Source organism: Natronoglycomyces albus (genome assembly GCF_016925535.1).
Lineage (GTDB): Bacteria > Actinomycetota > Actinomycetes > Mycobacteriales > Micromonosporaceae > Natronoglycomyces > Natronoglycomyces albus.
In genome coordinates, this window is record NZ_CP070496.1 from 2,419,602 (window position 1) to 2,534,944 (window position 115,343).

The 115,343-nt window shown below is 61.4% G+C and carries 98 protein-coding genes, 3 tRNA genes and 3 pseudogenes (2 of these 104 cut by a window edge); 26 read left to right on the forward strand and 78 right to left on the reverse strand.

The features are described 5' to 3' along the window. The 10 genes from JQS30_RS17690 to JQS30_RS10305 all read right to left on the reverse strand — a co-directional run. On the reverse strand, positions 1 to 53 hold the beginning of the coding sequence (locus JQS30_RS17690) for a CPCC family cysteine-rich protein (RefSeq protein WP_213170193.1). Its footprint begins 325 nt before the window's first position; the window shows 53 of its 378 coding nt (coding positions 1-53); the start codon lies at positions 51 to 53; its stop codon lies off the left edge, out of view. 712 nt (positions 54 to 765) lie between these two features. Next, a complete protein-coding gene (locus JQS30_RS10265) occupies positions 766 to 906 on the reverse strand; it encodes a hypothetical protein (RefSeq protein ID WP_213170194.1) in 141 nt (46 codons plus the stop codon). Between the two features lie 484 nt (positions 907 to 1,390). Further along, positions 1,391 to 1,840, reverse strand: coding sequence for a hypothetical protein (locus tag JQS30_RS10270; protein WP_213170195.1), 450 nt, complete (start codon positions 1,838 to 1,840; stop codon positions 1,391 to 1,393). Positions 1,841 to 2,137: 297 nt separating this feature from the next. Beyond that, positions 2,138 to 2,704 carry a hypothetical protein gene (locus tag JQS30_RS10275; protein ID WP_213170196.1) on the reverse strand — a complete coding sequence of 189 codons (567 nt, stop codon included), beginning with the start codon at positions 2,702 to 2,704 and terminating at the stop codon, positions 2,138 to 2,140. A 108-nt stretch (positions 2,705 to 2,812) separates the two neighbouring features. Further along, entirely contained in the window at positions 2,813 to 4,105 is a 1,293-nt protein-coding gene (locus JQS30_RS10280; RefSeq protein ID WP_213170197.1) for a hypothetical protein, read from the reverse strand. A gap of 1,009 nt (positions 4,106 to 5,114) precedes the next feature. Further along, positions 5,115 to 5,186: transfer RNA gene (locus JQS30_RS10285), tRNA-Val, on the reverse strand. 79 nt (positions 5,187 to 5,265) lie between these two features. After that, positions 5,266 to 5,341: transfer RNA gene (locus JQS30_RS10290), tRNA-Gly, on the reverse strand. 142 nt (positions 5,342 to 5,483) lie between these two features. Then, positions 5,484 to 6,185, reverse strand: a complete 702-nt coding sequence (locus tag JQS30_RS10295; RefSeq protein WP_213170198.1) for a class I SAM-dependent methyltransferase — start codon at positions 6,183 to 6,185, stop codon at positions 5,484 to 5,486. 31 nt (positions 6,186 to 6,216) lie between these two features. After that, on the reverse strand, positions 6,217 to 6,948 hold the full coding sequence (locus JQS30_RS10300; protein WP_213170199.1) for a class I SAM-dependent methyltransferase: 732 nt from the start codon (positions 6,946 to 6,948) through the stop codon (positions 6,217 to 6,219). Positions 6,949 to 6,987: 39 nt separating this feature from the next. Beyond that, positions 6,988 to 8,199, reverse strand: coding sequence for an MFS transporter (locus JQS30_RS10305; protein WP_213170200.1), 1,212 nt, complete (start codon positions 8,197 to 8,199; stop codon positions 6,988 to 6,990). Positions 8,200 to 8,914: 715 nt separating this feature from the next. Between JQS30_RS10305 and rocD the strand changes: the two genes are divergently transcribed. Beyond that, positions 8,915 to 10,126: an ornithine--oxo-acid transaminase gene (rocD, locus tag JQS30_RS10310; protein WP_213170201.1), complete on the forward strand. Its 1,212-nt coding sequence runs from the start codon at positions 8,915 to 8,917 to the stop codon at positions 10,124 to 10,126. A gap of 350 nt (positions 10,127 to 10,476) precedes the next feature. Further along, the gene (locus JQS30_RS10315; protein WP_213170202.1) at positions 10,477 to 11,193 is read left to right on the forward strand and encodes a LuxR C-terminal-related transcriptional regulator; all 717 of its coding nucleotides are present in this window, start codon (positions 10,477 to 10,479) and stop codon (positions 11,191 to 11,193) included. Positions 11,194 to 11,196: 3 nt separating this feature from the next. On the opposite strand, the gene JQS30_RS10320 is transcribed toward JQS30_RS10315, so the two are convergent. The 4 genes from JQS30_RS10320 to JQS30_RS10335 form a co-directional block, all read right to left on the reverse strand. Further along, positions 11,197 to 12,438 carry an MFS transporter gene (locus tag JQS30_RS10320; RefSeq protein ID WP_213170203.1) on the reverse strand — a complete coding sequence of 414 codons (1,242 nt, stop codon included), beginning with the start codon at positions 12,436 to 12,438 and terminating at the stop codon, positions 11,197 to 11,199. After that, a complete protein-coding gene (gene lanKC, locus JQS30_RS10325; protein ID WP_213170204.1) occupies positions 12,435 to 15,200 on the reverse strand; it encodes a class III lanthionine synthetase LanKC in 2,766 nt (921 codons plus the stop codon). Before lanKC ends, JQS30_RS10320 begins: the two co-directional genes overlap by 4 nt. A 65-nt stretch (positions 15,201 to 15,265) precedes the next feature. Then, positions 15,266 to 15,379 (reverse strand): class III lanthipeptide, encoded by a 114-nt coding sequence (locus tag JQS30_RS10330; RefSeq protein ID WP_213170205.1) that lies wholly within the window; start codon positions 15,377 to 15,379, stop codon positions 15,266 to 15,268. Positions 15,380 to 15,417: 38 nt separating this feature from the next. Continuing rightward, positions 15,418 to 15,534 carry a class III lanthipeptide gene (locus JQS30_RS10335; RefSeq protein WP_213170206.1) on the reverse strand — a complete coding sequence of 39 codons (117 nt, stop codon included), beginning with the start codon at positions 15,532 to 15,534 and terminating at the stop codon, positions 15,418 to 15,420. Between the two features lie 1,621 nt (positions 15,535 to 17,155). On the opposite strand from JQS30_RS10335, the gene dacB reads away from it, so the two are divergent. The 4 genes and pseudogenes from dacB (at position 17,156) to JQS30_RS17550 (ending at position 20,722) form a co-directional block, all read left to right on the forward strand. Next, positions 17,156 to 18,733, forward strand: a complete 1,578-nt coding sequence (gene dacB / locus JQS30_RS10340; RefSeq protein ID WP_213170207.1) for a D-alanyl-D-alanine carboxypeptidase/D-alanyl-D-alanine endopeptidase — start codon at positions 17,156 to 17,158, stop codon at positions 18,731 to 18,733. Positions 18,734 to 19,583: 850 nt separating this feature from the next. After that, complete coding sequence (locus JQS30_RS10345) at positions 19,584 to 20,387, forward strand: hypothetical protein (RefSeq protein ID WP_213170208.1); 804 nt, start codon at positions 19,584 to 19,586, stop codon at positions 20,385 to 20,387. A 102-nt stretch (positions 20,388 to 20,489) separates the two neighbouring features. Continuing rightward, positions 20,490 to 20,603, forward strand: a pseudogene (locus JQS30_RS17855) (DUF3885 domain-containing protein); the annotation flags it as partial. After that, entirely contained in the window at positions 20,600 to 20,722 is a 123-nt protein-coding gene (locus tag JQS30_RS17550) for a hypothetical protein (RefSeq protein WP_281398347.1), read from the forward strand. The pseudogene JQS30_RS17855 and the gene JQS30_RS17550, both read left to right, overlap by 4 nt. Before the next feature lie 653 nt (positions 20,723 to 21,375). Here JQS30_RS17550 and JQS30_RS10350 read toward each other — a convergent pair. From JQS30_RS10350 to JQS30_RS10360, 3 genes are all read right to left on the reverse strand, one after another. Continuing rightward, positions 21,376 to 21,450, reverse strand: a tRNA-Val gene (locus tag JQS30_RS10350). Between the two features lie 96 nt (positions 21,451 to 21,546). Further along, a complete protein-coding gene (locus JQS30_RS10355) occupies positions 21,547 to 22,014 on the reverse strand; it encodes a peroxiredoxin (protein ID WP_213170209.1) in 468 nt (155 codons plus the stop codon). 132 nt (positions 22,015 to 22,146) lie between these two features. Further along, complete coding sequence (locus JQS30_RS10360; protein ID WP_246497857.1) at positions 22,147 to 22,563, reverse strand: DUF3052 family protein; 417 nt, start codon at positions 22,561 to 22,563, stop codon at positions 22,147 to 22,149. A 341-nt stretch (positions 22,564 to 22,904) separates the two neighbouring features. Between JQS30_RS10360 and aceE the strand changes: the two genes are divergently transcribed. Next, positions 22,905 to 25,688 carry a pyruvate dehydrogenase (acetyl-transferring), homodimeric type gene (gene aceE, locus JQS30_RS10365; RefSeq protein ID WP_213170210.1) on the forward strand — a complete coding sequence of 928 codons (2,784 nt, stop codon included), beginning with the start codon at positions 22,905 to 22,907 and terminating at the stop codon, positions 25,686 to 25,688. A gap of 1,446 nt (positions 25,689 to 27,134) precedes the next feature. Here aceE and trxA read toward each other — a convergent pair. Then, positions 27,135 to 27,512 (reverse strand): thioredoxin, encoded by a 378-nt coding sequence (trxA, locus tag JQS30_RS10370; RefSeq protein ID WP_213170211.1) that lies wholly within the window; start codon positions 27,510 to 27,512, stop codon positions 27,135 to 27,137. 140 nt (positions 27,513 to 27,652) lie between these two features. On the opposite strand from trxA, the gene JQS30_RS10375 reads away from it, so the two are divergent. The 6 genes from JQS30_RS10375 to JQS30_RS10400 all read left to right on the forward strand — a co-directional run bounded on the left by JQS30_RS10375 (position 27,653) and on the right by JQS30_RS10400 (position 34,192). Beyond that, entirely contained in the window at positions 27,653 to 28,837 is a 1,185-nt protein-coding gene (locus JQS30_RS10375) for a PucR family transcriptional regulator (protein WP_213173039.1), read from the forward strand. A 79-nt stretch (positions 28,838 to 28,916) separates the two neighbouring features. Beyond that, entirely contained in the window at positions 28,917 to 30,083 is a 1,167-nt protein-coding gene (locus JQS30_RS10380; RefSeq protein ID WP_213170212.1) for an ACP S-malonyltransferase, read from the forward strand. Further along, on the forward strand, positions 30,084 to 31,034 hold the full coding sequence (locus JQS30_RS10385) for a beta-ketoacyl-ACP synthase III (protein WP_213170213.1): 951 nt from the start codon (positions 30,084 to 30,086) through the stop codon (positions 31,032 to 31,034). 46 nt (positions 31,035 to 31,080) lie between these two features. Continuing rightward, on the forward strand, positions 31,081 to 31,317 hold the full coding sequence (locus JQS30_RS10390) for an acyl carrier protein (protein ID WP_213170214.1): 237 nt from the start codon (positions 31,081 to 31,083) through the stop codon (positions 31,315 to 31,317). A 2-nt stretch (positions 31,318 to 31,319) separates the two neighbouring features. Further along, positions 31,320 to 32,537 carry a beta-ketoacyl-[acyl-carrier-protein] synthase family protein gene (locus JQS30_RS10395; protein ID WP_213170215.1) on the forward strand — a complete coding sequence of 406 codons (1,218 nt, stop codon included), beginning with the start codon at positions 31,320 to 31,322 and terminating at the stop codon, positions 32,535 to 32,537. A gap of 326 nt (positions 32,538 to 32,863) precedes the next feature. Then, positions 32,864 to 34,192, forward strand: a complete 1,329-nt coding sequence (locus tag JQS30_RS10400; RefSeq protein ID WP_213173040.1) for an acyl-CoA carboxylase subunit beta — start codon at positions 32,864 to 32,866, stop codon at positions 34,190 to 34,192. Positions 34,193 to 34,437: 245 nt separating this feature from the next. On the opposite strand, the gene JQS30_RS10405 is transcribed toward JQS30_RS10400, so the two are convergent. Continuing rightward, positions 34,438 to 36,297, reverse strand: coding sequence for a carbohydrate-binding module family 20 domain-containing protein (locus tag JQS30_RS10405; RefSeq protein ID WP_213170216.1), 1,860 nt, complete (start codon positions 36,295 to 36,297; stop codon positions 34,438 to 34,440). A gap of 282 nt (positions 36,298 to 36,579) precedes the next feature. Beyond that, positions 36,580 to 37,413 carry a phosphoribosylaminoimidazolesuccinocarboxamide synthase gene (locus JQS30_RS10410; RefSeq protein ID WP_213170217.1) on the reverse strand — a complete coding sequence of 278 codons (834 nt, stop codon included), beginning with the start codon at positions 37,411 to 37,413 and terminating at the stop codon, positions 36,580 to 36,582. Positions 37,414 to 37,731: 318 nt separating this feature from the next. Here JQS30_RS10410 and lipA point away from each other — a divergent pair, with 318 nt between their 5' ends. Next, a complete protein-coding gene (gene lipA / locus JQS30_RS10415; RefSeq protein ID WP_425498865.1) occupies positions 37,732 to 38,640 on the forward strand; it encodes a lipoyl synthase in 909 nt (302 codons plus the stop codon). Positions 38,641 to 39,009: 369 nt separating this feature from the next. Beyond that, positions 39,010 to 39,702, forward strand: a complete 693-nt coding sequence (locus JQS30_RS10420; RefSeq protein WP_213170219.1) for a DUF4191 domain-containing protein — start codon at positions 39,010 to 39,012, stop codon at positions 39,700 to 39,702. Positions 39,703 to 40,013: 311 nt separating this feature from the next. On the opposite strand, the gene JQS30_RS10425 is transcribed toward JQS30_RS10420, so the two are convergent. The 15 genes and pseudogenes from JQS30_RS10425 to hisI form a co-directional block, all read right to left on the reverse strand. Beyond that, positions 40,014 to 40,433, reverse strand: a complete 420-nt coding sequence (locus JQS30_RS10425) for a DUF3040 domain-containing protein (RefSeq protein ID WP_213170220.1) — start codon at positions 40,431 to 40,433, stop codon at positions 40,014 to 40,016. A 551-nt stretch (positions 40,434 to 40,984) separates the two neighbouring features. Beyond that, positions 40,985 to 42,172, reverse strand: a complete 1,188-nt coding sequence (gene dinB / locus JQS30_RS10430) for a DNA polymerase IV (RefSeq protein WP_425498866.1) — start codon at positions 42,170 to 42,172, stop codon at positions 40,985 to 40,987. 323 nt (positions 42,173 to 42,495) lie between these two features. Continuing rightward, complete coding sequence (locus tag JQS30_RS10435; protein ID WP_213170221.1) at positions 42,496 to 43,653, reverse strand: alkaline phosphatase family protein; 1,158 nt, start codon at positions 43,651 to 43,653, stop codon at positions 42,496 to 42,498. A 60-nt stretch (positions 43,654 to 43,713) separates the two neighbouring features. Next, positions 43,714 to 44,517, reverse strand: a complete 804-nt coding sequence (locus JQS30_RS10440) for a methyltransferase domain-containing protein (RefSeq protein WP_246497862.1) — start codon at positions 44,515 to 44,517, stop codon at positions 43,714 to 43,716. 254 nt (positions 44,518 to 44,771) lie between these two features. Beyond that, positions 44,772 to 45,542, reverse strand: coding sequence for a WecB/TagA/CpsF family glycosyltransferase (locus tag JQS30_RS10445; protein WP_213170223.1), 771 nt, complete (start codon positions 45,540 to 45,542; stop codon positions 44,772 to 44,774). Continuing rightward, positions 45,539 to 46,516: an NAD-dependent epimerase/dehydratase family protein gene (locus JQS30_RS10450; protein WP_213170224.1), complete on the reverse strand. Its 978-nt coding sequence runs from the start codon at positions 46,514 to 46,516 to the stop codon at positions 45,539 to 45,541. Before JQS30_RS10450 ends, JQS30_RS10445 begins: the two co-directional genes overlap by 4 nt. A gap of 79 nt (positions 46,517 to 46,595) precedes the next feature. Further along, complete coding sequence (locus tag JQS30_RS10455) at positions 46,596 to 47,609, reverse strand: ATP-binding protein (protein ID WP_213170225.1); 1,014 nt, start codon at positions 47,607 to 47,609, stop codon at positions 46,596 to 46,598. 6 nt (positions 47,610 to 47,615) lie between these two features. Further along, complete coding sequence (locus JQS30_RS10460; protein WP_213170226.1) at positions 47,616 to 48,128, reverse strand: GNAT family N-acetyltransferase; 513 nt, start codon at positions 48,126 to 48,128, stop codon at positions 47,616 to 47,618. Positions 48,129 to 48,381: 253 nt separating this feature from the next. Next, a complete protein-coding gene (locus tag JQS30_RS10465; RefSeq protein WP_213170227.1) occupies positions 48,382 to 49,557 on the reverse strand; it encodes an FAD-dependent oxidoreductase in 1,176 nt (391 codons plus the stop codon). Between the two features lie 157 nt (positions 49,558 to 49,714). Then, positions 49,715 to 50,761: pseudogene (gene lgt / locus JQS30_RS17695) on the reverse strand (prolipoprotein diacylglyceryl transferase); the annotation flags it as partial. Positions 50,762 to 50,968: 207 nt separating this feature from the next. Next, positions 50,969 to 51,763, reverse strand: a complete 795-nt coding sequence (gene trpA / locus JQS30_RS10475) for a tryptophan synthase subunit alpha (protein WP_213170228.1) — start codon at positions 51,761 to 51,763, stop codon at positions 50,969 to 50,971. Next, positions 51,760 to 52,980, reverse strand: coding sequence for a tryptophan synthase subunit beta (trpB, locus tag JQS30_RS10480; protein WP_246497863.1), 1,221 nt, complete (start codon positions 52,978 to 52,980; stop codon positions 51,760 to 51,762). The genes trpA and trpB overlap by 4 nt, the downstream gene beginning before the upstream one ends. Before the next feature lie 18 nt (positions 52,981 to 52,998). Next, positions 52,999 to 53,799, reverse strand: a complete 801-nt coding sequence (gene trpC / locus JQS30_RS10485) for an indole-3-glycerol phosphate synthase TrpC (RefSeq protein ID WP_343076214.1) — start codon at positions 53,797 to 53,799, stop codon at positions 52,999 to 53,001. A 2-nt stretch (positions 53,800 to 53,801) separates the two neighbouring features. Further along, complete coding sequence (locus tag JQS30_RS10490; protein WP_213170230.1) at positions 53,802 to 54,356, reverse strand: Trp biosynthesis-associated membrane protein; 555 nt, start codon at positions 54,354 to 54,356, stop codon at positions 53,802 to 53,804. Further along, a complete protein-coding gene (hisI, locus tag JQS30_RS10495) occupies positions 54,353 to 54,694 on the reverse strand; it encodes a phosphoribosyl-AMP cyclohydrolase (RefSeq protein ID WP_425498867.1) in 342 nt (113 codons plus the stop codon). Before hisI ends, JQS30_RS10490 begins: the two co-directional genes overlap by 4 nt. A 216-nt stretch (positions 54,695 to 54,910) precedes the next feature. On the opposite strand from hisI, the gene JQS30_RS10500 reads away from it, so the two are divergent. Together JQS30_RS10500 and JQS30_RS10505 are read left to right on the forward strand one after the other, a co-directional pair. Beyond that, the gene (locus JQS30_RS10500) at positions 54,911 to 55,648 is read left to right on the forward strand and encodes a TIGR03089 family protein (RefSeq protein ID WP_213170231.1); all 738 of its coding nucleotides are present in this window, start codon (positions 54,911 to 54,913) and stop codon (positions 55,646 to 55,648) included. A 469-nt stretch (positions 55,649 to 56,117) separates the two neighbouring features. Beyond that, positions 56,118 to 57,962 (forward strand): BCCT family transporter, encoded by a 1,845-nt coding sequence (locus JQS30_RS10505; protein ID WP_213170232.1) that lies wholly within the window; start codon positions 56,118 to 56,120, stop codon positions 57,960 to 57,962. A gap of 80 nt (positions 57,963 to 58,042) precedes the next feature. Here the strand turns inward: JQS30_RS10505 and JQS30_RS10510 are convergent, their stop codons facing one another. Together JQS30_RS10510 and JQS30_RS10515 are read right to left on the reverse strand one after the other, a co-directional pair. After that, the gene (locus JQS30_RS10510) at positions 58,043 to 59,917 is read right to left on the reverse strand and encodes an ABC transporter ATP-binding protein (RefSeq protein ID WP_213170233.1); all 1,875 of its coding nucleotides are present in this window, start codon (positions 59,915 to 59,917) and stop codon (positions 58,043 to 58,045) included. Next, positions 59,914 to 61,722, reverse strand: coding sequence for an ABC transporter ATP-binding protein (locus JQS30_RS10515; RefSeq protein ID WP_343076215.1), 1,809 nt, complete (start codon positions 61,720 to 61,722; stop codon positions 59,914 to 59,916). Before JQS30_RS10515 ends, JQS30_RS10510 begins: the two co-directional genes overlap by 4 nt. Positions 61,723 to 62,360: 638 nt before the next feature. Between JQS30_RS10515 and JQS30_RS10520 the strand changes: the two genes are divergently transcribed. Further along, positions 62,361 to 62,858: a hypothetical protein gene (locus JQS30_RS10520; protein WP_213170235.1), complete on the forward strand. Its 498-nt coding sequence runs from the start codon at positions 62,361 to 62,363 to the stop codon at positions 62,856 to 62,858. Between the two features lie 71 nt (positions 62,859 to 62,929). On the opposite strand, the gene hisF is transcribed toward JQS30_RS10520, so the two are convergent. The 29 genes and pseudogenes from hisF to JQS30_RS10665 all read right to left on the reverse strand — a co-directional run bounded on the left by hisF (position 62,930) and on the right by JQS30_RS10665 (position 92,966). Further along, positions 62,930 to 63,694 (reverse strand): imidazole glycerol phosphate synthase subunit HisF, encoded by a 765-nt coding sequence (hisF, locus tag JQS30_RS10525; protein WP_213170236.1) that lies wholly within the window; start codon positions 63,692 to 63,694, stop codon positions 62,930 to 62,932. A gap of 255 nt (positions 63,695 to 63,949) precedes the next feature. After that, positions 63,950 to 64,345, reverse strand: coding sequence for a Rid family hydrolase (locus JQS30_RS10530; RefSeq protein WP_213170237.1), 396 nt, complete (start codon positions 64,343 to 64,345; stop codon positions 63,950 to 63,952). 158 nt (positions 64,346 to 64,503) lie between these two features. Beyond that, the gene (priA, locus tag JQS30_RS10535; RefSeq protein WP_213170238.1) at positions 64,504 to 65,229 is read right to left on the reverse strand and encodes a bifunctional 1-(5-phosphoribosyl)-5-((5-phosphoribosylamino)methylideneamino)imidazole-4-carboxamide isomerase/phosphoribosylanthranilate isomerase PriA; all 726 of its coding nucleotides are present in this window, start codon (positions 65,227 to 65,229) and stop codon (positions 64,504 to 64,506) included. Next, complete coding sequence (gene hisH / locus JQS30_RS10540; protein ID WP_213170239.1) at positions 65,226 to 65,840, reverse strand: imidazole glycerol phosphate synthase subunit HisH; 615 nt, start codon at positions 65,838 to 65,840, stop codon at positions 65,226 to 65,228. The genes priA and hisH overlap by 4 nt, the downstream gene beginning before the upstream one ends. Before the next feature lie 8 nt (positions 65,841 to 65,848). Beyond that, positions 65,849 to 66,007, reverse strand: a complete 159-nt coding sequence (locus JQS30_RS10545; RefSeq protein WP_213170240.1) for a hypothetical protein — start codon at positions 66,005 to 66,007, stop codon at positions 65,849 to 65,851. After that, complete coding sequence (hisB, locus tag JQS30_RS10550) at positions 66,004 to 66,618, reverse strand: imidazoleglycerol-phosphate dehydratase HisB (protein WP_213170241.1); 615 nt, start codon at positions 66,616 to 66,618, stop codon at positions 66,004 to 66,006. Before hisB ends, JQS30_RS10545 begins: the two co-directional genes overlap by 4 nt. Beyond that, complete coding sequence (locus JQS30_RS10555) at positions 66,615 to 67,736, reverse strand: histidinol-phosphate transaminase (protein ID WP_213170242.1); 1,122 nt, start codon at positions 67,734 to 67,736, stop codon at positions 66,615 to 66,617. Before JQS30_RS10555 ends, hisB begins: the two co-directional genes overlap by 4 nt. Positions 67,737 to 67,752: 16 nt before the next feature. After that, a complete protein-coding gene (gene hisD / locus JQS30_RS10560; RefSeq protein ID WP_213170243.1) occupies positions 67,753 to 69,057 on the reverse strand; it encodes a histidinol dehydrogenase in 1,305 nt (434 codons plus the stop codon). Between the two features lie 124 nt (positions 69,058 to 69,181). Continuing rightward, complete coding sequence (locus JQS30_RS10565; protein ID WP_213170244.1) at positions 69,182 to 69,898, reverse strand: hypothetical protein; 717 nt, start codon at positions 69,896 to 69,898, stop codon at positions 69,182 to 69,184. A 32-nt stretch (positions 69,899 to 69,930) separates the two neighbouring features. Beyond that, entirely contained in the window at positions 69,931 to 71,049 is a 1,119-nt protein-coding gene (locus JQS30_RS10570; RefSeq protein ID WP_213170245.1) for a MinD/ParA family ATP-binding protein, read from the reverse strand. Positions 71,050 to 71,543: 494 nt separating this feature from the next. Continuing rightward, the gene (locus JQS30_RS10575) at positions 71,544 to 72,410 is read right to left on the reverse strand and encodes a hypothetical protein (RefSeq protein WP_213170246.1); all 867 of its coding nucleotides are present in this window, start codon (positions 72,408 to 72,410) and stop codon (positions 71,544 to 71,546) included. A gap of 207 nt (positions 72,411 to 72,617) precedes the next feature. Next, positions 72,618 to 73,553, reverse strand: coding sequence for an RluA family pseudouridine synthase (locus tag JQS30_RS10580; RefSeq protein ID WP_246497865.1), 936 nt, complete (start codon positions 73,551 to 73,553; stop codon positions 72,618 to 72,620). Further along, the gene (gene lspA / locus JQS30_RS10585; protein ID WP_213170247.1) at positions 73,550 to 74,221 is read right to left on the reverse strand and encodes a signal peptidase II; all 672 of its coding nucleotides are present in this window, start codon (positions 74,219 to 74,221) and stop codon (positions 73,550 to 73,552) included. The genes JQS30_RS10580 and lspA overlap by 4 nt, the downstream gene beginning before the upstream one ends. 442 nt (positions 74,222 to 74,663) lie before the next feature. Beyond that, positions 74,664 to 75,035 (reverse strand): TraR/DksA family transcriptional regulator, encoded by a 372-nt coding sequence (locus tag JQS30_RS17700; RefSeq protein ID WP_213173045.1) that lies wholly within the window; start codon positions 75,033 to 75,035, stop codon positions 74,664 to 74,666. Between the two features lie 980 nt (positions 75,036 to 76,015). Next, complete coding sequence (locus tag JQS30_RS10595; RefSeq protein ID WP_213170248.1) at positions 76,016 to 77,284, reverse strand: hypothetical protein; 1,269 nt, start codon at positions 77,282 to 77,284, stop codon at positions 76,016 to 76,018. A gap of 537 nt (positions 77,285 to 77,821) precedes the next feature. Further along, positions 77,822 to 78,595 (reverse strand): DivIVA domain-containing protein, encoded by a 774-nt coding sequence (locus tag JQS30_RS17555; RefSeq protein ID WP_213170249.1) that lies wholly within the window; start codon positions 78,593 to 78,595, stop codon positions 77,822 to 77,824. Between the two features lie 73 nt (positions 78,596 to 78,668). Further along, positions 78,669 to 78,959, reverse strand: coding sequence for a YggT family protein (locus tag JQS30_RS10605; RefSeq protein ID WP_246497867.1), 291 nt, complete (start codon positions 78,957 to 78,959; stop codon positions 78,669 to 78,671). 15 nt (positions 78,960 to 78,974) lie between these two features. Further along, positions 78,975 to 79,613 (reverse strand): cell division protein SepF, encoded by a 639-nt coding sequence (locus tag JQS30_RS17560; RefSeq protein ID WP_213170250.1) that lies wholly within the window; start codon positions 79,611 to 79,613, stop codon positions 78,975 to 78,977. A gap of 252 nt (positions 79,614 to 79,865) precedes the next feature. Beyond that, positions 79,866 to 80,591 (reverse strand): YggS family pyridoxal phosphate-dependent enzyme, encoded by a 726-nt coding sequence (locus tag JQS30_RS10615; protein WP_213170251.1) that lies wholly within the window; start codon positions 80,589 to 80,591, stop codon positions 79,866 to 79,868. A 280-nt stretch (positions 80,592 to 80,871) separates the two neighbouring features. Then, positions 80,872 to 81,811 (reverse strand): annotated as a pseudogene (ftsZ, locus tag JQS30_RS10620) (cell division protein FtsZ); the annotation flags it as partial. A gap of 198 nt (positions 81,812 to 82,009) precedes the next feature. After that, a complete protein-coding gene (locus tag JQS30_RS10625) occupies positions 82,010 to 82,741 on the reverse strand; it encodes a cell division protein FtsQ/DivIB (protein ID WP_213170253.1) in 732 nt (243 codons plus the stop codon). 135 nt (positions 82,742 to 82,876) lie between these two features. Continuing rightward, positions 82,877 to 84,298, reverse strand: a complete 1,422-nt coding sequence (murC, locus tag JQS30_RS10630) for a UDP-N-acetylmuramate--L-alanine ligase (protein ID WP_246497868.1) — start codon at positions 84,296 to 84,298, stop codon at positions 82,877 to 82,879. Continuing rightward, positions 84,291 to 85,406, reverse strand: a complete 1,116-nt coding sequence (locus JQS30_RS10635) for a UDP-N-acetylglucosamine--N-acetylmuramyl-(pentapeptide) pyrophosphoryl-undecaprenol N-acetylglucosamine transferase (protein WP_213170254.1) — start codon at positions 85,404 to 85,406, stop codon at positions 84,291 to 84,293. Before JQS30_RS10635 ends, murC begins: the two co-directional genes overlap by 8 nt. Positions 85,407 to 85,485: 79 nt before the next feature. Next, the gene (gene ftsW, locus JQS30_RS10640; RefSeq protein ID WP_246497869.1) at positions 85,486 to 86,757 is read right to left on the reverse strand and encodes a putative lipid II flippase FtsW; all 1,272 of its coding nucleotides are present in this window, start codon (positions 86,755 to 86,757) and stop codon (positions 85,486 to 85,488) included. An 83-nt stretch (positions 86,758 to 86,840) separates the two neighbouring features. Further along, a complete protein-coding gene (murD, locus tag JQS30_RS10645) occupies positions 86,841 to 88,223 on the reverse strand; it encodes a UDP-N-acetylmuramoyl-L-alanine--D-glutamate ligase (protein WP_213170256.1) in 1,383 nt (460 codons plus the stop codon). A gap of 6 nt (positions 88,224 to 88,229) precedes the next feature. After that, on the reverse strand, positions 88,230 to 89,333 hold the full coding sequence (mraY, locus tag JQS30_RS10650) for a phospho-N-acetylmuramoyl-pentapeptide-transferase (protein WP_246497870.1): 1,104 nt from the start codon (positions 89,331 to 89,333) through the stop codon (positions 88,230 to 88,232). Further along, a complete protein-coding gene (locus JQS30_RS10655) occupies positions 89,330 to 90,724 on the reverse strand; it encodes a UDP-N-acetylmuramoyl-tripeptide--D-alanyl-D-alanine ligase (protein WP_213170257.1) in 1,395 nt (464 codons plus the stop codon). The genes mraY and JQS30_RS10655 overlap by 4 nt, the downstream gene beginning before the upstream one ends. Positions 90,725 to 90,807: 83 nt before the next feature. Further along, complete coding sequence (locus tag JQS30_RS10660) at positions 90,808 to 92,355, reverse strand: UDP-N-acetylmuramoyl-L-alanyl-D-glutamate--2,6-diaminopimelate ligase (RefSeq protein WP_213170258.1); 1,548 nt, start codon at positions 92,353 to 92,355, stop codon at positions 90,808 to 90,810. 116 nt (positions 92,356 to 92,471) lie between these two features. Then, the gene (locus tag JQS30_RS10665) at positions 92,472 to 92,966 is read right to left on the reverse strand and encodes a MarR family winged helix-turn-helix transcriptional regulator (RefSeq protein ID WP_213170259.1); all 495 of its coding nucleotides are present in this window, start codon (positions 92,964 to 92,966) and stop codon (positions 92,472 to 92,474) included. Between the two features lie 810 nt (positions 92,967 to 93,776). Here JQS30_RS10665 and JQS30_RS10670 point away from each other — a divergent pair. The 3 genes from JQS30_RS10670 (at position 93,777) to JQS30_RS17565 (ending at position 97,349) form a co-directional block, all read left to right on the forward strand. Continuing rightward, positions 93,777 to 94,856, forward strand: a complete 1,080-nt coding sequence (locus JQS30_RS10670) for a coiled-coil domain-containing protein (RefSeq protein ID WP_213170260.1) — start codon at positions 93,777 to 93,779, stop codon at positions 94,854 to 94,856. 268 nt (positions 94,857 to 95,124) lie between these two features. Then, a complete protein-coding gene (locus JQS30_RS10675; RefSeq protein ID WP_213170261.1) occupies positions 95,125 to 96,081 on the forward strand; it encodes an EamA family transporter in 957 nt (318 codons plus the stop codon). Between the two features lie 38 nt (positions 96,082 to 96,119). Next, positions 96,120 to 97,349, forward strand: a complete 1,230-nt coding sequence (locus JQS30_RS17565) for a L,D-transpeptidase (protein ID WP_213170262.1) — start codon at positions 96,120 to 96,122, stop codon at positions 97,347 to 97,349. An 83-nt stretch (positions 97,350 to 97,432) separates the two neighbouring features. On the opposite strand, the gene JQS30_RS10685 is transcribed toward JQS30_RS17565, so the two are convergent. Together JQS30_RS10685 and JQS30_RS10690 are read right to left on the reverse strand one after the other, a co-directional pair. Then, positions 97,433 to 97,783, reverse strand: a complete 351-nt coding sequence (locus JQS30_RS10685) for a DUF3817 domain-containing protein (RefSeq protein WP_213170263.1) — start codon at positions 97,781 to 97,783, stop codon at positions 97,433 to 97,435. Then, positions 97,726 to 98,226, reverse strand: a complete 501-nt coding sequence (locus JQS30_RS10690; RefSeq protein ID WP_213170264.1) for a hypothetical protein — start codon at positions 98,224 to 98,226, stop codon at positions 97,726 to 97,728. The genes JQS30_RS10685 and JQS30_RS10690 overlap by 58 nt, the downstream gene beginning before the upstream one ends. Before the next feature lie 79 nt (positions 98,227 to 98,305). On the opposite strand from JQS30_RS10690, the gene JQS30_RS10695 reads away from it, so the two are divergent. Continuing rightward, positions 98,306 to 99,478, forward strand: a complete 1,173-nt coding sequence (locus JQS30_RS10695) for an acyltransferase domain-containing protein (RefSeq protein ID WP_213170265.1) — start codon at positions 98,306 to 98,308, stop codon at positions 99,476 to 99,478. A 73-nt stretch (positions 99,479 to 99,551) separates the two neighbouring features. On the opposite strand, the gene JQS30_RS10700 is transcribed toward JQS30_RS10695, so the two are convergent. From JQS30_RS10700 to JQS30_RS10720, 5 genes are all read right to left on the reverse strand, one after another. Further along, positions 99,552 to 99,968 (reverse strand): VOC family protein, encoded by a 417-nt coding sequence (locus tag JQS30_RS10700; protein ID WP_213170266.1) that lies wholly within the window; start codon positions 99,966 to 99,968, stop codon positions 99,552 to 99,554. A gap of 104 nt (positions 99,969 to 100,072) precedes the next feature. Continuing rightward, a complete protein-coding gene (locus JQS30_RS10705) occupies positions 100,073 to 100,468 on the reverse strand; it encodes a VOC family protein (protein WP_425498868.1) in 396 nt (131 codons plus the stop codon). A 92-nt stretch (positions 100,469 to 100,560) separates the two neighbouring features. Beyond that, complete coding sequence (locus JQS30_RS10710; RefSeq protein ID WP_213173049.1) at positions 100,561 to 101,445, reverse strand: sugar ABC transporter permease; 885 nt, start codon at positions 101,443 to 101,445, stop codon at positions 100,561 to 100,563. A 62-nt stretch (positions 101,446 to 101,507) separates the two neighbouring features. Further along, entirely contained in the window at positions 101,508 to 103,025 is a 1,518-nt protein-coding gene (locus JQS30_RS10715) for an ABC transporter permease subunit (RefSeq protein WP_213170268.1), read from the reverse strand. A 17-nt stretch (positions 103,026 to 103,042) separates the two neighbouring features. Further along, complete coding sequence (locus JQS30_RS10720) at positions 103,043 to 104,284, reverse strand: sugar ABC transporter substrate-binding protein (protein ID WP_213170269.1); 1,242 nt, start codon at positions 104,282 to 104,284, stop codon at positions 103,043 to 103,045. A 156-nt stretch (positions 104,285 to 104,440) separates the two neighbouring features. Between JQS30_RS10720 and JQS30_RS10725 the strand changes: the two genes are divergently transcribed. From JQS30_RS10725 to JQS30_RS10735, 3 genes are all read left to right on the forward strand, one after another. After that, complete coding sequence (locus tag JQS30_RS10725; RefSeq protein WP_213170270.1) at positions 104,441 to 105,436, forward strand: LacI family DNA-binding transcriptional regulator; 996 nt, start codon at positions 104,441 to 104,443, stop codon at positions 105,434 to 105,436. Positions 105,437 to 105,574: 138 nt separating this feature from the next. After that, complete coding sequence (locus JQS30_RS10730) at positions 105,575 to 107,158, forward strand: glycoside hydrolase family 13 protein (protein ID WP_213170271.1); 1,584 nt, start codon at positions 105,575 to 105,577, stop codon at positions 107,156 to 107,158. A gap of 107 nt (positions 107,159 to 107,265) precedes the next feature. Further along, positions 107,266 to 108,150, forward strand: a complete 885-nt coding sequence (locus JQS30_RS10735; RefSeq protein WP_213170272.1) for a TIGR01777 family oxidoreductase — start codon at positions 107,266 to 107,268, stop codon at positions 108,148 to 108,150. 308 nt (positions 108,151 to 108,458) lie between these two features. Here the strand turns inward: JQS30_RS10735 and JQS30_RS10740 are convergent, their stop codons facing one another. The 4 genes from JQS30_RS10740 to JQS30_RS10755 form a co-directional block, all read right to left on the reverse strand. Further along, complete coding sequence (locus JQS30_RS10740; protein WP_213170273.1) at positions 108,459 to 108,869, reverse strand: SCO5389 family protein; 411 nt, start codon at positions 108,867 to 108,869, stop codon at positions 108,459 to 108,461. A gap of 277 nt (positions 108,870 to 109,146) precedes the next feature. Next, positions 109,147 to 111,576, reverse strand: coding sequence for a TRAP transporter permease (locus JQS30_RS10745; RefSeq protein WP_213170274.1), 2,430 nt, complete (start codon positions 111,574 to 111,576; stop codon positions 109,147 to 109,149). Between the two features lie 5 nt (positions 111,577 to 111,581). Beyond that, the gene (locus tag JQS30_RS10750; protein ID WP_213170275.1) at positions 111,582 to 111,989 is read right to left on the reverse strand and encodes a DUF1850 domain-containing protein; all 408 of its coding nucleotides are present in this window, start codon (positions 111,987 to 111,989) and stop codon (positions 111,582 to 111,584) included. A gap of 124 nt (positions 111,990 to 112,113) precedes the next feature. Then, on the reverse strand, positions 112,114 to 113,097 hold the full coding sequence (locus JQS30_RS10755; RefSeq protein ID WP_213170276.1) for a TAXI family TRAP transporter solute-binding subunit: 984 nt from the start codon (positions 113,095 to 113,097) through the stop codon (positions 112,114 to 112,116). Between the two features lie 577 nt (positions 113,098 to 113,674). Here JQS30_RS10755 and lipB point away from each other — a divergent pair. Continuing rightward, positions 113,675 to 114,325, forward strand: coding sequence for a lipoyl(octanoyl) transferase LipB (gene lipB / locus JQS30_RS10760; protein WP_425498869.1), 651 nt, complete (start codon positions 113,675 to 113,677; stop codon positions 114,323 to 114,325). Between the two features lie 98 nt (positions 114,326 to 114,423). On the opposite strand, the gene JQS30_RS10765 is transcribed toward lipB, so the two are convergent. Further along, positions 114,424 to 115,343 carry the 3' portion of an alpha/beta hydrolase gene (locus JQS30_RS10765; protein WP_213170277.1) on the reverse strand. 343 nt of this gene lie beyond the right edge of the window, so 920 of the gene's 1,263 nt are visible here — the last part of the coding sequence; its start codon lies beyond the right edge, outside the window; the stop codon is at positions 114,424 to 114,426.

The window sequence follows — 115,343 nt, forward strand, 5'->3', positions numbered from 1 at the left end:
TCATGGACGACGTAGCCACAACACGGACAAGGGAACTTGATAGTAGAATTCATTTAAATTCTCATTCCATACGGACAATTAAAATGTGCAATCGGTTAACTTGGAATAAAGAACACCACAGACTCTTATCAGCCAAATGCCAAGTCTCCCGTACTAGATGTTCCAGACACACTTGGTGAATCTATTTAGTTTAATTTCCACACCAGGACGTCGACCATCGCACAAACACATTGATTCAATTTCCGCAAAGTCGCAATTTGCCTCAGAGCAGAGTCTCATTTCCTTTTCATGCTCACATAATGCGCCTTGCTCAACTTGTTTGGTGTTCATGTTGGTTGAGGACCTTGATGGAGCGGGCGAAGTTGTGGAGGCGGGCGATGCGAATGATCGCGATCGCGACAGTGCGTCTCCAAAGCAACAGTCGCGCAAATTTGCAGGTCTTCATTCGCGCGATAGCGCACGGGATGCAGGTTTTACCCTGACCGCATGGAGAGTTGTGCTCCTACTTCCAGGGCGGTAGCGCCTCACCTGCACGGCGGCGGTGAAGGGCGATCGCGCTGGTGGCGAGATAGCCGCCGCTGGCGATCACGAGGTGATCGCCAGCGGATGTACTCGGCCCGGGACTAACCGCAGACCTTGCAGGCGTGAACGCGCAGTAAGGCTACGTCGTGCCCGCCATGACCACCGGCTGCGTGTCGGCGTCGATGTCGACCTGAAGGTTGGTCGAGTACCGGACTTCATGCACGCCTCAGCGATCGACTGGTCTTAGATGGTCACCAGGGTGCCGACGACGATGAGCATCGTGCCCGATGCAAATCGCTTACGCATCCGCGACGTTGGTTTAAGGTCCAGGTTCTCGATGATGCAGTCGGCAGCAGGCTTCGAGCTCCCAAACAAAGGCACCATTTAACGCAGGGTGAGGATGGAACGCCAGGGAGCCGCTACCGGCCACACCCGATCGGACAACGACAAGCCCCAAGGGGCAAGGGGCAAGCACCGACGAAGCGCATCAGAACCTTCGCGTTCAAGCTGACGAACCAATTTAGTGACCGCTGGCCGGCAACCACGCGAATGGCTCGACCCAACACTCCTCGGGGACAGTCACCAAACCCGCCCAGAAATACTCAACCTTTGTGGCACAAGCGATATCAGACAACCTTTAGATGATTCTTCTTCTACCAGATGCTTTCCACAACCTCACCACGATGAATAACTTTAGTGTGAACCTAACCAAGATGTTGTCGAAAATAACGCATGATAACATGCTGACTACTCCAACGACGATCTGCAAATACTCAGTCTATTCAGTAAAGGCTGATGCAGATTTTGACGAGTAAGGAACATACCGTGCCCAGTCGGGGCTCATATATACTCTTTATCGATCATACTTCTATTTTTCTCGAATCCCATGTATAACCTTATAGAAAATAAGAAGGTCATCAGGGTTCCTCTCACTCAGTCCTATCCCGTGCCGAAGCGACAAAGCAAACTCTTTATATCCTATACAAAATTGCACAGGCGGATTTGCCCCACAATCGCAATTCTCTCCACAGAAATAACAAAGTATCCTACCCCTCCAAGAATACCAATCGGCCGGTATCGCTGGATCCACGATCACAAAATTTTTATCCTGAATCATCATTGGATAGACGTTAGGGTCGGTATCATCTTTGTCCCCAGCGACGAGATATGCTATTCTATCGCCCCCCATGACAATTCCATGAACTTCGTACCTCGTTCCGACACTAATTTGCTGCAAGTGATGAACGTTCCTATGAATATCTCCTTTATCATCAACCCACTCTCTCACTTCATCAGAAGAAATACACTCAACCAACACGCTGTTCTCCTTAATTCGCAAACTTAAAATAATCGATTCAGTGATAAAATAAGGACATTCATTGAATTTTATCGAATAGTTTCTGTATAGCGCTAGAGATATTACATATTAGACTTGTTCGTAGGCACTCTCTGAAAATAAGTGTGAAGCATCGCCAACTTGTCAATGAAGAGTTTGATAGGTGCTTATAGTCAGAGCATGTAGAGAATACAGAATAACCATTTATTGAAATAAAGATCCGTGTTCACAGGTGGTTGATTCATTCGTAAGGCGTTGAACGCACAACTCACTCATTTTCTAGTTTACACTGTCTATATTGTCGCAAACATACGCCTTATCGTGTTCAGCCAATGACTCCCTCAATTCTGCGATATATTTATGACGCCGCAGCTCAGGGTGAGCCCCATAAAGCAGGCTATACATTTTATCCATAGCCTGCTCCTTCACAATTCTGTAATCATCAATACTTACCTGAATCGAACCCCCACGTTCGGGGTCAGCCATAGCTTTATCCAGATCAGTCATAATTACGGTGTCTCCCTCGAGAGCAAACACGTAAAATGCAATCCCATTTGACGAAATTGCTTCAACATGCCCCCCTTCGCGCAAAAGCGTTAGTAGCGGAAACGAAAGTATAATTACGTAATCCACAATCGGAAACAAACCGCGTCCGACAGGCGTAAAATCTTGCCCACCAATAACAATCTCTACTTCGACTTCGAATAGATCATATAGCAAAGACCATTCATCGATATCCCCCCAATCCACTGACATAGATTCCGGACTCCAGTCCGCACGCCACGACTCATTCCTTGAAAATGGAAAAAAATTAATATAGTTTCTTTCCTTTGTAATCTCATTCATAAATTACATACTCCAAACAGGATATGCAGTGATCATCCTACCTTCACCATCAACTGCTATCTGGAGAACCTTACGCCCAGTTGCTCCAAATTCCATTCCAGTCTTAGTTCACGAATCTTCCGCTAGGATCAGCAGTTCAAGAGCGACATCAATCAGTACTTTGATCTCATATTCGTCAAAATTGAATCGAGAGCTCATCAGTGAATTGTCATAGAACTTCCGCCATGATGCGACCAGTACTTCGACCAACCTGGCTTCGTCGGCCACAAGGTCGACATCGCGCGCATTAGAGCCTGACAGTAGGTCATTAACGAGATGTTGTCCAGCTCGCATTCCATACTGTGTCAGAGAGAGGTAAAAATAGTTATCTGGTCCTGGTTTTTCAGCATGTCGTGGAACCCACAAAGACTCATAGAGCCATTTTGCCCAGTCGCGCGGCGAGCCAGGGAATGCGGTAAATTCATTGTTACCTGGGTCCTCATCTGGCCCATCTCCGATCTCGACCATTCCATTTTCCACTAGTTGCTGCAATGCTTCTAGCAGAATAGATCGGTGCACAGAATGAGATCGATCTTGGCTCCAGTCTAGGAGTTCAAGCAATTCTCTGGAAAACAACCGTTGATGCTGCAACCTTGCAATCAAGAGCAGCATGGAGATCTGCACGCGGATAATATCATGCTGCCCCTCGTTCCCATATGAATCCTCTTTTGGGTAAAGTACCCCACTTGGGAATCGAATACGCGCAGTCATGTCGCTCCCCAATACAGCATCACAGGCGAGTCTCCCATGGGAATCGAAACTTTCCAAAGTACTCAACGCCGTATAGTTATTATGCCAATCTGAAGTGTGCTTAGCGCGAACCTCAGTGTCGAGCGCGACTCGTGCGACGGTAAGTTGTGCGAACGCTTCTATGGACACCGTGTTTTGTTGATCGGCATCTAGCATTTCAAATCGAGGCAAGGTGATGCCAGCTGCCGTGCACCACGACCGCATTGCCAGATCCGTGATCTGGGCCCCGTCTACAATGTTTTCACACGAAGAACCTATGAGGCCAGACTGGAACGCTTGCCGGTATCGGCGATCCAACATACGACCAGCAGCCGTAGGAATAATCGCAAACCTATCGACGGAATCTGGTGATTCCTCGCTTGGATAGTTCCTATAGATCCATGTAGACCAATCATCAGGGTCTCCCGGCAGTGGCCGAAACATGCTCGAATATCGAGACGCAAAATCAGGGTCCTCATGCCCAGGCACAATCCACCCTCTTCTAAAGCCCGCTGAAATCGCCGCTCTAGCTACATCTTTCCAGTCTCCCGGAAAATACTCTCTAGAAATCATCAAAGTCGCTTCTAGATTAGACTCTATTGCGTCTTCGAAACCCCAATCGAATTCCTGCATTAGCATCCACAGGGCGATCTCACCGTGACTGTCGAGCTCTTCGCACTTTTTCACTATTGTGCCACCAACCTCATCCAATTCACTGATTCACCCAATACTTACTATATCGCTTAGTTCGCTCCCTAGAACTTCCACATCTTCGCCACGCTCAGCAGCGAGCTGCATGGCAAGTTCCTCGCTGTCAACTGCAAGCTCATCGTCAAGGTATTCGGCACAACGGTCGAACTCACGAAGGTCGTCCGGGGCTTGTGCATGTGCAGGAACAACCAAGACAGAGTGACTGTTGCCGTCACAGCGAGAATTGGCAGGGTAGCAGCCTTCAGCGGCCGGGCATAACGAATCGGCTCTTGCGGGGCGGGCACTATGAGATTCTCCATTAAGTTAATGAAAAGGGCACTGCGCGGCTGTTGGTGGGGCACCGCACTCTCCGAGCCACAGTAGACGGCCCTCTGCTCGCCGTCAAGCAGATCTCTTCACACCCACGCACAGGCTCGATCTAGTAACTAACGTACGGCTGTCACGAGCACACTACTTTCAGCAGGTCAATAACGCCTCGCCTCAAACAGACAACAACATCTCACTAGTCAAATGTGACTCTTAGCACTCTTTATAGAATAGATAGTTCATTCATTCGCCTTAATCTGACAGTGCACCTTCCAGACGGTGCCTAGATGCAGTTGCAGGTTAACGACAAATAAGGCACCAGGGCGATAGCCCCACTGTTGGCAATATCGGCTTTAGCTGCAACAACGAAGGAATGCGATCATCTATAGCTGGCGAAACCTACTTCGAGCAAACGGGCGCTTTGTAGATCGCTGCATCGACTGGCAGCAGAGTCCATGAGATAGCCACCGACTACACGGGACATCAAATGGGCAATGAAGTGAGCGACAGCTAATGGAACCGAGGAAGTCTGCTGTAGGCCGACCCGACTTACCTAAATGCCAACACGCACAAAGAAAGGGACCATCGACTAGATGGCCCCTCATGCTCTCTTCGAGACTCTGAGTGGACGATACTGGGATCGAACCAGTGACCTCTTCCGTGTCAGGGAAGCGCTCTCCCGCTGAGCTAATCGTCCTTATCCGGCGAGCCGGACCCGGGGAGGATGCCTAGTGGCAGTCCCACAATAAAACCCAGACCGCGAAGCCTGGGTTTCGTGGAGCGGAAGACGGGGTTCGAACCCGCGACCTACACCTTGGCAAGGTGTCGCGCTACCAGCTGCGCCACTTCCGCAAAGTATCGTTTGCGAGGTTTCCCTCGCTGGCGATACCAATACTTTAACGTACTCCTCTTCGGGACTTTCAAGACCCTCCACTCCCGCGTGACGACACTATTATCGCAGCTAGGAGGCCCACTCATGCGCTCGTGATATGGGTTACTTCCGGGAAGCGACCGTGATGATCTCGTCATCATCGTCCTCAAACGGCCGCAGATCGAAGTTCCCATACTGATGGTCGACCTTCAACCCCGCGTCCGCTATGAACTGTGCAAGCGACGGGCGGTCAAGGAATCGCAGGCTCGAGCGGCTGAGAGACGGCTTCTCCCAGGACGCGCTGTTCATGGTCTCGGTAAAGGTGACAGTGTCTCCTTCGACCGACTCCAGGTCATGACGCACCTGAATCACTTCGCCATTAGGCCCCTTGATCTCCTTTTGATACTCACTGGTCCACCGCTCCCAAGCCCTCCGGAGGGGATTGCGCGTCTCGAAGACAAACCGGCCGTCCTCAGCCAGCGCGCGCCGGATTGCCTCAAGCGCCCCGGCGATCTGTGCATCGTCGACCAAGAATTGGAACGCATGCCCGGTCATGATGATCAGGTCGAACTCTTGTCGCCAATGCATAGCCGAGACGTCTGCGCACACCCACTCGATGTCGCCGCGAGCGCGAGCTACCTCAAGCATGGGTTCGGACGGGTCAAGACCGCACAAGCGTCCTGGATGGCCGGCTTCGCGGGCCGCACGCAGAAAGGCACCGGTTCCACAGCCCACATCCAAGACTGAGCGAGACCGCATGATCAGGTCTAGGTAGAAGTCCGCATCTGGTCGGCCCGTACACAATGTGTCGTATATCTGAGCCATGTGCGGCTCACCGTAATAGGCCATAACTGCTTCACGGGCGTTTCGCGAGCGTGATGATGTCGCGGCTATGTGCGTCAATGGGCCGCCCGTCCCAATAGCCGTACTGCTCTGCGACGACAAAACCAGCTTTGGCGAGCAAGGAGTTCACCTGGTCGAGGGTGAAAAAGCGCAATTGGCACGTTCGGGTATCGGGTGCGGCCCAACGGGCGCTCTCCATCGTCTCGTCTATGGAGATGACAATGTTCGACTTGTCCAACGGAGGTTCAACCCTCTGAGACATGGTCACCTTGTCTCCCTCGAAAGTGAATGTCGCCGGTTCATCGGACCATGACTCCCATGCCTTGGCGCGGGGATCACGAGTACCAAAGAGGAAGCTGCCGCCTGGGCGCAGAGCGCGAAAAACCCCGTCGAGCAAAGTCGTCACGTCCTCATCGGATACGAGTTGCTGGAACGCGTTCCCCGTCATCACCGCAAGATCAAACTCTCGATCCCACGTATGCGTGGACATGTCGCCGTGGACCCATTCGACCTCACTGCGAACCCGAGCCCGTTCCAGAGCCCATGGGTCGGGGTCGATACCGACTAGCCTCCCGGTGAACCCGGCATCGAGCGCGCCGTGGAGGACCCGGCCAGTTCCGCATCCCACATCGAGTACTGCCTGAGCCTTCTTAATCCGGTCAAGGACAAAATCGTCATCCAGCCCCCAGGTATTGAGCACGTCATAGATGGCGGCGATGTCTCGTTCGAGCGCTGCATCAGGCATGCGCACAGTTTTACCGCTGCGCCAGTTCCGCGCAACGTATTAAACCCCCAGGTTTTCGTTGCGCAGCATTCGGCGGCTGGTCTCGATGAGCGCTGCGGCCAAGAGCATGCAGGCGGCCGCCGCCACCCATGCGGCTTGGTATCCACTGTGGTCGACCAAGAGGCCAAAGCCCAGCGGGCCCAAAGCGCCACCGATGTAGACACCGGTCTGTGTCACTCCGGTGGCGGCCGCCGGGGTGTGTCGATACAGGCTGGCGACTCCGAAGTTCAACAAACCGGGCCATGACCAACCGAATGCGAATGCCAAGATTGTCGCCACTGGCAGCAGCCAATGGGATTCGAGGGTAAACGTCAGCAGACCGGCGGTCCCGATCAGAAGCAACACGACGATGATGGAGAACGGGTTTGTCCCCCCGTTTCGGTCGGCGATCCCCCCGACGAAGGTACGGGCGAATACTCCAACCAAGCCGCCCAATGTCAGGTTGAGTCCAGCCAGGCTCGCCGAAACCCCAATGGACGTCGCGTAGTCGGCCAAGAAGGAACCCGTCGGTGTCGCTCCGGTCGCCGCCACACCGGTGGCCACTGTCATGAGGATCAGACCGGGGCTCATGACGCTCTTGGCCGGTGCCGGGTTCGTTCTTTCGCTCTGTGAGGCAGGCACATTTTTGCGGCGCGCTGGGATGCCCCGAAGTTGCGGAATTGCCAAGAGGCTCAATACGGCGGCGGCTATGAACGCCCAGCGCCACCCCACCGTCAGGGCCAACAGTGGCACCGATGCCCCCGCCAGCATTGTCGACATCGGAATAGCGGCCTGTTTCAGGCCAAAGAGGAGACCTTTGTGTTGCGGGGAGCCGTATGTGGCGAGGATGGCGTTCGCCGCCAACTGACCAAAACCGTTGGCAGGGGCGGCTAGAGCCATCAGAATTGCCAGCACAGCGAAGCTATGCGCGAACACGGCCACGGCGATCAAACTCGCCGCAGCCAGGCCAATTCCGACATAGGAGCCAGCGATCATCCCAAACTTCTCGACGGCGCGCCCACACAGAATGGACGTCACGCCCGAGACGGCGAAGTAGAGGCTGACCACCAGACCCAGTTGGGTGGCCGACATCGACAGTTCGGCGATAATCTGCACTGCAAGACCACCGAGCAGGAATACCGGGATGACCGAGCCGATGGTGACCGCCAGCGCTGCGGTCGCGGCACGGGTCGATGAGACCGGAGGTAGGTCTTTAGTGATTAGTTGAGTCACGGCTTCCACGCTAGGCGAGCCTGTGGGCTTGGGGTAGAGCTGCCAGATGTGACAAATGAACACTTGCACGGGTATCTCTTTGGTGCCATTTGGCCCCTGCTGTCACATATGTTGTTCGGTTTTCATTCCGCTCGGAGGTCCGAGCGGGTGAATATACAATCAGACCGATGCAATCTCATCCGTAAAAACGCAGGTAGAGGGGCATTTTTTCCTCACATCGCCACTACCCCGGCCGGAGTGGTCGTTGCGCGTATGTTGCAATGCCTCTACATCGTGAGCCCAATCGCACCACAACGGGACCTGGAGGTTCGTTGACGCCTTTTGCCTGTGTGACGCTGAGCCGACCGCAGCGCGCCGCCGCCCGCCGTGTGGGTGTTTCGGCCGCGCGGGTACCGCGCCGTGCCAGGGTGCGGCTTCGCGGCGACTCCAAGGTCCACGTGTGGGTCCGTAGGCGAATTTTGATGCGTGTCGTCCAAGGTCGCCTTGCCCGTCCGCGATACGATGCGGCACTCGTCTGCGCTCACCGCGCACAGCCCGTGGCCTTTTCTCGCCCTGGTCGGGGCGTCGCTTTGGTCGCGGCTCGTCCCGCGTTCTTCGCGTACTTCCGCGTTGTGGCCTCGCGGCGCGAGAATGGCGGTTTTGGACGACAGCGCCCACACTCTCTTTTCTCCACGATGAATCGTTTCCGCAATTTCGAGAGCAAGAGGATTTCACCATGACCTCATCCGCCGACCTCATCAAGCTGGAAGACCAGCATGGCGCGCACAACTATCACCCGCTGCCGATCGCGCTCGCTGAGGGCGAAGGAGCCTGGGTCACCGATACCGAGGGCAACCGTTACCTCGACTTGTTGTCGGCCTACTCGGCGATGAATTTCGGCCATCGTCACCCTCGTTTGGTGGAGGCGACTCACAAGCAGGTCGACCGGCTTACGCTGACCAGTCGCGCTTTCCACAACGACCAACTGGGTCCGTTCGCCGCCGAGCTGGCCGCGTTGGCGGGCATGGATTCCGTTCTCCCGATGAACACTGGCGCTGAGGCTGTGGAGACTGGGATCAAGACGGCCCGCAAGTGGGGTTACCAGCGCAAGGGCGTGGCTGCCGACCAGGCTCGCATTATTGTCTTCGATGGGAACTTCCACGGCCGCACCACCACGATCGTCGGTTTCTCGACTGATGACAATGCCCGTCAGGACTTTGGGCCGTTTGCGCCTGGGTTCGACATTGTCCCGTATGGGGATGCGCAGGCGCTAGAGGCGGCTATCACGGAGAACACGGTGGCGGTGCTGTTCGAGCCCATTCAGGGTGAGGGCGGGGTTGTCATTCCTCCGGCCGGCTGGCTGGAGCGTATCCGGCAGTTGTGCGACGAGCACAATATGCTCATGATCGCCGACGAGATTCAGTCGGGCCTTGGGCGCACCGGATACACGTTCGCCTGTGAGCGCGAGGGCGTGCGCCCTGACGTGTATCTGTTGGGCAAGGCCCTTGGTGGCGGGATCATGCCGTTGTCGGCGATGGTGGCCGACCGAGCGGTTATGGACGTTTTCAGCCCTGGGCAGCATGGTTCGACGTTCGGTGGCAACCCGCTGTCGGCCGCGATTGGCCGCGAAGTGGTCGCCATGTTGAGTTCCGGTGAGTGGCAGCAACGCTCTCTTGATCTGGGCAAACACCTGTCCAACGCGCTTAGTCAGATTGATCCGAATCTCATTAAAGAGATTCGGGTGTGTGGTTTGTGGGCTGGCGTGGAGTTGTCCGAGGCCGCCCCGCCCGCTCGCGAGGTGTGTGAGCGGATGGCCAAGGCTGGGGTTCTGTGCAAGGAAACGCACAGTACGACGATCCGGATTGCCCCGCCGCTGGTCATTACTCCCGAGGAGCTAGACCACGCCGTTGATGTGTTGAAGGAAGCGCTTTCTCAGTTAGAGGTGTGATCCGAGAGGGGGGTGAGGGCCAAGAGCCATCACCCCCCTCTCGATATGGAAGTGTCATATGAGGTCAGGCGGGCTTCCGGGTTTGAAGAGAATGGTGAACAAGTCTATGTGCAAGCGCTTACATCACTGGCGGAATTTGACTACAAACCCAGATTATGAGGATTACTCCGGTTCAGACTCCGACATGTCGTTGATCTGACAGGCGACGGTCACTAGGGCCTATAGACATGATCTTCATCACGGTCTTAGCGTGTCTAAGTCGGACCCACCCCGACGAGAATCCGCGTCGTGGCAATGGCACCCCGGAATGCTATAGCCACTCCATCGAGCCCTGAAGGATGACGCCACATATGACCCCACCCTCTGCTTTCACTGCCCCACTGTTCAACGAAGAGGATACCTTCATACAACCTCCAGCAACGCACTCACCTACGCACACCGTCTCCATTACCGGCCACCCAATGTTCGTCGCAGGGCTGGAATGGCTTGTCAACGCCTCAAAACAGCTGAGAGTGGTATCAAGCTTCACCGGACGCGACCTAACCTCGTCCCTACGCAAAAGCCGCACCGCCGACGCCGCAGTCGTCGACTTCGACTACCACAGCGGAGTCAGCGGATCGCTCTTGCGCAAGCTCTACGCGGAAAACACCAACCTCATTGTCTTCTCCGCAGGAGCCGACTGGGCCCGAGTACAAGAGGCCATCGGTTGGGGAGCCATCGGATACATCGACAAGTGCGCCTCACCCGAGCAAATCCTCACCGCGATCCACCTCGTCGCAGGCGGATCAGCGGTCTTCAGCCCTCACCTAGCCACCCAGGTCACCAGCCGACTCCAGCAGTCAACCGAAACTGCGTCCTTCCCCAACCTCACCCCACGCGAGAACGAAGTACTCGCGCTGGTGGCTACAGGCATGGACAATTTCCAGATCGCCAAACAACTGGGGGTTTCAAGAAAGACTGTCCGCAACCATCTGTCCCACCTGCTCGCCAAGCTCGGCGTCGCCAGCCGTTCCGAAGCCATCGCTCGTGCCCATGACGCCGGCATGGGCACGAGCGATTTCGGCTAGCTCCTAAGCCTTAGCCTCTCGCGGCTGCGAGCCCGGCCGGACATCCAGGCCGGGCAACGTCGCCGCCAGCAAAGCCACGAAGACAAATGCCCCGGCAATGACCAGCTGTGTGGCTGCGGTGGAGAGGAAGTAAAGCATCAATCCCGCCAATAGCGGCGCGAAAGGTTGCAACGCGCTGGAGACAAACGCAGAGCTACTTGAAGCTCGGCCCAGTACCTCTTTCGGGACAGCCAAGAGGGTCGCCGCCGACAGCGCGGTGTTGACGGTCGGCCCCAAAAGCATCACTGTCGCCAAGACGGCGGCGAACAAAATCGGGCTGCCCGACCAAGCCGCCACCACCAGTACTGATCCACGTACCAGAGCCGAACCGACGATAAGGGTCCGCATCCCCAAGCGCCGGTACAGGAAAGGAGCGATAAGCGCGCCGACGAGGCCGGCCCCTGCGGCGGCGCTCAACGACGCGCCCAAGACCACGCTATCGGAGGCGTTGTCGATGATGAGGACGAACATCAGTGCCGAGACCGCCACGTTGGTTGTCACCGAGTAGATCGTCTTCGACCTAAGAAAGGTGTTGGTCCACAGGACCTTCCATCCGGTCCCGATGTCAGGCAGCAGGCGCCCTATCGTCGGTTTGGATTCCGGCTTGAGTGATGTCTTGATGCGAGAAACGAACAGCATCGAGATCAGGTTCGTAACCACATCGGCGATAAGCGGCGCGGATCTAGCCACGGCGAAGAGGCCACCGCCGATCGAGGGCCCCGCCATCGAGATGGCGTATCCCCGTGCCGTGGACATACTGATCGCCTCGGGGATGTGATCACGGTCGACGATCTGGCGGATCGCCTGCCGCTGAGCGGCACCGAAGACTATCGCCAGCACACAGGCAGCCATGTAGACGGCCATGAGCGCCCACACCGACGCATAACCAGTCACCAGCGCGATGATGAACCCGCCGTAGAGAAAGGACTGCGTTCCCTGACACCACAGCATGATCTTGCGTCGGTCGAACATGTCCGCGATATAGCCTGCGGGCAAGTGCGCCAGCCACATCGCGACAAATCCCGCCGTGCCCATGAGACCCGCCATGACTTCGTTTCCGGTCATCGCGATCGCCAACAAGGGAATAGCCAGCATCGAGATGCTGCCGCCCAGTTCGGCGACGCCTTGACCGATCCAGAGTTTCCCGAAGTCCCGATTGGCTCTCAGGGCACCAACCCTGCTGCGGTAGGTAGACGTATCTGTCATGTTCGGTCAACTCGGCGGGGAAGAATCTCGTCCAGCATGAAGTTCAAGTTCGGGGCCACGGTCTCTTGCGAGTTCGCGAGCCGATGCAAGAAGAGCGCCACTCCCGCTGAGCCAGTGGAGATATCGCCCGACTCCCGCATCGCCTGTTCGCCGGGAAACGCGATGCCCTCAGGGCAGTCGATCCCATAGAGCAAAATGCCCTCGGCGGTACGCCAGGCCTCGGCCACGGCCTCGGGGCGGGCGGCGAACTGGGCCACGTCCAACAGCGCGTTCCCCACCCCGGCCAAACCGTGGAACAGTTGTGGCAAGACTGCGTACTTGCGGCAGATGTCAGGGAGCAAACGGTCAACCCAGGCCTCCAGTTCAGGGTCCCCGGTGACAGCCACATAGCGCACCAGCGCTGTCAGGACTCCTGCGGTTCCCCGGTCCCAATAGCCACGGAACACCGCGTCGCGGTCGGGGTCGGCGTCGCCTCGGAAGGTGGTGATGAACTCGTTGAGTTCCACCGCATGAGACAACTCGAAGTCCAAAGCGGCCCGGCCCAGTTTCAGGTGCGCCTCATCCTGCCCGGCCGCATAAAGGTAGAGCAGAAACATCGCTACTCCGGATGAGCCATAGGCATAACCCAAGGGGGTGCTGACAGTTCCTTCGGCGTCGGTGGCCTCCCAGTATGCGCCCACAGTGCCCTTGAGCGCCGTGCTGGCCAAATGGTCACCAATGGAGCGAGCGACATCGAGGAAGTGCTCGTCTCCACCCTCATGCCACAATTTAAGGCACGCCATACCCACACCGGCGCTTCCGTGCATCACATCGTGATCGTTGTGCAGTAGCGGGTTGTCGCCTATGTCTGTCAGCAAAGACTTCGCGTAATCGGTGTAGCCCAGTTCGGAGAGCACCCAGGAGATTCCACCGAGCCCATGGTAGAGACCAGGCGGGGTGCCAGTCGGTTTAATGGTGCGCTCTAGCACCCATCCGCGCAGTTGGTCAGACACCTCGCCGTCGACGTGATGCAGCACGTGCATGACGCCCAGCGCACCATGCGCCACACCCAGCGGATTGGTTTCGAACACTCCCACATCCGCGGGGAACAATCGGTCGTCACGTTCGGTCGTCGCGGTGTTCCGCAGGTACTTAGAGATACCCTCGACAGTTTCCTTAGTACGTTTGCGCAGCTGCTCGACTCGGTCTCGGTCGAAAGTCTCGCTGGCCGGCCGCGCCAACGGAATCGTCTCGGGCCAGTTCTCCGCCGAGGTGATCGACATGGCGGCCAACCGGGTGCGGACGTGGCCCGCATCGAGCCGCAAGGGCTGGCTCGTGTCGGTGAGCTCCGAGATCAACTCGACGAAATCTGCGGGTACGCCCAGGTCGGACTGTAGTTCACGCAGAAAACTTGGCAGGGCTTCGGGGCGATAGCCCAGGTAGGTGTTCAGCAGCATGATTGAGCCAAACAGCATGGCTCCCAACGCGTAGAGATCGCCCTGGGCGGTGGGGACGCCAGTGCGCATGTTTTCAGGGCTGGAGATTCCTTTGGTGTGGACGCCGAGTGGGGCATCGGTGCCAATCTGAATGGCCGCGTCCAGGTCGATCAGCTTCACCCTGTCAGTGTCCTCTTCGACCAAGACGTTGGTCCAGGAGAGATCACCAAAGACGATTCCTTTGGCGTGGGCTTCCTCCAAAGCCGCAGCGAACTGCTCAAACATTCCCAGCATCCGCGTGTAGTACGACGAGAAGTGTTCTGGAGTCAACTCCTGGGTGTACAGGGGATTTGAACTAATGGAGATTTGACTCAGCTGATTGCCCGAGACAAATTCTTCAGCCAGGAAACAGTGCTCCCATTCATCGAAAATGGCCGCGGGCGTCACAAAGTAGGGGCTGTCAGACAGTTCGGCCAACAATCGGTGTTCCTTGCGCAGCACGTCGATGCATTCTTGAGCCATTCCCGGGGAGCCGATCTGAACGTGAGGCCGGGCTTCCTTAATCACAACCTCGAGGCCCGTCTGCGAATCAATCGCCCGGTAAACACCGCCGCGGTTGGAAAATTGCAATGCCTCAACCACATCGAAGCGGCCGCCTAGAAGTTCTTCCTCCCCCGCGTCGTTTTCGTCGACAATGTCGCCAGCGGGCTTTCCGAACGGATCGACGTCAACCCACTCCGGGGCATTCCAGTACGGGTGGCGGATGTCGGGGACCAGGGTTCCGTCAGGAGCGGCGATCATCAAGTTGACCGCGCCATCGGAGCGAACCTGCGGAATGCCAGCGAAACCGCCGTATCGATAGTGGACGACGCTGGAGCCCTCAACCCGACGATCCGACAGGATATAGGGACCTTGGAAAGATTTCAGCTTCGTCGACAGCTCCAGTGCCAGGCTGCGGAACTGGTCATCATCCTCAGGGTAGATCGTGAAGAACTTACCGCTAGAGCCACGCGGCCAGATTTTACCGTTCACCATAGAGACGGCTTTGGGATCGAGAAGGAACTTAAATTGTGCGCCGTGGTCACGCAAGATGGGCAAAGCCTCGCGTAGCATCCGGACGCTGTCTTCAGTCCGGGTCGACAAGTGCAGTTTCCACCCCTGGGCTTTGAGACGCCCTTGGGGCGGGTCGGCGATGAACCACAGGCCCCGTCGACGCAGGCCCCAATCCCGGGGCATCGTGTCTCGGTAGACCGCCAAGTGATCCCCGCCTGGGACGTATCGCGACAGGGAGTCGAACCAACGTGGATGTTGCAGGCAGTAGATGTAGAGCGTTTCCATGGCGTACATTGACGGTGGCCTCCTCCTGGCATGAACTCGAAAGAGACCCCCGTCGCCTCAATTAAGTCCAATGCTTACTGGACAGCCTTGTTGCAGCTGTCGGAGTCGCAGGAGCTCCAGCTGATGGCGTCGATCGAGGAACGCGTGGCAGCCGAGGGCATCTTTTGGAGGTTCAGGATCTTCTTCACGGTAGGTACCGCCTTTCTATGTTTGGAAAATGGGGTTGTTACTGAATGACCTGGCCGTTGCAGCTGCCGGAGTCGCAGGAGCTCCAGCTGATGGCGTCGATCGAGGAACGCGTCGCGGCCGAGGGCATCTTCTGGAGCTTCAGGATCTTCTTCACGGTAGGTACCGCCTTTCCGAGGTGATGGTGCTGAGTTTTACTGCGGCGGGCTGTAGCTAGGAGTCCAGTTTTTCGACCAGGCGCTATGCGTCGGGGCCGATTTCTGGACGACCATGGCAAACAACTCGTGCAGGTTGAGCTACTTCCACGCGGCGGTTACCTGCTTCGATATCTCGAATTGGGTCACCGCCGCAGTTAAGACCTTGAGGCGATCGGGGGTCGTAAGAAAGACTCTGGCAGTCCCGGCGCCCCAGGCGCATGATCGTTTGCCACCATTGGGTGCGGGAAATTATTGGGACTCACCTCCCGCCTCGCCCGGGACTAACGCCCGAGCGTCACCTCCGAGCTCAGGGGAACCGCGACAACTGATTTGTTTGCGTGGACAGGAGAGTGAGGGCCTGCCAGGCAGCGAGTCCTAGGTGCGGAAACGTCCTAAAAAGACGCGGGCACGCATGCAACGATGCCTAAGGCGAGCCACCTTAGATGGTGAGACCATCGAAGTAGCTGCGAGCCAGGACCTATTGACCGGGGAGCCCGATGCCCATTGCCATCGCGCGGATCTTGGTACCACGCGCTAACGTAACCGCCGAAGTCCCCGACGAGACATCCCCTGTGCCGCCCCAAGAGGAAGCCATACGCCGAACCCGCGAAAGCCGATGGGCATTTGCCGCAGAGTTCATGCCCGGCCCTCTTCGGGGGGATGAAATGCCACCAGGTGTTTTAGCTGCGCAGCCGTGGCGGGGGCAGGAACTCCACGTTTTCCGCGGCTATGCGGCGCACAACCACTTCCACCGGCCCATACCTAGCCAGTTCAGTGACCACCTCAGCCGCTAGACCACATGATGCGAACTGGGAAGCCGCTGCCGTCGGTGCTCAGAACTGGCTTTGGTGTGTGTTTGGTGGGGTTGGTTCGTTGATTGGGTGTGGCGAGGCGGTGGAATATCGATGATGTGTTGTGAGGTCGGGGTTGGGGATCGGCTTGAGGTGACGTTGCGGGACGAGCTCCACGTGGGGGCGATCAAGCCGCAGGTGGTGTGTCGGGACAGCTGGCTTGTCCGCGCCAGGGAAGGGAGAGCTGGGGCCAGCTCATCAGCATGTGTTAGATGGTCGTCAGTAGCATTTTTTGGTTGCCAAAAGGTGCCACTATTTCCTCAAAGAGCACGAGCCATGTGGTTATACCTCAGAGCCGAAATCTCAGGCTAATACCGACCTTGGTCCACCGCGTATAGGAAAAAGTACGTCGAGGCTTATGCAAAAGGCACCTTCTTCGTTCTCTTCGGCTCGTTTACCTGCGTAAACTTCGCCTCCTGCGGCCTTGAATCCGCCCTTTTGCATAAGCCTCGTCATGCGGGTTCCTTTGCGGTCAATCTTGGCCCCCCGATAGGACTTTCCCTTTATTCCCGTCGCTGTTGAGGACCATTCCTCATTTCCGCAGAGGCTCCACCGGCCACACCTTTATGTCTGCTGCCCCTTCCCTGCCTCGCCGGGTGGAGATCTGCGCTCCAGGGCGGTGGAACAAAAATTTTGACGTGAGCAGGGTCACGAAATATGCCCAAACATGGCATAATTTTTCATCAAACCCCTACATCATAAAAATCTCCTTCAACAAGAGGACGGACGCATGCGAAAACGCTTCCTCATCTATACCCTCCCGGTGCCCTTGATCGCCGCGACAACCGCAGCTGTGGTGCTCTCGCCTTCTGCCCATGCCGACGAGGCCAACCAGGCCCTGGAAGAAACCATTGACTCCATTCTGGAAGATCCACGTTTGGTTGGCTCCCACGCCAGTGTCGTAGTGGCCGACCCGGAGACCGGCGAAGTCATCTACGACCGCAACGGCGAGGACCGCCAGTTGCCCGCATCCAATGTCAAACTCTTGACCTCGGCCGCCGCCATCGACATCCTCGGGGAGGACTATCGGTTCGACACCGACGTCCACGTCGACGGGAAGGTGCGAGGCTCCGCGGCAATCGGTGACCTCTACCTGCGTGGCACCGGGGACCCCACCATGCTGCAAGAGGACTACGTCGATTTGGCCCAACAAGTGGCCGCGACGGGAATTAAGACTGTCACCGGGGATCTAGTCGCCGACGACACTCGATTCGACGACACACGACTGGGCCGTTCCTGGCCTTGGGACAACGAGCAGTTCTATTACCAAGCGCAGATCTCGCCACTGACGCTCGCGCCAGATACCGACTATGACGCTGGTACCGTCTTTGTCTCAGTGACCCCCTCGGACTCCCCCGACGAGGCACCCACGGTGACTCTCCAACCCGAAACTGACTACGTCACCATCGACAACACGGCCACAACAGTCGCCTCGGGCGGCGCAAACAATCTGCAGATCACCCGCAAGCACGCCACAAACACCATCGCCATCAGCGGCACAATCCCCGTTGACGCGAACAACAGGAACTCCTGGACTACGGTATGGGAGCCAACTGGTTATGCCACGGCGGTCTTTGCCGACGCGCTCAAGGACGCAGGCGTTAGAGTCATCGGAGATGTGCGACTGGGCCAGGAAGTGCCAGAGGATGCCCTCACCGTCGCGACCCACCAGTCAATGACTCTTGAGGACCTCATGATCCCGTTCATGAAGCTGTCGAACAATGGCCACTCCGAAGCTCTCGTCAAGACCATCGGTCATGAAGTCTCCGGAGCTGGCACCTGGAACGCGGGCTTGGCAGCCATCGCCGATTTCCTCGCCGACCAAGGGGTCGACACCAGCGTTCTCAGCCAAGCTGATGGATCGGGCCTGTCCCGCCAGAACCTAGTAGCGGCCAATGAATTCATTGATCTGCTGTCGGCCACAAAAGACGCCCACTGGTATGAGACTTGGTACGACTCTCTTCCCATCGCCTGCGAAGGAGAGCGTCTGGTCGGCGGAACTCTGCGTAGTCGTATGTGTGGCACTCCGGCCGAGAGCAACGCTCGGGCTAAGACCGGGAGCCTCAACGGCGTCAGTGGCCTGTCCGGCTATGTGACCGATGCGGACGGACGTGACCTAGTCTTCAGCATCCTATTGAACAAGTACGTCATGCCCGGAGGCGTCAAGGACATCGAGGATCAGATCGTGATCGCGCTGGCCTCGTTTAGCGCCGAGGAGGCCAGCGCGCCGATGCCGCAGTACTCACCACCGGCCTCTGAGATCGATGGCGATCTGGAGTGCAGTTGGGTCAAGCCCGCTGTTTGCTAGAGGCAGGCGCTCAACGCGCTGCTTAGCTGTAGCCCACCGGGTATCGACCACAGTGAGTATCGGCCATCGCAATGTCGTCGATGCTCAGTAGCTTGCTGACTTTCGACACGAAAATGCCCCTCAACGGGTTCCCGTTGAGGGGCATTTGTGCTGGTGGACCTTTCGGTCTCTTATTACAACTCAAAACTCCAGTTTAAAGCCTCAATTGCCCGGCTCAGAGACCTCGTCGTAGCCATGGCGCACCATGAGGGACCCCACACCACAACTCAATTGCCCCAACGCGCACACGGCAGCCGCGACGGTCCACCCCGAGCAATCCAGACCACCTCACGCCTGAGGAATACGAGCCACTAGTGGAGGCGGCTCGTGCTGATGTCTGCAAATTGCATCTCGCCGCCGAGTTCGACATCAGCCGCCGCAACATTCACCGGTTGTTGATACGGGACTGATTCGACAGTCCGTGGATAGCCTGCCTGGTATTTGGTGCATCGATGCGGAAGCTGAGGGACTCGGCGGTCTACGGTCAGGACTGGCTCTACCGATTGTTACTGGAGGCTCCTTGGAGATGACAAGTCTCATCGCTGCTTTCGTCAACGCCTCACCTCGTGTAGGTACTCAGTTGGAGGAGGTCGCCCGGATCGTCAAGGATTTCCAGGATCGAGACACCGGGAAGGATTCGGATAACGAGCCGGAATTCCGGCCCGTCGAGGTCGGGGTTCTGACCGAGTCTCGAGTGCATAGGTGAGCTCGGCTCGGCGAAGGGCTCGAGCCGAGCTCAGACCGCAACCAGTAGAATCCTCGCAACCGTGATTCGGCCATTCGCTATATGTGTGAGTTCGAAGGGATCGTTATGTCTGCCAAGTGGGTTCGGGCCGATGGCATGGTGATGCTGTGGGTGCTTGAAGACGGGATCCGGCATGCGTGTGGGTATGATCCCAGCCCCGGGACGGCCGCACTGTGGGTGCTCAACGCGATGTACGAGCAAGAATCTCCGATTGTCGAAGAGACGCATGACGAGCAACATCGGCGCCGTTTGGCCGCCGGAGAGGTAGAGCCGTGGCGCCTGGGCGACTTCGACGAACGCGATCACCCTGAACTGACGGTGCCAGGTGGTGGGCTCGGTTGGGCCGATCACCCCGGACCGGGCTGGAAGCGCCTACGTTGGCACCAGCTCGCCGAACGTATCGGCGACCCGATCGTCAGGCTCGGCCACGACACGTTCTATCCCATTCCTTCGCTCCGTTCGTTCCCGTCAGTAAAGCGTGATGGCTCGTGGCCCGCCTCGATTCAGCCGCCCACTGAAGGCAGCCTCGATTGGGAATCCTTCCGCGCCCTTGCCGCAGTGCTGTGTGAGTTCTCCGGCCCCGAGACGGTCGTGTACGCGCACTGGTGCGATGCGATCACTGCCGAGGAGTTCACGGTATTTGAGGGCCGTCTCGCCGATCTGGAAGCGCTTCGGTTGCTGCCGTTTAGCTCGAGTCCGTCGAACATCTGGCCTGCGGATCGATCATGGTTGCTGTACACCGACTGGGACCTCTGGGGTACTAAGGTCACCGGCCCTGCGGAACTGCTGGCGCGACTCGAAGCCGACGATTTCCTGGAGACAGCCTGGCTGCCCGACTACCGGTTGATGCTCGACCGCAGGGAGACCTGACCGATGGATCGGGCCTTCGCCGAACGGTGGGAGCATCGCTGGTCGAAGGATCGGCCCTGGGAAACCGAGCGGCTCAAGTTCGCCTAGAACGAATTCTGGGTCCGGTTCCACAACCTGCCCGAAACCGAGCGGTATACCGAAAACGAAGGCGAGTACACCCCCATACTGGAGCGTCACAACGCCGTGTTTGAGGAGCTCAAGAGATTCTGGTCATGACCTCCCCATGGGGCGATGAATCTGGTGTGGAACTTCCAGACGCGTGGCTACAGGCGACCGTGCGCAATGCGCCGGAGTTCGAAAGGCGTATCTACTTGTTCCTAGACAGGGACGCCTAGACCCTTGGCGTCCTCATTGTCCTGCTCCGCAAGTATGCAGACTTCGAGCCAGTCAGAGTGGTCATTGCAGATGCGTCTTAGTCGCAGCTGTTCCACCCCTATGACTTCAGGTTGGACGTCATCGTCCACATCTCGACAGAACGAGACACGCAGAAAGACCGCCACCACGATTGACTGTGCCCCACTCACTCGGCTATTGAAGCGCCTGACCAGGCGGACTAACCGCTTGGAAGGGGCCACATGAGGCTGCGCCATTGAGAGAAAAGTTCAGAGGCTAGACCGCCGAGGGCGACCGCGCTGAACGAGAGGCCCCATCACGGTGAAAGCTGCCCCCGGCCTTGCAAGAGGACAGCCCTCGCTATACCCAGCACCAGAGATAGACGCGCCCCAACGGGAACAACGCAATCCTGTGAAAGGGGAAGAGTGCTCCTGCGGAGAAAAACATCGCAGACCTCGTTAGCCACGAATTACCAACGTGCTGCGAAAGGTTCACCGTATTCAGCTGTGACCGGTCATCACACACGGTGCCGAACTTCTGGACGCTGAGTTCGGTGAAGATTTCCTCGACGGCGTGTTGAGAAGTTCGGATTCGCCAGGCTATCAATTAGGCTTGCAAATGCCCCCGGGAGTCACTTTCCCGGGGGCATTTGTGCTGGTGGGCGCTACTGGGATCGAACCAGTGACCACTGCTTTGTAAGAGCAGTGCTCTACCGCTGAGCTAAGCGCCCTCACCAGAGGCGCCGGCTGTTGGCGCGTCAGGCTCAAATAGGTTACCTGACCTAATGAGCGGACATCAGCGACCCCAGCCGGCGACGTAGCGCAGGTTACTTTCCGGAGAGTTCCGCCAGCGCTTTTTTCCATCCTTGCTGGTCGCGCGGCTCGCCGGGGAGGTTCATTTCGGCGAACTGGACGATGCCTTGCTTGTCGATGACGAAGGTTCCGCGGTTGGAGATTCCTTTGTCCGCGTCGAAGACGCCGTATTGGGTGGCGACTCCGCCGTGGGGCCAGAAGTCACTGAGCAGGGGGAAGGTGAAGCCTTCGCGTTCTGCCCAGACTTTGTGGGTGAATGGGGAGTCTACGGAGACGGTCAGGACTTGGACGTCGTCGGTCTGGTATTCGTCGAGGTCGTCGCGGACTCCGCACAGTTCTCCCTCGCAGACTCCGGTGAAGGCCAGCGGGTAGAACACCAGCAGGACGTTTTTGTCGCCTGCGAAGTCTTGGAGGCTGACCTCTTGGTTGTTCTGGTCCTTGAGGGTGAATTCCGGTGCGGCTTGGCCGACGCTGATCGTCATGTATGTGTTCCTCTCGGTTGTGTAGCTGGGTTCAAAGCTACGTCAGTGCGTGGGTTTCGGCGAGGCGGTTCTAGGTCTGGTCGGTGGGCGGGATTGGCTCCCGGCGGTGACGGTGGCCGGTGGTTGCCGGGGTTAGCTGTTTTTTCCCAGGCGCATGCGAATGCCGAGCCAATCGGGTTCGATGGGGATGGTTTTGGTGGCTTTGAGGCCGGCGAGTGGTCCCGCCTCGGAGATGGTGGCCGGGTCGATGTGTCCGGCCCGGTTGGCTTTGGGAGTGAGGAGCCACACGGTGCCGTCGTCGTCGAGGTTGCTGCGGGCGTCCAGCAGGCCGTCGACGAGGTCTCCATCGTCGTCGCGCCACCATAGGAGGACGGCGTCCATGAGGTCGGTGGTGTCGTCGGGGTGTAGTTCGCCAACGGTCTTGATGACGGCATCGCGTAGGTCGGTGTCGACGTCGGTGTCGTAGCCGATCTCCATGACTTCGTGGTCCGCAGTGATGCCGAGCTGGTCGACCGGGTTGGGCTCGTCGACCGAGCTGGTGGTGTTCACCTAGGTGCCTTCCCTTCACTTCGTGGTGTGTCTCGGCTCTTTGCTTGTCCTTGAAGTGGAAGCAGAGTCGAGGTCTCTTGAGGCCGAGAATACGAAATTTCCGCCATGAGTGTTGGACATTGGTCGGCTTAAGTGAACTGAGAGACCCCGGGTGTCACGGGTTTATCTTTGATTCGATGCCAAATTGAGTCATTGTCTCGTTGTTTTTCATGTCACCAGGGGTAGATTCAGGTCAATTCATGGGCGAGGATGGGAGTTTGACTACCCGGCGCCCATCAGGTGTGTCTGCCGTCGCAACAAAACGGGTCCTGTCGCAACGCAACGAGTAGATTCAAGGCAGGATGGTAAGAACCAACTACAGCTATACCCTGTTGTCTAAGAACGAGGGATCGCCCGTGACCACCGATAACAACCGGCCGGTAATCAGTGACGGTTTGCCACAACTTCCCGACACTGATCCCGAAGAAACCTCCGAGTGGCTTGAGTCACTCGACAGCATGCTCGACGAGCGCGGGAGTTCCCGGGCTCGTTACCTCATGCTGAGGTTGCTGGAGCGGGCTCGGGAGCGCCAAATCGGTGTTCCGGGCCCTATCAGCACCGACTACATCAACTCGATTCCGCCGGAGAAGGAACCGCTCTTCCCCGGCGATGAAGCGTTGGAGCGCCGCATTAGGCGCTACATTCGCTGGAATGCCGCCATGACGGTGCACCGCGCGCAGCGGCCTGGCATTGGAGTGGGCGGCCACATTTCCACCTATGCCTCGTCCGCCAGCTTGTACGAGGTTGGTTTCAACCACTTCTTCCGGGGTCGCAACCATCCCGGCGGTGGAGACCAAATCTTTTTCCAGGGGCACGCTTCCCCAGGCATGTACGCTCGCTCGTACTTGGAGGGGCGACTGACGGAGCAGCAGCTTGATGGCTTCCGCCAAGAACTGTCGCGCCCCGATGGTGGCCTTCCGTCCTATCCGCACCCGCGTCTCATGCCCGACTACTGGCAGTTCCCGACCGTGTCGATGGGCCTGGGGCCCATCGGGGCGATCTATCAGGCCCAGTTCAACCGTTACCTGCAAGATCGCGGTATCAAGGACACGTCCGAACAACACGTGTGGGCGTATCTGGGCGACGGGGAAATGGACGAGCCGGAGTCACGCGGCGCGTTGCAGCTTGCCGCAGAACAAGGCCTGGATAACTTGACGTTTGTCGTCAACTGCAACTTGCAGCGTCTAGACGGCCCAGTGCGCGGTAATGGCAAGATCATGCAAGAGCTGGAGTCGTTCTTCCGCGGTGCTGGCTGGAACGTCGTCAAGGTCGTGTGGGGTCGCGAGTGGGACCCGTTGCTGGCTGGCGATACCGAAGGCGCGCTGGTGAACATCATGAACACCACGCCCGATGGTGACTTCCAGACCTACAAGGGAGAGTCCGGCGCGTTCGTGCGCGAGCATTTCTTCGGCCGCGACCCGCGTACGCGGGCGCTGGTGGAGAACATGAGCGACGACCAAATCTGGGGCCTCAAGCGTGGCGGTCACGACTACCGCAAGTTGTACGCGGCCTACCAGGCTGCCCAGAGGCGCAACGGCCGTCCGACCGTCATCTTGGCCAAGACGATCAAGGGCTGGACACTCGGTTCGAGTTTCGAATCTCGCAACGCCACCCACCAGATGAAGAAGCTGACGCTGGATGACTTGAAGGTCTTCCGCGACAACCTCAAGCTCGATATCCCGGACGCGGACCTGGAACGTGACCCGTATCTACCGCCGTACTTGAAGTTCTCCGAAGACTCCGAAGAATATAAGTATCTGATGGACCGGCGGGCCGAGCTCGGTGGCCCCATGCCAGCGCGTTCGAAGACCCACATCGCGCTGAATCTACCCGGCGAAGACGCCTACAAGGTCGTCAAGCGCGGTTCGGGTAAACAAAAGGTCGCCACGACCATGGCGTTTGTGCGGTTGCTCAAGGACCTCATGAAGGACAAGGAGACTGGGAAACGGTGGGTGCCCATCATTCCCGACGAGGCGCGCACCTTCGGGATGGACGCCATGTTCCCCACCTCCAAGATCTACTCACCGCACGGCCAGAAGTATCTGTCGGTGGACCGGGACCTGTTCTTGTCCTACAAGGAAGCCGAGCAGGGACAGCTGCTGCACCTGGGTATCAATGAGGCCGGTTCGGCGGCGGCGTTTACCGCCGCGGGCACCTCCTATGACACGCACGGCGAGCCGATGATCCCGATGTACATCTTCTATTCGATGTTCGGGTTCCAGCGCACTGCCGACAGCCTGTGGGCCGCTGCCGACCAGATGACTCGGGGTTTCCTCCTGGGAGCCACCGCTGGCCGCACGACGCTCAATGGCGAGGGTCTACAGCACGAGGACGGGCATTCTCCGCTTATCGCGGCGACGAACCCGGCCGTGGTTACCTACGACCCGGCTTTCGGTTACGAGCTGGCGCATATCGTGCAGGATGGTCTGCGTCGCATGTACGGGGAGGATCAGGAGAACATCTTCTACTACCTCACCGTGTACAACGAGCCAATTCAGCAGCCGGCTCAGCCAGAGAATCTCGACGTCGAGGGTCTGCTCAAGGGCATTTACAAGTTCGCCGAAGGTGAAGGAACGGGGCCACGAGTACAGCTGCTGGCCTCTGGTGTGGGTGTGCCTTGGGCTCAGCGCGCTGCCGAGATCCTGGCCTCTGATTGGGATGTCACCGCCGATGTGTGGTCGGTGACTTCGTGGAATGAACTGCGCCGCGATGCGATCGAAGCTGAACAGCACAACGTGCGCCACCCCGACGCTGAGCAACGGGTGCCGTATGTGACCAGCAAGCTCCAGTCCGCTCAGGGCCCGTTTGTCGCTGTCAGCGACTACATGCGGGCCGTGCCGGACTTGATCTCCCGCTGGGTGCCCGGGACTTATTCGTCGCTTGGCACCGATGGTTTCGGCCAGTCCGACACCCGTGGGGCGCTGCGTCGCCACTTCAACGTGGACGCCGAGTCGATCGTGGTGGCGGCTCTACAGCAGTTGGCCGCCTCCGGCGATGTGAAACCGGAGCTGGCCGCGTCGGCCGCTGCGAAGTACCGCATCACCGACCCAACCGCGGCAGACGCCGGCGAGACCGTTGGCGACTAAAAATTAGACAAGCAAAGGGAGCCAGCCTGGCGCTGGCTCCCTTTCTATATGCGAACAAACACCGATAGCACCCGCGTAGTGGTTCCACGAAGTGCTTTCGGTTTGATGACGATTTTTGGGAGGGTTCTGAAACGACCTCAATCGTTCCGCAATCCCCTAGTTAGAGCTCCTATCAGGTTTGTTTCCGTGGCGAGGATGGTGTGCTGTCAGTGCGTGGGGAGGCGGAGGCCCTTGTTCATACCCAGCGGGTATGGGCAAGGGCCGACAACGCGGCCAGGCGCGACATCACTCCACCGCAGCAGGAAGAGAAACCTGATAGGAGCTCTTAAGGCTGTTCGGTAAGTTCTCTTTGGGTCGAGCTCGCTGAACAGCAGGAAGTGTTGACACAGCACGAGTCACACGAGCTCATGCCCGAGGACGCGCCGGTCTCCGGCGGCACAAGGGCGTCGCGGACGGTCGCGGATCTCGACACCGTCGAAGGACAGGTCCTCCGGAACGCGAAGCGAAAGCCCGCTCCAACGGACAGTCTTCTCTGAGAGCCAGGATCGGCCCCAGCGCGGATGCGAGGAGCTTCAGACGCTCTGCGGATCCCACATTCCGCCCCAAGTCCAAGCATGCGCGAATCTCGCCCAGATACGCGGGAGGTAGGGCCGCCCCTTCGGAACCTTCCACAAGCTGCATACCGAGCCCTGTGGGCACCAAAGCACGTGCGACCACTGACCTCGCCCCAGGCCGAAAAGGTGCGTGGCAGAGACGCTGGCTGTCCACATCAATTCGGCGAGCACCTCGGGAATCTGTTCGATGCCCGTAGCGATGGTCTGCATATGCCGCAGGCACTGCGAGGCCAGCGTCGACGTCAGCGCGTCGGTTTTCGCTGAGGACCTCAGACTCCACCATGAATGGAGAGTTGAGGCCGACGGGGGTCTCCGCTCCCCTTTGCGGAGGGCCGTGGTCGGACTCTCCAACGATTGCTCGTGTCTGGAGGAGAGCCTGGAGTGAATCACCCGAAGATCGGACTAGCTCAGGTGGCCGCGCGACCGGGGCTGTTGATTGGCGATATCGATGGGTTTAGCCCGTATTTTGAACGAGATCACCTATAGAACAAATTGGCCGATGTCGATATACTAAGCGAGAAACAGGGTTGCGACCGTCCCCCCAGCACGGTCGCAACCCTGTTTTATGCACTGATCCCAGCTCGTCTCTCATGCGCTGGATAGGGAATCGCTCACTGTGCGCACCCCAGGTAACAGTGACTCACTGTTTGTACCCAACCAGCACCGCCGAGGCGGCCACTTTGGGGTTAACTCGCCGTGTTGTGTCGCAAGAGCGACACTTCTACGCACGTACTTCTACTTCGCACGCGGAGAACCGTGCCTGGCCTTGCGTTCGCGATGGCGGCTTCACGAGCCTTCCCCGCACGTGGCACGGGAATGACACGTTCTGCGGCTAGCTTTGGGCTCGTCCCGCTTCTTCCGCCGCGACCTGGGCGCGCACATCGTCCATATCCAGTTTCCGCGCCTGGCTGATGAGATCCTCCAGGGCTTCCTTCGGCAGCGCACCCGGCTGGGCGAACACCAAGATTCCATCCCGGAAAACCATGAGGGTCGGAATCGACTGGATGTTGACAGCGGCGGCTATCTCCGGTTCCGCTTCGGTGTCGACCTTCGCGAAGACGATGTCCTCGTGATTGTCACTGACTTCCTGGAAGGTTGGCGCGAACTGACGGCAGGGGCCACACCACTGTGCCCAGTAGTCGACCAGCACGATGCCGTCAGCTTCGATGGTGTCTTTGAACGTCTCTTTGGTGAGATCGATGGTGGCCACGAATATCGGCCTTTCTATGGTTGGTTCCGCCCGTTGTAACAGTTCCCTTACAGCTGATATTCCTGGGGGCACCCACCCGCTCCAACGCAGGCAGTGAGCCGGTGCGCAACCTCATAGGAGAAGCTGGCACTCTTATAACCATGATGTTGGCCGCCACCATACAGAATGTCGAGCGCGCGACAGGCGCTCTGGCAACCCAAAGTATTGCCCGCATGGATGACCAACTGCCGTGGTTTCGGGAGCTCCCCGCCGAGAAGCGCTCCATGGTCACTCTCGTGGCGCAAGCTGGTGTACGTCAGCTCGTCCAGTGGATGCGCAATGAGGGAGCCGATACTGGCATCTCCGATGAGGTCTTTGAGGCCGCGCCCGTCGAGCTGGCCCGGGCCATCAGTCTCCAACACACGGTCGCGCTCATCCAGGTGACATGTGAGGTGGTGGAAGAACAGGTGCCAGCCTTGGCCGCCGAAGGCGAAGACGAGGCCCTGCGGGAGGCTGTACTGCGTTTTTCTCGTGAAATCGCCTTTGCCGCCGCTCGGGTATACGCCCGCGCCGCTGAGTCGCGCGGAGCCTGGGACGCTCGACTCCAAGCCATGCTGGTCGACGCTCTACTGCGAGGCGACGGCCCAGACGAACTGGCCGGACGCGCCGCCGCCCTAGGCTGGTCGGAGATACAGCCGGTCACCGTGGCCTGCGGCAACACCCCCGGCGGTGAGACGACCGCGGTGCTCCACAGCGTCCAAAAGGCTGCCCGCCGTTTGGGCGTGGAAGTCTTGGCCGGTGTTCATGGGGCCCGCCTCGTGGTCCTCATAGGCGGCATTGACGACGCGCTGCCGACAGTGGAGAAACTGACTAGTCAGTTCGGTGAGGGGCCCATCGTGGTGGGTCACTCCGTAGCCGGAGTCACCGAGGCCTCGTCTTCGGCGCACGCGGCCGTCACCGGTCACCGCGCCGCTGCGGCTTGGCCCGACGCTCCGTGCCCTGCTCTGGCCACGCAACTACTACCCGAGCGGGCCGTCGCTGGCGATATCGAGGCGCGCAAGGCGTTGCGAACCGGTGTGTACGTGACACTCAAACGCGCCGGTGGCGAGCTGCTGGAGACGATGGACGCGTTCATTTCCTCCGGTGGGGTCCTGGAAGGCACCGCCCGGGCGCTATATGTCCATCCCAATACGGTGCGTTACCGCCTGCGCCGCATTCACGAAGTGACCGGTTTGGCCCCTACTGAGGCACATGACGCCTTTGCCCTACGTGTGGGCTTGGCCATAGGCCGCCTGGAATCCACCCCCGCGCAACGGCATAAGCCCAGCTTACAAAGGTTATTGTAGGTTTCCAACAAAAGATGATCACGCATTCAGTCAGCGTTAAGCACTGTTAATCACGGCCAGGTAGGCCAGAGTTTGAGTTGTGCTAGCCATAGTCGCGCCCGGACAGGGGGCGCAGAAGCCCGGTTTTCTCAAGCCCTGGCTCGACCTACCTGGAGCCGCCGACAGGCTGCGCTGGTGGTCGGAGTTGACAGGGAAAGACCTCATTCGCCTCGGAACCGAAGCCGACGCCGATGAGATTACCGATACTGCCAACACGCAGCCGCTCCTTGTGGCGGCGGGACTGTTGGCCGCCGAACATGTGCCCGTGGCCGACGCAGGGGTCGTCGCGGGTCACTCCGTCGGGGAACTGACCGCCTACGCCCTAGCCGGTGTTCTCTCCCCCGAAGCGGCCGTGACGCTCGCGGGAGTGCGCGGCCGGGAAATGGCCGCCGCCTGCCATGCCGAGCCCACCACCATGGCCGCCGTCCTCGGCGGAGCACAGGAGGAGGTACTCGACGCGATCGAGCAAGCCGGGGCCTGGCCCGCCAACCGCAATATGGCCGGACAGATCGTCGCCGCCGGTCCGGTAGCCGCGATCGATAAGCTAGTCGACAACCCCCCAGCTCGCGCCCGAGTTCGTAAACTCGCCGTGGCCGGGGCCTTCCACACTCCGCACATGGCGCCCGCTAAAGAGGAGATGCGCGCCATTGCCGGAGGTGTGGACACCGCGGACCCCGAGCGTTTGCTGCTGTCGAACTCCGATGGTTCGGCCGTCGTCTCCGGTGAGTCCGCGCTGAACCTCATGGTCAACCAGATCACCGCGCCGGTGCGCTGGGACGCTTGCATGGAGACACTCGCCGACTTGGGCGTCACCGCCCTCATCGAACTGGCACCGGCCGGAACACTCACCGGTATGGCCAAGCGAGCCCTCAAAGGAGTTGAACTCCTCACCGTCAACACGCCCGAGGACCTGGAGGCCGCCGCGCAACTGGCCGCCTCTCACGGAGCCGAGCCGACCGTGGAGCCCTCCGTGGCCTTCCATGTGGCCGTCTCCCGCGCCCCTGGTGTGTTCAGCCCCAATGAGGGTCTGACCCCGGGAGACCGGGTGGAGAACGGCGTAAGCCTCGGTGAGGTGTCCGGTCGCGCCGGAACCCAGACCGTTACGGCCGCCCATTCTGGGCTGCTGCTGGAGTGGCTGGTCGAAGCCGGCGACCGCGTCGCCGTTGGCCACCCCCTAGCTCGGATTCAGCCCCAAGGAGAGCGTTAAATGCCGAACGGTTCCCGCGTCGTCAGCGTCGGTCACTACCAACCCGAGAAGGTCCTCACCAACGCCGAATTGTGCGAAATGGTCGAGACCACCGATGAATGGATTACCTCTCGGGTCGGTATCAAAGAACGCCGCATCGCCGAGAAGGACGAAAAAGTCGCCGATCTGGCTTTCAAAGCCGGGCAACAGGCCTTGGCCAACTCTGGCCTCAGCGCTAGCGACATCGACATGGTGCTGGTAGGCACGACTTCGGCGATGGACCGCACTCCCAACACCGCCTGTCAGGTCGCCGCGCGACTGGGCATCGAGACCGGTTCGCCGGCGATGGACGTCAACACCGCCTGCTCAGGTTTCGGCTACGCGGTGGGCATGGCCGACCAGTTCCTCAAGGGTGGCACTGCCAAGCGAGCGCTCGTCATCGGGGCCGAGAAGCTAACCCAGTTCACCGATTGGTCCGACCGCTCCACCTGCGTGCTCTTCGGAGACGGCGCGGGCGCGGTCATCATGGAGGCCACCGACGAGACTGAACAGGTCACCGGACCAGTCGTGTGGGGCTCAGTACCGGCAATGGCCGACGTCATTCGCATCACCGAGGACATTCCCTTCATTAAGCAGGAGGGGCAGAGCGTCTACCGCTGGACGGTGACATCACTTCCTCCCCTTATCCGCCAGACCATCAACGACGCTGGACTGGAACCCGCATCCATCAAAGCCTTCGTCCTGCACCAGGCGAACCTGCGCATTATTGAAGGCATCTCAAAACGACTGGGCTTCGATGACGCCATCATCGCCGATGACATCATCTACTCCGGTAACACGTCAACGGCCTCCATACCGTTGGCACTGTCGAAATTGGTGCAAGAAGGCAAGGTGCAATCTGGCGACCCGATCGTTCTGTTCGGGTTCGGCGGAGGACTCACTTATGCCGGGCAGGTCATCTACTGCCCGTAAGCGAAAGTTAAATCCAACTTTTGCTCCGTATGTGAAAGGAAACGAAATGACACGCGACGAGATCCGTGAAGGTCTGTCCGAAATTCTCGAAGAGGTCGCCGGTGTGACCCCGGACGACGTCACCGACGAAAAGTCCTTCACTGACGACCTCGACGTTGACTCGCTGGCCATGACCGAGGTCATGCTCGCCGCCGAGGAAAAGTTCGGCACCGCCATTCCCGACGAGGAAATCCAGAACCTGAAGACTGTCGGCGACGCGATCAACTACATCGAAAAGGCTTAATTGTGACAGAGGTAGTCGTCACCGGGCTCGGCGCGACCACTCCGCTTGGCGGAGACGTCGCATCGACCTGGGAACAACTCACTGCTGGAAAATCCGGGGTAGGCGCTCTTGACCAAGAGTGGGCCGCCGAGCTATCGACCCGAATCGCCGCCCAACTGGCCCAAGAGCCGGGCGAGAAGATTCCGCGTGTGCGCATGCGCCGCCTCGACCGGAGCGAGCAAGTCGCCCTGATCGCGGCCCAGGAAGCGTGGAACGACGCCGCACATGGCGATGACGTGGACCATGAACGGCTGGGAGTGTGCTTCGGATCTGGTATCGGTGGGGCGATCACCCTGCTGGAGCAGGACGACATCCTCGAAGCAAAAGGGCCACGCCGGGTCAGCCCCCACACCGTGCCCATGTTGATGCCCAACGGCCCTGCGGCCGTGGTCGGCCTCGAAATGGGTGCTCAAGCGGGCGTCCACGCTCCCACCAGCGCATGTGCCACCTCAGCCGAGGCGATTGCCTGGGCGGCGGACATGATTCGCGCTGGACGCGCCGACATTGTCGTCGCGGGGGGAGCCGAAGCGGTCATCCACGCACTGCCGCTGGCGGGGTTTGGCTCCATGCGAGCCCTGTCGACGCGCAATGACGAGCCGGAGCGCGCCTCGCGCCCGTGGGACACCGGCCGGGACGGATTCGTCATGGGTGAGGGCGCGGGAGCACTCGTGCTGGAACGGGCCGACTACGCCCGCGCCCGCGGAGCCCGCATCTACGCCAAGGTCGCCGGGTCCGGACTGACTTCGGACGGGTTCGACATGGTGCAGCCGCATCCCGAATGCGCTGGCGGTATTCGCGCCATGCGCTTCGCGTTGCAGCAGGCGGGTCTGACCGGCTCGGACGTGGGGCACGTTAACGCGCACGCCACGTCCACTCCCGTCGGGGACATGGCCGAGGTTCACGGAATTCGCGAAGCGATCGGCAGCCACCCGATTCTGACCGGCACCAAGTCCATGACCGGGCACTTGTTGGGTGCGGCCGGAGCCGTCGAATCGATCGCCTCCATCCTGGCGATCCACTACGGCATCATTCCGCCCACCCTCAACTTGGAGTCCCCGGAGTCCGACCTGGATCTGGACGTGGCCAGCGGCGAAGCTCGCAAGGTTGAGCTCAACGCGGTCATGAACAACTCCTTCGGGTTCGGTGGGCACAACGCGGCCTTGCTCTTCACTAGGCCGTAGAGATCCGAAGTCTCGTCTACGGTGCCACGGTGCCGCCGACGAGACTTGAGGTTGCGTGATCTGGCCCCGGGTCACCGATTCATCGGTAAGGAGGCTTCTGCGACGAGGCAGAAGCTCGACGTTCTCACTCAAAGATGGGGCAGCGTCGCTGAGACCAACGTGCAGAAGCCTCCACTAGGGGCCCACGCGACAACAGCACACTTAAGGAGACCGACGTGTCAGGTGCTATTACGAAGAGTTCGGCCACCACGCCCGCCAACGCTGAGGCGGCCGTCGACGTGCGCGACCCACTCCCCCGGCTGACGGCGCTGTTCGATGAGGGCACAATGCGCCCCATCAGCACGCCCGATAAGTCAGGCGTCCTCACCGCTCGCGGTGAAGTCAACGGCAGCGCCGTGATCGCCTACTGCTCCGATGCCCGCGTCATGGGCGGGGCAATGGGCACCGACGGTTGCATGCACATCGTCGATGCCATCGACACCGCCGTCTCCGAGCGCATCCCCGTGGTCGGCATCTGGCACTCTGGCGGCGCCCGCCTCAACGAGGGTGTCACCGCGCTCGACGCGGTCGGGCACGTCTTCGCCGCCATGATCCGCGCTTCCGGCCGGGTCCCCCAAATCTCAGTAGTGCTCGGCCCCGCCGCCGGAGGCGGAGCCTACGGGCCCGCGCTGACCGACATCGTCGTCATGAGCGACACCGGTCGCATCTTCGTCACCGGCCCCGACGTGGTGCGCTCGGTGACCGGCGAAGACGTCGACATGGAAACGCTGGGCGGCCCCGAAACCCATGGTCGCAAGTCCGGTGTCGCTCACGTGCTGCGCGAGACCGATGAAGAAGCCCTGGCCACTGGCCGCCAGCTAGCCGACCTCTTGGGCAATCAAGGCCGTCTCAACGTCGACGACGCCATCGACACCGAGAACCTGGCCGACCTGCTTCCCGAACAATCCAACCGCGCCTACGATGTGCACCCGTTGGTCGAGGGCATCCTCGATACGAAAGACTCCTCCGTCGAACTGCACGAGAAGTACGCTCGCTCCATCGTCACCACCTTGGGTCGCTTTGGTGGGCGCACAGTCGGCGTCATCGCCAACAACCCGCTGAGGCTGGGCGGCTGCCTCAACTCCGAATCCGCCGAAAAGGCCGCGCGTTTCGTGCGGATGTGCGACTCGCTGGGCGTGCCGCTCATCGTCCTTGTTGACGTGCCTGGGTACCTGCCTGGCATTGCCCAAGAATGGGAAGGCGTCCTGCGACGGGGTGCGAAACTGCTACACGCGTTCTCCGAGGCCGTCGTTCCGCGGGTGACGCTTGTGACCCGCAAGGCTTACGGCGGAGCCTACATCGCCATGAACTCACGCTCTCTTGGAGCCACGGCCGTGTTCGCTTGGCCTGGTGCCGAAGTCGCCGTCATGGGAGCCAGCGCCGCTGTCAATATCTTGCACCGCAAGAAGCTCGCCGCCGCCGCGCCCCAGGAGCGCGAGTCGCTTCGGGCCCAGCTGGTGGACGAACAGCAGCGGGTGGCTGGTGGGGTCGCCAAGGCTCAGGAGATCGGCGTCGTGGATGAGCTGATCGACCCGGCCAAGACTCGTCGCGCGTTGGCCGAGGCCCTGGATTCGGTGCCGCCGGCCCGTGGCGCGCACGGTAATATTCCGCTTTAATGGGCGCAGCGCCGCAGTGGCGCGGTCATCGAGTCTGACTAGGGGTTTGACCCCACATTGTTTGCACGGTGATGGATCGGCTAAGAACTTCGGCCGGTCCACCACCGTTTTTCGTTATGAGCCGTGGCCGGACTCGGGTTGTGTTTCCCTAGGCTGCGCGCATATGGATTGGGCTGAGCTCCACAGAGAGCTCAGCCCAATCCATTACTTGGTCAGGGGAAAGCCAGTCTTCCGGTGGGGTCTGACTAGCCGCGCCAGGTATCGTGCAATGCCTGGCAGTCACTGCCTGAGGCAATGGTGGTCCGGTTCGCTCCGGATTCCCACTCGAGGTCCCCATTTGGGTTGATCTTCACGTACTTGTACTCGATCTGCTGCCCTGAGGGGACTGACAACTGTTCGCTCCACACTGGATATACAGATTCCTCGGTGTGTAGAGCTGGTCCGTTATGCGGATTCCAGGCTCCCAGCTCAGAGATGTTGCCGGTGATGTGAATGTTTTGCCCATACCACGTTTCGGCGTTGACGTTGACGTCCAAACATCCTTGGCCATTGCCCGGGCTTGTGTCGCCCCTGGCGTTGACGTGTAGGGCCAGGGATGAACCGGCGGGAACGGTGGCTGTGAAGCGTCCTTGGGAGTCGACCGTGTAGGTATCGCCCGCGCAATCGCCACTGTGAAGTCCCCCGGTGAGCACATCGCAGTACTCGCCGCCGGCCAGACTCGTGTGGAAGGTCCGCTCGATTGGATGCTGCTCGGCGTTGATAACGACGTAACCGGCCTCGCCACGACCGAAGGCGAAAGCGTCGGCGTCGTTGTGCCATTGATCGGTGACCCCGTGGCCTGCGGTGGCAGCCCGGAACTTGGCCATTTCCGTGAATTCCGGAAGTCGTTGCTGGCACGTCCACGAATGCGCCTCGCAATTGACGTCGGACACGCGACCGTTCTCCTCCAAGGGCGGTGGGTCTGCGAAACCGTTGAAGGCGTAATCGGTCATCTGGCTGGGCACCCCATAGGGATAAGCCATCATGTACACATTGGCCAACAGGTATTCCCGGTGGTCATCGTAGTAGTTGAGGTAAGTGCCGCTGTCACCACCGCGCACCGTGTCGTGGTTGGAGATAAATGTCCCCGCCAAGTGACTGGGCGCAAGATCCCAGTGCGGCCCCAGATCCAGTAGGTAGTTGGCAGGAGTACCACCAGCGAAGTGGTTGCGCATCCAGGCGGCGTAGTCGAACATGTGCACCGCGCCGGAGGCGTAGTATTCGTCCGGGTGGATGGGCTCGTTGGACGTGTTGTGGTAAATGACCTCGTGGACGATGTAGGGATCACCCTGGACCCGGGAGAGAATGTCCTCCAAGTCGGTGGCGGGCATGTGCTTGGAGGCGTCTACTCGGAACCCGGCCGCGCCCAGGTCCATTAGATGGTTGAGGTAGGCGGCGATTGCCTGCCGCCCGTGCTCGGCGCCAGTGTCGATGTCGTTGAGGCCCACTAGGTGGCAATTCTGCACCTCCCAGCGGTTGCTGTAGTCCTCCACTTCGCAATAGTCCTCACCCGCGCTGTTGAAGTCGTTCTCTGCGAAGGGAACGGCCGGGTAGTCGAACTGGCGGTAGCTGTGTCCTGCCCAGCTGGTGCGGGTGGAAGGGCCACCGGCGGCCATGTGGTTGATGACGGCGTCGACGATGACCTCGATGCCGTGGGAGTTGCAGGTGGCGATCATGCTGGCGAACTCTGATGCGGTACCCAGCCGTGAGTTCAGGTCGTAGCTGGTCGGCTGGTAGTGGATGTACCAGGCGTCGGCTTCGGCCGCGTGCTCTCCGGCGATGTGGTCTTGGGGTGGGCTGACTTGGACGTGCGTGTAGCCCGAGTCGCCCAGGAAGGTTTGGCATTCCTGGGCCACGGAGTTCCAGTTCCACTGGAACATGTTGATGATGGAGTCGCCCTCGCCCAGGGTGGCGAAGTTGGCCGAGGTGTATTCGGTGGTGGGATCGTCGTCATTGGTGGCGCTGGCGGGAACGGTCCAGATGAGTCCGGCGGCGAGGGCACTGGATGAGAGGACGACACCGGCACGCCGCCAGTGGGTACGTCCAAGGGTGGAGGTGTGATTCATGTTGTGAACCTCGTTGTAAGTCAGGGGAACGCAAAGTTTTGCAAGTTAACGTCTTATTACCGACGTAACCTGATTGAAACTTTCACATATTGACAAGATACGATCTCTCCGAGTCTTGGTCAAGGTTCGCTAGTGACCTCTGGACACCCCCACTGATGTCGAGACTTTCCCCTCGCGCACAAAAACAGGGCAACCACGGTGATTGCCCTGTTGGTTTAAAGAAGATGAGCTACTAGTGCGAGGAGAAGCAAGGGGCCGTACGCCCATGGCCCACCATAATTTTTATGCCCACACGCGACCGGTGATGCGCTCGTATGCCTCGATGTACTTCGCTTGTGTCAGCTCGACGACCTGGTCAGGGATTTCGGGGCCAAGGCCTTCCCGGTTCCAGCCGGTGGAGGTGGCCCAGTCGCGGACGGCCTGTTTGTCGAAGGAATCTTGCCTTTGTCCCGGCTGCCATGCCTGGGCATCCCAGAATCGCGATGAGTCGCTGGTGAGCACTTCATCCCCAAGCACGATGGTGCCATCGGCGTCGAGTCCGAACTCGAACTTGGTGTCAGCGATGATGATGCCGCGCTGCGCGGCGAGCTCGGCTCCTCGTCGGTACACCTCGAGGGAGAGCGAGCGCAGTCTCTCCGCGCGCTGGACGCCCTCTTGCGCGACCACCGCGTCGAACGAGATGGGCTGGTCGTGCTCCCCCACGGCCGCTTTCGTCGTGGGAGTGAAGATCGGAGCGGGAAGTCGATGCGCCTCCCCCAGCCCGGCTGGCAGCTCAACTCCCGATACGGAGCCAGTTCTTTGGTATTCGGCCAAACCCGAACCGGTCAGGTAGCCGCGTGCGATGCACTCCACTTGCACCATTTTCAGCTTCTTGACGCGCACGGCGCGTCCGGTGAACTCCGCGGGCACGTCCGTCGCGGAGATGATGTGGTTGGGCACTAGATCTGCCAACTGTTCAAACCACCAGAGGCTTAGCGCTGTCAGTAGCTTCCCTTTGTCGGGTATTGGCGTGGGCAGTACCGTGTCGAAGACACTGACGCGGTCGGATGCGACCAAGATCAGTTCGTCTCCCTCGGCATAGACGTCACGCACTTTGCCCGAGTGAATCAGTTCCACAGTCCAGCCTCTCCCTGTGCCACAGCTGGCAGCTGGCCGCTGCGGCGCTCCTGTACACAGCGGTGTGCCGCTGCCCGGTCCCCGATCGCGTACGCACGTGCTCGCGCTCGTTGCGTTGATTAAAACATTCGCTGATGGCCACGGCGCCTAGCCGCATCGCAGCACCCAGACGACTCACAGAAACCGGGTGCGCTCCGCTGAGGAGTCCGGATTTGGGTGGCGGGCTAGCCGCATCACAGTGGCTACCGTTACAGGGCAACGAACGGCCATAGGGCGTAGGGTGGACGGGTGACTTCCGTACAGCCAGAAGGACGGCGCATGCTGCGCATCGAAGCGCGCAATGCCCAGACCCCCATTGAGCGGAAGCCGTCCTGGATCAAAGTGAAAGCCAAGATGGGCCCCGAGTACTCCGAGTTGAAGAACTTGGTGAAGACCGAGGGCCTGGCCACGGTGTGCCAACAGGCCGGCTGCCCCAATATTTACGAGTGTTGGGAAGACCGCGAGGCTACCTTCCTGATCGGCGGCGAGCAGTGCACCCGACGCTGCGACTTCTGCCAGATCGACACCGGGAAACCGCAGGCTTTGGACCGTGACGAGCCTCGTCGCGTTGCCGAGTCGGTGATGAAGATGGGCCTGAAGTACGCGACGGTGACCGGCGTGGCCCGCGATGACCTGGATGATGGCGGCTCGTGGCTTTATGCCGAAACAGTGCGGCAAATCCACACAATGCTTCCCGGTTGCGGAGTAGAGCTGCTCATCCCCGACTTCAACGCCGAATCTGACCAGTTGGCCGAAGTATTCTCCTCTCGGCCGGAAGTGCTGGCTCACAATGTCGAGACGGTGCCGCGCATTTTCCGCCGTATCCGCCCGGCGTTCACCTATGAGCGTTCGTTGTCGGTGATTACTTCCGCGCGCGAGGACGGTTTGGTGACCAAGTCGAACCTGATCTTGGGCATGGGTGAGACTCGCGAGGAGATTTCACAGGCTCTGCGTGATCTGCACGAGGCCGGTTGTGAACTCATCACGATTACGCAGTATTTGCGTCCCACGAAACGGCACCACCCGGTTGACCGTTGGGTTAAGCCCGAAGAGTTCGTGGAGCTGTCGCACGAGGCTGAGGAAATTGGCTTCGCAGGGGTGATGAGCGGGCCGCTGGTGCGCTCTTCATACCGGGCGGGTCGCCTCTACAAGCAGGCCCTGGAGGCGCGAGAGACCACCCCCGCATAGACGGGGTTTCGTTCGTTGCCCTCGGTTGCGCAGTCGCGCAACCGAGGGTTTTCTAGTTCACGCGGGCGTGGGTGCGGTCTTGGATCGCTGGGAACTAAGTGGGCCACGGTGGCAGCCATTCGGTGGTGGGGCTCTCCGCGCGTACCTCAAAGCCCGAGTGGGTGGGTGCGAAAGCCCTGGGCCAGCCGCCAGGCAATAACCCGAAGATGAATTTTTCTCACCTAGGGACCCCCTAAATCATTATCCCAAACATCATGTTTTTCCGTCAACAGGCGATTCATCCCCTGTGGAAAACTGGGGTCTCTTTTTCACCGGCGCAAACGTCCGGGTCACATCGTCGTGGCCTGTGCCCCACCGTATGCTTGAGGTATGGCTAAGCAGCAGGAGAAAACCTCGTTTAAGGACAAACTGAAGACCATTGGGATGGCGTTTAAATACACCACCAAACGCGACAAATGGTTCCTGCCCGTGCAGGCGATTGTCGTCCTGCTGCCGTTCATCATTGTGACGGCTCTGGTGGTCTTCCTGTCCTGGCCTTGGTTTTGGTACGTATCAGCGCTGTTCATCGCCCTCATCGGCTGCATGATCACGCTCAACACCCGTACGACCAAGGTCATCTCCAAGGAGGCGGTCGGACGCCCCGGCGGCGGCTACGCGCTCATCGACGGCATGCGCGGTTGGCACATGACCCCCGCCGTGGCAGCCGCTTCCGAAACCGACATGGTGCACCGCGCGGTCGGCAAGCCTGGCGTCGTCCTGTTGGCGGAGGGCGGAGGAAAATCCCGCAAGCTCATGAGCCAAGAGCGCAAGCGCATCTCTCGCGTAGTCGGCTCCACCCCGGTCTACACCTTCGTCATCGGCGAGGGTGAGAACGAAGTCTCTGTCACTGACCTGCGTAAGACGCTCATGAAGCTGCCGCGCAATATTAAGGCCAAGGACGCCAATCACGTGCACAAGCGGCTGACCGCTCTGGGCAATGCCCTGCCCATGCCCAAGGGCCCTACCCCGACCAGCACAAACGCCATGAAGGGCGCACGCCGCTCCATGCTACGGGGCCGCTAAGAGCCCACCCGCTCTCAAACACACAGCTAAGGGCCTCAGGATTACTCCTGAGGCCCTTAGCTGTCGTCTCAAAGAAGTTGCCCGAGGAAGCAACCTCGACATGATCTGAGCCAGCGGCCATACCCGCTCGCCTGGAGGTCAACGCTGTATGTTCGCACACCCGGTCCACGGTCAAAGTCGACGGCCCCAAGAGGCAACCGACCACACCGATGGCATACACACAAGCAGGGGCCAAGAGCGGTTCAGGCCCGTTTTAGCCCACACTCATCCACCACGTGAGCTATCGCTCCTCCCCCCAAGGGAGGAACCCCTTAAAAGTAATCCCCCGTGTCGCGGCGGCGACGCCAGCGCTCTTCCATACGGTCACCGAAGGAACTACCCCCACCGGAGGGTCCGTTCCTTTTCCCGCCGGAACCAGTCTTACGGCTAGCTTTACCGTCGACTGCCCTAAGTTCCCCGGTGGCTCCCTTGCGCTGAGCGCGGAGACCGAAAAGCAGACCTGCGAACATCAGCACGGCACCAGCCGGAGCGAAGTATGTAGCGTTCGACGACATGACTCCGCCGATGATGACGCCAAGACCAATGAACGAAATCAGGCCAGCAATGATCATCCTGCGGCGGGTGACGTGACTCGGATCGTTCGCGCGCACCGCCGAGGCGAATTGGGGGTCATCTTGCAGGGACTGCTCGATTTCGTCGAACAGTCGCTGTTCGTGTTCGGAGAGCGGCACGGCACTCCTCCTGCGCTGTCGAGGTCCTATGGTCCACCGTGAGGATGAACCGCTCGGTGGTTTCTTCTAGTTTACGGGGCCACGCCACGCCACGGAAGGCAGATGCACACCAATTCTGGACAAAGGCGCTGATTGAATGGGTTATTCGGCAACCCAAACTAACCATCCCTCTTTGACCAGCCACGAGATGTGGCTAGCGACACCGCTTAACCGGACGTAGCGTCAGGCTTGTCTCGGGGAGAACTCAAGAGCGCTCCCGAACATGCCTCGGCGTCACCACTGCCCACGCAGATCGCTGTGAACCTGTGGGCCGAAGCGACGAGGTTGGCCACACTGGTTCCCTCGTGTGGCCCGGTGCCAGGTGGGCACCGTCGCCGCGCGGTTTCACCGCCCGAACGCACAGCGGAAAGTGATGAATCATCATATTCCGTTCTACGTCCTTCAACTGTAACCGCCGTACCCGCCGATTCGTCGCCATTGGTGAGCCTCGGAACCCCCGATCGGCGCGAACCAGCCGGAAATTCCGTTGTGGCCTCTGTGGCGTCAGTAGGTTAGCAGTCACGCGGGCGCAAGGTGCTAGCGGATCTAATGCTGTTGCGCCCAAAGCGAGTCGAGGCATCGTCAATGGTCGTCTCAACATCACGCCACCCGTGCTCAGGCTCATCGAGAGCCACCTGACGGGCCGTGTGCGCAGCGCTGGCCAAGTTACTCAATCGCACTCCAACCAGCCGCAGCGGCGCTTTCGCCGAGGCTGTTGCCAGTGGGAAGGCCACTTCGTACAGTTCGCGCCCCACATCCGTGGTCACCGGCAATGTCCGGTCCCGAGTAATGGTGCGGAAATCTCCGAAACGGAGCTTCACCCCCACAGTCCGACCGACGAACCCCGCCTTGCGAGCCCTCGAGGCGACCTTCTGACACAGTTTTACCAGCGCCGGTTGCCACACCGCCGGGCCGACATCAGTGGCGAACGTCGTCTCAGCCGAGATCGACTTGTCCACCGAAGGAGTGGCCGAGACCGTGCGGTGATCCTCGTTGTGAGCAAGCGCGTGCAAATGCGCTGCCGAGGCGCTGCCGACGGAGGCGGCCAGGGATGCCTCCGGCACTGCCGCAAGGTCGGCGACGGTGCGCAAACCCAACCGTTCGAGCTTGGCGGCGGTCTTGCCACCGACCCCCCACATGGCGCTAACCGGGAGAGCGTGCAAGAACTTCAGTTCACTCTGGCGAGGAATCACTCCCAGACCATCGGGCTTGGAGTAGGTCGAGGCGAGCTTGGCGAGGAACTTGGTGCTGGCCACGCCAACGGTGCAGGTCAGATCATGCTCTTGACGGATGCGCTGCTTGATCTTCCGACCAATCGCGCTAGCGGTTCCGAATAGGCGACGAGCACCGGCCACGTCGAGAAACGCCTCGTCCACCGACAAAGGTTGCACCAGCGGAGTGAAGTCACGAAACAGATTCATGATGGCGTCGGAGATGTCGCGGTAGGCGGTGCCTTCGGGCTTGATGAAAACGCCGTGCGGACATGCGCGGCGCGCGACAGCGGTAGGCATAGCGGACCGCACGCCGTACACCCGCGCCTCGTAGGAGGCGGCGGAGACGACTCCACGGGGGCCCAGGCCACAAACAATCACGGGCTTACCGCGCAGCTGAGGGTTGCGGGCTTGCTCGACGGAGGCGAAGTAGGCGTCCATGTCGACATGCAAGATGCCGAGCCCATCATCGTCCAGGTCGGGGCCGATGTAAGGGCTGGACTTGCCCTTACCCGCGTAGGTGCCCGAGCGGTGGTAGCCCTTCCAGGGGCCAGGACCGCCCCGGGAGGCGCTGTCGGAGTTCACAGTGGTAACTCTAGGCCAGCACTACGACACTTGGGCGGGCTCGCGGCCGGTCCCCCACAGATAGGATCGCGCGGGCCCGCGATGACAGCGATGCGGAAGAGCGACGGCCACGGCTGGGTAGATTCCCCTGATCGCCTCGCCTACCCATCGCTTTCGCCGCACAGTCCCGGGAATATTCGGTCGTCAAGGTGGGCTCCTGGCTGGTAGCCGCCCAACCGCTGAGCCGTCTAGGCGCGATAGGCCCATAGCGGAATGACCATTTCGGCGGCGGTCAAGCCTCCGTGATGGCCAACCAACTGCGTCAAGTACTCCGGTTCGCCTGAGGCCCCCAGGATGCCGCTGGTGCCAATGCACGCGACGATCACATCCCCCACGCGTTGAGCATGTCGCTCCCCCACCGGGCCGAACCAGCCCCGCGAGATCGCTTCCTCTCTTGTCAGCACCTCGGCGAACTCCCCCAGCGTTTCCCGCCACGCGGCTTCCACGTCAGCGGTGGATCCATCAGCGGTATAGAGGTAACGCATACGCGGGTCACCGGCGATCAACTCGACCCCATCCCACAAGTGCGGGTAGTCGTCCAGGTGAATCTGATGATCCACGTTCACCATGCCGTGATCCGCTGTCACCAGCAACGCCGTATCGGAGGGAAGGCCATCCACCAGCTGCTCGATCGCTCCGCACACGTCGGAGACCTTCTCCAGCCACTCCGGCGAGCCCACACCGAACTGGTGCCCGGCCGTGTCCACGTCCGGCAAGTATCCGTAAACCAGCGAGCGGTTACCGCGCACGAGGGCCTTGCGCATTTGCAGAGCACACTCCGAGGCGCTGTCAGCTCCCACATAGTCCGCCCCTCGAAAGACCGCTTGTGTCAGGCCACTGTTGCGAAACGCGTTAGCCGAGACGGCCGTCGTCACCACCCCCGCATCCCGCGCCTGCTCAAAACACGTCCGCATCGGCTGCCACTGACGGGGATCGGGATCCGATCCCCAAAGAATGTGCACCAAGAGCCGATGATCCTCCGGGACCCGGACGGTGAAGCCCATGATTCCGTGATCTCCGGGGGTCGAACCCGAACCGAGGCTAGCCAGACTCACCGGCGTGGTCGAAGGCAGATTCGTGGTGAGAGTACCCATGTCACCAAGGTTGCCGTTGACGATCTCACGCAACGTCTCACTTGCGGACTGCGCCACATTAAGCAGGTGATAGCCGAAGCCATCCAGCAACAACACCGCGACTCGCCGGGTGCCCGCCAATGGCCCAGAAGTCAACCCCAGCCGGTCAGGGTGACCTGGCACGCCCAGCAAAGCCAGAGTCGAGGGCAAAAGGTCTGACAGGCTCCCATCGCCGTAACGGGGCAGAACTTGTTCCAACGGGAAATCACGCATGCTTTGCAGCCTAATGGGCACAGCCTCCATCGGCGACCTCTCGCCTGCGGGCCACGCCGCTCACAAAGTGCGGGGCTTACGCGCCAGCACATGCAACTGCGCCGCGAGGTCCCGGAAGGGAATGCGGGCGGCCGTGGCCAGTTCAAACTCACGCAGCGCCTCTTTCGAGCCGCCCTCGGACTCCAAGACCGAGCCGGGAATGAGGTCGCTGACGACCTGCACCCCGTGAACGTGCTCAGTCGCCAGGCCGCACCCGTTGACCAGCGCCGTCAGAGTATGCGTCTCAAAGCGGTGTGCGACGGTGTCGGATTCCCCTAGCCGACCTTCGACGTCGTACAACAAGTTCAGGGCTGACTGGAACTGTCCACCAAGAGCTTTGGCGAAAACGGCCGCCGCGCGATTAGCGACCAGAAGGCTCACCGCGCCACCTTCGGCCACCACATCGGCGATGGACTCCAAGGCCCGCTGCGGATGATCGACATGTTCCAAAACGCTGTGGCACAACACAAGGTCGGCGCTGCCAGTCTCCAACGTGTCGGAAAGTTCCTCGGTATCGGCCTGCACGGCGGCGACCGAACCTTCCAGCCCAGCGTCAGCGGTACGCTGCCGCAAGGCAGCCAACGCGTTCGCACTCGGGTCGACGACCGTGACCTCGTGTCCAAGTTCGGCTAGTGGCACGGCGATACCACCGGAACCACCTCCGACATCGACAATGCGTAGCTTGCGCAGGCCGCTGGCGAGTTGGCGTGAGGGGTCGGGGTCAGCCTGGGTGAGCAAGGCCGACTGCCGTTCGATTTCGCGGTTGAGGACCGCCCAGACCACGGCGTTGCGCGACGTTTGCTGGTGTTTGCTTGCGGTGCTCACCGATACCTCCATGTACGCGAGATCCTGCCTCGCTGAGCCTATCTGTTCGCAGTCACCCTCGGCTACACATATGCCGTTCGCCGCCGGGGAATACCCTCAGGTCCGACCAAAACGGCCCAACGTATACCGCAAGCACATCAATGATGTGACTGGCAGGCCAGTAGAACCGCGCCGAAAACCACGTATTAGGGCACCGGCGACTGCCGTCTCCAACCAAAAACCGGGGACGACTCGTCGAGTCGTCCCCGGTTACGTTAGGCGGAGTCCACCAGTTTCGGTGGTCGGCGGCGAATGTTCCACAGATAAGCCGGATTATTGCGAAAGTAGCGGCGCCACAAGCGCTTGGGCTCTTTAGTCAGGCGGAAAAACCACTCCAGGCCACGCTTTTGCATCCATTCCGGGGCCTGCGGGACCAAACCGGCGTGAAAGTCAAAGGCCGCCCCCACTCCGAACAAGGCCGCAGCGTTGAGCTTGTCGCGGTGCGCGGCCATCCACTTCTCTTGCTTCGGGGTGGACAACCCCACCCAAACGAAATCGGCACCCGAGTCGTTGATGCGCTGCACGATCTGGGCGTCCTCCTCCGGTGTCAAAGGCCGGAAGGGCGGAGAATACGTGCCAACGATCTTTAGATTGGGGATGCGGGCGGTGAGCTTCTGGGCCAACAGTTCGGGCACCCCGTCCTTACCTCCGTAGAGGAACGAGGTCCAACCTTTGTCGGCGGCGCGTTGCAAGACATTGAGCATAAGGTCGGGCCCGTAGACTCGATCCATCCAGTCGGCTCCAGCCTTGTGCCCGGCCCACACCATCGGCATGCCGTCGGGGGTCGTGAGCCCCGAGTCGTTGTGGATGGCGCGCAGACTTTCGTCGCGCTGGCATTCCATAACCCCGTGGACTCCGGTCACGCACACATAATGGCGTTCGTCGTGGTCGACCCAGCGACTGATTTCTTCCAGGGCCATGTCCTGGTTGACCGTGGAGACCTCGACGCCGAGGACATCCACGCGGGTGAGGCGAGGTTGACTCATAGCTTGTAGGTGGCCTTCACCTGGTCATAGATCCACGCGTACGTCTTTTCCATACCTTCGCGCAGAGAGATGGACGGCTCCCAGCCAAATTCCTTGCGGATGAGGGTGTTGTCGGAGTTGCGTCCTCGCACACCCAAGAAACCGTCGACGTGGTTGAGTTCGATGTCGATACCGGCGATCTCGGCGACCAGGTAGTACAGCTGGTTGATCGAAACCATTTCGGAGGAGCCAAGGTTCAGCGGCTCCAAGAAGTCACCACGGGCAATCATTTTCGAGCCATACACGCAGTCATCGATGTAGGTGAAGGATCGGGTTTGTAGGCCGTCGCCCCACACTTCAATCTCGTGGTCGCCCGTCAGCTTCGCCAGCGCGATTTTGCGGCAGGTGGCGGCGGGGGCCTTTTCGCGGCCGCCGTCCCAGGTTCCGTTGGGACCGTAGATGTTGTGGTAGCGGGCAACGCGGGTTTGCAGGCCGAAGTCTTCGCGGAAGTGACGGGCCATGCGTTCGGAGAATAGTTTTTCCCAGCCGTAGCCATCCTCGGCGTCGGCCGGGTAGGCGTCTTCTTCGCGCAGGGCGGTCACGTCGGCGTCGGTTTGTTTGTATCCGGCGTAGACACAGGCCGAGGAGGAGTAGAAGAAGCGTTCGGCTTCGACTTCCCGGGCGGCCATGAGGGCGTGGGTGGAGGGCAGGACTGACAGCATGCAGTCGGCTTTGTGGGTTTCGATAAAGCCCATGCCGCCCATGTTGCAGGCCAGGTTGTAGAACTCGCCCACTCCGCCTTTGACGATTTCGCGATTGTTGGCCAGGTCGGCACAGTCTCGCTGGAGATTGTCAGCCTCGGCGTGCACCTGGTCCCAGTCGTCGGTCGGCTTGATATCGACCGCTCGCACGGTCTTTCCCTCCGCTAGGAGGCTGGCCACGAGATGGCCTCCAATGAATCCGCCCGCGCCTGTGACAACTGCGTCAACTGCCATTGCCTGTTTCTCCTCATGCCTACCGGTTAAATGTGTCCAGATTACCCGTCACTGCGGGCGGTTCCACACAGGGCGTCGCTCAGGATCGTTCGCTAGCCGCTGCCGCAGTGTTTACTTCCTGAGCTGGGGTTTCACCTGTTGCTGGGTTGTTTGCCGGCAGTGGTGCCGGGGCGAATAGGTCATCGGGTCCGATGCGGTGGAATTTTTCGGTCTCTGGGGTATTGGCGATGCCCGATTCGAAATGGGTGCCTATGCACACGAGGGTGGCCTGGTCGGCTCCGGGGACACCTTGTTGGATGAGTAGGTGTTGCAGCATGCGCAGGCGGGCGAGTTGGCCGTTGCGCATCATGAGTCCCCATCGCAGGGTGCCCAGGGCGAGGAGTCGGGCGGGGTCCTCGCCGGACCAAAGGGAGAATTCGGAGGCGCGGAGGCGGCGGGCTTCGTAGTCGGGCACGAGCAGGCGGGCTGCGGTGGTGGCTTCGATTCCCAAACGGGCGGCTCCGGCTGGGGAGGTGCCCCATTGGCGGGCGATGTCGGCGGCTTCGCCGCGGACGATGTAGCGGTTGAATCGGGCGTGGAGTCGGCGCCACAGTAGGTCGTGCATGCGGCCTCGTTTCCAGTAGCCGACGTGGCCCGACAGGAGTGAGTAGTAGAAACGCAGGCGGCGGTCGCTGATGCGCCACAGGTCGGTGTCGGGGTCGAGCGGGTCGCGTACGGCGGTGATCATTCCGGCGTCGACGAAGGGGCGCATCGCTTCGGTGGTGCCGGTGGGGCCGAGTTTGGTGATTTTGGCTAGTTGGGACAAGTTCCGGGGTCCGGAGACTAGGAGCCACAGCATGCGGTCGAGCTCTTCGCTGGGTTGACCGCCGAGGGTTTCTTCGACGACGCCCGATAGTGATTCGAAGATGGGGCTTTTGCCATCGAGCAGGGTGGACTTAACCCAGTCGTCTACTTCGGAGTAGGTTTTGGGGAAGTAGGGGACGGCTGCGGCTAGTTGTGAGTCGCCGCCCAGGCATCCGTGCACCGCGACGGCGGCCCTTGGGTCGGTCAGACCCCATTGCTCACAACGCTTTTGGTATTCGAGTGCGGTCATGGTCTCTTAGGCGTCCTCGGGAGAGCTGGTGAGTTTCTGGTACATGATGTGCATTCCCACTAGGCCGTGTGTGGGGTGGTTGAATCCGTCGGGGACGACCGCGAGGGTGCGGAAGCCTAGGGAGTGCCACAGTGCCACGGCGTGGGAGTTCGTTTCGACTACTGCGTTGAACTGCATGGCGTGGTAGCCCTCGGAGCGGGCCCGTTCGAGGACGGCGTTGCCCAGAGCGCGACCGACACCTTGACCAGTGTATGCGGCGTTGACAATGAATCCGGCGTTGGCGATGTGCGCTCCTTGGCCTGGCTGGTTGGGGTGGATTTCGGCGGTGCCGGTGATGGCTCCGTCGTCGGTTACCGATACCAGGGTGGCGCGGGGTGAGGAGTCGTTCATCCAAAATTCGCGGACGACGTTTTCGGCGCGGTCGCGCTCGTATGGGTAGGTTTCGCCCGCTTCGATGACAGGTCTCATAAAGGCCCACATGTGGGGCCAATCCTCGGCATGCGCATCACGAATATGCATACGCAAGACTCTACGACTTGCGTGCCGGATTGCCCACCCGTTCAGTGGTGGACGCCGAGGGTGGTCGGCGGGGGTTTGGGGCGGGGAGCGCCAGGATGAATACCTGAGAATTTTTCACCTAGGGACCCCCTTTTTTACTATCCCAAAAGTCCGCTTTCTTCATCAAGAAGCGATTCTTCGCCTGTGGATAACTATGGGCTGATGTCGTCGCAGCCGAATCGGAAGCCACGTTAAGGGATTGGACGATGGTTCTCTAGCGGGAGTGGGCGCCGCCCCCGCCAGGCAGGTGCCAGTCAAAACCCTGCTTGATTTGCCGGCCAATCAGCGAGCCTGGGGCAGCGCGCAACAGCTGACCCGCGACGCCGGTCGACCGTCCGGCCACGTTATGGAGCCGTCGCGCCTGTCGCGCCAACCGTGTCACTCTTGGGCGCCGCACCTTTTCGAAGAGCGCCAACGCCGCAGTGATACCAGCGGAATTCGTCAGGCACCATTTGAGCGTGGCGGCATCCTCTAGCGCGAGGCTTGTCCCCTGCGCCAGTTCGGGAGCCAGCGCATGGGCGGCGTCGCCGACGAGGAGCGCGCCGCGTTGGTCGGTGCAGTGCTGAAAGTCGCTCGGCAGTGGCCATAGGTAACGTACTGCGCTTTGAGATAGCTCCCCGGGTCGCGTCGCGCCGATGAGTTGGCCAATGGGTTCGGGCCAGTCCGCGAACCACCGATTGATCAGCTCATGCTGGATTTGGTCTGACTCCGGGCGGAGCCCACCGGGAACGGTGGCCGCCCAGGCGGCCCCGGTTTGACCGAGGCTGGCGTAGGAGAAGCGCCGGTTTGCTGGGCCGAACGTGATGACGGCGTCGCTATCGAGGTCGGGTGCCCGATGTGGAGGGATGGTCGCTTGGAACATGACGGTCGAGGCCGAGGTGACCTTCGCGGTTTCGTCAATGTGATGCCGCAGAATCGAATCGGTGCCGTCGGCGGCGACAATGAGGTCCGCCTCCCACCGGCGGGTGGCGTCTCCCGCGGCCAGGTGAACGAGGTCGATGCGAGTGACGGCAGTGGAGGGATGTACTTCGACGTTGGAGCCCAGGTGCGACACCAGGGCCTCGTGAAATGCCGCTCCTTGCAGGATCATTGTCGGTTCACTGGAATTGGCGCTGAGCAGTTGTGGTCCGACTGTGGCGATGGTGCCGCCGTCGATTTTGCGCAGGCGCAGGTTGGAAACTGGGTGGGAGACCGCTTCCAGTGAGTTGGCCAAGCCAAGTGAGGCCGCCGCGCGAATCCCATTGGGCCACACTAGGGCACCGGTGTCGTCGCCGCGCAGACGTGGTCGCTGTTCCAGCAGTGCGACCCGCCAGTTCAGTTGAGAGAGGGCTATAGCGGTGGCCAGTCCGGCTATTCCGGCTCCGACCACCACCGCTTTCGGAGTATTCACGATTGCACCTGCTGGGAGGGGTCGTGGCGTCTAAGAAGGATGTGCGGGGTCCGGCACGGCACATGACCATGGTTCGAAACCCATTGCATAACCTCTGCGTCTTCGCGTCGTCGTTTTCGGTGTCGTTGGAGTCGGGGGTGTCTGGGTTGTCATCCGTGGTCGGCTCCTCGGAGCCCTCAGACGATCTATCGTCCGGGGTCTCCTCGGCGGAATCGGCCTCCGATCCGCCGGGTTTCCTCTTCCCGCCGTTGGCGATCTTCGACGTCTCCTCATCGGAGGCGTCGGTGTTCTCCTCGGAGGGAGCTTCGAACGTGCCGCGAGTGGCCTGTTCGGAGTTCCAGGCTACGGGGTGCAGCCGATCCTCGACGTCGGGGACGAGCACGAGCCGGGGACCTTCGGTCCGCAGCAAGTAAATGAGCGCGCCCAGCACGATGGCTATCGACATCCATTGGTTGACTCGCATGCCCAAGAACGCCCCGGCCGGGTCGATGCGTAGGCTCTCGATCCAGAACCGTCCCACCCCGTAGAGGGCGACATAGACGGCGAATGCGCGCCCGAAGCCAAATTTGTACTTCTTGTCGGCCGCCCATACCGCTAGTGCGACGCCGATGTTCCATACCGCTTCGTAAAGGAAGGTCGGGTGGAAGGTCGCGTAATCCTTGTAACCGGGGACGCGGTGGGCGTAGTCAATTTCCAGTCCGAGGAATATCTCCGTGGGCCGCCCGTACAGTTCTTGGTTGAACCAGTTACCGAATCGCCCGATTGCTTGGCCGACTGGTAGTCCGGGGGCGAGGGCGTCGGCGGCCATGGTGAGCGGCAGTTTAAGTTGGCGGCAGGCGATCCACGCCCCGAGCCCGCCCATGGCGATCGCGCCGGGGATGCCGAGCCCGCCTTCCCATATGGCGAATGCCTGCCATGGGTCTCCGCCCGCGCCAAAGTAGGCGTCGGGGCTGGTGATGACGTGGTATAGCCGTCCGCCAATGATGCCAAAGGGCACGGCCCATACCGCGATGTCAAGAACAGTCCATTTGGGAGCGCCGCGCTTACGCAGGCGGGCTTCCATGATCCATCCGGCCGCTACGATCCCGGCGATCAGACACAGGGCATAGGCTCGGATTGGTATAGGCCCGAGCTGCCATTCGGCCTCTGGCGGGCTGGGGATGGACGCCAAGTCACTGGCGCTGATGATTGTTGCGAGCTCCACGATGAGTAACCGTATCCGTTGGTGGCGGGTGATGGTACACGAGGGGCACTTCTTGGCGTACGTGCCCGTCGGGTTGCCCACCGTCGGAGGGGGCGACGGAGGTATCCAGTTGAGCGGGCCGCCCACCTCAACGTGAGCGAGCCCGTGAGAACGACCAGTGGAGGTAATGTGGTTACCAGCCACAGCGGTGGCCTCGTGAGAGGTTCCTCAGTCGCGACCTGAACGCACTCCAGCTGCCAGGTCACTAGTCAGCGCGGCCAGTTTCTTGCCTCCGGTGGCGGAGTCGGTGTCGAGCAAACAGTTGATGAACGCCGACCCGACAATGACCGCGTCGGCGAACGCGCCGACTTCGGCCGCCTGCGCTCCGTCGCGTACTCCCAGCCCGACCCCAATGGGTAGGTCGGTGACTTCGCGGGTGCGTCGCACGAGTTCGGGTGCGGCCGAGGAGGTGCCGGCTCTGACGCCGGTGACTCCCATGATCGACTGCGCGTAGACGAAACCGCGCGAGGCCTCACAAGTGGAGCGCAGGCGAGCGTCGGTGGAGGAAGGTGCCACGAGGAAGACACGGTCGAGGTCGTAGCCATCGGAGACGGCCATCCACTCCTGTGCTTCCTCGGGGATGAGGTCGGGCGTGATGAGCCCGGCTCCACCGCATCCGGCCAGATCGTGCCCGAACCGGCGTACCCCGTAGCGCTCCACGAGATTCCAGTACGTCATGACCAGGATCGGGACCCGGCCAGAGACCGCGTCGAGGACCTCGAAGAGGTCCTTGGTGCGAAATCCATTGTCGAGTGCCTGTTGGGCGGCTCGCTGGATGGCGGGTCCGTCCATGACCGGGTCGGTGTAGGGCATGCCGATCTCGACGATGTCGACGCCCGAGTCAATCATGGTGTCGATGGCGGCGATGGAGTCGGCGACAGTGGGGAACCCGGCCGGAAGATATCCGACCAGCGCCGCGCGGCCTTCGGCCTTACATGCGGCAAAAGCTGATTGGACGTTCATTGCGCGTTCCCTTCTGCCAGGCCGAAGTAGGCCGCGGCCGTGCCCATGTCCTTATCTCCGCGCCCGGAGAGGTTCACCAGGATCGTCGTTCCCGGTGCGTCCTTAGCTAGGCGCAACGCTCCCGCTACCGCGTGGGCGGACTCGATGGCGCAGATGATGCCTTCTTTCGCCGCGAGGGTTCGCATGGCGTCCATGGCTTCGGCGTCGGTCACCGGCTGGTAGGTGGCGCGGCCGATGTCGGCTAGGTGGGCGTGTTCGGGGCCGACGCCTGGGTAGTCGAGCCCGGCGGAGATGGAGTGCGAGGCGATGGTTTGTCCGTCTTCGTCTTGCAAGACGAACGTACGCGCACCGTGGAGAACACCGACTTCTCCCGCGGTGATGGTGGCGGCGTGGCGTCCCGTTTCGTAGCCGTCGCCTCCGGCCTCGTAGCCGTGCAGTGCCACGTCGTCATCAAGGAAGGCGGTGAAAATACCCATCGCGTTCGAGCCACCGCCGACGCAGGCGACGACGTGGTCGGGTAGGCGGCCGATCCGGTCGAGGATTTGCGCGCGTGCCTCGTCGCCAATGCCACGACAGTAGTCGCGCACCAGGGCCGGGAACGGATGCGGTCCACCGACGGAGCCGATGAGGTAGTGCGTGTGATCGACCGAGGCGACCCATTCGCGCAGAGCTTCGTTCATGGCGTCTTTGAGCGTGCGAGAGCCGGTGGTGACGGGAACTACCTCGGCTCCGAGCATGTGCATACGGGCGACGTTGAGCGATTGCCGCTGGGTGTCTTCTTCCCCCATGTACACGGTGCATTCCAGGCCCAGGTAGGTGGCGGCCGTGGCGGCGGCCACGCCGTGTTGGCCCGCGCCCGTTTCGGCGATCACGCGTTTCTTGCCCATTTTCTTGGCCAGCAGGGCCTGGCCGAGCACATTGCGAATCTTGTGCGCGCCAGTGTGGTTAAGGTCTTCGCGTTTGAGCCAGATGTCGGCCCCGGCACTTTCCGATAGCCGGCTCGCCTGGTACAGCGGGGAGGGACAGTTGGCGTATTCACGCAGCATGCGGTCGAACTCAGCTTGAAACGCCTTGTCAGCGGTGGCGCTGCGATGTGCCTCGTCAAGCTCCTCCAACGCGGCGATCAAGGCCTCGGGCACGAACCGGCCTCCGAACCGGCCCCAGTGGCCCGTGGAGTCAGGTCCGCCGATGGCTGGAGTCTGCTCGCCGTGAGTCACGGGATGTCTCCTTCTACGTTAAGCCGGCCGTGGAGTGGCCGGGTGGCTCCCCGCCGTCACCAGGTCGGAGACAGCTTCACGTGGACTCTTCTTGGTCACCAGGCCCTCGCCCACCAGCACCGCGTCGGCTCCGACCGAGGCGTAGCGAATGAGGTCGCGCGCGTCGCGCACACCGGACTCGGCGATCTTGACCACGTCGCGTGGCAAGCCCGGCGCGATACGTTCGAACACCGAGCGGTCAACTTGGAGCGTCTTGAGGTTGCGAGCGTTGACGCCAATGACCTTTGCTCCGGCGGCCAGCGCTCGGTCTGCCTCTTCCTCGGTGTGTACCTCAACCAGGGCTGTCATTCCCAGTGACTCGATGCGTTCCCGCAGCGCTTCCAGGGCGTCCTGTTCGAGGGCTGCGGCGATGAGAAGCACCATGTCCGCGCCGTGGGCGCGGGCTTCGAGCACCTGGTAGGGGGTGAGGATGAAGTCTTTACGCAGGATGGGGATGTCCACGCAGGCGCGGACATTGTCGAGGTCCTCCAGGCTGCCTTTGAAGAAGTGCCGCTCGGTCAGCACGCTGATGACCGAGGCTCCGCCTGCGGCGTACTCGCTGGCGAGTGCGGCCGGGTCGGGAATGTCGGCCAGGGAGCCCTTGGAAGGGGACGATCGCTTCACTTCGGCGATCACTCCGACGCCACCTGTGCGCAAGGCCGTGTAGGCGTCGTAGGGAGCCTTCGCGGCTTGCGCCGCGTCACGTACTGCTTCCAGCGGAGTCTGTTCTTGGCGTACAAGCAGGTCTTCTTGCACACCGGCGATAATTTCATCGAGCACGCTCACCGGGGTTTTTCCTCCTTTGCCGCCTTTGTGGAGATAGTAGAAGACGTGGGGTCGTACCCTGCGTCCAGGGCTTTCCAGATCTGTTCTGGGTCTCTGAGTTGAGCTTCGTCCTCACGCTCGGAGTGGTCGGTGCCCGGTTTAGGGGAGGTTTCAGTGTCCCAGCCGGGGCTAGCGATGAAGGCGGCCACGCTGACGGTGAGCAACGCCAAGGACAGAGCTACTGTGGCGCCGCTGAAGAGCCCCGGGGTCTCCATTAGGCCCCGGATGCCGCCGCTGAGGGGGCCCAGACTGGCTAGGGCCGCTAGGACCAGTAGGACGCGGCGTAGCTTCGCCCCGACGGCGAGCAGGGCCAAGTACGCGGCTCCGGCCACGAGTGCGGTCGGTAGTGCCCAGGCGGCGACGTCGGTGCCGGAGATTGGTTCGGTGATGTCGGGCAGTGGCCCAGAGCGGGTGAGAGTCTCATGTCCCCAGGCCCTGGTGATGGTGAGGAGCGCGAGGCCAGTCAACGCCAGGCCAGCCAGGAGGGCGGTTCCACGACGCAGGTGGGTCATGATCGCTCCTGTTCACGGTTGACGGGTATCTCACGTCCAGTGAAGCAGCTGGTGGTTCCGGTGTGGCAGGCTGGTCCGGTCTGTTCCACGCTCAGTAGCAAAGTGTCTCCGTCGCAGTCCAGAGCAGCGGTCTTGAGTCGTTGCACGTGGCCCGAGGTAGCTCCTTTGACCCAGTATTCGCCCCGGCTGCGCGACCAGTAGGTCACCTGCCCGGTGGCGAGGGTGCGGCGCAAGGCCTCTTGGTCCATCCACGCGAGCATGAGTACTTGGCCGCTGTCGTGTTGTTGGGCGATGACGGGCATGAGTCCCTCGGCGTTGAACACGGCACGTTCAAAGATGGGATTGTCAGCCCAGGTGTTTCCCGTGTCTGCCTGATCGGTGTTGTGTTCCCCCACGACGTCCCTTTCTGTTCCCTACGGTCACCGCCGAGCCGACCGGTCGTTGCCCCAGGCTGGGCAGCTGCACTGCGGGGCGCGCCCGGCAAACCGGCGGCGCGAATCCCGCCATCCGCCCCCACCGTAGCCCTGCCAAGGTCGGCGTTCGACAATAGGGCGGTGACTGTTCGAGACCATTTCGGCGAGACGATGACCGCCGACGAGACACGCCCTTTCATCACGTTCTACGACGACACCACCGGCGAGCGCACGGAGTTGTCATACGTGACGTCGGCCAATTGGATGAACAAGACCGCCAACCTCTGCGTTGACCTGGCGAGCTTGGAACCCGGCGACACTGTGGCCGTGGACATGCCCGCCCATTGGTTGACCGCGACAGTCATGCTCGGGTGCTGGATGGCGGGTTTGCGCATCGCGCACGAACCGGCCAGCGTTCCGGTGGCCTTCACCTCGGCCGATCGTTGCCGTAGCGACAAGGCGCTGGCCGCCGATGAAGTGTGGGCGGTCGAACTGGCCCCCATGGCGGTGGGGCTGCGTCCGGGCCCGGCCATGGAGGCTGGCGCGGAGGACTTCCTCGCGCAGGTTCGCGGTTGCGGAGACTTCTTCACCCCGCCCGCGCCGGTGACCGGCGCGGAGGTGGCGCTCACGGCGATGCCGGGGCGCGGGCCCAAGGAGCTGACGCACGACCAGGTCATGAGCGCGGCCAAGGACCGGGCCGGGGAAATGGGAGTTGGTCGGGATGAGCGGGTTCTGATGACAACCCAGGGCCGCGCCCCTCTGGATTGGCTCTTGGTTCCGATCGCTGTTGGCGCTTCGGTGGTGCTGGTGGCCGGGGATGGCTCGGGGGCCGATCTGGCCAAGCGTGCCCAGACCGAGCGGGCTCGCCTCATCCCCTAGGCGGCCTCCGTCGGCTCGTCTGGGCGAGATTGTTGTGGCAGGTGAGGCGTCGCATCACCATCCACAAACACCTTTGTATTGATAATTGTCAATTCCTAAATCAGCGGCTATTCGGCTTGAATTTCGCCCGCAATAGCACAACAAATACGCGACCTTCTCGTTGGCAACCACTGCGCCAATATGATTAATAATCGCGTCTCGACCTGGGAAAAAGAGACCGTCCAGGCTCCCGCTGCCCTATTTCCAGGCTCGTGAACTGCGAAAACCCGAATGAAAACACCTCAAACTAAGGCACGAGATCACGTCATTGATATGCCGTTGTTATAAAGCAGTGTCATTAACACGCATCAATTCCCCTGCCTGGAAGCAGCGAGGTAACCTATTCAAGCATTGCAAAATGAGCCCCCAAGTGGCGAAACACAGTCACGCAAAGTGCTCGGTGGCTCACCCCAACTAAATGGAGCAATGAATGACTCAACCTGAGGAAACCACTACTACGCAATCCCCGGAGGAGGGCCCACCGCCAGCGTCTGCCCGCCCCAGAACCCTTCCAATCGACTTCGGCGTCTTCGGTATCGCCGCCGCCGTCATCTTGGCCATTGTCGTATGGGGCGTCGTCGCCTCGGAGAACATGTTCAGTGTCTCCGGCACCGCCCTGGACTGGGTCACCAACAGCTTTGGCTGGCTGTTCATCATCTCGGCCAATATCTTCTTGGTTCTGGCCATTGTCATCGCCATCAGCCGCTATGGCAACATCCGGTTGGGCAAGCCTGACGAACGCCCCGAGTTTGGCACGCTGACCTGGATTGCGATGATGTTCGCCGCGGGCATGGGCATCGGCCTCATGTTCTTTGGTGTCGCCGAACCCCTCTCCCACTTCGCGACGACGCCGCCCAGCGTCAACGCGGTGCCCCTCACCGAACGCGCCGTCGAAGGCGCGATGGTCTACACCTACTTCCACTGGGCTCTACACCCGTGGGCCATCTACGCGGTTGTCGGCCTCGCCCTGGCATACGCCACGTTCCGCAAGGGACGCGGCAACAGCCTCTCCGCGGCCTTCCAGCCGCTACTGGGAGACAAGCCCTCCGGCGTCTTCGTCGGCAAAGGCATCGACCTGCTGGCCATCTTCGCGACCGTGTTCGGTACAGCGACTAGCCTCGGGCTTGGAGCGCTCCAGGTGGCCAACGGCTTGGAGATCGTCGCCGGGGTAGACAACAACCAGTATCTGCCCGTCATTGTCATCATCGGTCTGACCCTTGCCTTCGTCGTCTCCGCCTTCAGCGGTATCCACAAAGGCGTCAAGTGGTTGTCCACGACCAACCTGATCCTGGCCGCCGTGGTCATGTTCTTCGTGTTCGTCGTCGGGCCGACCACCTACATCCTGGACCTGTGGCCGTCCTCAATCGGTTCCTACCTGGCAAACCTGGTCGGAATCTCGAACTCCACCGGTATCTTCACCGACGCCGAGTGGGTCTCGGGCTGGACGATCTTCTACTGGGCCTGGTGGCTGTCCTGGGCACCGTTCGTCGGTACCTTCATCGCCCGCATCTCGCGTGGCCGCACGATCCGCCAGTTCGTCGTCGGTGTCCTCTTGGTTCCCAGCGGCGCCTCGACCCTCTGGTTCGCCATCATGGGCGGCACCGCCATCTTCGAGGACCTCGACGGAGCTGGGCTGACCGCTTCCCTAGCCAGCGAGGGACAAGAGAGTGCCCTGTTCGGCATGCTCGACCAGCTTCCCCTAGCGGGCCTGCTGTCGGTGCTGTGCATGATCTTGATTGCTCTGTACTTCGTCACCAGCGCCGACTCGGCTTCCCTGGTGCTGGGCTCCCTCTCCAGCCGTGGTTCGCTACTACCTAAGAAGGCCCTCGTGGTCTTCTGGGGTTCCTCGATCGGAGCCGTGGCCGCGGTGCTGCTGCTTTCCGGCGGAGACGAAGCCGATGGCGGACTCTCCGCGCTACAGCAAGCCAACATCTTGGTCGCACTGCCATTCATGATCGTCATGCTGGCACTATGCGTGGCGTTGATGAAGGAGCTCAAGTCCGACCCAGGTGCCAACCCGCTGCGGTCGCAACTGCGTCAACGCGGTTTCCGGGAGGCCATCCGCACGATGGTCGGCGAAGAACTCGACCGCGAGGAAAACGCCGAGCGGGTTGAGCGTCACCGGTGGCGTCGCGGAGTCATGAAGCCGGGAATGGCTCCCAAGCCCGACCCGACTGACGAAGGCTCTGTCGCCACGGACGAGTCCAACGGCGACGACAACGGTTCGGACAACTCCGGACCCAAGGGCGACGAACCGCGCAGCACCAACCTGTAGCGTTTCGCCAGCTGTCCTATATGAGTGTGGGCCCTCCCCGTTCGGGGAGGGCCCACACTCATATAGGCGACCGCAAACTCCTAGTCGGCGGCGCGCGTCTGTTCGATCCAGGAGGAGTGCAGACGACCATAGACCGAATCGGGCTCCTGCACCAGGGTCCGGTGCGGACCGCGTTGGACGATCTGCCCCTGGTCGAACACCAAGACCTCATCGGAGGTTTCGGCCGTAGACAAGCGGTGGGCGATGATGACAGTCGTGCGTCCCCGTGTCACCTTGTCCAAGGCTGCGGACAATCGCAGCTCCGTGGCCGGGTCCACCGCGCTGGTGGCCTCGTCGAGCACCAGCAGGTCCGGGTCGGCGATATAAGCGCGCACGAGCGCCACCAGCTGCCGTTCACCGACGCTCAAGTGCTCCCCGCGCTCCCCCAGCTCGCTTTCCAAGCCGTTGGGAAGGTTATCCACCCAGTCGTCCAAGCCCAGTTCGGAGAACGCCACATAGATCTCGGCGTCGGAGAGCTTCGCGTTCACGAACCGGATGTTGCTGGCCAAGGTGCCGTCAAAGAGAAAGCCTTCCTGCGGCACCATGATCACGCGCTTGCGCAGCGACGAAAAACGGATCTCGCGCAACGGAGTGTCCGCTAGCCGCACTTCGCCCGAGGTCGGATCCATCAGCCGGGTGAGCAGTTTCGCAAACGTCGTCTTACCCGAACCAGTTTCGCCGACGATCGCGACCTTCGACTTCGGTTTCAAGTCCACGTTTATGTCGCGCAAGACCAATTCATCCTCGACATAGGCGAAGTCGACGTCCTTAAAGCTGACCCCGAGCGGGCCAGGAGCCAGATCACGGCCCTTTTCCCCCGGGTCGGCCACATCGGGCTCCACGTCGAGCACGTCGAGCACCCGTCGCCAGCCCGAGACCGCGTTCTGCGCCTCGTTGAGCACCTCGGTACCGATCATGACCGGCTGCACGAACAGCGTCACCAGGAACAGGAACGCCGTCAGCTCACCGACAGTCATATTCTGGCCCGAGACCAGCCACACCCCGGTGACGACAACCGCCGACAGCGCCAGACCATTGATCGTCTCGCCAGCTCCGAAGGACATGACCGACTTCTTCATCGCCTGGAATTGAGCGTGCCGATGACCCTCGATCGAATCGTCAATACGCTTCGCGGTCCGCTCACCCACCGCGTAGGAGCGAATGACCGGCGCGGCCACCACAGTCTCCGAAACCGCACCCAGCATCGAGGCAATGCGACGACGCACGATCATGTACGCCTGCGCCAAACGCCGCTGCAACCAGCGAATAATCAGTGTCACCGGCAAGAACGTCGCCCACACCACCAGGGCAAGCTGCCAGCTGTACACCACCATGACCACGGTCGCGGCGATGATCTGCCCCGAGGAGATCAGCAGGACGATACCGCCCATTTGCAGAAACTGGCTGATCTGATCGATATCGGTGGTGACACGCGAGGTCAACGCGCCCCGCCGTTCGCCCTGCTGGTGCAGCATCGACAGGTCGTGAATATGGCGGAAGGTCCGGCGACGAATCGAGGCCAGCGCCGTTTCGCACACCGTGTACAGCCGCAGGTTCATGAAGTAGTTGGCGGTGCCCGTCACCAGGAGGATGCCGAAGCCCAAGCTGGCGACCAAGCCCACATAGCCGACGTTGGGGCCACCTTCGACCATGAGGCCGTTGTCGATTGCCTGTTGAACGGCGACGGGGACCACGATGCGTCCGACGGTGGCGACGATGGCCAACAGGATGGTGCCGAGCAGGCCGGCTTTGAGCTCTGGGGAGAGCTTGAGTCCACGCTTGACGGTTTCCCAGGGGCGCACGGCCTCTCGGCTGTCGAGGGCCCCGGCGGTGGACTTTTCGTCGCGTTCGGTGGCACGCTGTGCCGCTTCGGCGCTTTCGCGTCGTGATTTCGAGATGGTGTCGTGGCTGCTCATTTAGCGCTCACCTCGGTCTGGGCCTCCTGGAGCGTGATGTCTTCGGGTTCGTCGAACTCGCCTTCGCGGACACGTTCGGCCTCAGCTTGTTCATAGGCGGAGACCAAGTCGGCGTAGTCGGAGTTGGACTCCATGAGTTCATCGTGGGTGCCGTGAGCGGCGATCGTGCCCTCACGTAGGAACACAACCTCGTCGGCGAGGCTGATGGTGGCCCGGCGGTAGGCGACCACGAGGACCGAGGCGGGGTATTGGTCGGAGCGCAGGCCGGCCAGGATCGCCGCTTCGACTTTCGGGTCCACCGCCGAGGTGGCGTCATCGAGGACCATCAGGCGCGGTTGGCCGACCATGGCGCGGGCGAGACTGAGCCGTTGGCGCTGTCCGCCCGAGAGCGTGGTTCCACGCTCGCCTACTTCTGCGTCGAGCCCTTCGGGGTTGCTGGAGATAAAGCCGTCTGCTTGCGCGCGCCGCAGTGCTTCCCAGACTTCCTCGTCGGAGTAGTCACCGCGACCGAGGGTGACGTTTCCTCGCACGGTGTCGTCGAAGACGAAGGCGATCTGGGGCACGAGGGCGATCGATTCGGCCAGTGCGGCGTGGGTGAGCTCGCGGGTGTCGATGCCGTCGAGTTTCACCGACCCGTTGTCGGCATCGGCCAGGCGCACCGCCAGAGAGGCGATGGTGGATTTACCCGAGCCGGTTGCGCCGACCAGGGCGACGGTTTTGCCGCTGGGCACCTCAAAGGTGATGTCGCGCAGGGCGCGGGAGCCGTCTGGGTAGGCGTAGGCCACGTTTTCGAACGTGAGGGTGGCGGGCTCTTTGTTGTCGGTGAGCTTGTCGCCATAGGGCATTTCGCCTCGTGCGGCTAGGACGTTGTTGACACGGTTCCATCCGACCACGGCCACGGGGAGTTCACCCATGACCCAGCCAATGGCTCGGATGGGGAAGGCCATGATGGTGAAGAGGAAGGCGATGGTGACCAGTTGGTCGACGCCGATGTGTCCCGACTGGAGTCGGTACATGCCGACGACGAGGACCAGCAGGGTTCCCATTTCGGGTAGAACCGAGATGGCTGGCTCGAAGACGGCCCGCAGGCGTCCGACTCGGATCATGGCGTCGCGAAGTTCGTCGGCGTCACGGGCGAAGCGTTCGGTTTCTTCGGCTTCCTTGCCCATGGCCTTGACGACGAGGGCTCCGTCGAAGGATTCGTGGCCTGAGGCGGAGACGACCGCTCGCAGCCGTTGGGCGCGGGCGGCGCGCGGGGACATCTTGCGAGCGAAGATGATGTTGATGATCAGCAGGACAGGGAAGAGGGCGAGGGCCACCATCGCCAGCATCCAGTCCATGACGAACAGTGAGCCCATTGCCAAAACCAGCATGGAGAGCGTGCCGACCATGAAGGGCAGTGGCGCGACGGGCCGGAAGGCGGCTTCGACGTCGGCGTTGGCGTTGGACAGCAAGGTGCCCGTCTGGTGTTTTTGGTGCCAGGAGACGGGCAGGCGTAGGTACTGGTCTGTGACTTTGCGCCGGTAGCGGGCCTGCATGCGGTATTGCATGGAGGCGGCTCCGAGGCGGCGCGTGGCCATACCGGTGATGCGTAGGCACGAGACGAGGATCAGCACGCCGACGGCGGCGGCGGTGGCGGCGACGAGGAATCGTTCCTCTTGGGCTGCCGGTATGACGACGCGGTCGACGATGAGCCCGGTGACGAAGGCGCTGCCGACCAGCATGGTGGTGTGGAGGACTGCGCCGAAGATGGAGATGGTGAACACGCGGGGCTCGGTCTTGATGGCGTGGCCGAGCAGCCGCATGCCGCGCCGGAGGGTTTTGTCACCCTTCGTGGAGTCGTATAGGTCGTTGGTGTGAGTCGACGTCGTGTCGCGGTTGTTCTTCGTAGACCCTGCGGGGGGCGAATGCGACCCGGTCTTTGATGACTCTGCCTTTGTGTCTGTCATTCACACTCCAGGGGTCAGGCGCTATGCGCTTCTTTGAGACACCGACACTTACTTGCCAGCCGACAAGTAAGGATATAGGCAATCATGACTCACTGCCTCAGCGGGAACAAACGATTTTTGCGGCTTAAATGCCTGAATATGCCCACATCACAACCAATAAACAGGCGAGAAAATTTCTCCTGTGTGACAACTCACGCCCCAAATTTTGCTTGTGCTGCCGCTCCGAGGGCCCCGCGCGCCGGTAGATCCGACGCGCGAACTTCACTGCTTTGAGCGACCGAAGGGCCGGTCACAACTACCCCTTTTTTCACAAGACCACTTCCGATGAGCAGGCTCTTTCAGCCTAGAGGCTGGGCATGACATCGTCGCCCGCATAAAACCGATCGACCAATATCGTGTCGTTTCTTCACATCCGCGAATATTCTGGCAAGTGGTATGTGTCGCAATGAGCTAAATTGGAAGATGCCTCCCCTCCCCTAGCTCAAGGAGCCCCCGTGACCGCGGGAACCATTTCGAGTCCCACCGGCATGCCGCCAGCACCCAGCTCACCTGGAGCGCTCGCCTCCCCTCACGAGGAATCCGGGCGCGGCGGACCCATTCCCACCCCGACGCGCATCGCCATTGCCAAGATCTGGGTGTGCTCGGTCTTCGCCGCCTCCATAGCGATCATCGCTTGGGCCTCTGCCTTCACCGCACCCCTGCCTGTGAACTGGATCGACATACCCGGCGGAGTGTGGGCCGCATCGTTGAGCACCATCGTCGCGGTCAGTCTCAAGACGGTCGCGCTAGGGCTGCGACGCGGCAGCGGCTGGGCCAGACGACTGGCCATCGACTTCTGTTGGATCGCTCTAGCCGCCATCCTGTGCGGCAGCCTCATCGAGCAAGACCTCCTCATGCTCATCGCGCTGCTGTACCCACTGGTGCTACTGGGATTGCTTCTTCATCGCGCATCACGGCGGTGGTGTACCGCTGAGCAAGCATCGGGGGCCTAAGCCTTTCTCGTCAGGAAGGCGGATTAGCTGCGGGCGACGGTGTCATACAGACGAGACGTGCCTCATGTCCTCTAGCGCCGGACGGGATACCCCGCACTTGCCAAAGAATCCTTGACCTGTGAAATCGCCACTTCTCCGAAGTGGAAAATACTAGCGGCCAGCACCGCGTCGGCTCCAGCGGCGACCGCTGGAGGGAAGTGCTCGGCCCTACCGGCTCCACCCGAGGCGATAACCGGTACCTCGACGGCGGCGCGAATCGCGGCGATCAGCGGCACATCGAAGCCTGATTTGGTCCCGTCGGCGTCGATCGAGTTGACCAATAGTTCGCCCGCGCCCAAATCCGCACCTTGACGTGCCCAGTCCACAGCGTCAATGCCGGTTCGTCGGCGACCACCGTGAGTGGTGACTTCCCAACCCGAGGGCGTATCCGCGCCAGAGGCGACATCGAGACTCAAGACGGTCACCTGGTTGCCAAAACGGTTGGCCACCTCGCTAATGAGCGCGGGGCGTTTGATCGCGGCGGTGTTGATGCCGACCTTGTCAGCACCCGCTCGCAGGAGAGTATCCACATCGGCAACAGCGCGGACCCCGCCGCCGACGGTCAACGGGATGAAGATCTGTTCGGCGGTGCTGGCCACCACGTCAAGCATCGTGGCACGGTCATCGGTCGAGGCCGTGACATCAAGGAAGGTGACCTCGTCGGCGCCTGCGGCATCGTAGGCCCGGGCCAACTCGACGGGGTCTCCCGCGTCCTTGAGGTCTTGAAACTTGATGCCTTTGACGACCCGACCGGCGTCGACGTCCAGGCAAGGGATCACACGCACTGCAACACTCACCACCCCAGCCTAACCGGTGCCGCTGCGGTGGTGAGCACGGTCGAACCGGTGTCACGTGCCAGGACGGGAAGGGGCCGACCGAAGTCGATGAAAACGGATCGCTAGTCGCGGCGCAATCACTGCCAACCATTGCCCTCGCCCGTGGATCTGCGCGGCTGAACCCAGATGCTCGCTTCCACTGTCGGCAAGCTACCAGTCGCCCGCACCTCGCACTACTTGACTGGACCCACAATGGCACGTGGCCCCCCAGCGCCATCATTCCCTCCAACCGCGAAACGCCTCCAGTTCCACCGCCACCAGCTGTTCGGGATGGGTCAGACAATTGACGACCACGACCGTAGCCGTTGGGCGCACAACCCCGAAGAGCTCACCGTGTGCCAAACCCACGGCCTCGGCATGTTCGGGGTTGACGATGTACATGCGGGAACGGACCACGTCACCGATCCCGGCACCGGCTCGCACCAACGCGTCCAGCGCCGACCGAAACGCCTCCTTGGCTTGCGCACCTGGGTCGTCAATCATGGAGGGTCGCCCGTCAACGGCGGCGGCGCACGCACTAGTCATCACCAACGGCCCCACCGCCACCGCCTGCGAGTAACCGAAAAGCCCCTCCCACTTGCCGCCAGAGGACACACGTTTCACCAAAGCCATGAACCACACCCCAGGTCGCGGGCACGCCAAAGGCGCACCCATTCACATCATTCGAAGTGAGGCAAAGAATTTCCGCCCAGCGCACGAGCGCGCCGACGCGGCCACATGATCCGCGTGGTTCCCGGCGACAGCAAGTACCCCCAAAAACGGAGGAGTTCTCAACCTCTCAAGAGGTTCAACGCTTCAGCGACCGTAAAGTTACCCTTGTACAGCGCCGTGCCGACGATAGCTCCCTCGACTCCTTCGGCGCTCAGAGCGCTCAATGCCTCCAGGTCAGCCAATGAAGAGATCCCACCGGAGGCGATGACAGGCTTGTCGGTTCGCGCGCACACTTGCCGCAGCAGGTCAGTGTTGGGACCGCTGAGCATCCCATCGGACTTGACGTCGGTGACGACATAGCGTTCGCAACCAGCGCGCTCCAGACGTTCGAGCACGTCGAACAATTCCCCGCCCTCGTGCGTCCAGCCGCGAGCGGCTAGACGGGTCCCTTTGACATCCAGACCAATGGCGACCCGGTCACCATATTCGCCGCACACCCGATCACACCACTGCGGGTTCTCCAGGGCGGCAGTGCCAATGTTGACCCGGCGAGCCCCAGCGGCAAGTGCCGCCTCCAAGCTCGCATCGTCTCGAATACCGCCTGAGACTTCGACATCGATGTCGAGTTTGCCAATCACATCGGCCAACAGCGTGGAATTCTTACCGCGCCCAAACGCCGCGTCCAGGTCGACCAAGTGAAGCCATTGCGCTCCTTGACGCTGCCATTCGAGAGCCGCGGCCAGCGGATCGCCATATTGGCCGCCAGTGCCAGCGACACCCTGTACAAGCTGCACCGCTTGACCTTGGGCGACATCGACGGCGGGCAGCAGCTGCAAAGTGGTCATGTGATTCCTTTGATCCAGTTGGCGAGGACGGCGGCACCGGCGTCGCTTGACTTCTCCGGGTGGAATTGGCAGGCCGACACGGCATCGCGTTCGATGGCGGCCACGAACGCATGGCCGTGGTGGCCGCGGGCGATCCGGGCCCCAGCGACCGGAGGCACCGCAGCGTAGGAGTGCACAAAGTAAAAGCGAGTATCGGGTTCAATTCCGGCAAACAGCGACATGTCCGCATCGGGTTCAACCGTGTTCCATCCCATGTGCGGAACCCGAGGCGCTTGCAGAGAATCAACAGTGCCGGCGAAAATACCTAGGCCCTCTGTGTCGATACCGTGTTCCCGTCCCCGTTCGAAGAGCACCTGCATTCCCACACAAATGCCCAACACCGGCGATGAAGAGGCGACTCGTTGGAGAATTACCTTGTCAAGCCCGGTGTCACGGATGCCCTTCATGCACGCGGTGAACGCCCCCACGCCGGGCACCACGAGCCCATCGGCTTGACGGGCCTCATCGAGGTCACAGGTGAGCGAGGCGTCGGCCCCAGCTCGCTGCACGGCTCGCAGCGCCGAACGCAAATTACCGCTGCCATAGTCGAAGATCGCGACAGTCTTACTCATGAGACCACCTAATAGATGAGGAAGATGCCGTAGGCGAACAGAACCAAACCGACCAGTCCACACAGCAGCGAAGCGAGCGTTTTCCCCTGCTGGCGCAGGGAATAGGACCCGCCACCGAGAAGCCCGGCGACGAGCATGACGAGCATGGGGCCAAGGAACTCGCTCACAGCTGCCCCTTCGTGGAGGGGATGCCGCGCTGCGTCTCATCGAGGCGGCACGCGCCCTTAAGCGCCCTGGCCAGCGCTTTGAACTGGGCTTCCACCACATGGTGGGCATCGGGCTTTTGGCCATGGTTGCTGGCGCGCAGCACCGACACGTGCAGGGTGATGCGCGCGTGGAAGGCGAACGACTCCAGCACGTGGCGTGTCAGCGAGGTCGGGTAGTCCGCTCCGATGGTCGGTGCGAGATTTTCCGGTTCCTCGTGCACCATGTAGGGGCGACCCGACAGGTCGACCACGGCGCGGGCCAACACCTCGTCTAGGGGGACGGTCGCGTCGGCGAAGCGGGAAACTCCCGACTTGTCCCCCAGAGCTTTGGCGAAGGCCTGGCCTAGGGCGATGGCGGTGTCTTCCATCGTGTGATGGGCGTCGATGTGCAGGTCGCCCTTGGTTTTTACGCGCAGGTCAAAGCCACCGTGCTTGCCCAGTTGGTGCAGCATGTGATCGTAGAAGCCGATGCCGGTGGACACGGAGACTTCACCGGTGGGCCCGTCGAGGTCGACGAACACTTCCACAGAAGTCTCGGCCGTGGAACGGGAAACGGAACCGTGGCGGCTCATGTGGACTCCTTAGTCGATGACGTGTGGTCGAACAGTTCGGGGTTGACCGTCTGCACCGCTTGCAGCGCGGCGAGGAACGCGGTCGTTTCGGACTGGGTGCCAGCGGTGACCCGTAGCCAGCCCGGTAGTCCGTTGTCCCGGATGAGGACGCCACGGTCAAGTAGTTTCTGCCAGACGGCCGGGGCGTCGGCCATTCCTCCGAAGAGGACGAAGTTGGCGTCTGAGTCGGCTACTGGCAACCCTTGGGCGCGAATAGTGGCCACGATGCGGTCCCGCTGTATCCGGATCTCATCCACTGTGGCCAGCAGCTGTTTAGTGCCGGTGAGCGCTCCGCGCGCCGCAGCCTGCGTCAGGCTTGACAGGTGATAGGGAAGTCGTACCAGCAATAGCGCACTGATCACGTCGGGATGGGCCGCCAGGTATCCGAGGCGGGCCCCGGCCAAACCGAAAGCTTTGCTCATGGTCCGGGTGACGACCAGCCGCTGATGATCGACCAGGAGCCGCACAGCGGTGTTTTCGGGCTCGCGGGCGAACTCGGCATAGGCCTCGTCCACGATCACCATTCCCCGGCACGCTTCGACGGCGGCGACGATAACCTCCGCGTCGAGCGCGGTTCCGGTCGGGTTGTTCGGCGAGCACAAGAAGACCACGTCGGGGTCGTGCTCGGCGATCGCGGCCCGGACGTGCTCGGCACTGAGGCCGAAGTCTGCCTCTCGTAGCCCATCTGCCCACTGGGTGCCCGTGGAGGAGGCGATGATCGGGTGCATCGAATACGAGGGAGTAAACCCGAGCGCGGTACGGCCTGGGCCGCCGAAGGCTTGCAATAGCTGCTGCAATATCTCGTTGGAACCGTTGGCGGCCCACACGTTGTCCACGCTGAGGTCATGCCCTAGATAGGCGGCTAGATCCCTTCGCAGGTCGACCGCGTCACGGTCGGGGTAACGGTTGAGTCCGCCCACCACTTCGGCCACGTGTCGTTGAATCGCCTCGGCCACGGTGTCGGGCAACGCATAGGCGTTCTCATTGGTGTTGAGTGCGACCTCGACATCCAGTTGCGGGGCCCCATAGGGCGTCTTGCCACGCAGGTCAGCGCGGAGCAGAGAATCAATGTTAGTCATGAGCTCCCCTCTCCTCTCACGCTTCGAATCGGACGGACACGGCCTCGCCGTGCGAGGGAAGGTCCTCCGAATTGGCAAAGGTGACGACGTCCTCGGCAACCGCGGCCAAAGCCGACTGCGAATAGTTGACCACATGGATGCCGCGCAGGAATGAATGCACGCTCAGCCCCGAGGAGTGGCGCGCGCAGCCACCGGTGGGAAGAATGTGGTTGGAGCCAGCGCAGTAGTCCCCCAGGGAAACCGGGGTATAGGTACCCACGAAGATCGCCCCGGCGTTACGGATACGCATGGCGATGTCAGCCGCGTCGACGGTGTGAATTTCGAGGTGTTCGGCGGCGTAGGAGTCGGCGACGCGCACGGCGGCGTCGATGTCGTCTACCACGATCGTGCCCGACTGTTCCCCGGTCAACGCGGTGTGAATTCGGGCGTGGTGCTTCGTTAGTGGCACCCGCTTGGCCAACTCGTTGTCCACCGCGTCGGCCAGCGCCACGGAATCGGTGATGAGGACGCTGGCGGCGGCTGGGTCGTGTTCGGCTTGGCTGATGAGGTCGGCGGCCACGTGCGCGGCGTTGGCCTCCGCATCGGCGATGATGGCGATCTCGGTGGTTCCGGCTTCGGCGTCGATTCCCACCAAGCCGCGTACGGCCCGCTTCGCCGCGGTGACATAGATGTTTCCCGGGCCGCAGATCATGTCAACCGGGTCGCATTCGTCGGTGCCGTAGGCGAACATGGCCACGGCTGCGGGTCCGCCGACGGCATAGACTTCCTCGAGACCCAGCAGGCCGCACACGGCCAGAATGCCCTCATCGGGCAGTCCCGTGTCCTTCTGCGGCGGCGAGGTGACGGCCAGCTGTTCGACGCCAGCGATTTGGGCGGGTACGGCGTTCATGATGACGCTGGAGGCCAACACGGCCAATCCGCCGGGCACGTAGAGACCAACTCGATTGACCGGTACGTAGCGTTCGGTGATGTAACCGCCGGGCGCGACCTGGGTGTGGATGTCGGGTAGGCGCTGGGCGGAGTGAGCCTGGCGTACGCGGTCGATGGCGGTTTGGTAGGCGCGGCGGCGGGCCGGTTCCAGTTTCTCCACAGCGGCGTCGATGGCTGCGGGGTCCACTCGCAGGCGTTCCAGTTCAACCTGGTCGAACCGGGCCACGGCGTCGGTGACGGCGGGGGTGCCTCGCTGGGCGATGTCGTCCAGTAGCGGCTGGATTTGATGGAGGGCCGCGTTGACGTCAAAGGTCGCGCGAGGGAGCAGATCCCGTAGCTCGCTCGCGGAATAGTCGGTGATCGTTCCTTGGAGACTCAGTCGTCGAAGCACCCCTTAAGGGTAATTGTCCCAGCACACGGGAGGCGACAGCGGCCCAATAAAGATAGGTCACACTGAATGTCGACGCCTGAACTGAGGTTGATCACAGCGTCGCGTGGCACGCCCCGGTTCGTCCTTAGCGCTCCTGGAAAAAGTCGCTGGGGCGTTCTCGCAGGTAATAGCCCCGCGACCAGCCCGCGCACATGGCGTAGGTAAAAGCTGCGGCCAAGGCCATCGTGGCGAGGACGCCAAGCTGTAGGTGATCAGTCATGAGGGCGAAGTCTCCGCCGCTGAGGGCGCTCCATGCCTGGTAGAGGTCAATGTCGGCCATGCGCACTTGTGCTGGTCTCATAAAGGTCCAGCCGGGTTCGCCCGCGTGGACGGCGTCCCAAAAGGCCTCCCAGTGGCGGCTGCCGAATCGCCATGCCACGATTTGGCAAGCGAGGGAGCCGACTACGAGCCCGAATAGGATGATGGGTCCACGTCGGGCGCGCAACGCATTCCACACCAAGATGGCCGCGATGATTCCGGCGATGAGTCCGATGGCGGCGAAGTTGAGGTCAGCTAGCACAAAGCCCGCTGGATCGAGTTCGGTCGGTGCCCAGGAGCGTTCGGTGCGGACGATTTCGACGCGAGGGGTGAGGGCTTGCCACAGCACCGCCAGCGGTAGCCCGAAGAATCCCAGCACCACGGCGAGGAGGGCCGCGGCCCTGGTATCGGCGGCTAGCGTCTTACGCGCGGCATCTGGTGGCGGTGACTTTTCAGGCGAGGGTTCATCTGCGAAGTCAGAGCTGGGCTCCGGGTGCTCGCCAGTGGCGCGGGTGTTCTCGCTGGCGGTCTCTTTGCGGTCCACGGTGCCGATCTTCCCACACCTGCCCTGTGTCGCTACAGGCCTTCGAGAATCGTGGCGGCCGCGCTCATCCAGGCCACCCGCGTGGCATCACGGAGGGCGGAGAATTCGATCTTCGCGCCCGGTTCAAGCGCTGGGTCGTATGGCACCACGGCAACTGAGCCGGTTCGGCTTTTGAAGTGGCGGGTGAAGTCGTTCAGTAGTGGCCCCGGGTTGGGGGTCGGGCAGGACAGAAGCGTGACCGCTTCGGAGACGAGGTGACCGTATCCGTTCTCTTCCAACAGATCCAGCATCCAGTCGGCCGCGAAGGCGGCGTCTTCGCGGGGAACCGTTGTCACCACGAGTCGGTCTACTGAGGAAACAACTGTGCGCCAGTTCGGACTCTCAACGTTGTTTCCCGTGTCGATGCAAATGATGTTGTGGGTGCGAGTGAGAATGTCGAGCACTCGCAGCACCGTTGACGGGTCGAGATGGCGTTGCAGTTTCGGGTCCTCGTCACCGGCGAGGACGTCGAAGGAACCGTCGGAGGAATGGCGCAAGAATTCGTCGAGATGTTCGGGCAGATGTACGCCAGCGGCCTCCACCTGCGGCAGATGCTCGACCAGGTGGCGAATAGTGCGGGCGTGGCGAGCCGTACCGGCGCGCAAGCCCAAGGTGCCGCGCAACTCGTTGTCGTCCCAGGCGATGACGCCGCTGCCGCGAGCGGTACCCAGCGCTGCGGCGGTGAGTACGGTGGCGGTGGTCTTGTGCACGCCGCCCTTGGGGTTGATAAAGGCGACGACCTTGGATCGGCTAAGCGGGCGACGCAGCCTCTCCATGATCTGCGGATCTGGCGCGGCTGGACGCAATTGTTGCGGCGGTACACCACGTCGCGGTTGGGACGGCGCGCTTTGACGGCGTGATTCGGCGCTCGGATAGTTCTCAACGGGCGCGCTGCGGCGCTGGGCAGGAGGAGCCGCTGGCGGTTGCGACTGGTACGGGGGTGGGGCTTGGTGCGGAGGCGGCGGGTTGCGGCGTGGGTATTGAGTGTGCTCGGGCGGGGGTGATGGGGTTGGTGGGGCTTGGGTACCGCGTGTTCGACTGCGTCCCAAGAGGCTGCGCCAACGCGAACCAGACTCGGGACGGTCGCCACTCCACCTATCCGGCGATCCCACGTATACCTCCTCGTTTCGCGGCGATTCTGCTCACGCACGTGACCTGGGCAAAGTCTATGGGTGTCTCGTTGAGGTCACCACGGGGCAGTTTCTTTCTGCACCGCTACCGCCAGCGACCGCGAGGACACAATTTTTCTTCACTCAGCCTACGGAATCACCTAGACGCCCCCGCAGCCACCCGTGAGATCTGACACTTCATCGTGAAAATTTCTCAGATGGGCTACCGGGGCCGTCAGTTGTCGGGTTCGTTCCCGAAGACTTTCGCGAACACGTCTGCTCATCAAGTATGGCCCGCAAACCGTCAGGATAAAAGGCGACCGCGCCACATCGGCGGTGATGCGTCTACCAGTGAGAGACCCTTCGTCCGAGCCAGCGACGGCACTGCGTCGCCCCCGCGCTTTCGCAGGAGCCCAGCTAACGCAGTCTCGACGTGGCCGCAGAAGGATTGACCTGTCGTAACACCCTTATCGGGTGAACCGCCTTGAGATGGTTCCTCAATCAGGGGTTCCTTCATCCAACGACGCAGAGGGGGTAGAAGTTGTGGGTTCATAAGTTGGCAAAAGGGGGACAAATGTCACCGAGTCCGCGTCGACTCCTATTGGAGCCGGGTGAATGAGTCGCACTTGCGGCTGCTCTTGCAGCCAATACAGTGTCCCTGGGGTAGCCCGCACCACGGCCCCATAAACGCATTCGCAGCCCTGGCGGTAGGCGTGAGCTTGAGTAGCGGCCACCATACTGTCGTTGAGGTAACGGTCGCGTTGCTCAGCCTCAGCTGAGCTGTCGCCTGTAAGCGACTCCGAGAGTTCAAACAAATCCCTCGCCTGCGACTCGCGCCGGTCGGCCAGAAGCTCCATCGCCTTGGACAAGCCGCCGGGCATCTCTCCTACCTCGATTTCAACCCCAGTCACCTCAATGTCGGCCGGGGGCGGGCGCAGGAAAGCCCGTTGGGTTTCCACCGTGGGCCCAAAAAGGTCCGCCAATTCCTGCGGAGTGGCGAAAGACTCCAGAGAGACCACCGCCCACACATCCTCGACCTCTCCAGTGGCTCCCTCGATAGACAGCAGCTCGTTCATCTCCCGCCGCACATGTTCGACATAGGCCTGCGACGTCGTTCCCGGCGGAGGACCGATCAACATTCCCGACCCGGCAATGCCACCACCGGCGTCAGCGGCCCGCTGCGTGGCGTGGTCGCCAATTCCAGCGTCCCACCACAATGCCACGATGACGGTCAGCGCCAAAGCCGACAAAAGCCCCAATCCGAGCGCGCGACTGGCCCGCGAGATGAGGGCCCGGTGAAGACGAGACCCCAGCCGCGGCACTACCACCTCGTCCAGACGCGAAAAACGCTTGCCCACACTCATGCTTCCCCCACGTCAACTCACAGGCGCGCTGGAACCAACCGAAATCCCAACCCCGGCCGGGTGCACACCCACCTGCCCTGCAACCAGGCCGCGTCGGTCGCGATACACATGACAAAGCCGCTGTGCGCCTATATCCCGGCAGCCAAATGCGCCCGTTGGACAGGCTGCGATCGCGGGATGGGAGGCGAACAGGTAAGACCGAGTCGGCTACTGGCCCTCGCGCAAAATCTCTAGCGCATACGCGAGATCTTTAGGGTAGTCCGATTCGAACGAAACCTGTTGACCTGACGAAGGATGCGTGAAACTTAGCTGGTAGGCGTGCAGCCACTGGCGTGTCAGATTCAGCCGTTCGGCCATGGTCGGATCGGCACCGTAGGTCAAATCCCCCACGCACGGATGGTTCAACGCACTCATATGCACCCGGATCTGGTGAGTACGGCCAGTCTCGAGGTGAATGTCCAACAGTGCCGCACCCGGAAACACCTCAAGCGTGTCGTAATGAGTGACCGAGGCCTTCCCATCGGCGATGACGGCCCACCGATAGTCATGCCGAGGGTGGCGGCCAATCGGCGCGTCTACAGTGCCCGAAAGTGGATCGGGATGTCCCTGCACGATGGCACGATATCGCTTATCGACCGTACGCTCCTTGAAAGCCCGCTTCAGTTCCGTATAGGCGCGTTCGCTCTTGGCGACCACCATGACCCCCGAGGTCCCCACATCGAGGCGGTGCACAATGCCCTTGCGTTCATCAGCTCCATGCTCGCTGAGCCGATGCCCAATGGCCAATAGTCCACTGGTGACGGTCGGGCCATCCCAACCAGGGCTCGGATGGGCGGCGACGCCCACCGGCTTGTCCACCACCACGATGTCGTCATCGGCAAACACCACGTTCAGGCCATCGACGGCACGCGGCGGTTCAGCCTGGGCCGCCTGCGGCGGCTCCGGCAGCGTGACGTCGAGCCATTGGCCGGAGGTGAGCCGGTCAGACTTAGCGCACGTCGCGCCGTCCACGGTCACATCGCCCTCGGCGATCAGCTCGGCGGCAACGGTGCGAGAAAGGCCAAGCAGCCGCGAAAGAGCTTGATCGACACGCTGGCCCTCACAGCCCTCTGGCACGGGCAGGGAACGCTGGGGACGGGTCATGGTCGTGTCTCACCACTTTCTGAGTCGGAGGCCGCTGGAGCGGACAATGTCGCGTCGTCGACATCGGAGGCATTGTCAGCCTCAGCATTGGTATCGGCCCGGCTGTCCTCGGCCGGAGGTTCCGAAAAGGGACGCCCGGTGAATTCCAAAAGAACCACCAGAATGACACCGACAACCAACGAAGAATCGGCCATGTTGAAGATCGGGAAAGCCCGCCCGGCCGGGTCGAACACGCTCACGAAATCGACGACGTGGCCCTGCATAAAGCCCGGCTCGCGGAAGATGCGGTCCACCAGGTTGCCCGTGGCCCCACCCAACACCAGACCGAGGGCGAACGCCCAGGGTAGATTGCGTATCCGCGTGGACAGAAACAGCAACACGCCGACGACAATTGTCGCGATAATGGCCAACACCCAGGTGTAATCGGTGGCCATGCTGAAAGCCGCGCCTGGATTGCGGGTCAAGTTCAAGTACAGGACGCCATTGAGCAGTTCCTTTGGCGGAGCATCGGTCAACCAGTGAACGGCGGCGACCTTGGTGAGTACGTCGATGAGCACTGACACAGCCGCCACTGACAAGAACGTGCTGACCAGAACCCTGGTGCTACGGCTCTTGCGGCGTTGCGTGCCGACAGACTCAAGTGTGGGGTCTGGCTGAGCGGTGTTCACGAGTGTTGGTCTCTCCTGTGTGCCTGTTTATTCGACTGTCTGGGTGCAATGCCTATCCGGCGCGGCGCCACCGGGCCCCGGCGACGAGGAGCATGCCCGAGGGACCAATACGACCTCATCCAGGGAATACGTACCGCAAAGCCGTCGGCCCCGGGCCCGGCCCCCTATCACTGGTTGGGTGAGGACACCCACATCTGAGCCCGACCTTCGATAAGGGTCGAGCAACCCGGCTTTCACCAGCGCATACGCTGGGAGGATTCAGCCCGACTAGCTTAGCCTGACATGCCAGGAGAGCACGGGAGCGGCCGGGAGGGCTCACAGTGGCGGGGCCGCCACCGAACCCCTAGCTAGGGGTTAGATTGCGCCCCAGGTCAGCCTCATCACATACGCGCCTCGCCCCAAGAATGGATGCGGACTGTTGGTTAAATGAACGGCACCGCTGTTAGCGACGCTCATCGAGCTGCTTGCACGCCACGCACTGAGTCGCGGAAGGAAAGACAGCCAAACGGGCGGCCGGAATCGGCTTTCCGCACCGTTCGCAGATGCCCCAGTCCCCCACGTCAAGCCGGTCCAACGCCCTTTCTACCTGGTAGACCTTCTCAGCGATGGTATTGGCGACCGTGATTTCCTGCTCATGTTCAATCGTCTTTGAACCTGAATCACCTTGATCGTCCCCGGCCGAATCAGCCAGCCGCTCACGCTGCAAGGTCTCCATTTCAAGCACAACGCGGCGATGTTCCTCCCGCAATTCCTCCAGCCGCTCGTTGAGGGCCTCTCGCAGCTCAGTCTCTTCCTGGGCCGACCGCGTTTGCATGGTCGGCTTCGCCGGAGGCTCCGAGGCTGGCTTTGCCGCGCTCGACTTCTTGGCTACGACTTTCTTCGCCGCCTTCTTAGTAGCCGTGGCCGCAGATTTCTTCACAGTGGACTTGGCACCCACTTTCGAGGTGGCAGTAGTTTTCTTCGCGGCGGCCTTCTTAGCCGCGGCTTTTTTGGCGGTCGCCTTCTTGGCGGTGGACTTCTTAGCTGGAGTCATAGCAAGCCTCTATGGGGGTTAGGCAGGCAGTCCTGGCACAACATGGACACCGAGAGCGCCGTCTTGCCGATACCGGTGACGGCATGGCAGTACTGGCCGCCACGCGAGGCTACTCTCACGTTCGTGCCCCGGACGATGGTCATTGCCATAATCTCGGCTCCCGTACTACTCGGCGCGGGTTCTCCGCGCCGTCTCAAAAACACTGGTGAGAGACGGTCGCTCACCACCGTCTTAGAGACAGGTCTCTAAAGGTCAGTGCCTGTACATGATCGACGTTGCCCGCTAGACCGCAGCGAAGTTCGACCCTTTTTCATTGCGACACCACACCGCATTATGCCGTTAATTACCGCACACCTGGGTCGTTCAGCCCAAAGGTTCGGATCGGCGATGATGACTCGGATCTGTTGAGAACAGTCTCTTCGGATCGTGCCTTCGCACAACAGCCACGCCCCGCACCGCTTCCCGAGCTACACCACAGTCACACAAGCCTCCTGGTCAAGACGGGCCTACGCGGCATAAACCGCGCAAGGTAGCACATAGGATACGCGCCACGGACTAGGTGGTCAATCGCAACTCGCAAACCAGTTCCCAAATGCCCCTGGAACTGGGCGGACGCATCGGAAAGCCACGAAAGAGCCTAGGTAGGGCGGGGAATGTGCTTCCAACGGAGACTTTTGAGACGAGCGCGAGCGCCACGATGCGGCACCACGCCCACTACTTCGATGCCAAAACCACTCGCTCGCCAAGCCAGGGGGCACTAATCAATGCAGGGCCGGGGTCGCCGATAGATTTCCAGCCGGGTCGCACTGGACGCATGGAGTGAAGCCCAACTCAATGGCCTCATTGATCTCCAAAGGCTCTTCGTCACGCCCCAGCAGGTGCGAACAGCTAGAGAGGTGGAATCGCGGCCGACCATCGATGACGTGAACAGTCGCGTCCAAGCGCATCAGCGAAGCCGCCTCCACGGCCGTCAGCGAACGGCCAGAGGGTTCATCCTCCGGAATTTCCCAATCGGCATGAGCGGGTGCCTCCTCGGCCCAATCGCGGGCTCGTTGAACTGCAGCACTATCTCGTGGGGCCCCGGTGGCCTGCTCACTTTGAGGAGGAAGGGGCGCTTCGCCGGCGCGAAGCCCATAGGCGTTAACGCCACTCGTACCGTCGCCCTGGTGGCCGTTGGCTCCATGCGCGCGGCGTGGGTCCGACAGTTCCCACTCTTCCCATTGCGGCGTAGCCGGTGAATCGACCTCGCCGGGCAAAGGTGCCTCCGGAGCCGAAGCACGGGCCTGATCTGGGTGCCCAGACCAATGTGGATCATCGTCTTGCCAGGCGGGGAACGAGTCATAGTCGGAGGACTGCGATGGCTGAACGCGCCGCGGATCGACAAACGGCAAGTCTCCCGACGATGGTTCAGCCGCGTCGCGTTGCGAGGGAACGGACTGGGGTCCGCCTCCGGGCTCGGTTCGCGGTGGCAGGCCAAAGCTCGTATCCGCACGGCGGCCGGGCGCATCGGAGCGCGAGCCAGGCGGCACAGCGCCGCCGGACCGAAACTCCACCGCCGGGGGCTCAAAGCCATCGCGAATCAGAGGAATCTGGGAGGTGGGGGCGTCGTCACCGCGCAACCGCGGATCATTCGAACCCGGGACTATCGGAACGCCGCCCCTGGCAGGATGCCCCCCACGACCACGCTGGTCAGGATCGTGACTTCGGTGCTGATCGCCGGGCCCCGTTGGCGCCTGCGCCACCGGCGGCGTCAGACCCTCGCCCACATCGAGCAGCTCAGTCTCAGCTTGGGTCGGGTCGCTTACCTTCGAGGCCCGCGCGGCGCGCCGTTGAGCGCTACGACTGGCATAGGAGGACTTCGACTTCTCTTTGGCTCGTTGGGCGCTGGCCCGTGCCCCCAGGAACAAAGCCACACCAGCCAGGAGACTGGCCACAATTGAAGCGACGAGCAGGCTGTTTTGGTCCGTGATCACACCGAACGTCAGCAGCCCCAAGGCGGCTAGCAGAATTAGCAAACTGCTGACGATCATGTCGAGCCTTCTCCCACCCACGACCGGCCCCGAAGGTCGGTCTACTCGCTTGTATCACTGGTGGCGACACGTCCCCGCGAAGGGAGGTAAGGGTCAACATGATCTCGATCGCATAACCCGGACAAAAACGTCAGACCGAGGCCGTCGCGGCGCTGCGCTGGCCATTTCGCTCCGAGAGCTGTCTGAGACAGCGTGTTCGCGTGGCGTATGCGCTACAGCGTCGTTTCGGCGTTGCCGGGGCAACAGTGCTGACAATTATGCCGTCCTACGGATTCTTTCCGAAGACACGCTCTCGAAAAGCCGGTCTTGAGCACCCTGTCGTGAAAGGTTAGGGGCTCAGGACGTGTAGTCCGGGTCATCGGCCATAACGGGGTCTACGACAGTGGGCGGCCGATTAACCTGCTCCACGTCGACGACATCCGTTGGTTCCGACAAATACCTCGACCCGCCGACGGCGTGCACGAAGATCCCAGTACCAATGTCGCTGTATAGAACAACGACAAACCGAGCTTGCAGTTATGGCCGATGCGAACAGTTTTAGGAAAGTTTTCCGTATCCACCGACACCGGCGGCCTGGGGAATGTCGGCATCAGTCTGCGGCATTTCCGGCTCGTCGCCCTCACGGCTACGGCCGTCAAGGTCACGGAGCTGGCTTTCCAGGTATGCCTTCAAACGGGTGCGGTAGTCACGCTCGAACGTCTTCAGCTCTTCGATGTACTTGCTCAACGTCGCGCGCTCGGTCTCGAGGGCGCCCATGATCTCCTGATGGCGCTGCTGAGCGTCACGCTCAAGGCGCTCGGCCTTGCTGCGAGCCTGCGCGACCATGTCCTCAGACTGGCTGCGCGCCTCGCCAAGCACGGTTTCGGCTTCGCGACGAGCGTCTTCGAGGTGGTCGTCTGCGGTACGTTGCGCGACCATGAGCAGACGCAAAGCCTGCTGCTCCCCACCTTCGGCCCCGGCGGCGGCTTGCTGCATCGCGCCCGAGTTCTGCTGGAGAGCGACCTCAGCCTGGTGGCGAGTCTCTTCCAGATCGGCCTCAAGCACGGCAATGGCATGCTCCGCGGCAGACTTCTCACGCTGGACGCGCTCCAAAGCGGCGGCCATCTCGGCATGGTCGGCCACACCTGGCGCCGCGCCGGCGCGCAGGTTCTCCACCTGAGAGCGCAGCTCGCCGTTCTCTTCGTTAAGTCGGATCAGCTCGCGTTCGACTTCATCGAGGAAGCCGTCAACTTCGTCCTCGTCGTAGCCACGCTTGCCGAGCATAGGTTTCTTGAACGTGACGTTGTGAACGTCAGCGGGGGTCAGCGGCATCGAAACTCCTACATTCAGCTGGTGGTCGCAGGGACCACAAACTCAAAATTTCGCCTAGCGTCCGTTCTACGTTTTACATCATGTTGCCCAATACTCCGTGCAACAAGATGGATACTCCGATCAAGAGCACCAAGAACGCTAGATCAATCGCAACGTTACCAAGTCTCAACGGTGGAATCACCTTCCTCAACCCCTTCAGGGGCGGGTCGGTCACTGAAAACACAGTCTCCAGCCACACCGCCGAACGGCGCCCAGGTTCCCAAAAACGGGAAAAGCGCAGCGTAACGCCGAAAACCAAGCGCGCAAGCATGCACAGATAAAACGTGAACAAGACCAAATAAAGAATCTGCACGACCAGTGTCACAGTTGTGAGTATCCCCTATCCGTTGGACGAGAAGAACCCGCCCTCGGCAATCTTGGCTTTGTCCTCAGCTGTCACCTGCACATTAGCCGGTGAGAGAAGGAACACCCGATTGGTGACCCGTTCGAACGATCCCCGCAGCCCGAAGATGAGACCTGCGGCAAAGTCGACCAGACGCTTCGCGTCCGCTTCATCCATTTCCGAGAGGTTCATGATCACCGGAGTGCCATCGCGATAGCATTCGCCAATCGTGCGGGCCTCGGTATAAGTCGTCGGATGCAGCGTCGTAATGCGATAGTTGGGTTTGCTGTCCTCCTGTGGAAGCGACCGGGCAGTAGCAGTCGGTTGCTGCGGAGCCACCGACAGGTTCTCCCGATTAAGCGAAGCCACGGAGGGCGAGGTGGAGGTCCTGCTCGCGGAGCGCGCCTCGGAGCGCTCCACCGAACGCAACGTCGCAGGCTCACCGCCCGCGCGTTCGAGCCGGCGCACCCGACTAGCGCTGGCCGAGGACGTCCGCGAGGATGTCCTCGCGACAGGAGTGTCCTCCTCGTCGCTGAACTCGTTATCGTTCTCAGAGTAGGCGTTGCGACTATAGCTCCGGTCCTCTTCTTCTTCTATGAGGCCGAGCCACACGCCAGCCTTCCGCATGGCACCCATCGACTCTGCTCCCTCCCGGCCGGTAGCTGGCCGCTACCTCATCCTAGCGCCTAATACTTACACGCATGTTATTTTTATCCGTTTTGCCAACCCGCTCGGGCGCGATCCCTTAGGGGGCAAGCCATTCGTCGTCATGTCGCTTGAGATTTTCTCTAGATTACGTGACGACGTCAGTGATGTGTGTGCTCCACCTCGCTCAAGTGGAGACTGCGGGCCCGAGGTGACATTTCCAACAGGGCCCTCACCGGGTTCTCAGTGGGGACGGTCACGGCGGCCAAGTAGTTTGCCGCCCAAGCGAATCATCGTCGCACCACAAGCGATGGCCTCCTCGAAGTCTCCACTCATACCAGCAGATATCTCGCTGGCATTCGCCTCGATGCGGCGCACCCTGTGCGAACATTCGGCCAAGAGGTCGAAGGCCTCTTTGGGCTCCCATTGTGGAGGCGCGACGCCCATGACACCACTCAACGTCAATGAAGAAGACTTGGCGACGCTCTCGGCCAACGCAGCCACATCGGACACCGCCACTCCCCCACGGCCTGGCGCTCCGTCAAGATTCACCTGCAAGAGCACCCGTGGCCGTCTCCCATGTTCGGCCGCGGCACGATCGAGAGAACTCACCAGGCGATCTCGATCGACCGAGTGAATCCAATCGGCAAACCTAGCCACAGAACGAGCTTTGTTGCGCTGAAGTTGCCCGACAAAGTGCCATGCGACCTCAACCCCACTCACCGTAAGCTCCGCGGCTTTCGGTGCCGCCTCTTGTTCGCGGTTTTCACCTATGTCAGTGATACCCGCGCGTACCAGTGCCACCGCGTCGACGGCGGGAAAGGTCTTAGTGATGGCTACGAGCCTGACCGATTCGGGTGAGCGGCCTGCGGCCCGGCAAGCATGTGCGATAGCTTGCCGGGCCGCAGCCACGTTTTCGTCAATGTCGGCTTGTCGCGACTTCGTCGGTGTCAGGGAGGGCGGTAGCACTCGTGTCCTTCTGTTCTGGCTCGATTATCCCGACATCAGGTGAGCCTTACCCAAGCGAAGGCTTGGATAAGGCTCGTGATCTCGACCCCCGTTTAGGATCCGTTCTTCAAAAAGTCAGGGACGTCCACGTCGTCGAAGAGCACCTTACGCTGTTCGGGCTGAGTGGTGATCGTCGCGCTGGGATCGCTGGCCTCATCGGAGGCCTTTGCCGTCACATCCGGTTCCTTCTCAACCGGTTTGATTGGTTTTTGCTGAGCCAGCTCGAAATCACTGTCCTCGGCCTCAAACCCGGCGGCGATGACAGTCACGCGGGCCTCTTCGCCCAAGGCGTCGTCGATGACGGCGCCGAAGATGATGTTGGCATCCGAATGCGCACAGTCGCTGACCAACTCGGCCGCGTCGTTGATCTCGAACAGACCCAAATCCGAACCACCGGCGATGGACAGCAGCACTCCGCGCGCGCCCTCCATACTCTGTTCCAACAGTGGTGACTCGATGGCCGCTCGTGCCGCCTCAATGGCCCGGTTCTCACCACGAGCGGCGCCGATTCCCATCAACGCCGATCCAGCACCTGACATGACGCTTTTGACATCGGCAAAGTCCAGGTTGATCAAACCCGGTGTGGTGATCAGGTCGGTAATGCCCTGCACACCGGAGAGCAATACTTGATCGGCCAAGCGGAAGGCATCCATCATGGAGATGGAACGGTCTCCCAGATGCAAAAGCCGGTCGTTGGGAATGACGATCAAGGTGTCGCACTCGTTACGCAGGTCGTCTATGCCCGACACTGCTTGTGTCTGACGGCGACGCCCTTCAAAGGAGAACGGACGCGTCACGACGCCTATGGTCAAAGCACCCAATTTTCGCGCAATATTGGCGACCACAGGGGCACCACCGGTTCCGGTGCCACCACCCTCACCACAGGTCACAAAAACCATGTCGGCGCCTTTGAGGACTTCCTCGATCTCGTCGCGGTGGTCCTCGGCGGCCCTAGCCCCCACGTCCGGGTTCGCTCCGGCCCCCAGGCCTCGCGTCAATTCCCGACCCACGTCCAATTTCACGTCCGCATCGGACATCAGCAGGGCTTGCGCATCGGTGTTAATAGCAATGAACTCAACGCCTTTCAAGCCCGCTTCAATCATGCGGTTGACGGCATTGACACCGCCGCCGCCGATTCCGACGACCTTAATGACGGCCAGATAATTGTGCGGTGGTGTCATCGAGAGACTGCCCTTCCTTCCCATTTACGCCGCGCCGGGGATGTCCGTATGGAACCGTTTGCGGCGACGTACCAGTATTCCCGATCCGGAAACTATGCCTTCTCGGTCGTACTGACCAGCAGGCGGATCGGCGTGTCGTTAATCTTCTCAAACATCAGTCTCTAGGCCAGAGCTCGGCTCACTTATCCTTCCCATACGCTAACTCACTGAGGGAGCGTTTGGGGCGCTGACATCGAAATGCTGATGATCTTGGGACAACAGTAGCAACGTGACCTGAGATTTCTTTTCGTTTTGGTCTGCGTCACCCCATCGGATGCTCTGCCCGCCTTCCAAATGCAGCACAACCCCTGCCGCCGTGGGAGATTCGACACGTTCCAACTGGTCACGTAGTTCGCGTGGCAAATCTTCCAAGATCTCCAGGGTGGACTTAGTCGCCCGGTCGTGTGGGCCGGGATCGTCTAGCTGCACTTGCAGCAGAGCCGGATCGCTTTCCTCCAAGTGCTGATACGGAACGCCTTCGCGATCGATGACCCAGAAAGAATCGTCCGATTCCGGCACCAATAGATAAGGTCTACGTTCAGTGATCTCTATTCGCAATCCGCGCGGCCACGAACGAGACACGGTCACCGACTCCACTGCGGCAATGGCACCAATGGCACTCTCGGCACCGACCAGGTCGATCCGTGGTAGAGGCACGTCGATTTGTTCGGCAACGGCCGCATGCACTTCCTCGTTTGAAACCAAGGAGTTTCCCTGAATTTCCAGATCGCGGGTGGCAAACAACGGGGTCGTCCACGCTACGGCGACTCCCATGCTCATCACAACCGCCACGGCGAGGACCGACCATAGAAGCCGACGCGAGGAAGTGATGCGAGAAGCCACTCGTACCAGTTGCCATTCCCGCCGAGACGATCCACTGTTGCGCATCATGTCTCCATCATGGCAGGCCGATGCTCGGTCGGACGCCTCCCGACACGAATAAACTCAGCCCAGAACGTCTACCCGTTGCGGTACGCGCCCAGAGTGCAAACGACCAAACCTCGGGCACCACCGCAGGCGCGAAAGCTATCTCGCCAACAAGTCGTCAGGCATCAACGAGATGGGGGGCGCCCCCATGGTCACCACAATGTCGCCCTCGCGAGCAAAACCGTCGACTACCTCCGGCACGTCTTCCCACCGCTCAACGAAGACCTTGTCCTCGTCCGCCTGCGGCAGCGCCTCGGTCAACGCGGCTCCACCCTCCCCAGGCGGAATCGTCTCGCCGGGGCCAAAGATCTCCATCACTACCACCTTGTCGGCCAAACCCAAAGCGGCGGCGATCTCGGAGCGCATCTCAATCGTGCGATAGACGCGGTAGGGCAAGAACACCGCGATGACCCGACCCTCGGTGAGGTTTCGCAGAGTCTTCAAGGCCTCGGTCATCGCGGTCGGATGGTAGGCGTACTCGTCGTAATAGCGCACCCCTTGGCGCACTCCACGCAGTTCGAAACGGCGCTTGACGCCGCCGAACGAGGCCATGCCCGCAGCGATCTCCTCGACCGTTAGCCCCAGCCTGTGACACACGGCGATAGCCGCGGCCGAGTTCAACGCCAGATGTTCGCCGGGAACCGGCAGACGGAAGCGACCGAGTTCCTCACCTTTCCACCACGCGGTGAAATCCACCCCGGCCGTTGATGAAACGAAGTCGCCAACCCGCAATGTCGCATCGGTGCCACGCCCATAGGTGACCACGTCGCGGCCCTCCAGTTGCAGACGCTCAGCCAGCGAGGCGGTGCCCTCATTGTCCTGACACAGCACAGTAAACCCGCGTTTTTCGACGTTGCGGCAAAAAGTCTCGAAGCCGCGGCACAGCGAATCCATATCGCCATAGACGTTGAGGTGGTCGGCGTCGATATTGGTGACAATGCCGACAGTGGGTCGGTACCGAAGAAAGGACCGGTCCGACTCATCGGCTTCAGCCACAAAGTGGTCGCCAGTACCGTGAGCTCCAGAGTGCGCGCCAATGATCTCGCCGCCGTTGACGTACGAGGGTGCTCGCCCGGAGTGCTCCAAAATCTGGGTAAGAATCGCGGTAGTCGAGGTCTTGCCATGAGTGCCGGTGACCACGATCGAGGTACGACCGGTCATGGCGGCGGCCAAGGCCTCTGAACGGTGGAGAACGGGGATGCCCCGTCGCCGAGCCTCGGCGACTTCGATGTGCTCATCGTTGATGGCCGTGGATCGCACAACCGTGTCGATGCCATCCAAATTGGATGCCTCATGTTGACGGTGCAGCACAACACCTTGCGCGACGAGTTCAGGTAGCGAGGGCCAATCTTTGTATTCGGAGCCGACCGTCGCCAGCCCACGGGTGGCCCACAACCGAGTGAGCCCACTCATGCCTACCCCGCCCACACCGATGAAGAGGGTGCGGCCCAGATCCTCGGCCGTGATCCCCTTGTCGATGGGCGAGGGCAGATTCTCGTCGCGGCCAGTGTGGTCAGGCATTCTGAGAAACCGCCTTCAACGTGAACTCTCGCAGAGCCTCATCCCCATCGCGGCGGCCAAAGCCAGCCGAGGCGGCAGCCATCTCGGAGAGTCGGTGACGATCAGTGATAAGCGGGATGAGACTGCCATCGATCCACGAAGGGGTCAGATCCTCGTCGTCGCAGAAGATCGCGCCCCCTGCGGCAACAACCGGACCGGCTGTACGGTACTGCTCGCGGTTGCCCCACGGCATAGGCACGAACACCGTCGGCAGCCCCATCGCGGTGACCTCGGCGACGGTCATAGAACCCCCTCGGGCCATCACCATGTCGGCGGCGGCATAGCCCAGCTCCATCTCATTGAGATAGGGCATCGTCACATAGCGGGCGGCCAGATTGTCGGGAATGACCACCGGCTCCTCCCGGCGGGCTCCGATGACGTGCAGAACTTGAATGCCGTTGTTGGTGAGCGATTCCGCCGCACCCGAGACAGCGTCATTGATCGACTTGGCCCCCTGGGAGCCGCCATAGACGAACAACGTGGGCCGGGAAGGGTCGAGTCCAAAGTGAGCGCAAGCCTCCTGGCGGCGGGCCGCACGATCCAACGTCGCGATCGAGGTGCGCAGCGGCACTCCGGTGACATGTCCATCGGCCAACAACGGAACGGCCTGAGGCAAGTGCGGGAATCCCAAGGCCAGATTGTCGGAGAACTTAAGCGCCAATTTGTTGGCGACTCCGGGCGGGTCGTTGAACTCGAAGACGACCATTGGGGTCTTGCGGCGCCACGCGGCCAAGTAGGCGGGGACGGCGACATAACCGCCGAAACCGACCACCGCGTCAGCGGCGACCTCGTCGAGGATATTGCGGGTGGCCTTCATCGCCTTCAACATGCGCGGCGCGGTCAAGAGGAGGTCAAGGTTGACCTTCCGCGGCAGCTGATGAGCGGGAACATTGCGCAACGTGTATCCGGCTTTGGGGATGAGCTCATTTTCCAGTCCCTTTTCGGTGCCCAGACACGTGATGCGGATGTCGGGGTTGTGTCGCCGCAGGCAATCGGCATAGGCCAACAATGGGTAGATGTGGCCGCCGGTTCCGCCGCCCGCGAGGACGACTGAGTTCAGTTGAGACACGTTACTTCTTTCCTGGTATTAGGGACTCATCGCCCCGTTTCTCAAGCCGTTCGAGCTCAAGCGCCGGGGCCGGGGAGGACTATTTCTTGGCGTCGCTACGCCGTCTCGACGTGGTCTTTTGCCCAGGGGTCGAGCGTTGGCTCGGGCCGCCTGTGCGAGACGACCCTGGCTCGCGGGGTAGTGGCGGGAGCGGTGCCCACAACAGCCTAGTCAGGCGCGAGGGGTTACGCGCCCGCAGTGCCCGTGCGGCGTCAGGTTCAGCACGGGCAAAGGAGGCGAGCATCCCGACTGCGGCCAAGACCATCACCAGCGCGGTGCCGCCGTCGGAAATGAAGGGTAGAGGCACCCCGGTGATGGGGAGCAAACCAATGACGCCGCCGATATTGATGACCGTTTGGCCGGTTAGCCACACCGTACAACCGGAGGCCACCACCCGGCGGAAGGGGTCCTCCACCCGGCGGGCGATGCGGAACCCGGCGTAAATGACGATGCAGAACAACCCCAGCACCACCAGACAGCCGAAAACGCCCAATTCCTCGGCGATGAGGGCGAAAATAAAGTCATTGTGCCCGTTGGGTAGCCACTCCCACTTTTGCCGGGACTCGCCCAGGCCAACCCCGAACCAGCCTCCGTCGGAGATGGCGTAATAGCCCTGGATGGCTTGCCAACCCCACGTGTCCTGGTACTCCTCCGGGTTGCGGAACGACAAGATGCGTTCCATGCGCCGGGAGGCGGCGAAGATCAAAAAGACCGACCCGACAAACGCCAGGGTCAACAAACCGGTGATGATGCGCAACCTGACACCAGCGGTAAACAGCATGGCTAGGAACATCAGCACCATGATCAGCATGGTCCCCAGGTCGGAGTAGCCGACCAAGACCATGAGCACCCCCGCGATGGGAAACAGCGGGACGGCGAGGTCACGCCAACTTCCCAGCCGAGGACCAGCTTTGACCAGAATGTCGGCGGCCCACAGCAGAAGGGCGAACTTGGCGATCTCGGAGGGCTGCAACTGGATGGGCCCGATGTAAATCCACCGGTCATAGGTGGAGACCGCCGCTGATTGGCCCGCGTAGGGAATGAGTACCAGGATCAAACCCAGTACCAACGACAGCACCAGCATCGGGCGGGCCAGCGAGCGATATGTGCGCACCGGCAGCCGCTGCGCCACCCAGAAAGCGACCAAACCGATCGCGGCCCAGGTAGCCTGCTGCACGATCACGGCAAAGGCGTTGCCTTCCCGCGCATAGGATTCGACCATCGTGGCCGAGAACACCATGACCAGCCCGATGCACAGCAGCAGACCCACTGCGGACAGCAGCAGGTAGTACGACGCGAGAGGTCGCGCCATCAACCCATGAAGAGGGGCGAAGAGCCGGTTTTGATCTTGCATACGCATCGATTCTTGCACGAGGAAGCTGGGTCCGCCGACTTCTAGCGGTGTTTCCGCCGTGTCAACGCGGCGGCAAAGGCCTGGCCACGTTCGGCATAGCCCGCATACATGTCGAAGGACGCGGCCGAGGGAGCCAGAAGGACTGTATCTCCCGGACTCGCCACCGCGTCGGCGGCAGCCACCGCTTCATCCATCGCCGAGTGCTCAACACTGTCCACTATCGCAACCGGTACTCGCGGAGCGTATTCGCGCAGCGCCTCGGCCACCAGGCCCCGATCCTGACCCAACAGTATGGCCGACTTCAGGCGTGGGGCCACAGCCTTCACCAATGGTGCGATGTCGACACCTTTCAACTGACCGCCCGCGATCCACACCACGTCGTCGTATGACTCCAGAGAAGCCTGGGCCGCATGCGGATTGGTGGCCTTGGAGTCATCGACCCACCGCACCCCGTCGTATTCGGCGATCGTGACATTGCGGTGTGGCTCCGGGCGGTACGCGCGTAGTCCCTCGGCCGCCGAGCGCGGGGTGGCTCCGACCTGATAGGCCAGGGCGGTCGCGGCCAGCGCATTGGCCACGTTGTGTAGCCCAGAGGGGCGGATGTCGGTGGCGGGGCAAATGCGTTCGCCGTTGGCGTCGATGAGCCATCCTTCGGCCAGTCCGAACTGGCCCTTGTCAGGTGGGTTGAGGGTGAAGCCGATGATGTCGAGGTCGGGGTTGGTGTGAGCTTGGTAGTGCCGTGCTGCGGCGATAACGGCCCGGTCGTCAAGGTTGACGATGGCGGTTCCGGATCTCCAGATGTGGGTCTTGGCCTCGACGTAGGATTCCATGCTGCCGTGCCAGTCGAGGTGGTCGGGAGCGAGGTTGATGATCGCCCCTGCTTGGGGGGCCAGTGTGTGGGACCAGTGGAGTTGGTAGCTGGACAGTTCCACGGCCAGGACGTCCCAGGGGCCGTTGGCGACACTGACCAGTGGTAGGCCGATATTGCCTAGGGCTTGGCTGCGCAGTCCGGCGGCGGTGAGGATCGCATGCAGCATCGTGGTGGTGGTGGTCTTGCCATTGGTTCCTGTGATGCCAAGCCAACTGGCGGCCTCGGGTGTTCGAAGCCGCCAGGCCAGCTCGGGTTCGCAGTAGACGTCGATGCCGCGTATGGCCGCTGCCGTCACGATGGGGTGGTGGGGGGCGAAACCAGGTGAGACCAATAGCTGGTCGATGTCGTCTAGTAGGTTCGGCGGCGCATTGACGCCGATGATGATGCGTGCGCCTTGTTTTTCTAGTGTGCGCAGATTTTCACAGTCGCGGGCGTCGTAGACGGTGACGTCGCGGTTCATGGACAGCAGCGTGGTCGCGGAGGCGGTTCCGGCGATACCGGCTCCTGCCACCAGGATGCGTTGGGCGATGGTCGCTGATATGTCGGCGTTCATGGTCCTTTAGCCGGCGATACGTAGGAAGTCGGCGAAGAAGAATCCCAGGCCGATGGCGATTCCGATTCCGGCGATGATCCAGAATCGGACGACGATGTTGACCTCGCTCCAACCTTTGAGTTCAAAGTGGTGTTGCAGGGGAGCCATGCGGAAGACGCGGCGGCCGGTGAGTCGGTAGGAGGTGAACTGGATGATGTTACTCATCGTGATGATGACGAAGAGGGCACCCAGGATCGGTAGCAGCATGATGGTCTTGGTGGACATGGCCATACCCGCGATGAGTGCGCCAAGTCCCAGAGAGCCGGAGTCACCCATAAAGATTTTCGCCGGTGAGGTGTTCCACCACAGGAACCCGAATAGTGCTCCGGCTGCGGCTCCGGCTATGAGGGCGATTTCGAGGGGATCTCGCACGTCGTAGCAGTAGTTCGCTGTTTGCAGGTCCTCTGAGGAGCCGCACCAGTGACGGTATTGCCAAAAGGCGATGACCAGGTAAGCGGTGAAGACCATCATGGAGGCGCCGGTGGCGAGGCCGTCGAGGCCGTCAGTGAGGTTTACGCCGTTGGTGGTGGCGAGGATGACGAAGATGAACAGCATGACGGCCCCGACTTTGGTCAGGTCCAGCCAGGGAACGTCTCGGGTGAATGACAGGTATTCGCTGCCCACGGTTTGGCCGATGGAGCCGGTGTAATAGAAGGCGATGACGCCGAAGATGGCCGCCGAGATGAACAGGCCCAGCATTTTCATGCGGGCGGAGATTCCGCCGGAGTGTTTGCGTCGGATCTTGAGCCAGTCGTCTATGAATCCGACGAGGCCGCAGGCGAGCATGAGCCCGATCAGGACAATTCCGGTGGCGGTGATGCCACGGGGGCGATCAAAGCCTTCGGGCAGGGCGATGAGGACGAGGTGTCCTGCGATGTAGGCGATGACAGTGGCGAAGATGAACACCACTCCCCCCATGGTGGGGGTGCCCGCCTTCTGGAAGTGGGTTTGGGGGCCGTCGGTGCGGATCGGTTGCCCGGCTTTGAGTCGCCGGAACAGGCGGGCCGCCAACGGTGTCAACACCATGGTGATGGCGAAGGCCACGAATGCGGCGACGATAACTGCTCTCACGAGTCAGAGTCCTCCTCGCTGAGGGTGGGAAGGCGCAGAAAATCGGCGATGTCCCAAGTGCGGTAGCGCGAACCTTTGACGAGCACAGCGTCGCCGGGTCGCAGTTGTTGGCGCAGAATGTCGATGGCGTCGCCCTGTTGGGGAACGTGCGTGGCGGTTATGGAGCCTGCCGAGGATTGGGCGCCACGGATGATCGGTTGGGTACCGTCGCCTACGGCGATCACATGGTCGATGCCTTGTTCGGCGGCATGCTTGCCAAGTTCATGGTGGCATTCGTCGGACAAGTCGATGAGGTCGGCCATGAGGCCGAGGACCGCGAAGCGACGTCCGGTGGTCGGCACGTTGGCTAGGGCGTGGATGGCTGCGGTCATGGAGGCAGGGTTGGCGTTGTAGGAGTCGTCGATGACGGTGATGCCGTCACCGCGTCGGTAGAGGTCCATCCGTCGTTCGCTGAGCCGAGCGACGCGACCGAGTTCGGCGGCGATGTGTTCGGCACTGGCCCTCAGGGTGTGGGCGACGGCGGCGGCTGCCAGCGCGTTGGAGACCTGGTGGGTGCCGTACAGCGGAAGTTCGACCTGTGCTGTGCCCGATGGGGTCACGAGGGTGAAGTGAGGGCGGCCCTGTTCGGTGTGGAGTTTCTCGGCTCTGACGTCGGCGGGGCTGTGTATTCCGAAGGTGAGTACCTCGGCGGCGGTCTCGGAGGCCATGGCGGCGACACGGTGGTCGTCGGCGTTGAGGATGGCGGTGCCTTCGGCGGGAAGGAAGCGTGGTAGTTCGCCCTTGACGTGAGCGGTGTTCTCTATGGAGCCGAATCCGTCGAGGTGGGAGATGCCGACGTTGAGCACGACTCCGATGTGGGGTGGGGCGATGTGGCAAAGCTGGGTGATGTTGCCCTTGAAGCGGGCCGCGGTTTCCAAGACGAGGTATTGGGTGTCTGCTTGGGTGCGGCAGACGGTGTAGGGGTGTCCTAGTTCGTTGTTGAAGTTAGCTTCGGTGGCCACCGTTGGCCCTAGGGAGGCGCATAGCTGCCCGATGAGGTCTTTGGTGGAGGTTTTGCCGTTGGATCCGGTGACGGCGATGACCGTTGCTTGGCTGCGGCGGAGGGTTTCGCTGGCGAGGTCGGCTAGGGCGGTGAGGCCGTCGGCGACGTAGATGGCGGGTCCGGCCACCTCTTGGGTGGCGATGGTGGCCACTGCTCCCAGTTGGTGGGCTTTGGCGGCGTAGTCGTGGCCGTTGACTCGTTCACCTGGGAGTGCCACGAAGAGGCCGCCGGTGGTGACTTTGCGCGAGTCGTATTCCACGGTCGCGGTGACGGTGGTGGACGCGTCTGTGTTCGGGCTAAGTTTGCCGCCGGTTGCGGCCGCCACCTCAGCCAAGGTCATCGCGATCACAGCAGGTGAAACCTCCTCTTGTTTTCCTGGGGTGGGTGGCCGTTGGTGTCACGTCCGGCATCGACCAGGCGCGATGGATGGACTTAGACCGCAGCGGGTGTGACCCATCCGGCGTCTGCGAGAGCGCGAGCCAGCAGCACCCGGTCATCACATTCGATCACTCGGTCGGCCAACTCTTGCGTGGTCTCGTGCCCTTTGCCCAGCAGAGCTATCGTATCGCCCGGCGCGGCCATGGCGACCGCTTCCCGCACCGCCACTTCCCGACCGGAAATATTACGGCAGGGGACTGCCTGAACCGCACTGGCCACCTGAGCCCGAATGGAGGCGGGGTCCTCGGTGCGGGGATTGTCGTCAGTGATCATGACCAGGTCAGCGGAGGCGGCGGCCGCACGGCCCATGAGGGCGCGTTTGCTGGCGTCCCGGTCGCCACCGGCCCCAAGAATGGCAATGACCCGGCCCGGTGTGGTCTCTTGCAAAGAATCGAGTACGGCCGAAATCGCCTCCGGCTTGTGGGCGTAGTCGACCACACCGCGCACCGGCGCGGTTCCGGAGACCAGCTCCATTCGCCCGGGAACGCCCGGGCAGGAGGCGACACCGGAGGTCGCCGTGTCCAAGGGCACGCCGACTGCGGAGAGGGAAGCGTATGCCAGCAGCGCGTTGGCCATGTTGTGTCGGCCGGGCATATGCAAGGTGGCCTCGGTGGTCCCTTCGGGCCCGGTTACAAAGAAGTGCTGGTCGAAACCCTCTCGGGCGGTCGAGGCGGCGTACCAGGTCGCGCGCGGGTCGGTCAACGAATAGGTGACCGTCTCGGGCTTGGCCAGCGAGATCACCCGTTCATCATCGGCGTTGAGGATCTCGACCGTGGCGCGACCGTCGAACAGCTCGGCCTTGGCCTGAAAGTATTCGTCCAGGTCGCGATGGAAATCGAGGTGGTCGGTACCGAACATGGTGTATCCAGCGACAGCGAAGCGGCAACCGCCCACCCGCCCTAGGGTCAATGCGTGGCTAGAGACTTCCATGACCACGTCGGTGACACCGCGTTCCAGGGCCACGGCCAAGAGCGCCTGCAACTCAGGGGCTTCGGGAGTGGTGCGCTTGGAAGGGATGGTCTCCCCGGCGATGGTCGTCTCGACGGTGCCAATGATGCCCGTGGTGCGACCGGCGTGCCGCAGCCCAGCTTCGATCAAATAGCAGACTGATGTCTTTCCGCTGGTACCGGTAATTCCGATCAGATTGAGGTGCTCGGAGGGCCGCCCCCAGATGCGAGCGGCTATTTCACCGGTGAGCGCTCGAGGGTTTGTGGCCAAAAGCAACGGTATGCCAGCCTCGGCCGCGTCCTCAGCCGCAAGCTGAGCCCCGCGTTCATCGGTCAGGATCGCCACGGCGCCACGTTGAATGGCCTGAGCGCTAAATTCGGCGCCATGCCGATTCGCGCCCGCCAAGGCCGCGTAGATGTCACCGCGCTGCACCAGATGGCCAGCCAGGGAAATTCCGGTGGCGTGACCGCCCAATGAGGCCGCCAGGTTGTCCGGCTCGACCGTGGTGCCACCATTGGTGGCACCGGTCAGTAGATCGGCCAGTTTTGCCAGCGGAAGCGGTTCGGTATTCGTGGGACGGGGAAAGTCAAGCACGAAGTGACATTACCTCGCCCCGATAGGTCGATTGTGTCACTCCCGGGATGTCACCGAGGATGGCCAAACGCCGAGCGAACGCGGCGACCCCGGGCGGGGAAAGTGAGGCTGGCGGGTCATTCCTCGGCTTTGAGCTTTTTCTGCCAGCGGCTGAGAATCTCAGTGAGTTGGTTGGCCTCCTCGCACGTGAGGTCTGCGAACACCAGACGCTTGACAAGGTCAAGGTGACAGGGGGCGACTTTACTCAGCAGCTGCTCGCCATCAGAGGTAAGCCGCACATAGGTGGCGCGGGCGTCCAAGGGACAGGCGAAACGTTCGATGAGCCCGGCTTTACACATTTTCCCGACCTGGTAGGTCACCGCGCTCTTGGCCGTCACAAGGTTTTCGGCAAGATCGGACATGCGAATGGCCCCGTCGGGAGAGTCGGCCAGACGCACCAAGATCTCATACTGGGTGTGCGACAGGCCATGGTTGGCCTGCAAATGGCGCTCCAACTTCTGTTCGAGCTGGTGAGTGACGGTGAGGAAGTGCGCCCACACGTCAGCGGCGGCCGGTTCGAGCCACGTTCTTTCGTAATTTGTCCGCTCTTGGCCTTGGGCCTGGGCTTCCACGTCCCCTCCTCCTATTGTGACGGCATGGCAAGTGGTGTTTTGGGACGTCATCGGCTGGAGCCGTCGTCACAGACGCCAATCCGTTTACGCGAGATTTCAGCCATGCGCCCAAGCGCGTGACCGATCCCGCCGGGTGTGCCGTCCCAGCCGATGGTTTGTCTAGAAGACTACCGCTCCATGCAATTTAGTGACCTATTGCACATAGGCACCCACCTCTGCAAACCCTAACCCCCCACCGCAAGACCATTCAATATTGAACAATATTAGCAATGTTAACCCCAAGTAACGACCCGCTTCCACCACCGGCCAGGAAGACCCGACCCCCTTTCGGGCTCCATCACCGGCAAACTGGCGACACTCGCCACAAGCGCTGTCGCCGAAATCACCGCCAACACCCGTAAGATCCGAACCTGGACACACGGACCCGCACCCGGGCAAGACACATCGCGAACAGGAGGCTACCAGGGGTAACACCCCAGCCCCCCGCCTTGCAAGGACCACAAAGGGGGCTTAAGCTAGGTCGCGTCCACGCTCGCACCTCGCGCCGGTCCCCCGGCGCCGAGCCACGACGACCGACCTGCCAGCACCCAACGCCGCTGGACGGGGCATTCCGGACTGGAGCGCCAAGGCCGCTTCCTCCTGGCCTGAGCCCTCCCAGTTCCCCGCAACCGTTAACGGCACGCCAGGTGACCCGCACACGTCGGTATCAGCCAGCCCACGCAGGAAACACCCGCGAACAGCACCGCTGCTACCGGCACGCAGACGTCACCGGCCCTACGGCAGACGACATTGGAAGGGCTACCCCACAACGTGACTGAGGCAGGCAACAACCGCAACCGCTCCCTCAGCGGCGCCTCCCCCGAACCGCGCCACAACGCCGCATCCGAGGTGCGCCGCGCCAGTGGCCAAGGCCTGCGCAAGCTTCCAGTCATCGCGCTGGCCGCGCTCCTCCTCGTCACCACTCCCATCGGTAACGCTGTGGCCGACCCGCCCGGAGACGACTCCGCCTCCAGCGAACTGTCCAGCGCCATCGAGGACTTTCTCAACGCCGAAGACGAACTCGCCGCGCTCAAGCAAGAGGAAAAAGACCTCGAGAGAGAACTCGAAGACTCCCGCGAAATGGTCGAAGAACTCGAAGCGGAACTCGGCGAGTTCGCGGCCCTGATCTTCACCACCTCCGACCTTCACTCCACCTCTGCGCTGTTGTCCTCGGAGAACCCCGAAGACATGATTCACGCCCTCACCACACTGGACTTCCTGGGCGATTCGAGAGCCCGCCGTATTGACGAGTTGACCGAGGCACTGGCAGATTTCGAAGCCCGCCAGGAAGCTCTGGACGACATCATCGCCGAACAGGCCGACATCCTCATACAAATGGAAGACGCGCGCAACGCGGCCGCCCGCGAACTAGCCGCCTCCGGCGGAGACGCGGCGCAAGGCCCCTCTCCAGGAGATTTCCGTCGAGCCGACCCGGTGCCTCGCAACCCTGACGGCAGCCTGCCATACGAATCGTGTTCGATGAACGACCCCACGACCAACGGGTGCCTCACACCGCGCACGCTGCACGCCCTAGAACAAGCCACCATCGCCGGTTTCGGCCGCTACACCGCGTGCTTTCGCCACGAGGCATCTGGAGAACACCCGCAGGGGCGAGCATGCGATTTCTCAGCTAGCCCCAATAACTTCGGCGGACACGCTTATGGAGACGACAAGGCCTACGGAGATAACCTCGCCGCCTGGTTTGTGGAGAATTCCAACGAGTTGGGCGTGCAATACGTGATCTGGTATCGGCAGATCTGGTTCCCCAGTTCTGGATGGCGGCACTACAACCTCGCCTATGGAGACCCCAACACCGACCACACGAACCACGTTCACGTCAGCATTCGCTAATGTGGCGGCGCTGCCTTCCAGGTGGACCCAACCGCATCGGCTAGATCTCGGGCGGGCCGCCGGAGACCGTTAAGGCCCCGCTCCGTTGCCCAGTGGGGGTTCTTCGCACCTTGCCCAGTGGGTTCCACCCATCCTGACCACCGGCGGCTCCCCTCCGCCGCCCACATGCCCTTATCAGGGAAAATGCTGACCGAATGCGCTGGCGCGGCGTTCGTTAACCTACTCACGAAAGTGGGATTGGCCCCGTGGAGGTCGATACGCTCGATCCGTGTCCGTCTCATCATCACGCACCGTCGGAATCGGTGTGGCACTCATCCTGTTCGCCTCGGTTTCCTTTGGCATGGCGGGGCCTTTCGCCAAGCCGCTCATGGAAGCGGGCCTGTCGCCGTTCGAGGTCACATGGATGCGAATCGTCGGCGTCAGCGTCTTGCTGATCGCGCTAGCCTGGCCTCAACTGCGCAGACTCGACTACTCACACGTGCCGTGGAAACCTTTGGCCGCGTTTGGCGTCTTCGCCATCGCCGGCGTCCAATCGGCCTATTTCTTCGCGGTGTCACTCATCCCGGTCGGGATCGCCCTGTTGCTACAGTTCCTGGGGCCGATCATTGTGGTCGCCTGGGTACGCCTCATACGCCGCGTGCGACTGCCAGCCAGCGCCATGACAGGAGCCTTGATCAGCCTTACTGGCCTGGCCATCGTGGTCGAAGTATGGTCGGGGCTGCAACTTGACGGGCTTGGCGTCATGGCCGGGCTCATCTCGGCGATGTGTCAGGCGGCGTACTACCTCGTCGGCGAGGAACTGACCGAAACGATGGACACCCGGGTGATGCTGGCTCTGGGCTTTGTCATCGGCTCTATCGCGATGACTGTGGTCGTTCGGCCGTGGTCCAGTGACTGGGCAACGCTGTCGACCCAAGTAGAACTGTCCGGGACCTCAGTTCACGCCCTAGTTCTGGCGACCGTGGTCATCGTTTGCACCGCAGCCGGGTATGTGGCGGGAATCGCGGCCCTGCGGCGTTTGTCGGCCCCGGTAACCGGCGCGATGGGATATACCGAAGTGGTGGCGGCCGCTCTGGCCGCGTGGCTGGTGTTGAATGAGGCGCTGTCGGTCGCGCAGATCGGGGGCGGGATCGTCGTCATCCTTGGCGTGGCGATCGCCCAGCGGGCAGCCCATCGACGTGAGGAGATTCCCGCCCCACCGTCGGTTGTTAGTGCAGCGCATTAGCTTCAGGGCCTTCGCCAAGAGTGTGTACTGTGGGAGCCATGGGATTGGGACGAAAAAAACTCACACGTCGCTCCGCTCTCTCGGCGGGCGCAGCCCTCGGCGTGGGCACCATCGCAGCGTGCAGCTCCGATGACGGTAGCATCTCCTCCCCCGCCAGCGAACCCGAAAGCAACGCCACGGTCACCATCACTCCCGAGGATGGCCTCAGCGGAATCGCGGTGTCGGCCGAGATGGCCTGGGAAGTCGAAGACGGCGAGTTTCAAGAGTTCTCGCTGACCGATGCGGCGGGAGAGGACATCCCCGGCGCCATGCACCCCGACGGCACCACCTGGGTCCCCTCTTCGCCGCTGGCGTACGACACGACCTACACCGCCGCGGTCAAAGCCGTGGACGATGAAGGCCTAGAAGGCACCTTCACCGCCGAGTTCACGACCATGTCCTCACCGGAAAACCGGGTCGAGATCGCCGACTATCTCCCCGGAGATGGCGCGGTGGTGGGGCAGGCGGGTGTCATCGCCTTCGAGTTCATCGGCTTCGATGTGCCCCAAGATAGGCGGCGAGAGGTTGAGCGCCGCCTCTTTGTCACCTCCGAACCCGCTCAAGAAGGCGCGTGGCATTGGCACAACGGCCACAAGCTGGAATATCGCCCCAAAGAGTACTGGGAGCCCAACACCGAAATCTCGGTGCGGCTGGCGCTTGGCGGCATGCCCTTGTCCGAGGATCGGTTCGGCCAATTCGACCTGACTCGGTCGTGGTCGACCAGCGGCGAGCTGCGACTCATTGAGGTCGACAATGACACCAAGCAAATGCGCGTCTTTCGCGATGGAGCGACGGTCAACACCTTTGACATCTCGCTCGGCGAAGAAGGACAAGACCCTGACCAGCGTTCTTTCTCCGGTCACATGACAATTATGAGCCGGGAACGAGAGGCCGTGTTCGGCTCCGAACAGTTCGGATACGAGGATTTGGACGTGGAGTGGGCGATGCGCCTAACCTGGAGTGGGCAGTATATTCACGCCGCTCCCTGGGCCCGCAATCACTTGGGCAGCCGTAACGTCAGCCACGGCTGTATCAACCTCGATGACGATGACGCCGAATGGCTGTTCGAGTTCGTGACCTGGGGCGACCCCATCACGGTCTCCCACACCGGCCGATCACTGCCAGCCGGGGATGGATTCACGACCTGGGACCTAAGTTGGGAAGACCATGTCGCGGGCTCATATGCGTATGAGTCAACCGCCTCCGAAGAAGACGACAGCGAAGACTGAGACCGGTCGCCCAGCGGTGGTCGATCCATAGTGCGGGCCCTCTGCTGTGAGGGCCCGTTAGTCTCAAAGCAGCCGAGGCGGCCCTACTCGGCCGCTGCCCTCTGGAGGGGTTCCTGGGCTGCTTCCTGGCTGAGATTCTCGGCAACAACCGTGCGGTGCACCCAACGTTCGACGATGAACGACACGACCGGGACGGTGCCGCTCAGGAGGACGCCGACGGTACGAGGCCAGAACGGCCATTCGGCGCGACGGGCAAGGTCGAAACCAAGCACCAGGTAGACCATGAACATGAAACCATGCGGCATGCTCACAATCGGAATGAGCGAGTCGTCGCCCCAGATGTACTTCATCGGCATGGCCACGAACATCAGGGCGATCAGCAAGGTTCCCACGATCCAGGCGACAATGCGGAAACGTTTGAGTGCGCCTTCCATAAGTTCCTCTCGGCGAGCGGGGTCTCATCGGTCGGGTGATCGGCCGGGACTGTCTGCTCAGAGGTATTCTCCTCTTCGCTGACCGCAGTGCCAGTTTCTCTGGGGGCTGAGACCGAGTCGCCCACGTAGTTGACATTGCGGCGCGTCGCCACTATGTCAGACTCGAACGGCGAGGTCATCGGCGCTTCCTGTGCCCGCTGTTGGGGACGTCGCCGCTGTGGTTTATCGGGATCCGCGCCGCGCAATTCCTGCACGACCTCACGAATCCACACAGCCAGGACGAAGACGGCGAAAATGGGCCATTCGAGAGAATACGCCCAGCTGATGGCGTTACCAGCTTGGGCTCGTTCAAGCTGCCAGAGGCCCAGCCACAAGAACACCACGATGAGCACCACGGCAATGACGTGGCGAGCGATCCAAGCGGGTGTGAGAAACCGGCGCACGGCTACAGGATATGGGGCCACATTGGCGAGGGTGAACCCGGTCGCATGACGGTGATCTGAGTCGTGATGACATAGGGACGTGAGCAACTCTTCCGAATGGGCTGCCGGACAGTCGCCGAGCCATTCCGCCGCCGAGGCGGACCAAAAGCCGCTAGGTGACCTCGAAGCCCCTCCCGCGATGGAGTCCGGCCTCGTTGAGGGGAAAGCCGCCGAGGCCAAGCTCCGAGCCACCAGGGTCGCCCGGAGCTTGGGCTGCGACCCCGAATCGACCCGCCGGCTGATCGAACTGTCCCAGCGACACGACCCGGCCGATTTCCCGCTCCCGACCGCGGCGAATTTGCGGGCCATCCTGTTGGATTTCTGCGACGCCAGCCACGAGGACGCGCGGTCGGTCGCCGCGGCACGGCCAGAACCGGGAAGTGACCTGTGGTGGGTGGCGTCACTGTGTTATCAGGACCTGCTGTGCGATATGGGAGGAACGGGGCTGCTGCGCTGGCCGGTTCCGCCGCGCCACCTGGGGCCAACTGGGGCACTTGTGACCTTGTATCCCATTCTGGCGGCGATTCCGCTTATGCGCGATTGGCACGCCGAACGTGGAATCACCGAGGCTCAATCGAAACTTGTGTGCGCCGATATCGGAGAGAAGCTCCGCTTCAATCGGCGACTGTTCGGCATGCCAAGCCTAGATGTGGCGTTCTGGTTCTCCACGCATGTGCGCGGCTCGCTATATCAGCTGGGGCGACTTCAATTCGATGTACACCGAGGAATGGGCGGGTTTCGCCTCGGCATTCACATTCGCGCCGAAGGCGGCCCCTTCACCAAAGAAGCCTGCGAGGAATCAGTGGCCCAAGCGCGCGAATTCTTCCCAGCTCGATTTCCACAGTGGTTTGGACCAGACCAACCCGTGAAGCTCAACTGCACGACGTGGATGTTGGACCCGCAGCTGGCCGACTGGCTGCCACCGGAGTCCAATGTGGTTCGCTTTGGCGATTTCTTTCGTCTCACCGCGCCCTCCGCTGACGCGCAGCGCAACGCGGTGAAGGACATTTGGCGGTTCGTCTACGCCACCGTCGATGGCGAGAACCCCACTCCGGTGGCGAGGTTGCCCCGGGATTCGCGGATGCGCAAGAGGCTGGCCGAAGCGATGGATTCAGGGGTGCGATTTCAGGTGCGAACCGGGCTGTGGATCAACGAGTCCTTATCTCTTGATCACCGATGGATGCCGGTCGCATATCCCCTGTGTCCTCCGTGAGTCGCAACAGCGTGCTGGCTTGCCCGCCGATCAGCTGGCACTTGTGCCAGCTGATCGGCGGGCAACGACGACCTTACTTTTCCCCATCGCTGGGAGACCAGGCATATAGATCCACGCTGTTGCCGTCAGGGTCCCTCAGACAGGCATAACGCTGGCCCCACGGGGCGTCCCACGGAGCGACTGAGCCAAACCCCGCATCCGCCATCCGTTGATACAGCTCATCGACCTGCGCGGGTGTGTCAAGTTGCCAAGCGATCGCGATGCGGTGCGAGTCCGTCGGCTGTTTCCACTGTGGGTGGATGGACTTGATCAGCTCCACTGTGTCGAAAGCCAGATGCATCCCGTTGTCAAAAGTGACATCGACGTGGTCTTCCCCCGCCGCGGGCTGGGGAATATCCACCCCCAAGAGACGATAGAAGTCCAGTGAGGCGGTCAGATCGCCCGAGACTATACCGACGAAATTGAAGCGTGGATTCAAAGGTGTCGTCATGGTGGGAACCCTAGCCTCGGACAGTGACATTTCCAGGCACATAGCGCGCTAGGACTCCCACAGTGCCGCAGGCCGATGTCCAACCCGCGACTATTCGAATCCGCCTAGTCGGAAGTCAGCGGCGCGTACAGGTCGACGACGTTTCCGTCCGGGTCCATCAGACACGCATAGCGTTGCCCCCACATCGCGTCCCACGGCTCGGTCTTGCCATAGCCTGCCTCAGCCATGTACCGATACAGCTGGTCGACCTCCGATGGAGAGCCCACCTCAAATGCCATGCCCTGCCGGAAACCGCCGCTGGGCGGGGTCCGGTCCGGGTGAATTTCCTTGACGACATCAGCGCGGTCCCAAGCCAGGCGCACCCCATTGTCGAATTGGATGTCGACGTGCACCTCATGGTCCGCCTCGGCGGGAATGTCAAGCCCAAGCCGACGATAAAACGCCAGCGAAGCGGGCAAATCAGATGGAAAGAGAGCCAAGAAGTTCAACGTTGGTGTGATAGTCATCGGCCCACCGTAGCGATTGAGTCCGACATTCTGGGCCCATCGATGGGCCCAGAATGTCAGACCATGGCAGTCGGCAGGCATGGTGTCTAACCCTTGACCGCGCCTCCAGTCAAGCCCGAGACGATATAACGCTGCAAGCTCATGAACACCGTCACCGTCAATACGGCCGTCAGCAGCGTCCCCACCGCGAACATGCCCCACTGGCTGGCCCGGACGTTCTCCACCACCATCGAATGCAGCCCCACCGCCAAGGTCATACTGTCGCGGTCAGTCAGGAACAGAGAGGCGATGATGAAGTCATTCATCGTCCCGACAAAGGCCAGCAGCCCGGAGATGGCGATGATCGGCGAGGCCAACGGCAGAATCACCCGGAAGTAAATCTGCGCGTGCGTCGCCCCGTCGATATAGGCCGCCTCATCCAAAGCCTTCGGAATGGTGTCGAAAAAGCCCTTCATCAACCAGGTCGACACCCCAAGCGCACCGCCCATATAGACCAAAATCAGTCCCCAGGCCGAGTTAAGCCCGAAGGCCGGGAAGTACTCCCCGATCGACCCCACGATCAAAAACAGCGCCACAATCGCTAGGAAGTTGGGGAACATTTGGATGAGCAACAACGTCAACAGGCCAACGCGCCGACCGTGAAAGCGGAACCGGCTAAACGCATAGGCGGCCAGCGACGAGATCAGGATCGAGATGAACGCCGCGGTGAAGGCGATCATGATCGTGTTTCCATACCAGCGCATGAACGGAATGTTCGGATGTGTGAACAGGTCCCGCACATTGTTGAGGCTGAACCCTTGCGTCGGAATGAGCGATGTCGAGCTCAAGGTCCCTATTGGGTTGAACGCCGCCGAGACGACGAAAACGATCGGGATCAACGAGAACACGCACATGATCCAGGCAAACGCGTGCCGCCATCCCTTCTCCAGCACCCAGCGGCGAAACTTCGTGCCTTTGGAACGCTGCCGCATCAGGTGTTCACGGCCCGCGATCAGACTGGTGTTGGTGAGGTCCACCCTTCGCTTCAACAACGTCATCGGAATGTCTCCTCCTGATGTCGAGTCAGATAGAAACTCACTGCCGAAATCGTGGCCACAATGAGGAAGATGAACGTCGAGATCGCTGCCGCGAAACCGTATTCGGCCCCAGTCCCACCAAAGGCGAGCCGGAAGGTGTACGTGATCAACAAATCAGTGCCGCCGACGGTTTCCCCAGCTGGGAAGGGGTGCCCCGCCGTGGTCAGTTGAATGGCGTTGAAGTTGTTGAAATTGAACGCGAACGAAGAGATCAGCAGGGGCGTGAGCGCCACCAGCAGCAACGGCAGAGTGATCGTGCGGAAGGAACGCAGCCCCGAGGCCCCGTCGATCCGCGCCGCCTCCAACGTGTCCCGGGGCAACGCCTGCAGCGCGCCCAGCGCGATCAGGAACATGTATGGGAAGCCCATCCAGGTGTTGATCAGCAACGCCATGAATCGCGCCGCCCACACTTCGCCAAACCAATTGATGCCCAGGCCCAGCATGTCGTTGACGATCCCAAAGTCCGGGTTGAACATGTCTCGCCACACCATGAGCATCGCGAAAGCGGGCATGGCATAGGGCAGGATCACAATCGCCCGATAAATGCGCGTACCGCGCATATTCGCGTGATTCAGTGCCATGGCCGTTCCCAGACCCAAAACAAACGTGAATAGCACGCTTCCCAGCGCAAACGCGAGGTTCCAGCCAAACACCTTGGCAAATGGACCCCGGATGTCCGGGTCGGTGACCACGGCGGTGAAGTTGTCCCATCCGACGTTGACGCGCCAACCTACCAGGGCTGGGTTTCCCTCTTCGGTGACGAACAGTCCAGCCTCGTCGTCGGCATACCAGACGATGTCAGCCGCGGTATCGGTGATGCAGTCGCACGCCTGGTCGTAGGAGCGGGTCGAGATGCCTTCAAAGGCCGTGGTCAGGTTGAGGAAGCTAATGCCGGAATTATCCGAGGTGGGCACGGCCAACTCAGAGATCTCCGCCGAGCGGGCACCCACTTGGTCCAAGCTGAGCACCTCGAAGCCATCGGCCTGGGTAATACGCCCGGTGGGGTCGGCAGTGACCGCCGCGGCGTCCAACCGTTCCAAACCGGTGATGGAGCCGACGTAAAACTCTTGCGCAATAGGGTCGGTCAGAAGGAAAACAATCTCACCGTCAGGCTCTTCGCCAATGGCAAGGATGTATTCGGGGGAATCGGGTGCCTGTTGCACCCCGGCAGCGATAATCGCCGCGATGGCGTCGTCCTTGTCGCCTCGATGGCCGTCGCCGTAGTTGGTGAACGCCGTCCCCACCGTCAAAATGACGGGAACAATCTGAAACGCCACCATCAGCATCGTCCCCGGAACCAGATACTTCAACGGCACATGCTGCTTTTGCAAGTACACATAGAAGACAACGGCGACGATGACGGCCTCGATACCGAGTCCGAACCAGTTCCCGGCGCTGGCCAACGGCACTGCCGCCCAGACGGCAATGGCCGTGACCAGGCCGAGAACTGCGATCTTGATGAATTGACCGAGCAAGGGCCAGGCTTTCGAAGTTATTCCAGCTCGCTGCGGATGGCGTCCGCGGCGGTACTGGCGGCCTCGTCGCCGTCGACGCTGGCGTCAATGGCGTTGGCCTGGGCGCGGCCGAAGGGTTCCCAGATGGCGTTCATCTCCGGGATGTTGGGCATGGGGATGGCGAACTCGCCGGCGGCGGCGAATCCCTCTAGGTCGGGATTGTCCGCGGCGAAGGCTTCAGCGGCGCCGGTGTGGGCTGGCAGGCGACCGCCGGCTTCGGCCAGCAGCAGCTGAAGTTCCTCGTCAATGACAAAGTTGGTGAGGAATTCCATGGCGAAGACCTCATTTTCGGCCTTGCTGGATAGGTAGAAGCCCTGCACACCCAGGAACGGCGCGGCGGGTCCCTCTCCTTCGAAGCCGGGGATGGCAGAGACTTCGTAGTTGATACCACCAGCGGCAGCGTCACCCAGAGCCCACGGCCCCGAGATCAGGAACGGCGCGTCGCCTTCGGCGAAGAACGGAATCGTGTTGTCGCCGCCCATGCTGGTGGTCAGAATTCCTTCTTCACCCAGCTGTGCAAACTTTTCAAAGGCAGCGATGCCGCCGGGTGAGTCAATGCCGATGTCGGTGGTGTCGAAGTTTCCCTCGTCATCGGTTCCGAACAGGTAGCCGCCGAAGCTACTGAAGAGGGGAAACCCGTGGTAGGGGTCGCCGTTGGTGGAAACCGGGATGGCTAGAGGGTGGTCGACTTCGCCAGCGTCGACAAGGTCCTGGCCGACCTCGATCATTTCTTCGAACGTCTCGGGCGCATCGGGGGCCAGGTCGGTGTTGCGGATAAGCGCAATGTTTTCAGTGGCGTAGGGAACGGCATATGCATTGCCGTCAATGGTGAACGCGTCCAGGGTCGAGGGGTCGAACTGCTCGCGCTGCGAGTCGGTCAGTTGCAAGGGGCTGACCATGCCGTCACGTGCAAGTTCCCCGGCCCAGTCGTGGGCGCCAACGAGGATGTCAGGGCCTTGTCCTTGCTCCGTGGCGGTCACATAGGTCTCGCGAAGTTCGTCGGCGTGCTCTTGAATGGTGACGTTGACGCCGTACTCTTCCTGGAATTTCTCAGTGTATTCCTGCAAAATGGGGGTGCGGGTTTCGTCGGCCCAGATGGTTAGGCTGCTGCCGAAGTCGACGTCGTCATCGTCGCCTCCGCCGTTGTCACCGCTACCGCAGGCCGTGACCACAAGAGCGGTCGCCGCGAGAGCAGCCGGAGCAAAATGCCGCTTCTTCATCAGGTTCTCCTCCATCGATTTTCACCAGCGCCTCATGAGGCCTAGTGTTCAACACCTCACCGTGCTGAGAAGTCGAACACTAGCAACAAATTGCACCCTTGTAAATTTCTTGCGGCCATCTTGTTACCTTCTTTCATATGCGCTAGTCTGAACTTCATGCGCCTTCGACTCTCAGACATCGCTGGACAGGCGGGAGTCTCCGAGGCCACGGTTTCCCGTGTCCTCAACGAGAAGCCCGGCGTCGGAGAAGACACCCGACGCGCAGTCCTGACCGCCCTCGATGTCCTTGGCTATGAACGCCCCCAAGCCCTTCGCAAGCACGCCATGGGCCTCATTGGCCTGATACTTCCCGAGCTGGAAAACCCCATCTTCCCGCTCTATGCGCAAACCATCGCCACAGTGCTGGCCAATTCCGGCTTCACACCCGTGTTGTGCACACAGACCCCCGGTGGCGTCACCGAAGACGAATACGTCGCCATGCTGCAAGAACGCGCAGTCGCAGGCATCATCTTCGTCTCCGGAATGCACGCCGACACCAGCGCCGACACCAGCCGCTACCACGCGCTACAAGAAAAACGACTACCGATGGCCTTCATCACCGGCCATCCCGGCGACATCAGCGCCCCATCGTTCTCCTGCGACGACACCGCGGCCGCCACCATGGCCGTCGAACACCTCAGCGGCCTGGGCCACAAGAAAATCGGCATCATCTCCGGCCCCGAGCGCTACCGCCCGGTCAAACGCAAACTCGAGGGCTACCGCAAAGCCATGGCCGGAATCGGCGAAGAACTCTCCGAGTTGACAATGTTCGGCGAGCAAGGCGGCCACGCCGCCGCCGCCCGCCTCATCGACCGAGGAGCGACCGCGATCCTTTGCGGATCCGACCTCATGGCCTTGGGCGCCATCCGAGCCGTCCACGAACGCGGCCTATCGGTACCAGAGGACATCTCCGTCATCGGCTACGACGACTCGCCACTGATCGCCCACACCTCGCCGCCCCTGACCACAATCCGGCAGCCAGTGCGTGACATCGCCACCGCCGCCGCCCGCGCCCTCCTGGATTCGATCAACGGACAGGCACCGCCGACCTCCGAATACCTCTACCGGCCCGAACTCGTGGTGCGAAAATCCACCGGCATGGTCCGCAGCTAAACAGCCGCCCGGTCCACGCCTCGCGCAACGGCCACCGGGCTGCACACCATCACCCCCTGCGGCAAGCACAGCCAACACCCCGCCACACACCTAGACAGCGACCAAATTCCAAAACCCACCTCTAGGAAGGGCTACTCCATGCCACAAGACACCGACACCGCGCCAACCCAGACCTCACTCTCCGCGATCGACTGGTGGCGCAACGCCGTGATCTATCAGGTCTACCCGCGCTCATTCGCCGACGGCAATGGAGACGGGATGGGCGACCTACCGGGCATCACGTCCCGCATCCCCTACCTGCAACGGCTCGGTGTCGACGCGATCTGGCTATCGCCCTTCTACTCCTCTCCCCAAAACGACGGTGGCTACGACGTGGCCGACTACCGCGACGTTGACCCTCGCTTCGGAACCTTGACCGACTTCGACAACATGCTCGCCGCCGCCCACGAGGCCCACCTGCGCGTCATCGTCGATCTGGTCCCCAACCACACCTCCTCAGAGCACGCGTGGTTCCAAGCCGCCCTCGCCGCCGAGCCAGGCAGCCCCGAACGCGCCCGCTACCACTTCGCCGACGTCGACCCCGCCAAACCAGATACCCCACCCAACAACTGGCGCTCCATCTTCGGCGGCGACGCCTGGTCGAAGACGCCAGACGGCAAACAGTGGTACCTGCACCTCTTCGACTCCACCCAACCCGACCTCAACTGGAATAACGAAGAAGTTCACACCGAAATGGAATCAGTCCTGCGCTTCTGGCTGGACCGAGGCGTCGACGGGTTCCGCATCGACGTCGCCCACGGCATGGTCAAAGCCGAAGGGCTTCCCGACGCACCCGACACCGGTATGGAAATGCTCGGCACCACGCTGGCACCATTCTTCGATCAAGACGGCGTACACGAGATCTACCGGCGCTGGCGGCCAATCGTCGACTCCTATCCGGGCGATCGCATCATGGTCGCCGAGGCCTGGGTCGACTCGGCCCAGCGCCGGGCGCTGTACCTGCGAAGCGACGAAGTCCACCAGGCTTTCAACTTCGACCTGCTGACCGCCCCCTTCGAAGCCGCGCAGTTCCGCCGGTCCATTAACGAAGAAATTCAATCCAATTCCGCGGTCGGAGCCCCGTGCACCTGGGTGTTGTCGAATCATGACGTGCAACGGCCGGTGACTCGCTACGGAGACGGCCAGCGCGGACTTGACCGGGCTCGGGCGGCGCTTATGCTCACCCTGGCATTGCCGGGCGTGTGTTACCTGTATCAGGGCGAGGAGCTGGGCCTCAATGAGGTTCTCGACATCCCCGGTGAACTGCGTCAGGACCCGACCTTCCACCGCACCGGCGGCGAGCAGGTGGGCCGCGACGGTTGCCGCGTGCCACTGCCGTGGGAAAAGGACGGTCCGTCCTTGGGCTTCGGGCCGGGCGGCAGCTGGCTGCCCCAGCCTGCACACTGGTCTGCCTCCTCGGTCGCGGCGCAGTCTGGGGCTCCCGACTCGACCCTCGAACTGGTGCGGGCCGCTTTGGGACTGCGGGCGACTCATCCGGCCCAGTACGTGACATGGGTGGAGACCGGTCAGGCGGACCTCTTGGCGTTTACGAATGGCTCACTTATTTGTGTTACGAACTTTGGCGACCAGCCCGCGCCCTTCGACGGGACGGTGAAACTGGCGTCAAGTCCGGTCGATGATGGACTTATCCCGCCCAACGCGACCGCGTGGATGGAACTGTAGGCAGCCTTCAGGCGGGGTCGGTGCGGAATTTCCCGCACCGACCCCGCCTGGTTTATGTCTTGGACAAGGCGGGCAGTATGGCGGCCACCATGGCTTAGGCTTGATGTATGCGAATAGTTATGGCTGGTTCATCCGGATTTCTGGGTACCGCACTAACCAATGCGCTGCGGGAGGACGATCACCACGTCATCCGTCTCGTGCGCCACCCCGCCCGATCCAAAGACGAAGTCGAATGGAACCCCTATCAAGGAGATCTCAACCCATCCATTGTCGAGGGCGCCGAGGCGGTGGTGAATCTGTGCGGCGTCTCGATTGGCGGCAAACGTTGGAACTCGGCCTATAAGCGTCGAATTCAAGTCAGCCGGGAGATCCCCACCAAGGTTCTCGCCCAGGCTATTGCCGAGGCGGGAGTGCCAACCATGCTGAGTGGGTCGGCCGTGGGTATCTATGGGGGGCGCGGTGAGACTCCCGTGGACGAGAACGCTCCCGCCGCTGGCGATTTTCTTGGAACGACTGCCAAACAGTGGGAGGAGTCGACTGCTGAGGCGGCCAGCTCCGGATGCCGCGTCGTCAATTTGCGTACTTCGCACGTCTTTGGCCCCGGCGCGCTCATGTTGCAAAAACTTGCGCCCGCATTCAAAGTCGGCCTGGGCGGCTACTTCGGCAATGGTCAGCAGTATCTGCCTTGGATCTCCCTGCGCGACTGGGTCAGAGCTGTCACGATGCTGATGAACAGTGAGATTTCGGGCCCGGTCAACTTGGTTTCACCGACACCCACACGCAACAAGGAGTTCACCAAGGCGCTAGGGCGTCAGCTCAATCGCCCGGCTGTGTGGCCGATTCCTGGATTTGCCGCCCGTATCGTCGCCGGCGAAGCCGCCGTGGAGCTGTTGCGGGGATCAAAGATCATCCCTTCGGTGCTGCGGGAGAACGGCTTCGAATACCTCGACCCGACCATTGACAGCGCGCTAGCGTATTCGCTGACCGATTAGGCGGGCATTTGCCTTACCGCAGCCTAGCTCAGGAGAACGTAGGACGCGGCCACCTTAGACCGTTGCGTATCGGGATAACGCTAGGTCGAAGATGGCCGCGCCGCCATATGGAGACGGAAGCCTTCTCATTGGTGGCCAAGGTCGTGGGTGCCTACTCCGCTTCGCCCCTGCGGGTCACGTGCGGCCCGGCGAGGTCGAGGCAAGGATGTGCACCAGTCCGTTCGACGGCAAGCCTGCCCCCAAGCCAACCCATATGAGTCCGTGCTCGTCACCGGCCAGACACCTGGGAGGGGATCGAGGTGCCTGCGCTAACAGCTGCGAAGCTCGGGAGACTGGTTGAGCAGTTGCGCTCGTGGCGAGATGAACGTGGTGTAGGTGTCGGAACCCACCTCGCTGAGTGGGAACGCGGCAACGCGGTGACAGTTTTGGAACACCAGCTTGACTTGGAAGTGTTGTTCCAACGCCCCCTTGATGGAATCAGACGCGAGCGCACGCAATAGCTGGCCCCGGGTGGCTTCGTCTGGTGGTTCGGTGGTGTTGTCGGCGAACTGGGTGCTGCCGTTGGAACTGGGGACTCCGTCTTTTAGATTTCCGGCCACCCGGCTGACGGTTTCATATGCGTAGGGAAGGGATTCCCGGATGCAGGCGACGAAGTCGGGTAGGTCGACCTGACCGCGTTCGGCCTTCTCCATGACCTCAGGTGGAACATCGAGCGACATTCGATTCTCCTCTCGGTACGGTGTCATCGATTCTTCCGGCCCGGGGAGAGCGGGTGTGTCGGCAATTGGACTGGAAATGATTCTCTTTTCCGACAACACGCGGTCGGGATGGCTTACCAATGGTCCATCGTGGCTACGGCGGATGACTCGTTTCCGTCGCGGCACTCCTGCCCCACCGCCGACTTCCCAATCGCTCCAGGAATATGCCAGGGGCCGGACAGGCGAGGATCGCTGCCTGTCCGGCCCCTGGCACGTTCAACCTCCGGTGAGGTCAGGGTTAGGCCCCAGCGGATTCCTTGGCGGACTCGCTGGACTCCTGGGAGTTCTTCACCCCGACTAGGCGGCCGATCGAGGGATACCGCACACACGCCTGTCGGAACAACACCGCGATGGTGAGCCCGATTCCGATAAGCGTGATGAGGTAGTTCGCGGTCAACAGGAACATCCCGGCGATGAACAACAAGACGCGTTGTACCGCGCTGAGCTTGGCGTAATACCAACCGGCCATGGCGATACCGAGAATTGTCACCCCGATGATCGCGGTGATGACCACAACCCCCACACGCACCCAGTCGTCGCCCATCAGCAGCAGTTCCGGGGCGAAGACGAAGATGAAAGGCACCAGGAACGCGCTGATGGCCACCCTGACCGCTTGCACACCGGTCATGATTGGATTACCGCCGGAAATCCCAGCAGCGGCGTACGCGGCCAGACATACCGGTGGAGTGATGTCGGCCATGACTCCGAAGTAGTAGACGAACAAGTGGGCAATAATGGCCAGCTGGAAGACCTCCAGGCCCATGTCGTCGTAACGCAACGTCACCAAGGGCACGATCGCCGGTGCTGCCACCACTGCCATGACCACATAGTTGGCCGTGGTCGGCAGCCCGATGCCCATGATCAGGCAGGCCACCATGGTGAAGATCATGACCGTCAACAAAGTGACACTGTTGAAGTCAATGTGCTGGGCCAGGAATCCGGGCATCGCCGATTCGAATCCACTCGAGATCGTCTCGCCCAAACCAATGAACTCGCGTCCGATGTTCAAACCGAGAGCGGTCACGTTGATCGCCCCGGAGATGATGCCTGCGGCCGCGCACGCGGCCACGATCGGCAATGCCATCTTGGTCGCGTCGTAGAGAGCGTTGAGGAAGGCCATCGGGGTTAGCTTGTCGGGCATTTCCTTCCAGCCCTGGATTCCCTTGAACGCTAGGTACATGGCCTGTACCAGCAGGTTTAGACCGATGGTGACGATGATGGCCCAGAACGCGGCGAACATCGGGGTGCGGCCCGAGGACAGGATGAGGATGATCGCGATCAGCGGAATCAGCAGGTAACCGCGCCGGACTAGCAGCGGCCACAGACGCGGCAGGGCATCGGCGGGCAGGCCCATGATTCCGAATCGTTTCGACTGGAAGTGCACGATGATGAACTGCGCGGTGAAGAACAAGATCGCCGGGATCAGCGCGGCTTTGAGAATGTCGAAGTAGACGATGCCGCCACCGATGATTTCCAGCATGATGAACGCCGCGGCACCCATCACCGGGGGCGCGATTTGCCCTCCGGTGGAGGAGGCGGCTTCCACGCCTCCGGCGAACTCTCGCGAGTAACCGGATCGACGCATCATGGGAATAGTGAAAGCCCCGTTGGAGACGGTGTTGGCCACGGAGGACCCGGTGATGGTTCCCGAGAAGGCCGAGGTGATGATGCTGACCTTGCCGGTGGCACCGATTTGCCTTCCGGCCAGCCCCAGCGCCAAGTTCGTGAAGAACCGCTCCATTCCGGTGCGTTGCAACAGGGCCGCGAAGATCATGAACAAGAAGATGAACGTCGACGAGACTTGAATGGGGGTGCCAAAGATTCCCGAGGTGCTCAAGAACGAACCGGTCACGATGGTTTCGGGGCCGAACCCGGCGTTCTGTAGGAAGCCTGGCATCTCGCGCCCGTACAACATGAAGCAGAACATTGACAGCGCGATGACAGTCAAGGCGGTGCCGACGGCCCTCTGCGCGGCCACGAGGACCAAAATGGTGCCGATCGTGGCGGCGAGGACACCCTCTACGGGGAAGTTTCCTCCCACATAGCGGTTGAAGTCCGAGGCGTTGTTGACCACCCACATCGCCGCCCACACACCGCCGGCGGCCAGCAGTACATCAGCTAGGGGCATTCCACCGAGGCTCACGTTCACAAAGCGGGTGATCTGCAAAAGGATCAGCACGACGATGCTGGGCACCAGGATGATCGTGCTGGCTCCCGCAGCCGAACCCAGATAGGCGATGACTCCCATCCCGATGGCGGTGACAAAGATGCCGTTTGCCCTCTGGTACCCCAACTTGTTGTAGAGGGAATCCAGCGGTGGTATCGCGCCTCGCATCTTTAGGTTGAGCCGCCCCGCTTCCTTTCGGCGACGGGGAAGGTACATCAGGAAGACCAAGCCCAAACCGAAGGCCAGGTGAATCCCGCCCTGACGCAAGGTGGGCAAGGTTCCCGAGTAGGCGGTCCACAAGTGGAACAGGCCCATAGACACCGCGAACGACCAAGTGATCCAGTGCCAGGCGGGGTGGAGGTCCTCACGTTTACGGACCGGGCCTGCTACGTCGGTAGTGGGGCTCGCATCGGCGAATTCTTTAACGTCGGCGGCCGCTTGTTGCTTGTCATAAGCAACGTCTTGCTCGGGGGCTGCCACATCCTTTCTGTCTTCCGACATGGCGGTTAACCTTTCCAAAGATTAGTGGTGACTTCGACGGGGGTGCCGAAATCGGCGATATCCAAGAGGGGCTGCGAATGTCCATCGGCAAAGTGAAGAGTGCGGGCTCGGTCGGGTCCACCGACCACAATGTCGAAGGTGGGCAGGGGGTGCGAATGGTGCGAGACGAAAACTTCGCCGCCGCGGACTTCATAGGTGGTCGTGTAATCGGGATATTCCTCAGGCCCGGCGGGAAGATTGGCACCGTGTTGGTCGAACCACAGCTCTTCCATGAGGATTTCTCCCGCCTCTGAGACCGAGAACGTTTCGCGCACCGTTCGTTCGGTCAGGGAGTGAACGTGAGTCATCGTGAATTCTTCGCCAGGCTCGATGACGCGGCTGTAGAGCACATCGTCGCCATGAAGGATTTCCAATTTCAAAGGTTCGTCGGTGGAGCAACCTGCGGAAAGGCCCGCCGACAGCAAAAGCACCGGCAGGGCCTTTCCAGACCACCGCGAGCCGGCACCTGGCCGGCTCGCGGAGGAAGGTGAGTGGAACTTAGGCCGGGATCTCAACGCCCTGTTCCTCGTAGTACCGCTGGGCGCCAGGGTGGAGCGGAATACCACCCAGACCGTCCAGCGCGGTTTCCAGCTGGATCTCCGCGGCCACACCGTGCTGCACTTCGTCGGCGTGGTCATACAGGACGCGGGTCAGGTCGTAGACGAGCTCATCGTCCATTCCCGGCGCCACATAGAAGGTGGCCCAGTTGGTCACCGTGAGAACATCGTCGTCAATACCGTCATAGGTGCCACCGGGGATCTCCATCGTGGTCAGCGACGGGTCGTTGGCGATCAACTCGTCAATACCCTCGTCGGTGAAGTTCACCAGGTTGATGTCAGTGTTCTGGGCAACCTCGTCGATCGACGTCGCCGGCAGCGCCAAGAGAGCGAACGAAGCGTCGATCTGACCGTCACGCAGCTTGTCGGCCGCGTCTCCGAAGCCGTCCTCGAACGTGGTCACATCGATGTCGTAGCTGTCTAGGATGTTGTCGGCCATGATCGCCGTGGCGGAGCCGGGCGGACCGATGGCAACGCGCTTACCGTCGAGGTCAGTGATGTCCTCGATTCCCGAGTTAGCCGTGGCCACGACCTGGAGAACTTCGGCGTAGATGTTGCCCACGGCCACAAAGTCGTTTTCGAGGCCATCGTCGCCCGCGAAGGCACCAGTACCCTCATACGCCTGAACAGCGGTGCCGTTTACGGACATGATGATCTGAGCGCGACCGCTGTCGAGCAGACGCAAGTTTTCAGCCGAAGCGTCACTGGACTGCGGGTTAACCGTCACGTCAAGGTGTTCGTTCCAGACAGAGGCAATGGCATTACCCAGCGGGTAATAGGTGCCACCGGTCGAGCCGGTCGGCAGCACCAGACCACCATTGTCGCCTCCATTGTCGTCGGCGTCGTCCGACGCTGGCGAGCAGGCAGCGGTGGCGGCCAAGGCAAGGGCCGCCAGCGGCGCGAGAATGCGCGCGGCTTTGCTCATACTGTGAGTCTCCGTTCAGTGGATGAAGACTGCCACGAGGGTAGTGGCCATCTTCGGTTGCTTTTGTGGACGTGCGTCACCGGCCGCACACGGCAGCCGAATACGTACTAGTCCTGGGCCGCCCAGACGGTGGGCACTGCTTTCCTACCCTGATGCACCAGCGTCGTAACGTCCCAGTTGGCGATATCCTATGGCACAGAAGCTGCGCTCAGAGAGGCACCTGTGACCTAGAGCCGAGTCGCCGGTCACACTACCGACTTCACAGCACTGTACGGCGGGCCTGCCACCCAGACCCCACCAAAAGCCGTTCCGTACCCAAACCGTTACGTTTTCCCACCGTATCGAGATAATCGCCGACTCCACGCTGTAACTAAAGCCACACCAAACCGGTCGATTCAATCGCACAGAGTGCAACCAAATCGTGTCAGGATGCGTCTTAATGTTTATGACCGTTGAGCCGATGCCCCGTGCCCAGATATCAGTGAGTCCCAAACGCGTGAGCGGCAACGCAAAAGTTAACGGACGCACCCCTTGGCGGACTATCGTCGAATATGTGAACGCTGCGAATGATCCCGAGATTGACGTGCCCGCCCACAAGCTCGTCATCGAAAAACCCGGCATGGTCGACTACAACTCCGCTTGGCAAGCCCAACAGCAACTCCAAGAAGAACGCATCGCCGACCGGATCGACGACACCGTCTTGCTCCTGGAACACCCCAGTGTCTATACCGCTGGGCGACGGACCGAGAAATGGGCCCTCCCCCAGGACGGCACACCGGTGGTCACGACCGACCGGGGCGGCCAAATCACCTGGCATGGCCCCGGCCAACTCGTCGGATACCCCATTGTGAAACTGCGTAAACGCATCGACGTGGTCGCCTACGTGCGCCGCATCGAAGACATGATCGTGGCGGTATGCAAAGAATTTGGCATCAACTCGGCCAGCGGACGTATCAAAGACCGCACCGGCGTATGGCTGCCCGCAGACGACCGAGGCCCCGAACGCAAAATATGCGCCATCGGCGTGCGCGTACGCTGGGCTGTCACCATGCACGGCTTCGCCCTGAACTGCAACCCCGACATGACCTTTTACGACCGGATCGCACCTTGCGCCATCACCGACGCCTCCGTCACGTCGCTAAGCCAGGAACTGGGCCGTGACGTCACCGTGGACGAAGTTCTCCCAGTCGTGGAAAAACACCTACCGCTGATTTTGGAGCGCGACTAGTCAACAATCGACCAGCCCGCGCTGAGGCAGCACGACGACAAGCCCGGTCTCAGGCCGGGCTTGCGCGTATCCAGCCCCATCATGAGAAGCCACGGGACTCACGAACAACCCGGCCACGGCTGAGGCTGCTGCGGATGTGGCTGGACCTCGTCGCCGACAAAGACAGCCAACAGGTTGTACCAGGCATCCGAATAGGGAATGAAAATCTCCGAATGCGAGTGAGTGCCCTCGATGCGAGATCCAGAGATACCCAACTCCACCAAATCCCGGCCAATATCGTCCACCGCGCCCGGCCAATCGGGAGTCTTACCGGTCTCCAACCGCACCATTCCCGGAAAATGGTCTGGGTGCGCGCCGTGCCCGACCATAGGCAGATCCCACAAACCCTGCACATACGAAATCGGGTCCCCCGGCGCCGTCATCGAGAAGCGCTCCCGACAAGGGTCCGAATAATGGTCCGGACTAGAAACCCCGTGTCCCGTACCCGGCGACGCGATATGCACGACGCGATCGGCCTGAAGATCATGCTTCTCAGCCAGACCAATGGTCGCGCCGCCATATGAATGGCCCGCCAGCGTCAACAAGGCCTCATCCCCCGCTTGCCGTCGCACATCCCCCACGAACGCCGACACCTCATCGGCCGCCCGCTGCGACCACGCCGCGAACGACTCCTGAATCCACCCGGCCGGGGATGGCGACTGCGCCCAGATAAACACCGCCAGATCATCGGCCTCCTCGACAAACGTGCGAGCTCGCAGATAGTAGCGGTCGAAGTTGTCCGAGGAAATATAGGCACTTCCACCTGGAACCATCACTACCACGTTCGCCGCGTCGGCCCGGCCGACCAGCTCAATCCAGGAACCATTGCCCTTGTTTCCGCGCAGGTCCAAGCCAATGAGCTGACGCTCGCCAGCTGGCAACTTGGCCAGGTCCTCCCGCGGCGGCCGCTGCTGACCATGCCACGGGCGCTGAGGCCCAGGAATCAGCGTCGATTCCTCAATGGCCTCATGCAACCTCA

Excerpts from the sequence above, each read along its gene's own strand:
- JQS30_RS10265 (WP_213170194.1), bottom strand. The coding sequence starts at position 906 with ATGGTGCCTTTGTTTGGGAGCTCGAAGCCTGCTGCCGACTGCATCATC.
- JQS30_RS10275 (WP_213170196.1), bottom strand. The coding sequence starts at position 2,704 with ATGAATGAGATTACAAAGGAAAGAAACTATATTAATTTTTTTCCATTT.
- JQS30_RS10280 (WP_213170197.1), bottom strand. The coding sequence starts at position 4,105 with ATGCAGGAATTCGATTGGGGTTTCGAAGACGCAATAGAGTCTAATCTA.
- JQS30_RS10295 (WP_213170198.1), bottom strand. The coding sequence starts at position 6,185 with ATGGCTCAGATATACGACACATTGTGTACGGGCCGACCAGATGCGGAC.
- JQS30_RS10300 (WP_213170199.1), bottom strand. The coding sequence starts at position 6,948 with ATGCCTGATGCAGCGCTCGAACGAGACATCGCCGCCATCTATGACGTG.
- rocD (WP_213170201.1), top strand. The coding sequence starts at position 8,915 with ATGACCTCATCCGCCGACCTCATCAAGCTGGAAGACCAGCATGGCGCG.
- JQS30_RS10315 (WP_213170202.1), top strand. The coding sequence starts at position 10,477 with ATGACCCCACCCTCTGCTTTCACTGCCCCACTGTTCAACGAAGAGGAT.
- JQS30_RS10320 (WP_213170203.1), bottom strand. The coding sequence starts at position 12,438 with ATGACAGATACGTCTACCTACCGCAGCAGGGTTGGTGCCCTGAGAGCC.
- lanKC (WP_213170204.1), bottom strand. The coding sequence starts at position 15,200 with ATGTACGCCATGGAAACGCTCTACATCTACTGCCTGCAACATCCACGT.
- dacB (WP_213170207.1), top strand. The coding sequence starts at position 17,156 with ATGCGAAAACGCTTCCTCATCTATACCCTCCCGGTGCCCTTGATCGCC.
- JQS30_RS10345 (WP_213170208.1), top strand. The coding sequence starts at position 19,584 with ATGTCTGCCAAGTGGGTTCGGGCCGATGGCATGGTGATGCTGTGGGTG.
- JQS30_RS17550 (WP_281398347.1), top strand. The coding sequence starts at position 20,600 with ATGACCTCCCCATGGGGCGATGAATCTGGTGTGGAACTTCCAGACGCG.
- JQS30_RS10355 (WP_213170209.1), bottom strand. The coding sequence starts at position 22,014 with ATGACGATCAGCGTCGGCCAAGCCGCACCGGAATTCACCCTCAAGGAC.
- aceE (WP_213170210.1), top strand. The coding sequence starts at position 22,905 with ATGGTAAGAACCAACTACAGCTATACCCTGTTGTCTAAGAACGAGGGA.
- JQS30_RS10375 (WP_213173039.1), top strand. The coding sequence starts at position 27,653 with ATGATGTTGGCCGCCACCATACAGAATGTCGAGCGCGCGACAGGCGCT.
- JQS30_RS10385 (WP_213170213.1), top strand. The coding sequence starts at position 30,084 with ATGCCGAACGGTTCCCGCGTCGTCAGCGTCGGTCACTACCAACCCGAG.
- JQS30_RS10390 (WP_213170214.1), top strand. The coding sequence starts at position 31,081 with ATGACACGCGACGAGATCCGTGAAGGTCTGTCCGAAATTCTCGAAGAG.
- JQS30_RS10400 (WP_213173040.1), top strand. The coding sequence starts at position 32,864 with ATGCGCCCCATCAGCACGCCCGATAAGTCAGGCGTCCTCACCGCTCGC.
- JQS30_RS10405 (WP_213170216.1), bottom strand. The coding sequence starts at position 36,297 with ATGAATCACACCTCCACCCTTGGACGTACCCACTGGCGGCGTGCCGGT.
- lipA (WP_425498865.1), top strand. The coding sequence starts at position 37,732 with ATGCTGCGCATCGAAGCGCGCAATGCCCAGACCCCCATTGAGCGGAAG.
- JQS30_RS10420 (WP_213170219.1), top strand. The coding sequence starts at position 39,010 with ATGGCTAAGCAGCAGGAGAAAACCTCGTTTAAGGACAAACTGAAGACC.
- JQS30_RS10435 (WP_213170221.1), bottom strand. The coding sequence starts at position 43,653 with ATGCGTGATTTCCCGTTGGAACAAGTTCTGCCCCGTTACGGCGATGGG.
- JQS30_RS10445 (WP_213170223.1), bottom strand. The coding sequence starts at position 45,542 with ATGAGTCAACCTCGCCTCACCCGCGTGGATGTCCTCGGCGTCGAGGTC.
- JQS30_RS10450 (WP_213170224.1), bottom strand. The coding sequence starts at position 46,516 with ATGGCAGTTGACGCAGTTGTCACAGGCGCGGGCGGATTCATTGGAGGC.
- JQS30_RS10455 (WP_213170225.1), bottom strand. The coding sequence starts at position 47,609 with ATGACCGCACTCGAATACCAAAAGCGTTGTGAGCAATGGGGTCTGACC.
- JQS30_RS10460 (WP_213170226.1), bottom strand. The coding sequence starts at position 48,128 with ATGCATATTCGTGATGCGCATGCCGAGGATTGGCCCCACATGTGGGCC.
- trpA (WP_213170228.1), bottom strand. The coding sequence starts at position 51,763 with ATGAACGTCCAATCAGCTTTTGCCGCATGTAAGGCCGAAGGCCGCGCG.
- JQS30_RS10490 (WP_213170230.1), bottom strand. The coding sequence starts at position 54,356 with ATGACCCACCTGCGTCGTGGAACCGCCCTCCTGGCTGGCCTGGCGTTG.
- JQS30_RS10505 (WP_213170232.1), top strand. The coding sequence starts at position 56,118 with ATGACTCAACCTGAGGAAACCACTACTACGCAATCCCCGGAGGAGGGC.
- JQS30_RS10510 (WP_213170233.1), bottom strand. The coding sequence starts at position 59,917 with ATGAGCAGCCACGACACCATCTCGAAATCACGACGCGAAAGCGCCGAA.
- JQS30_RS10515 (WP_343076215.1), bottom strand. The coding sequence starts at position 61,722 with ATGCGGCTGCTCGGCCACGCCATCAAGACCGAGCCCCGCGTGTTCACC.
- JQS30_RS10530 (WP_213170237.1), bottom strand. The coding sequence starts at position 64,345 with ATGGCTTTGGTGAAACGTGTGTCCTCTGGCGGCAAGTGGGAGGGGCTT.
- priA (WP_213170238.1), bottom strand. The coding sequence starts at position 65,229 with ATGACCACTTTGCAGCTGCTGCCCGCCGTCGATGTCGCCCAAGGTCAA.
- hisH (WP_213170239.1), bottom strand. The coding sequence starts at position 65,840 with ATGAGTAAGACTGTCGCGATCTTCGACTATGGCAGCGGTAATTTGCGT.
- hisB (WP_213170241.1), bottom strand. The coding sequence starts at position 66,618 with ATGAGCCGCCACGGTTCCGTTTCCCGTTCCACGGCCGAGACTTCTGTG.
- JQS30_RS10555 (WP_213170242.1), bottom strand. The coding sequence starts at position 67,736 with ATGACTAACATTGATTCTCTGCTCCGCGCTGACCTGCGTGGCAAGACG.
- JQS30_RS10575 (WP_213170246.1), bottom strand. The coding sequence starts at position 72,410 with ATGAGTGTGGGCAAGCGTTTTTCGCGTCTGGACGAGGTGGTAGTGCCG.
- JQS30_RS10580 (WP_246497865.1), bottom strand. The coding sequence starts at position 73,553 with ATGACCCGTCCCCAGCGTTCCCTGCCCGTGCCAGAGGGCTGTGAGGGC.
- JQS30_RS17700 (WP_213173045.1), bottom strand. The coding sequence starts at position 75,035 with ATGCAAACGCGGTCGGCCCAGGAAGAGACTGAGCTGCGAGAGGCCCTC.
- JQS30_RS10595 (WP_213170248.1), bottom strand. The coding sequence starts at position 77,284 with ATGATCGTCAGCAGTTTGCTAATTCTGCTAGCCGCCTTGGGGCTGCTG.
- JQS30_RS17555 (WP_213170249.1), bottom strand. The coding sequence starts at position 78,595 with ATGCCGCTGACCCCCGCTGACGTTCACAACGTCACGTTCAAGAAACCT.
- JQS30_RS17560 (WP_213170250.1), bottom strand. The coding sequence starts at position 79,613 with ATGGGTGCCATGCGGAAGGCTGGCGTGTGGCTCGGCCTCATAGAAGAA.
- JQS30_RS10625 (WP_213170253.1), bottom strand. The coding sequence starts at position 82,741 with ATGATGCGCAACAGTGGATCGTCTCGGCGGGAATGGCAACTGGTACGA.
- murC (WP_246497868.1), bottom strand. The coding sequence starts at position 84,298 with ATGCCTGACCACACTGGCCGCGACGAGAATCTGCCCTCGCCCATCGAC.
- ftsW (WP_246497869.1), bottom strand. The coding sequence starts at position 86,757 with ATGGCGCGACCTCTCGCGTCGTACTACCTGCTGCTGTCCGCAGTGGGT.
- murD (WP_213170256.1), bottom strand. The coding sequence starts at position 88,223 with ATGAACGCCGACATATCAGCGACCATCGCCCAACGCATCCTGGTGGCA.
- JQS30_RS17565 (WP_213170262.1), top strand. The coding sequence starts at position 96,120 with ATGGGATTGGGACGAAAAAAACTCACACGTCGCTCCGCTCTCTCGGCG.
- JQS30_RS10685 (WP_213170263.1), bottom strand. The coding sequence starts at position 97,783 with ATGGAAGGCGCACTCAAACGTTTCCGCATTGTCGCCTGGATCGTGGGA.
- JQS30_RS10700 (WP_213170266.1), bottom strand. The coding sequence starts at position 99,968 with ATGACGACACCTTTGAATCCACGCTTCAATTTCGTCGGTATAGTCTCG.
- JQS30_RS10710 (WP_213173049.1), bottom strand. The coding sequence starts at position 101,445 with ATGCGGCAGCGTTCCAAAGGCACGAAGTTTCGCCGCTGGGTGCTGGAG.
- JQS30_RS10720 (WP_213170269.1), bottom strand. The coding sequence starts at position 104,284 with ATGAAGAAGCGGCATTTTGCTCCGGCTGCTCTCGCGGCGACCGCTCTT.
- JQS30_RS10725 (WP_213170270.1), top strand. The coding sequence starts at position 104,441 with ATGCGCCTTCGACTCTCAGACATCGCTGGACAGGCGGGAGTCTCCGAG.
- JQS30_RS10730 (WP_213170271.1), top strand. The coding sequence starts at position 105,575 with ATGCCACAAGACACCGACACCGCGCCAACCCAGACCTCACTCTCCGCG.
- JQS30_RS10735 (WP_213170272.1), top strand. The coding sequence starts at position 107,266 with ATGCGAATAGTTATGGCTGGTTCATCCGGATTTCTGGGTACCGCACTA.
- JQS30_RS10740 (WP_213170273.1), bottom strand. The coding sequence starts at position 108,869 with ATGTCGCTCGATGTTCCACCTGAGGTCATGGAGAAGGCCGAACGCGGT.
- JQS30_RS10745 (WP_213170274.1), bottom strand. The coding sequence starts at position 111,576 with ATGTCGGAAGACAGAAAGGATGTGGCAGCCCCCGAGCAAGACGTTGCT.
- JQS30_RS10755 (WP_213170276.1), bottom strand. The coding sequence starts at position 113,097 with ATGAGCAAAGCCGCGCGCATTCTCGCGCCGCTGGCGGCCCTTGCCTTG.